Annotated in this window: 125 protein-coding genes, 2 tRNA genes, 3 pseudogenes and 1 other annotated feature (2 of these 131 only partly in view); of the genes and pseudogenes, 11 read left to right on the forward strand and 119 right to left on the reverse strand. The window is 38.7% G+C overall.

Annotated features, from left to right (window positions below):
• The 84 genes and pseudogenes from ACEE75_RS06465 to ACEE75_RS06880 all read right to left on the reverse strand — a co-directional run.
• Window positions 1–1,142: the 5' portion of an SP_1767 family glycosyltransferase gene (locus ACEE75_RS06465; RefSeq protein ID WP_447574609.1), read on the reverse strand. 601 nt of this gene lie to the left of the window's left edge; the window shows 1,142 of its 1,743 coding nt (coding positions 1–1,142); the start codon lies at window positions 1,140–1,142; the stop codon falls past the left edge of the window.
• An 11-nt stretch (window positions 1,143–1,153) separates the two neighbouring features.
• Window positions 1,154–2,146, reverse strand: a complete 993-nt coding sequence (locus ACEE75_RS06470; protein ID WP_447574611.1) for a sugar transferase — start codon at window positions 2,144–2,146, stop codon at window positions 1,154–1,156.
• The gene (locus ACEE75_RS06475) at window positions 2,143–3,027 is read right to left on the reverse strand and encodes a glycosyltransferase family 2 protein (RefSeq protein WP_354368032.1); all 885 of its coding nucleotides are present in this window, start codon (window positions 3,025–3,027) and stop codon (window positions 2,143–2,145) included. Before ACEE75_RS06475 ends, ACEE75_RS06470 begins: the two co-directional genes overlap by 4 nt.
• An 18-nt stretch (window positions 3,028–3,045) precedes the next feature.
• Window positions 3,046–4,005: a polysaccharide pyruvyl transferase family protein gene (locus ACEE75_RS06480; RefSeq protein ID WP_447574613.1), complete on the reverse strand. Its 960-nt coding sequence runs from the start codon at window positions 4,003–4,005 to the stop codon at window positions 3,046–3,048.
• Window positions 4,006–4,152: 147 nt separating this feature from the next.
• Window positions 4,153–5,148 (reverse strand): NAD(P)/FAD-dependent oxidoreductase, encoded by a 996-nt coding sequence (locus ACEE75_RS06485; RefSeq protein WP_447574615.1) that lies wholly within the window; start codon window positions 5,146–5,148, stop codon window positions 4,153–4,155.
• A 96-nt stretch (window positions 5,149–5,244) separates the two neighbouring features.
• On the reverse strand, window positions 5,245–5,961 hold the full coding sequence (gene trmD, locus ACEE75_RS06490) for a tRNA (guanosine(37)-N1)-methyltransferase TrmD (protein WP_447574617.1): 717 nt from the start codon (window positions 5,959–5,961) through the stop codon (window positions 5,245–5,247).
• Window positions 5,948–6,466 carry a ribosome maturation factor RimM gene (gene rimM / locus ACEE75_RS06495; RefSeq protein WP_447574619.1) on the reverse strand — a complete coding sequence of 173 codons (519 nt, stop codon included), beginning with the start codon at window positions 6,464–6,466 and terminating at the stop codon, window positions 5,948–5,950. Before rimM ends, trmD begins: the two co-directional genes overlap by 14 nt.
• A gap of 185 nt (window positions 6,467–6,651) precedes the next feature.
• Window positions 6,652–6,894: a KH domain-containing protein gene (locus ACEE75_RS06500; protein ID WP_427895466.1), complete on the reverse strand. Its 243-nt coding sequence runs from the start codon at window positions 6,892–6,894 to the stop codon at window positions 6,652–6,654.
• Between the two features lie 8 nt (window positions 6,895–6,902).
• Window positions 6,903–7,175 (reverse strand): 30S ribosomal protein S16, encoded by a 273-nt coding sequence (rpsP, locus tag ACEE75_RS06505; protein ID WP_427895464.1) that lies wholly within the window; start codon window positions 7,173–7,175, stop codon window positions 6,903–6,905.
• Between the two features lie 127 nt (window positions 7,176–7,302).
• Window positions 7,303–9,072 (reverse strand): ABC transporter ATP-binding protein, encoded by a 1,770-nt coding sequence (locus tag ACEE75_RS06510; RefSeq protein ID WP_449164761.1) that lies wholly within the window; start codon window positions 9,070–9,072, stop codon window positions 7,303–7,305.
• Window positions 9,073–9,081: 9 nt separating this feature from the next.
• A complete protein-coding gene (locus ACEE75_RS06515) occupies window positions 9,082–10,818 on the reverse strand; it encodes an ABC transporter ATP-binding protein (RefSeq protein ID WP_447574622.1) in 1,737 nt (578 codons plus the stop codon).
• Between the two features lie 57 nt (window positions 10,819–10,875).
• Window positions 10,876–12,744: an ABC-F family ATP-binding cassette domain-containing protein gene (locus ACEE75_RS06520; protein ID WP_447574624.1), complete on the reverse strand. Its 1,869-nt coding sequence runs from the start codon at window positions 12,742–12,744 to the stop codon at window positions 10,876–10,878.
• Window positions 12,737–13,948 (reverse strand): CCA tRNA nucleotidyltransferase, encoded by a 1,212-nt coding sequence (locus ACEE75_RS06525; RefSeq protein ID WP_447574626.1) that lies wholly within the window; start codon window positions 13,946–13,948, stop codon window positions 12,737–12,739. Before ACEE75_RS06525 ends, ACEE75_RS06520 begins: the two co-directional genes overlap by 8 nt.
• Window positions 13,945–14,712, reverse strand: a complete 768-nt coding sequence (dapB, locus tag ACEE75_RS06530) for a 4-hydroxy-tetrahydrodipicolinate reductase (protein ID WP_447574628.1) — start codon at window positions 14,710–14,712, stop codon at window positions 13,945–13,947. Before dapB ends, ACEE75_RS06525 begins: the two co-directional genes overlap by 4 nt.
• A gap of 3 nt (window positions 14,713–14,715) precedes the next feature.
• Entirely contained in the window at window positions 14,716–15,564 is an 849-nt protein-coding gene (locus tag ACEE75_RS06535; protein WP_447574630.1) for a DegV family protein, read from the reverse strand.
• A gap of 2 nt (window positions 15,565–15,566) precedes the next feature.
• On the reverse strand, window positions 15,567–15,941 hold the full coding sequence (locus ACEE75_RS06540; protein ID WP_354368006.1) for a DUF1149 family protein: 375 nt from the start codon (window positions 15,939–15,941) through the stop codon (window positions 15,567–15,569).
• A 61-nt stretch (window positions 15,942–16,002) separates the two neighbouring features.
• Window positions 16,003–16,551 (reverse strand): hypothetical protein, encoded by a 549-nt coding sequence (locus ACEE75_RS06545; RefSeq protein ID WP_447574632.1) that lies wholly within the window; start codon window positions 16,549–16,551, stop codon window positions 16,003–16,005.
• An 87-nt stretch (window positions 16,552–16,638) separates the two neighbouring features.
• Window positions 16,639–17,913, reverse strand: coding sequence for an ABC transporter permease (locus ACEE75_RS06550; protein ID WP_447574633.1), 1,275 nt, complete (start codon window positions 17,911–17,913; stop codon window positions 16,639–16,641).
• On the reverse strand, window positions 17,913–18,617 hold the full coding sequence (locus ACEE75_RS06555; RefSeq protein WP_354368000.1) for an ABC transporter ATP-binding protein: 705 nt from the start codon (window positions 18,615–18,617) through the stop codon (window positions 17,913–17,915). Before ACEE75_RS06555 ends, ACEE75_RS06550 begins: the two co-directional genes overlap by 1 nt.
• An 11-nt stretch (window positions 18,618–18,628) precedes the next feature.
• The gene (locus tag ACEE75_RS06560; RefSeq protein WP_447574635.1) at window positions 18,629–19,810 is read right to left on the reverse strand and encodes an efflux RND transporter periplasmic adaptor subunit; all 1,182 of its coding nucleotides are present in this window, start codon (window positions 19,808–19,810) and stop codon (window positions 18,629–18,631) included.
• A gap of 236 nt (window positions 19,811–20,046) precedes the next feature.
• Entirely contained in the window at window positions 20,047–23,226 is a 3,180-nt protein-coding gene (gene carB / locus ACEE75_RS06565) for a carbamoyl-phosphate synthase large subunit (protein ID WP_447574637.1), read from the reverse strand.
• A 281-nt stretch (window positions 23,227–23,507) separates the two neighbouring features.
• The gene (locus tag ACEE75_RS06570; RefSeq protein WP_354367994.1) at window positions 23,508–24,599 is read right to left on the reverse strand and encodes a carbamoyl phosphate synthase small subunit; all 1,092 of its coding nucleotides are present in this window, start codon (window positions 24,597–24,599) and stop codon (window positions 23,508–23,510) included.
• Between the two features lie 43 nt (window positions 24,600–24,642).
• Window positions 24,643–25,569, reverse strand: coding sequence for an aspartate carbamoyltransferase catalytic subunit (locus tag ACEE75_RS06575; RefSeq protein WP_447574639.1), 927 nt, complete (start codon window positions 25,567–25,569; stop codon window positions 24,643–24,645).
• A gap of 42 nt (window positions 25,570–25,611) precedes the next feature.
• Window positions 25,612–26,133, reverse strand: a complete 522-nt coding sequence (pyrR, locus tag ACEE75_RS06580; RefSeq protein ID WP_447574641.1) for a bifunctional pyr operon transcriptional regulator/uracil phosphoribosyltransferase PyrR — start codon at window positions 26,131–26,133, stop codon at window positions 25,612–25,614.
• Between the two features lie 233 nt (window positions 26,134–26,366).
• Window positions 26,367–27,257 (reverse strand): RluA family pseudouridine synthase, encoded by an 891-nt coding sequence (locus ACEE75_RS06585; protein ID WP_447574667.1) that lies wholly within the window; start codon window positions 27,255–27,257, stop codon window positions 26,367–26,369.
• Entirely contained in the window at window positions 27,241–27,702 is a 462-nt protein-coding gene (lspA, locus tag ACEE75_RS06590) for a signal peptidase II (RefSeq protein WP_447574643.1), read from the reverse strand. The genes ACEE75_RS06585 and lspA overlap by 17 nt, the downstream gene beginning before the upstream one ends.
• Window positions 27,703–27,710: 8 nt before the next feature.
• Window positions 27,711–28,619 carry a LysR family transcriptional regulator gene (locus ACEE75_RS06595; protein WP_447574645.1) on the reverse strand — a complete coding sequence of 303 codons (909 nt, stop codon included), beginning with the start codon at window positions 28,617–28,619 and terminating at the stop codon, window positions 27,711–27,713.
• A 109-nt stretch (window positions 28,620–28,728) separates the two neighbouring features.
• Complete coding sequence (locus tag ACEE75_RS06600; RefSeq protein ID WP_447574647.1) at window positions 28,729–29,649, reverse strand: ABC transporter substrate-binding protein; 921 nt, start codon at window positions 29,647–29,649, stop codon at window positions 28,729–28,731.
• A gap of 210 nt (window positions 29,650–29,859) precedes the next feature.
• Window positions 29,860–30,825, reverse strand: a complete 966-nt coding sequence (locus tag ACEE75_RS06605) for a FecCD family ABC transporter permease (RefSeq protein ID WP_447574649.1) — start codon at window positions 30,823–30,825, stop codon at window positions 29,860–29,862.
• The gene (locus ACEE75_RS06610) at window positions 30,822–31,793 is read right to left on the reverse strand and encodes a FecCD family ABC transporter permease (RefSeq protein ID WP_447574651.1); all 972 of its coding nucleotides are present in this window, start codon (window positions 31,791–31,793) and stop codon (window positions 30,822–30,824) included. The genes ACEE75_RS06605 and ACEE75_RS06610 overlap by 4 nt, the downstream gene beginning before the upstream one ends.
• Window positions 31,780–32,556, reverse strand: coding sequence for an ABC transporter ATP-binding protein (locus tag ACEE75_RS06615; RefSeq protein ID WP_447574653.1), 777 nt, complete (start codon window positions 32,554–32,556; stop codon window positions 31,780–31,782). Before ACEE75_RS06615 ends, ACEE75_RS06610 begins: the two co-directional genes overlap by 14 nt.
• Window positions 32,557–33,036: 480 nt before the next feature.
• Window positions 33,037–34,545 carry a hypothetical protein gene (locus ACEE75_RS06620; protein WP_447574654.1) on the reverse strand — a complete coding sequence of 503 codons (1,509 nt, stop codon included), beginning with the start codon at window positions 34,543–34,545 and terminating at the stop codon, window positions 33,037–33,039.
• A 58-nt stretch (window positions 34,546–34,603) separates the two neighbouring features.
• On the reverse strand, window positions 34,604–35,341 hold the full coding sequence (locus ACEE75_RS06625) for a CHAP domain-containing protein (RefSeq protein ID WP_447574656.1): 738 nt from the start codon (window positions 35,339–35,341) through the stop codon (window positions 34,604–34,606).
• 12 nt (window positions 35,342–35,353) lie between these two features.
• Window positions 35,354–35,578 carry a phage holin gene (locus tag ACEE75_RS06630; protein WP_447574658.1) on the reverse strand — a complete coding sequence of 75 codons (225 nt, stop codon included), beginning with the start codon at window positions 35,576–35,578 and terminating at the stop codon, window positions 35,354–35,356.
• On the reverse strand, window positions 35,571–35,981 hold the full coding sequence (locus ACEE75_RS06635; RefSeq protein ID WP_447574660.1) for a hypothetical protein: 411 nt from the start codon (window positions 35,979–35,981) through the stop codon (window positions 35,571–35,573). The genes ACEE75_RS06630 and ACEE75_RS06635 overlap by 8 nt, the downstream gene beginning before the upstream one ends.
• Before the next feature lie 3 nt (window positions 35,982–35,984).
• Entirely contained in the window at window positions 35,985–36,200 is a 216-nt protein-coding gene (locus ACEE75_RS06640; RefSeq protein WP_447574662.1) for a hypothetical protein, read from the reverse strand.
• Entirely contained in the window at window positions 36,184–36,645 is a 462-nt protein-coding gene (locus tag ACEE75_RS06645) for a DUF1366 domain-containing protein (protein WP_447574663.1), read from the reverse strand. The genes ACEE75_RS06640 and ACEE75_RS06645 overlap by 17 nt, the downstream gene beginning before the upstream one ends.
• Window positions 36,638–36,784: a hypothetical protein gene (locus ACEE75_RS06650; protein ID WP_447574665.1), complete on the reverse strand. Its 147-nt coding sequence runs from the start codon at window positions 36,782–36,784 to the stop codon at window positions 36,638–36,640. The genes ACEE75_RS06645 and ACEE75_RS06650 overlap by 8 nt, the downstream gene beginning before the upstream one ends.
• An 8-nt stretch (window positions 36,785–36,792) precedes the next feature.
• Complete coding sequence (locus ACEE75_RS06655; RefSeq protein WP_449173587.1) at window positions 36,793–43,665, reverse strand: peptidoglycan amidohydrolase family protein; 6,873 nt, start codon at window positions 43,663–43,665, stop codon at window positions 36,793–36,795.
• A complete protein-coding gene (locus tag ACEE75_RS06660) occupies window positions 43,665–45,158 on the reverse strand; it encodes a distal tail protein Dit (RefSeq protein ID WP_449173588.1) in 1,494 nt (497 codons plus the stop codon). The genes ACEE75_RS06655 and ACEE75_RS06660 overlap by 1 nt, the downstream gene beginning before the upstream one ends.
• Window positions 45,155–49,300, reverse strand: coding sequence for a phage tail tape measure protein (locus ACEE75_RS06665; RefSeq protein WP_449173589.1), 4,146 nt, complete (start codon window positions 49,298–49,300; stop codon window positions 45,155–45,157). Before ACEE75_RS06665 ends, ACEE75_RS06660 begins: the two co-directional genes overlap by 4 nt.
• Before the next feature lie 114 nt (window positions 49,301–49,414).
• The gene (locus ACEE75_RS06670) at window positions 49,415–49,657 is read right to left on the reverse strand and encodes a hypothetical protein (protein ID WP_449173590.1); all 243 of its coding nucleotides are present in this window, start codon (window positions 49,655–49,657) and stop codon (window positions 49,415–49,417) included.
• A 319-nt stretch (window positions 49,658–49,976) separates the two neighbouring features.
• A complete protein-coding gene (gpG, locus tag ACEE75_RS06675) occupies window positions 49,977–50,282 on the reverse strand; it encodes a phage tail assembly chaperone G (protein WP_449173591.1) in 306 nt (101 codons plus the stop codon).
• A gap of 45 nt (window positions 50,283–50,327) precedes the next feature.
• On the reverse strand, window positions 50,328–50,909 hold the full coding sequence (locus ACEE75_RS06680) for a major tail protein (RefSeq protein ID WP_447574927.1): 582 nt from the start codon (window positions 50,907–50,909) through the stop codon (window positions 50,328–50,330).
• 15 nt (window positions 50,910–50,924) lie between these two features.
• The gene (locus ACEE75_RS06685; protein WP_447574925.1) at window positions 50,925–51,314 is read right to left on the reverse strand and encodes a hypothetical protein; all 390 of its coding nucleotides are present in this window, start codon (window positions 51,312–51,314) and stop codon (window positions 50,925–50,927) included.
• The gene (locus ACEE75_RS06690) at window positions 51,314–51,727 is read right to left on the reverse strand and encodes a hypothetical protein (protein WP_447574923.1); all 414 of its coding nucleotides are present in this window, start codon (window positions 51,725–51,727) and stop codon (window positions 51,314–51,316) included. The genes ACEE75_RS06685 and ACEE75_RS06690 overlap by 1 nt, the downstream gene beginning before the upstream one ends.
• Window positions 51,720–52,079: a phage head-tail adapter protein gene (locus ACEE75_RS06695; protein WP_447574922.1), complete on the reverse strand. Its 360-nt coding sequence runs from the start codon at window positions 52,077–52,079 to the stop codon at window positions 51,720–51,722. The genes ACEE75_RS06690 and ACEE75_RS06695 overlap by 8 nt, the downstream gene beginning before the upstream one ends.
• Window positions 52,066–52,266: a hypothetical protein gene (locus tag ACEE75_RS06700; RefSeq protein ID WP_447574920.1), complete on the reverse strand. Its 201-nt coding sequence runs from the start codon at window positions 52,264–52,266 to the stop codon at window positions 52,066–52,068. Before ACEE75_RS06700 ends, ACEE75_RS06695 begins: the two co-directional genes overlap by 14 nt.
• The gene (locus ACEE75_RS06705; RefSeq protein ID WP_447574918.1) at window positions 52,235–52,543 is read right to left on the reverse strand and encodes a head-tail connector protein; all 309 of its coding nucleotides are present in this window, start codon (window positions 52,541–52,543) and stop codon (window positions 52,235–52,237) included. The genes ACEE75_RS06700 and ACEE75_RS06705 overlap by 32 nt, the downstream gene beginning before the upstream one ends.
• Before the next feature lie 2 nt (window positions 52,544–52,545).
• Window positions 52,546–53,673, reverse strand: a complete 1,128-nt coding sequence (locus tag ACEE75_RS06710) for a phage major capsid protein (protein WP_447574916.1) — start codon at window positions 53,671–53,673, stop codon at window positions 52,546–52,548.
• 16 nt (window positions 53,674–53,689) lie between these two features.
• Window positions 53,690–54,415, reverse strand: coding sequence for a head maturation protease, ClpP-related (locus ACEE75_RS06715; protein WP_447574914.1), 726 nt, complete (start codon window positions 54,413–54,415; stop codon window positions 53,690–53,692).
• Window positions 54,396–55,529 (reverse strand): phage portal protein, encoded by a 1,134-nt coding sequence (locus ACEE75_RS06720; protein WP_447574912.1) that lies wholly within the window; start codon window positions 55,527–55,529, stop codon window positions 54,396–54,398. The genes ACEE75_RS06715 and ACEE75_RS06720 overlap by 20 nt, the downstream gene beginning before the upstream one ends.
• Window positions 55,530–55,678: 149 nt before the next feature.
• On the reverse strand, window positions 55,679–56,329 hold the full coding sequence (locus ACEE75_RS06725; RefSeq protein WP_447574911.1) for an HIRAN domain-containing protein: 651 nt from the start codon (window positions 56,327–56,329) through the stop codon (window positions 55,679–55,681).
• A 69-nt stretch (window positions 56,330–56,398) separates the two neighbouring features.
• Window positions 56,399–58,045, reverse strand: a complete 1,647-nt coding sequence (locus ACEE75_RS06730; RefSeq protein ID WP_449173592.1) for a terminase TerL endonuclease subunit — start codon at window positions 58,043–58,045, stop codon at window positions 56,399–56,401.
• Window positions 58,038–58,367: a P27 family phage terminase small subunit gene (locus ACEE75_RS06735; protein ID WP_447574907.1), complete on the reverse strand. Its 330-nt coding sequence runs from the start codon at window positions 58,365–58,367 to the stop codon at window positions 58,038–58,040. Before ACEE75_RS06735 ends, ACEE75_RS06730 begins: the two co-directional genes overlap by 8 nt.
• An 87-nt stretch (window positions 58,368–58,454) precedes the next feature.
• Window positions 58,455–58,784 carry an HNH endonuclease gene (locus tag ACEE75_RS06740; protein WP_447574905.1) on the reverse strand — a complete coding sequence of 110 codons (330 nt, stop codon included), beginning with the start codon at window positions 58,782–58,784 and terminating at the stop codon, window positions 58,455–58,457.
• 166 nt (window positions 58,785–58,950) lie between these two features.
• Window positions 58,951–59,493, reverse strand: coding sequence for a site-specific integrase (locus ACEE75_RS06745; protein ID WP_447574903.1), 543 nt, complete (start codon window positions 59,491–59,493; stop codon window positions 58,951–58,953).
• A gap of 80 nt (window positions 59,494–59,573) precedes the next feature.
• A tRNA-OTHER gene (locus ACEE75_RS06750) sits at window positions 59,574–59,683 on the reverse strand.
• A 273-nt stretch (window positions 59,684–59,956) separates the two neighbouring features.
• Window positions 59,957–60,044 (reverse strand) — tRNA-Ser (locus ACEE75_RS06755).
• A gap of 97 nt (window positions 60,045–60,141) precedes the next feature.
• A complete protein-coding gene (locus ACEE75_RS06760) occupies window positions 60,142–60,555 on the reverse strand; it encodes a DUF1492 domain-containing protein (protein WP_447574901.1) in 414 nt (137 codons plus the stop codon).
• A gap of 293 nt (window positions 60,556–60,848) precedes the next feature.
• On the reverse strand, window positions 60,849–61,145 hold the full coding sequence (locus ACEE75_RS06765) for a DUF1372 family protein (RefSeq protein ID WP_449164787.1): 297 nt from the start codon (window positions 61,143–61,145) through the stop codon (window positions 60,849–60,851).
• Between the two features lie 292 nt (window positions 61,146–61,437).
• Window positions 61,438–61,641 carry a hypothetical protein gene (locus ACEE75_RS06770; protein ID WP_449164788.1) on the reverse strand — a complete coding sequence of 68 codons (204 nt, stop codon included), beginning with the start codon at window positions 61,639–61,641 and terminating at the stop codon, window positions 61,438–61,440.
• 131 nt (window positions 61,642–61,772) lie between these two features.
• Complete coding sequence (locus ACEE75_RS06775; protein WP_449164789.1) at window positions 61,773–62,114, reverse strand: hypothetical protein; 342 nt, start codon at window positions 62,112–62,114, stop codon at window positions 61,773–61,775.
• Window positions 62,114–62,629 (reverse strand): DUF1642 domain-containing protein, encoded by a 516-nt coding sequence (locus tag ACEE75_RS06780; protein WP_449164790.1) that lies wholly within the window; start codon window positions 62,627–62,629, stop codon window positions 62,114–62,116. Before ACEE75_RS06780 ends, ACEE75_RS06775 begins: the two co-directional genes overlap by 1 nt.
• Window positions 62,626–63,132, reverse strand: a complete 507-nt coding sequence (locus ACEE75_RS06785) for a hypothetical protein (RefSeq protein ID WP_449173593.1) — start codon at window positions 63,130–63,132, stop codon at window positions 62,626–62,628. Before ACEE75_RS06785 ends, ACEE75_RS06780 begins: the two co-directional genes overlap by 4 nt.
• On the reverse strand, window positions 63,105–63,302 hold the full coding sequence (locus tag ACEE75_RS06790; protein WP_449173594.1) for a hypothetical protein: 198 nt from the start codon (window positions 63,300–63,302) through the stop codon (window positions 63,105–63,107). The genes ACEE75_RS06785 and ACEE75_RS06790 overlap by 28 nt, the downstream gene beginning before the upstream one ends.
• A 429-nt stretch (window positions 63,303–63,731) precedes the next feature.
• A complete protein-coding gene (locus tag ACEE75_RS06795; protein ID WP_449173595.1) occupies window positions 63,732–63,851 on the reverse strand; it encodes a DUF7204 family protein in 120 nt (39 codons plus the stop codon).
• A gap of 4 nt (window positions 63,852–63,855) precedes the next feature.
• The gene (locus tag ACEE75_RS06800; protein WP_449173596.1) at window positions 63,856–64,032 is read right to left on the reverse strand and encodes a hypothetical protein; all 177 of its coding nucleotides are present in this window, start codon (window positions 64,030–64,032) and stop codon (window positions 63,856–63,858) included.
• Entirely contained in the window at window positions 64,025–64,255 is a 231-nt protein-coding gene (locus tag ACEE75_RS06805; RefSeq protein WP_449173597.1) for a DUF3310 domain-containing protein, read from the reverse strand. The genes ACEE75_RS06800 and ACEE75_RS06805 overlap by 8 nt, the downstream gene beginning before the upstream one ends.
• Before the next feature lie 302 nt (window positions 64,256–64,557).
• On the reverse strand, window positions 64,558–65,892 hold the full coding sequence (locus tag ACEE75_RS06810; RefSeq protein WP_449173598.1) for a VapE domain-containing protein: 1,335 nt from the start codon (window positions 65,890–65,892) through the stop codon (window positions 64,558–64,560).
• On the reverse strand, window positions 65,889–66,710 hold the full coding sequence (locus tag ACEE75_RS06815; RefSeq protein WP_449173599.1) for a bifunctional DNA primase/polymerase: 822 nt from the start codon (window positions 66,708–66,710) through the stop codon (window positions 65,889–65,891). The genes ACEE75_RS06810 and ACEE75_RS06815 overlap by 4 nt, the downstream gene beginning before the upstream one ends.
• 19 nt (window positions 66,711–66,729) lie before the next feature.
• A complete protein-coding gene (locus tag ACEE75_RS06820; RefSeq protein ID WP_449173600.1) occupies window positions 66,730–67,263 on the reverse strand; it encodes a hypothetical protein in 534 nt (177 codons plus the stop codon).
• Window positions 67,264–67,281: 18 nt separating this feature from the next.
• The gene (locus ACEE75_RS06825; protein WP_449173601.1) at window positions 67,282–68,043 is read right to left on the reverse strand and encodes an AAA family ATPase; all 762 of its coding nucleotides are present in this window, start codon (window positions 68,041–68,043) and stop codon (window positions 67,282–67,284) included.
• Window positions 68,044–69,236: pseudogene (locus tag ACEE75_RS06830) on the reverse strand (DEAD/DEAH box helicase family protein). It lies immediately after the preceding gene.
• Entirely contained in the window at window positions 69,233–69,793 is a 561-nt protein-coding gene (locus ACEE75_RS06835; protein ID WP_449173602.1) for an NUMOD4 domain-containing protein, read from the reverse strand. The pseudogene ACEE75_RS06830 and the gene ACEE75_RS06835 overlap by 4 nt, the downstream one beginning before the upstream one ends.
• Window positions 69,771–70,241, reverse strand: a complete 471-nt coding sequence (locus ACEE75_RS06840; RefSeq protein WP_449173636.1) for a hypothetical protein — start codon at window positions 70,239–70,241, stop codon at window positions 69,771–69,773. Before ACEE75_RS06840 ends, ACEE75_RS06835 begins: the two co-directional genes overlap by 23 nt.
• Complete coding sequence (locus tag ACEE75_RS06845) at window positions 70,241–70,720, reverse strand: siphovirus Gp157 family protein (RefSeq protein WP_449173603.1); 480 nt, start codon at window positions 70,718–70,720, stop codon at window positions 70,241–70,243. The genes ACEE75_RS06840 and ACEE75_RS06845 overlap by 1 nt, the downstream gene beginning before the upstream one ends.
• Entirely contained in the window at window positions 70,713–71,300 is a 588-nt protein-coding gene (locus ACEE75_RS06850; protein ID WP_449173604.1) for an HNH endonuclease signature motif containing protein, read from the reverse strand. Before ACEE75_RS06850 ends, ACEE75_RS06845 begins: the two co-directional genes overlap by 8 nt.
• Window positions 71,293–71,526: a hypothetical protein gene (locus ACEE75_RS06855; RefSeq protein WP_449173605.1), complete on the reverse strand. Its 234-nt coding sequence runs from the start codon at window positions 71,524–71,526 to the stop codon at window positions 71,293–71,295. The genes ACEE75_RS06850 and ACEE75_RS06855 overlap by 8 nt, the downstream gene beginning before the upstream one ends.
• Window positions 71,526–71,867 (reverse strand): hypothetical protein, encoded by a 342-nt coding sequence (locus ACEE75_RS06860; RefSeq protein WP_013730169.1) that lies wholly within the window; start codon window positions 71,865–71,867, stop codon window positions 71,526–71,528. The genes ACEE75_RS06855 and ACEE75_RS06860 overlap by 1 nt, the downstream gene beginning before the upstream one ends.
• Window positions 71,868–71,871: 4 nt before the next feature.
• Window positions 71,872–72,015: a hypothetical protein gene (locus tag ACEE75_RS06865; protein WP_449173606.1), complete on the reverse strand. Its 144-nt coding sequence runs from the start codon at window positions 72,013–72,015 to the stop codon at window positions 71,872–71,874.
• Window positions 72,015–72,155 (reverse strand): hypothetical protein, encoded by a 141-nt coding sequence (locus ACEE75_RS06870; RefSeq protein WP_449173607.1) that lies wholly within the window; start codon window positions 72,153–72,155, stop codon window positions 72,015–72,017. Before ACEE75_RS06870 ends, ACEE75_RS06865 begins: the two co-directional genes overlap by 1 nt.
• A 15-nt stretch (window positions 72,156–72,170) precedes the next feature.
• The gene (locus ACEE75_RS06875; protein ID WP_449173608.1) at window positions 72,171–72,437 is read right to left on the reverse strand and encodes a helix-turn-helix domain-containing protein; all 267 of its coding nucleotides are present in this window, start codon (window positions 72,435–72,437) and stop codon (window positions 72,171–72,173) included.
• A gap of 73 nt (window positions 72,438–72,510) precedes the next feature.
• The gene (locus ACEE75_RS06880; protein WP_044474199.1) at window positions 72,511–72,702 is read right to left on the reverse strand and encodes a DNA-binding protein; all 192 of its coding nucleotides are present in this window, start codon (window positions 72,700–72,702) and stop codon (window positions 72,511–72,513) included.
• A 1,001-nt stretch (window positions 72,703–73,703) separates the two neighbouring features.
• On the opposite strand from ACEE75_RS06880, the gene ACEE75_RS06885 reads away from it, so the two are divergent.
• The 5 genes from ACEE75_RS06885 (at window position 73,704) to ACEE75_RS06905 (ending at window position 76,901) form a co-directional block, all read left to right on the forward strand.
• Window positions 73,704–74,084: a helix-turn-helix domain-containing protein gene (locus ACEE75_RS06885; protein ID WP_449173637.1), complete on the forward strand. Its 381-nt coding sequence runs from the start codon at window positions 73,704–73,706 to the stop codon at window positions 74,082–74,084.
• A gap of 10 nt (window positions 74,085–74,094) precedes the next feature.
• Complete coding sequence (locus ACEE75_RS06890) at window positions 74,095–74,868, forward strand: ImmA/IrrE family metallo-endopeptidase (protein ID WP_449173609.1); 774 nt, start codon at window positions 74,095–74,097, stop codon at window positions 74,866–74,868.
• Window positions 74,869–75,372, forward strand: coding sequence for a hypothetical protein (locus tag ACEE75_RS06895; RefSeq protein WP_449173610.1), 504 nt, complete (start codon window positions 74,869–74,871; stop codon window positions 75,370–75,372).
• A gap of 5 nt (window positions 75,373–75,377) precedes the next feature.
• Window positions 75,378–75,671 carry a hypothetical protein gene (locus ACEE75_RS06900; RefSeq protein WP_336385362.1) on the forward strand — a complete coding sequence of 98 codons (294 nt, stop codon included), beginning with the start codon at window positions 75,378–75,380 and terminating at the stop codon, window positions 75,669–75,671.
• A 126-nt stretch (window positions 75,672–75,797) separates the two neighbouring features.
• Window positions 75,798–76,901, forward strand: coding sequence for a tyrosine-type recombinase/integrase (locus ACEE75_RS06905; RefSeq protein ID WP_449173638.1), 1,104 nt, complete (start codon window positions 75,798–75,800; stop codon window positions 76,899–76,901).
• Window positions 76,902–76,985: 84 nt separating this feature from the next.
• Here ACEE75_RS06905 and rpmA read toward each other — a convergent pair whose 3' ends face one another.
• From rpmA to cpsA, 18 genes are all read right to left on the reverse strand, one after another.
• On the reverse strand, window positions 76,986–77,279 hold the full coding sequence (rpmA, locus tag ACEE75_RS06910) for a 50S ribosomal protein L27 (RefSeq protein ID WP_354367975.1): 294 nt from the start codon (window positions 77,277–77,279) through the stop codon (window positions 76,986–76,988).
• Window positions 77,280–77,358: 79 nt separating this feature from the next.
• On the reverse strand, window positions 77,359–77,673 hold the full coding sequence (gene rplU / locus ACEE75_RS06915; RefSeq protein ID WP_354367973.1) for a 50S ribosomal protein L21: 315 nt from the start codon (window positions 77,671–77,673) through the stop codon (window positions 77,359–77,361).
• Window positions 77,674–77,711: 38 nt separating this feature from the next.
• Window positions 77,712–77,785 (reverse strand) — a sequence feature (ribosomal protein L21 leader region).
• Between the two features lie 77 nt (window positions 77,786–77,862).
• On the reverse strand, window positions 77,863–78,912 hold the full coding sequence (rfbB, locus tag ACEE75_RS06920) for a dTDP-glucose 4,6-dehydratase (RefSeq protein WP_447574177.1): 1,050 nt from the start codon (window positions 78,910–78,912) through the stop codon (window positions 77,863–77,865).
• Window positions 78,913–79,095: 183 nt separating this feature from the next.
• Entirely contained in the window at window positions 79,096–79,689 is a 594-nt protein-coding gene (locus ACEE75_RS06925; protein WP_447574176.1) for a dTDP-4-dehydrorhamnose 3,5-epimerase family protein, read from the reverse strand.
• On the reverse strand, window positions 79,689–80,558 hold the full coding sequence (gene rfbA / locus ACEE75_RS06930; protein WP_447574175.1) for a glucose-1-phosphate thymidylyltransferase RfbA: 870 nt from the start codon (window positions 80,556–80,558) through the stop codon (window positions 79,689–79,691). Before rfbA ends, ACEE75_RS06925 begins: the two co-directional genes overlap by 1 nt.
• 95 nt (window positions 80,559–80,653) lie before the next feature.
• Window positions 80,654–81,403 carry a DUF4422 domain-containing protein gene (locus tag ACEE75_RS06935; RefSeq protein WP_447574174.1) on the reverse strand — a complete coding sequence of 250 codons (750 nt, stop codon included), beginning with the start codon at window positions 81,401–81,403 and terminating at the stop codon, window positions 80,654–80,656.
• A gap of 9 nt (window positions 81,404–81,412) precedes the next feature.
• Window positions 81,413–82,327: a glycosyltransferase gene (locus tag ACEE75_RS06940; protein WP_447574173.1), complete on the reverse strand. Its 915-nt coding sequence runs from the start codon at window positions 82,325–82,327 to the stop codon at window positions 81,413–81,415.
• Window positions 82,327–83,136, reverse strand: a complete 810-nt coding sequence (locus tag ACEE75_RS06945) for a LicD family protein (protein WP_447574172.1) — start codon at window positions 83,134–83,136, stop codon at window positions 82,327–82,329. Before ACEE75_RS06945 ends, ACEE75_RS06940 begins: the two co-directional genes overlap by 1 nt.
• On the reverse strand, window positions 83,133–84,314 hold the full coding sequence (locus ACEE75_RS06950) for a polysaccharide polymerase (RefSeq protein ID WP_447574171.1): 1,182 nt from the start codon (window positions 84,312–84,314) through the stop codon (window positions 83,133–83,135). The genes ACEE75_RS06945 and ACEE75_RS06950 overlap by 4 nt, the downstream gene beginning before the upstream one ends.
• Window positions 84,315–84,342: 28 nt before the next feature.
• Complete coding sequence (locus ACEE75_RS06955; protein WP_427895715.1) at window positions 84,343–85,176, reverse strand: glycosyltransferase; 834 nt, start codon at window positions 85,174–85,176, stop codon at window positions 84,343–84,345.
• 3 nt (window positions 85,177–85,179) lie between these two features.
• Window positions 85,180–86,355: a beta 1-4 rhamnosyltransferase Cps2T gene (gene cps2T, locus ACEE75_RS06960; protein WP_447574170.1), complete on the reverse strand. Its 1,176-nt coding sequence runs from the start codon at window positions 86,353–86,355 to the stop codon at window positions 85,180–85,182.
• A 7-nt stretch (window positions 86,356–86,362) separates the two neighbouring features.
• On the reverse strand, window positions 86,363–87,472 hold the full coding sequence (gene glf, locus ACEE75_RS06965) for a UDP-galactopyranose mutase (protein WP_447574169.1): 1,110 nt from the start codon (window positions 87,470–87,472) through the stop codon (window positions 86,363–86,365).
• A gap of 9 nt (window positions 87,473–87,481) precedes the next feature.
• On the reverse strand, window positions 87,482–88,897 hold the full coding sequence (locus ACEE75_RS06970; RefSeq protein ID WP_449173611.1) for a flippase: 1,416 nt from the start codon (window positions 88,895–88,897) through the stop codon (window positions 87,482–87,484).
• Between the two features lie 74 nt (window positions 88,898–88,971).
• On the reverse strand, window positions 88,972–90,339 hold the full coding sequence (locus ACEE75_RS06975; RefSeq protein ID WP_447574167.1) for a sugar transferase: 1,368 nt from the start codon (window positions 90,337–90,339) through the stop codon (window positions 88,972–88,974).
• 26 nt (window positions 90,340–90,365) lie between these two features.
• The gene (locus tag ACEE75_RS06980) at window positions 90,366–91,100 is read right to left on the reverse strand and encodes a tyrosine-protein kinase (RefSeq protein WP_447574166.1); all 735 of its coding nucleotides are present in this window, start codon (window positions 91,098–91,100) and stop codon (window positions 90,366–90,368) included.
• Window positions 91,101–91,110: 10 nt separating this feature from the next.
• On the reverse strand, window positions 91,111–91,809 hold the full coding sequence (locus ACEE75_RS06985) for a Wzz/FepE/Etk N-terminal domain-containing protein (RefSeq protein ID WP_447574183.1): 699 nt from the start codon (window positions 91,807–91,809) through the stop codon (window positions 91,111–91,113).
• A 12-nt stretch (window positions 91,810–91,821) separates the two neighbouring features.
• Complete coding sequence (cps4B, locus tag ACEE75_RS06990) at window positions 91,822–92,553, reverse strand: capsular polysaccharide biosynthesis protein Cps4B (protein ID WP_447574165.1); 732 nt, start codon at window positions 92,551–92,553, stop codon at window positions 91,822–91,824.
• Window position 92,554: 1 nt separating this feature from the next.
• Window positions 92,555–94,021, reverse strand: a complete 1,467-nt coding sequence (cpsA, locus tag ACEE75_RS06995) for an LCP family glycopolymer transferase CpsA (protein ID WP_447574164.1) — start codon at window positions 94,019–94,021, stop codon at window positions 92,555–92,557.
• Between the two features lie 417 nt (window positions 94,022–94,438).
• On the opposite strand from cpsA, the gene ACEE75_RS07000 reads away from it, so the two are divergent.
• Window positions 94,439–95,371: a LysR family transcriptional regulator gene (locus tag ACEE75_RS07000; RefSeq protein ID WP_447574163.1), complete on the forward strand. Its 933-nt coding sequence runs from the start codon at window positions 94,439–94,441 to the stop codon at window positions 95,369–95,371.
• 11 nt (window positions 95,372–95,382) lie between these two features.
• Here the strand turns inward: ACEE75_RS07000 and ACEE75_RS07005 are convergent, their stop codons facing one another.
• From ACEE75_RS07005 to rpiA, 6 genes are all read right to left on the reverse strand, one after another.
• Window positions 95,383–96,183 (reverse strand): hypothetical protein, encoded by an 801-nt coding sequence (locus tag ACEE75_RS07005; protein ID WP_447574162.1) that lies wholly within the window; start codon window positions 96,181–96,183, stop codon window positions 95,383–95,385.
• Window positions 96,183–96,893 carry a purine-nucleoside phosphorylase gene (deoD, locus tag ACEE75_RS07010; protein ID WP_447574161.1) on the reverse strand — a complete coding sequence of 237 codons (711 nt, stop codon included), beginning with the start codon at window positions 96,891–96,893 and terminating at the stop codon, window positions 96,183–96,185. Before deoD ends, ACEE75_RS07005 begins: the two co-directional genes overlap by 1 nt.
• Window positions 96,894–97,236: 343 nt before the next feature.
• The gene (locus tag ACEE75_RS07015) at window positions 97,237–98,046 is read right to left on the reverse strand and encodes a purine-nucleoside phosphorylase (protein WP_447574160.1); all 810 of its coding nucleotides are present in this window, start codon (window positions 98,044–98,046) and stop codon (window positions 97,237–97,239) included.
• 18 nt (window positions 98,047–98,064) lie between these two features.
• Window positions 98,065–98,481 carry an arsenate reductase (glutaredoxin) gene (arsC, locus tag ACEE75_RS07020; protein ID WP_447574159.1) on the reverse strand — a complete coding sequence of 139 codons (417 nt, stop codon included), beginning with the start codon at window positions 98,479–98,481 and terminating at the stop codon, window positions 98,065–98,067.
• Window positions 98,482–98,484: 3 nt separating this feature from the next.
• Complete coding sequence (locus tag ACEE75_RS07025) at window positions 98,485–99,696, reverse strand: phosphopentomutase (RefSeq protein WP_447574158.1); 1,212 nt, start codon at window positions 99,694–99,696, stop codon at window positions 98,485–98,487.
• A 15-nt stretch (window positions 99,697–99,711) separates the two neighbouring features.
• On the reverse strand, window positions 99,712–100,383 hold the full coding sequence (rpiA, locus tag ACEE75_RS07030; protein WP_447574157.1) for a ribose-5-phosphate isomerase RpiA: 672 nt from the start codon (window positions 100,381–100,383) through the stop codon (window positions 99,712–99,714).
• A gap of 371 nt (window positions 100,384–100,754) precedes the next feature.
• On the opposite strand from rpiA, the gene ACEE75_RS07035 reads away from it, so the two are divergent.
• The 3 genes and pseudogenes from ACEE75_RS07035 (at window position 100,755) to mnmE (ending at window position 103,198) form a co-directional block, all read left to right on the forward strand.
• Window positions 100,755–100,997 carry a hypothetical protein gene (locus tag ACEE75_RS07035; protein ID WP_447574156.1) on the forward strand — a complete coding sequence of 81 codons (243 nt, stop codon included), beginning with the start codon at window positions 100,755–100,757 and terminating at the stop codon, window positions 100,995–100,997.
• Between the two features lie 577 nt (window positions 100,998–101,574).
• Window positions 101,575–101,766, forward strand: a pseudogene (locus ACEE75_RS07040) (tyrosine-type recombinase/integrase); the annotation flags it as partial.
• A gap of 58 nt (window positions 101,767–101,824) precedes the next feature.
• On the forward strand, window positions 101,825–103,198 hold the full coding sequence (gene mnmE, locus ACEE75_RS07045) for a tRNA uridine-5-carboxymethylaminomethyl(34) synthesis GTPase MnmE (protein WP_447574155.1): 1,374 nt from the start codon (window positions 101,825–101,827) through the stop codon (window positions 103,196–103,198).
• Window positions 103,199–103,223: 25 nt separating this feature from the next.
• Here mnmE and ACEE75_RS07050 read toward each other — a convergent pair whose 3' ends face one another.
• From ACEE75_RS07050 to ACEE75_RS07090, 9 genes and pseudogenes are all read right to left on the reverse strand, one after another.
• Entirely contained in the window at window positions 103,224–103,481 is a 258-nt protein-coding gene (locus ACEE75_RS07050) for a hypothetical protein (RefSeq protein ID WP_447574154.1), read from the reverse strand.
• Entirely contained in the window at window positions 103,474–103,749 is a 276-nt protein-coding gene (locus ACEE75_RS07055) for a DUF6290 family protein (RefSeq protein WP_447574153.1), read from the reverse strand. Before ACEE75_RS07055 ends, ACEE75_RS07050 begins: the two co-directional genes overlap by 8 nt.
• A 110-nt stretch (window positions 103,750–103,859) precedes the next feature.
• Window positions 103,860–105,269: a dipeptidase PepV gene (gene pepV / locus ACEE75_RS07060; protein WP_447574152.1), complete on the reverse strand. Its 1,410-nt coding sequence runs from the start codon at window positions 105,267–105,269 to the stop codon at window positions 103,860–103,862.
• Window positions 105,259–105,687 (reverse strand): ACT domain-containing protein, encoded by a 429-nt coding sequence (locus ACEE75_RS07065; protein WP_447574151.1) that lies wholly within the window; start codon window positions 105,685–105,687, stop codon window positions 105,259–105,261. Before ACEE75_RS07065 ends, pepV begins: the two co-directional genes overlap by 11 nt.
• Window positions 105,687–106,289, reverse strand: a pseudogene (locus tag ACEE75_RS07070) (nitroreductase family protein). The gene ACEE75_RS07065 and the pseudogene ACEE75_RS07070 overlap by 1 nt, the downstream one beginning before the upstream one ends.
• A 58-nt stretch (window positions 106,290–106,347) precedes the next feature.
• A complete protein-coding gene (uvrC, locus tag ACEE75_RS07075; protein WP_447574150.1) occupies window positions 106,348–108,138 on the reverse strand; it encodes an excinuclease ABC subunit UvrC in 1,791 nt (596 codons plus the stop codon).
• Between the two features lie 58 nt (window positions 108,139–108,196).
• Entirely contained in the window at window positions 108,197–109,408 is a 1,212-nt protein-coding gene (locus ACEE75_RS07080) for an Mbeg1-like protein (RefSeq protein ID WP_447574149.1), read from the reverse strand.
• A 10-nt stretch (window positions 109,409–109,418) separates the two neighbouring features.
• Window positions 109,419–109,886: a GNAT family N-acetyltransferase gene (locus ACEE75_RS07085; protein WP_447574148.1), complete on the reverse strand. Its 468-nt coding sequence runs from the start codon at window positions 109,884–109,886 to the stop codon at window positions 109,419–109,421.
• A gap of 53 nt (window positions 109,887–109,939) precedes the next feature.
• Complete coding sequence (locus ACEE75_RS07090) at window positions 109,940–110,242, reverse strand: nucleotide pyrophosphohydrolase (RefSeq protein ID WP_447574147.1); 303 nt, start codon at window positions 110,240–110,242, stop codon at window positions 109,940–109,942.
• Window positions 110,243–110,351: 109 nt separating this feature from the next.
• Here ACEE75_RS07090 and ACEE75_RS07095 point away from each other — a divergent pair, with 109 nt between their 5' ends.
• Both ACEE75_RS07095 and ACEE75_RS07100 read left to right on the forward strand, forming a co-directional pair.
• On the forward strand, window positions 110,352–111,047 hold the full coding sequence (locus tag ACEE75_RS07095; protein WP_447574146.1) for a response regulator transcription factor: 696 nt from the start codon (window positions 110,352–110,354) through the stop codon (window positions 111,045–111,047).
• A complete protein-coding gene (locus tag ACEE75_RS07100) occupies window positions 111,044–112,471 on the forward strand; it encodes a sensor histidine kinase (protein WP_447574145.1) in 1,428 nt (475 codons plus the stop codon). The genes ACEE75_RS07095 and ACEE75_RS07100 overlap by 4 nt, the downstream gene beginning before the upstream one ends.
• Before the next feature lie 121 nt (window positions 112,472–112,592).
• Here the strand turns inward: ACEE75_RS07100 and ACEE75_RS07105 are convergent, their stop codons facing one another.
• The gene (locus ACEE75_RS07105; protein WP_447574144.1) at window positions 112,593–114,914 is read right to left on the reverse strand and encodes a glycoside hydrolase family 68 protein; all 2,322 of its coding nucleotides are present in this window, start codon (window positions 114,912–114,914) and stop codon (window positions 112,593–112,595) included.
• A 69-nt stretch (window positions 114,915–114,983) separates the two neighbouring features.
• Window positions 114,984–115,343: the 3' end of a glycoside hydrolase family 32 protein gene (locus ACEE75_RS07110; RefSeq protein ID WP_447574143.1), read on the reverse strand. The gene runs 1,305 nt beyond the window's last position; 360 of the gene's 1,665 nt are visible here — the last part of the coding sequence; its start codon lies beyond the right edge, outside the window — the gene reads right to left on this strand; its stop codon occupies window positions 114,984–114,986.

A 115,343-nucleotide genomic window follows, 5' to 3' on the forward strand; every position in this document is an offset into this window, starting at 1 on the left:
TCCTCCACAAAATCATCTGAGTCAATAAAAGTTATATAGTTCCCGTTTGCCTTATCAATTCCCAAGTTACGTGCAGCAGAAACACCTTTATTACTTTGATGATAAAGATGAATACGAGAGTCTTTTTCGACATACTCTTGACAAATTGAAACACTTCCGTCAGTTGAGCCATCATTGATCAGTAGCAATTCAAAGTCTGTGTGAGTTTGCTTTAAAATAGAGTCGATGCAACGTTTTAAATAAGGTGCAACATTATATACGGGAACGATTACACTAATTGTTTCTTTGTTTTTATCTAATTTTATCATTTCTACCTTATCCTCATCACCTGACAAAGATACTTTTTCTAAAATTTGTGAAGAGTAACTTGTATCATCATCGAACACAATGTCTTTATCGTAATTAAATTCAGCTGTATGTTTATTGGCTAATTTCACTTTATGAGTCGCCCCCATCTTAAACCACTCATACTCTGAGTCAATATGCCCGATATCAATTGCTTGATACCCTTCTTGAGATAAATCATAAGCAAGAACTTTTGCTGTAGGACCTAACATTAATAGGATTAATTTCCCTTTAGCATGACGTTTTATTGCGTTATAAATTGCAGAACGCTGTTCAAATGCATCTTTTGATGGACAAATAATACGTGAAATTGAGGCTGCATTGTCAAATAAATCATTTCCTACTCCTGAGCGTGAAGTCTCGCCTTCCACAATCAGAATATCTCTACGATCCCATAATTTTTTCAACTTCTGAAAAGAGGACTTCGCCTCTGTTTTATCTTTTAAATCAATATAGGGACGAGAAATAAATGTTGAGCCATACCAGTCTGATTGACAGTATTTATCATAAAATGATGAATATTGATTAAAGTGATGATGCCAGAAAGACTTGGCTGATTGATTGTATCTCTCCAAGCGCTCAAAGACATCTGGTAAACAAACCATTAATTGAGAATTACTAGGAGTTAACAAAATTTGTTTCAAAAATGCTGCTAAAGCAGGATCATATTTCTGATAAGGAATACTTCTCCCCATCATGATATCTACTTCACCATCACCGAAACGAGCAACAGAGGAAAAATGCTCTAAAACAAAATCTAAGCTCTCACTAATCGAAAGAACATGTACCGCCTTCATTACTATCTCCCTTATTCACATAACGCCGAAAAGACCGCATCCGTCAGCAATTTTTTTGTAAAGTATCCTTGCCTAATCAGAGGGTTAAATTTTCTCACTGATGCTACCTTTTCTAAATATTGCACATCTGTCATCTGTTGGATTATTTCTACAACTTCATCTAAACTATCCACTACCCAGCCTAAATTATTATTTTCTATAATTTCCTGATTAGCAATTCCCCTTTGAACAAATACTGGTATCCCTGCAGCAATGAAGCTAGCTAGCTTATATGGGCAATAAAGCTTTTGATAATCTTTATCGTGATCGTCCATCCATACCAAACCAAAGCCACCTTGTGACATATCCATCAGTAATTCTTCATTAAAACGCCAAGGCTCTCTAACAACAGTATCTGGTAATTCAACCTGTTTGGAGGAGTAAAGATGCAAGGGAATAGAATAGTTCCACTTGGTAATAAAGCTAAATCGAACAGGATCTCCTGGGAAATGAATTTTTCTATCAAGTCTAGCTTGCTTCATAGGAACCTGAGTTGGATGGTCCCACATTCCTTGAATAATAGCTTTTTTCACTGTTAAACCATGATCTCGCAAAGTGTCTAACATTTGTTGACTCGGCACAACAATAACATCTGCTTTGTTATAGTAAGAAATAGTCTGATCCATCAAGTAATAATTACCTGCAAACATCAGAGGAACAACATCATGGACAAAAACTACAATTTTAATTTGGTAAGCTCTTAATTTATTCATCACACGTTCATCAAACGCTGTCGTATTCCATGTGGGTGTTTGAAAAATAACAACATCACCATGTCTCAAACCTGCTACAATACCATCTAAACGCTTACTCAATTCATTTTCACTGTCACCATGGAAATTATAAGCATAAATCCCCAACTCCCTATAACCTAAAGTAGATGCAATATCAGTAACAACGTTTTGAGCTAGTTGAGCTGTACTTTGAGGTGATTGCCCATTAATATTTGTAATATAAACTCTCATTTTCTCTTACCATATTTTTCCATCAACTTAATTCTAAATTCTAGATTTTTATAGGAGACAACATCACCATTTCTTAATTTAGAGTCACGATTAATCTGTGATCGCCATTGGTATGCCTGAATTTCTCGAGAAAGATCCAAACCTAAAAGCCCTAGAACTTCCAGACGTTCAGTAACGGGAACAGTAGAAAAAATTGTTGCTTGATCGGCAACTTGAGTCATAGAGCCTGCATTGACACGATAAATCAATGTAGATCGATGCATATAAGCAATCCTATCAGCCATTAAATAGGTTTTCCAAGTTGTACGATCATCCTCACCAAACCCATCAGTTGGATATAAAATATACTCAAATAAAGATTTCTTATACATTTTGCTCCAAGGAACAGTAAAACACAAACTCAAATTATGTGGTGCTCCATATTGATAAGCAAACCACTCTTCTGGCGTATAAACTGCCTCATAATAATCCTCTGGATTAATATGAAGATTGTAACGCCCTTCTGATTCAATGTATTGACTAAAGTTTGAAATAGCAATATCACTATTTGTTCTTGTTAACAAGTCATATAAATCACTGACATGATTAGGATCAATCCAGTCATCAGCATCAAGAAAAACAATATAATCACCACTTGCCACGTCTAAAGAGGTGTTACGAGCTGCACCTAGACCTTCATTTTTATATTTATGAATGACCTTTACACGAGAATCTTCTTGACGTAATTGTTCACAAAGTAAGGCGCTACCATCTGTTGATCCATCGTTAATCAACAAGATCTCCAATTTCTCATATGTCTGCTTAAAAATACTTTCAACACACTGCCTTAAATGTTTTTCTCCATTGTACACCGGCACAATAACACTTACCAAATTACTCATTTTTCTCTCATTTCAATTTTATCTATAAATACCATAATATTGGTGAGCACTCCACAAGCCTGTTACAAACGATTGGATCAATTCTGGATCATTTAAAAACTGCTCTAAGGGGCGTCCATTAAGGTAGCCTGCTCGGCTTTGAAATCCTGTAAATTTCTGACAACGATGCTCTAATTCTGCACGAATCTTTAAATAATCTGTAGGATTTTCCAAAGGATTATTGATATCATAACCTTTAGATAAAAACTCTTCTACTGTCATATGATGTGCTAAGTCTCGAAGCCCTTCAAATCGTCCTGGTTCAAAATTCGGTAATTCTAGATTCAAAACAGGTGTCCCCAAGGCTAAACAAGGTAGAGTGCCATGAAGCCTCGTTGTCACAACAAAGCGTGCGGATTGATACAGATAGAGATAATACTGTGCTATTTTCATGCGTCTCTCAGGTGACATATATCGATGATTTGTATCAGCACTCATACGCAAAACAGGATACTTAGATTCCTTCTCAACTTTATTAAAGACATCATTTGGCAAATCAATTGCCAGAATAAAATCTTGTTTTGGAACATTTTTTTCTGGCTGTAACGTCAGAGTTAAACAACCTGAAAAATAAGACTCTACTCCCAGACTCTCCATATAGCGTTTAGTATCAAAGCTTCTCGCTCCCACAGGTCCATACTTTTTAAAAAAGTTAACATTAGCCTCTGACGAAAAAGCTTCCTTAACCTGATCATCAAAATACATTGACAAAAGTAAGGGATTAACTTGATCAAGCGTCAAGGGAAAATTTTCTGGTCTATGTGAATACCAACCGTTCATAATTAGTTTAATCTCTTCATCAGAATCAAACTGGGCATCATTCGGATAGTCACGATTAATAAAATAATCTACTTGTGGCAAAAATCGTTTAGCTGCTAGTGATTGAATCTCATCGCCAATATTTCCTGTAGAGTAGGTAAACAGTGCATATTTTGTCATTTATCAATTCCCCATTTTTGATATCAATATATCATCTATTTCTATTTATCAGTCTCTTATATATTAAAAAACCTATTATATTATTTTAGTTTAAAAACATTATTTTGTCAAAAATACCAATAAAAAAGGGGGCTCTCCCCTTTTTTATCAATTAATCAACGATGTACTATGAACAACACGATTATCTCGATCAGGATAAATATAATTGATAGCTTGGTTTATCGCGACTGGTGCTTCTCCAAAACCTGTTGCAATCAAATCAACTTTTCCATCATAGGCAGCAGCATCCCCAATTGCATAAACACCTTCTTGACTTGTTTCAAACAATGAGGACACAAAAATGCTACTTCGCTTGCTATCAAGATTCCAATTTTTTAGGTTTTTATTGGAAGTTGAAAATCCAAAACTCACAATAAGAGCATCAAGAGAAAGTTCCACCTGTTCCTCCTCTTTTACCTTTTGAATGACAAGAGACTGTGCCAAGTGGTTATCTCCTTTTAATTCAAGAGGCAGATAAGGTGTGAACACTTGCACATTTGATTGCCCTAGAAGTTCAACACTGTGTTCATGGGCTCGGAAAGCTTCTCGACGGTGGACTAAACTCACTGATTTTGCCAAGCCATCAAGCGCTAAAGCCCAATCAAGTGCAGAATCTCCTCCTCCGCAAATCACAACATCTTTTCCAGCAAACTGATCTAATTGATGAACATTGTAAACAAGGTTAGTGTCAGCATAAATCTCTTCATTTTCCAATCCTAAAGGGCGTGGAGCAAAAGCTCCATTACCACAAGCAATGACGATTGCTTTAGAAAAATGTTGATTCTTGTTGGTTTGGATAGTAAATAGACCATCTACTTTTTCAAAAGTTTTAACTTCTTCTTTTAAACAAATCGTTGTACGATCTTCAAAGCGCTTTAATTGTTTTAGGAGGTTTTCGATGAGCTCAGCACCTGTCACTTCTGGATAGGCTGGAATATCATAGATTTTCTTTTCAGGATATAAAATAGCAGGTTGTCCACCTAGCTCGGATAAGCTTTCAATGATTTTTACGGACATACCACGTAAACCTGCATAAAAAGCTGCAAATAAGCCTACTGGTCCACCACCAATAATTGTAATATCGACAACTTGTTTTTCCGTCATTTATTTTCTCCAAATATTTAACTTTTTTTTCATTATAGTACACGTAAGATTTAACTCAAGATATTTTCTAGGCTTTTAAAAATTGAGCTGATGTCCTTACTCGGCTTTGATCTTTTCGAGCAACACCGCTTCTTCTTCAGTTAGGCTGTAATTTTCTAATAAGTCAGGACGGCGCTGATAAGTTTTTCGTAAACTTTCTTCCAAGCGCCATTTACGAATATTTTCATGGTGACCGCTCATCAGCACATCTGGCACCAGCATACCACGAAAATCATAGGGACGTGTGTACTGAGGATATTCTAAGAGGCCAGATGAAAAGGAATCGTCTTGATGACTTGCTTCTTTTCCAATAACATCTGGAATCAAGCGAACAGTTGCATCTACTATTGTCATCGCAGCTAGTTCACCACCTGTCAGTACAAAATCTCCTAAGGACACTTCATCTGTCACTAAGGTCTTAATGCGCTCATCGTACCCCTCATAGTGTCCACAAATAAAAATTAGCTCGTCTTCTTGTGCTAGCTCCTCTGCAAAGGATTGATCAAAGCGACGCCCTGCAGGATCAAGCAAGATAACACGTGGTTTTTCAGCTCCAATCTTTTCAATTGTATCAAAAATCGGCTGAGCTCTAAGCAACATCCCTTGACCTCCACCATAAGGCTCATCATCCACATGACGAGCTTTTTCCGCATTTTCTCGGAAATTATGGTAGTTAACCTCAAGCAAACCTTTATCTTTCGCTTTTCCAACTATAGAGTGCTCAAGGGGAGCAAACATCTCTGGAAAAAGGGTCAAAATATCAATCTTCATCATCCAAACCCTCTAAAACATCAACGTCAACACGATGATTAGCAATGTCAACATTCAAAATAACTGGAGGAATATAAGGAAGTAATAAATCCCGCTTTCCTTTACGCTTTACCACCCAAACATCATTTGCTCCTGGTTGAAGAATTTCTTTAATTTGACCAATCAGGAGATCATTTTCATAGACATCTAAGCCAATAATTTCATGGTAGTAAAACTCACCATCATCTAAATCTGTCAGATGTTCTTCTGCCACTTTTAAACTAAAACCTTTATATTTTTCAATGTCATTGATATGATTCATATCCTTAAATTTAATAATATCAAAGTTTTTATGTTTACGGTGTTTTGCAATTATGACGACAGAAACAAATTGATCCTTATCATCAAAAAGAGCTAGCTCGCTCCCTTTTTTAAAGCGGTCTTCAGCAAAATCAGTCACACTCAAGACACGCATTTCCCCTTGAAGTCCTTGTGTATTAACAATCTTTCCAACATTAAAATAATTCATCTTCTCTCCACTCTCGGCTACCAAGGCAACCTCTGCCTTTCAATATTTTTCCTTCCCCACCAAGCACTAGCAAATCTCTTTTCTAGGTAATTGGTCAGACAAACTTAGAGTAGCCATTCTTACCCATTCTATCATGATTTCTCTTTTTTCTCAAGATAACAAAAAAGAGCTAGAGTAATGCTACTCTATGCTCCTTCATCAATAACGATTCTTGCTTTTTTACCTTGAGTTGGAACCGAATAGACAATCGATCTTATTGCTGTGATGGTCCGCCCTTTTCTTCCGATAACACGTCCAATATCACTGCTAGCAAGATGAAGATGATACTCTAAAAATTCAGGGGTATCTTCAATTTTTATTGTAAAAGCATCTGGTTGTGAAATCAAGGGCTTCACAATTGCAATAATGAGATTTTCAATCGTATCCATAAGCTAAATTATTTTGAGAATTTTGAATCGTGGAATTTTTTCATAACGCCTTCTTTTGAAAGGATGTTACGAACTGTATCAGATGGTTGTGCACCATCAGCCAACCATGCAAGAACACGGTCTTCTTTAAGTGTTACTTGGTTTTCAGCAACAAGTGGGTTGTAAGTTCCAACTGTTTCGATAAAGCGACCATCACGTGGTGCACGTGAATCTGCTACGTTGATACGGTAGAAAGGTTTTTTCTTAGAACCCATACGAGTTAAACGGATTTTTACTGCCATTTTAAATAATCTCTTTTCTGTTTTATTATTTTTGGTTTCATTGAATAGCACAGCTATCAATTTACCTTTACTATTATAACAGATAATTATAAGCTGTCAAGTTTTTTTCTTGACAGCTTGTATTTTTTTAATCTGACTGGCTAAACTGGCTATAATACAAGTCATGATAAAAACCTTTTGCTGCCAATAAACTCTCGTGATTACCTTGTTCTATAATCTGACCATCTTTTAAGACTAAAATCTTATCAGCTTCTTGAATTGTTGACAAGCGATGAGCAATCACAAAAGAAGTTCGCCCCTGCATCAAGCGCTTCATAGCTTTTTGAATTAATATTTCCAGTCGTGTGTCAACAGATGAAGTCGCCTCGTCCAATATTAAAATAGCTGGATCTGCAAGTAAGGCACGAGCTATGGTTAACAATTGTTTCTGTCCTTGTGAAACATTGCTAGATTCTTGATTCATCTCCATGTTATAGCCACCTGGAAGAGTGCGGATAAAATGATCTACATTTGCCATCTTAGCGGCTTCAACAATTTCTTCATCTGTAGCCTCTAGCCTGCCGAATCTCAAATTTTCTTTAATAGTTCCTTCGTATAGCCAAGCATCCTGCAAAACCATACCAAATTGCTGGCGGTAGCTTTGGCGATTAATGTGGCGAATATCCTGGCCATCAACAGTAATCGCACCACTCGTCACATCATAAAAGCGCATCAAGAGATTAATTAAAGTGGTCTTACCTGCACCAGTGGGACCAACAATTGCAACCATCTCCCCAGGTTTAACTTCTAAATTAAATCCCTGAATCAATGGCTTATCTGCCACATAAGAGAAATCCACCGAATGAAAGGAAACCTGCCCTGTTAAAGGGGAAGTCAACACCATCTCTTTTTCACTCTTTTCATCGATTTCATCCAAAACTGAAAAGATACGCTCTAGTGAGGACTTAGCACTTTGTAGTTGTGGTGCAAGCTGTGTCAATGTCTGTACAGGTTGTGTAATCTGCCAAACATACTGGACAAAAGCCTGCATATTACCAATCGTTAATTTTCCAGCCATAACTTGAAGACCTCCTACAAAGGCAACAACCATATAAGTCACGTCTGATAACCCATGTAATAATGGCATCAACATACTGGACATAAAACTGGCTTTAAAACCGACTTCTTGTAAGTCAGAGGTAATTTTCTGAAACTCTTGACTTGATTGTTCTTCTCGTCCATAGAGTTTGATAATGTTAAAACCTGTTAAATTTTCTTGAACAAAACCATTTAACTGTCCCAAGATATCTGCCTGAGCTTTAAAATAAGGTTGAGATTTCTTCATGATCAACCTTGAACCAAAATATGTCGCTGGCACCATCAAGACAACAATCAAAGCTAATCCAACATTCAGGTAAAAGACCATCACCAATACTAATATCAAGGTCAGTACCGCATTAACAATTTGAAGAAAACTTTGTTGCAAAGCGTTAGATACAGCTTCGACATCACTAGTAAATCGACCTAATAAATCCCCAAATTGATGCTTGTCAAAATAAGAGACTGGAATACGATTAATTTTTCGACTCAAATCTTCTCTTAAGTCCATCACCGCACCTTGCACCCCTTTAGTCATGTAATAGTTAGAGCCATAGGCACCAATTTCATAAAGCAAGGCACGAAAAGCATATAAGGCTAACAAACTGACAATATAAGGGACATTGATTGCTGCACCAGCCACTCCTTTTGCTATAGCTAATAAATTAGATGTTAATTCTGTGATGATTAACCCTAGAACAAAAGGTTCTAAAACATTCATGATACTGCTAAGAATCTTTAAAGAAATAGCCAAATAGATGGAACCTTTATAAGCTGAGAGGTAGGTCCAAACTCTTTTAAACACCTTAGTTTCTTTCATCTTAACCTCCTATTTCCCTGTCAGTTTTTGACGATTCAACTGAGAATCGGCAATTTCTTTATAGATAGGGTTTGTGGCCATCAATTCATCATGAGTCCCACGTCCTACAATCTCACCTTTGTCTAAAACAATAATATGATCGGCATCCATAATCGTTCCAACACGTTGTGCAACGATTAAAACTGTCGCTTCTTTAGTCACTTCCTTCAAACGTTGACGCAAAGTAGCATCAGTTTGATAATCTAAAGCTGAGAACGAATCATCAAAAATATAGATATCTGGTTCTTTCACAAGAGCACGCGCAATAGATAAACGCTGTTTTTGACCGCCAGATAAATTGCTCCCACCTTCTGATAAATGTGTATCAAAACGCTCTTGTTTACTGTCGATAAAATCTTTGGCTTGGGCTACCTCTGCTGCTTTATGAAGATCCTCAAGACTAGCATCATCCTTACCATACTTTAAATTCTCTGCAATCGTCCCTGTAAAAAGAAGAGCCTTTTGAGGAATAAATCCAATCTTCTCACGCAAACTTTTTAAACGATAGTGTCTGACATCTACCCCATCTACTAAAATACGACCCAAGGTGACATCATAAAACCGTGGAATCAAACTCACTAAAGAGGATTTTCCCGATCCTGTTGAACCAATAAAAGCAATTGTCTCGCCTGGCTTGGCCTTAAAGCTAATATTGTGTAAGACTGGGTTTTCTGTCTCACCAGGATAAGCAAAGGTAACATTATCAAACTCTAAATAACCATGCGTCTTTGTTTCGGTTATCCCATCTTCATTTTTAGAAATGGAAATAGGTAAATCCAAGACCTCTTGCAAACGTTGGCTAGATACTTGCATCCTTGGATACATGGTAAACAAATTGGCAAACATCAAAAATGAAAACAAGGCATGAAAACTATATTCAATAAAGGCTACCAAGTCCCCTATTTGCAAACTTCCTTGAGCTAATGGATCTAAAGCAAACCAAACGATAGCTACAATCATAGCAATAATAATCTGAACGAATAAGGGTTCTGTTAATCCCGTCAAAACAAAAAGTTTTTTAGACGTTTCAGAATAGGATTGATTTGCTTGATGAAAACGCCCTTCTTGAAAGTCTTCTCTGGCAAAAGCACGAATGACCCTCAAACCTGTTAAATTTTCACGAACATACTGATTGATTTTATCAAGTGTTTTCTGCTGTTGTTCTGACAAAGGTCTGGTCTTAATGGCCACATAAACTACTGTCAAAACAAGAAAGGGCATCGCAACTGCAACTGTCCAAGCCAAACTTGGACTAGTTAAGAGCGTCATTACGACACTAGAGATCATCATCATCGGGGTAATAATCCCCAATTTCAGTGACTGTTCTGAAAATTGCATCAAGACAAAGGCATCACTTGTTATCCTTGTAACGAGTGATGAGACTCCTATCTTTTCATATTCATGGTGAGAGTAATCTTGCAATGCCTCATAAACATCATTACGAATGTCCCTTACCATATGTGTTGTCAATTTTCCAGCTGCATAGGCCAATAATAGCCTTCCTACAATCCCAATTAAGACCACAAGAAACATCATTTTAGCCCAAAAATACAGAGCTTGCTGATCATTTTGCGTTATCCCTTGATCAATCATTCTCGCCAGGATCGTTGGCAGACCTAGATTAACAACAACAAATAAGAAGGCCGCAAATACATCTAAAATTAGCCATTTAGGATACGGCTTCAAATAATTCCATATTAACTTCATCTCTTCTCCTCCCTAAATTTTTACACAAATAATGGTCTGGAAAGTTTTTCTAGACCATTATTTCTCTAATTCACTCAAATATTCATAGCGTTCATATTTTTCTAACAGCTGTTCATTGTTTTCATCTAATTCACGTTGAAGAACAGCCAATTGACCATAATCACTACTATTGGCTAACATCTCCGCTTCAATTTGTTCAATTCGATCCTCTAAGGCTGTGATGGCATCTTCAATAGTAGCCCATTCTTGTTTTTCTGCATAGGTCATTCGTTTTTTAGACTCTTTGATTTTTTCTGTCTTAGAGCTTTTTTCTTTTTGCATCAGAGTGGATTGACTCTCGATAAAAGCTTTTTCATCAAGGTAATCCGTATAATCTCCAAAAAACTCTCTAACTTGACCACCCTCAAATGCTAAAATCTTATTGGTAACCTTATCCAAAAAATACCGATCGTGACTCACTGTGATCACAGGACCAGAAAAGCTTTGTAAAAAGTTCTCCAAAACAGTCAATGTCGCAATGTCTAAATCATTTGTTGGTTCATCTAATAATAGAACATTGGGTTTTTCAATCAATATTTTCAAGAGGTATAAACGCTTCTTCTCTCCTCCTGATAACTTAGAAATCAAGGTCCCATGAGTTGATCTTGGAAATAAAAATTGTTCTAATAAGTCTGTTACGCTTGTGGAACCTACACTCGTTTTCACTTCATCCGCTATTTCTTGTAGATAAGTGATGACACGTTTATTTTCATCCATATCAATTAGCTGTTGTGAAAAATAACCAATTCGAACAGTCTCACCAATTTCCAATTTACCTGACTGGGGGCTAATCTTTCCTGCAATAAGATTCAATAGCGTTGATTTACCAACACCATTATCACCCACAATACCAATACGGTCCTTATTTTGAATCAGTAAATCAAATCGATTTAATAGCAATCGATCAGAAAAACCAAATGAAACTTGATCAAATTGAATCACTTTTTTACCAATTCGAGTTGTCTCAAAATTGATTTCCATCTCTTGATGAGCGACACTTTGATGAACATCATTTTTTAAATCATGAAAACGATTGATACGTGCCTGTTGTTTAGTAGCTCTAGCCTGTGGTTGCGTTCGCATCCAAGCCAACTCTTGCTTGTAGAGTTGTTTTTTCTTATGAAGATTAGCCGCATCTCGTTCATCTTGCTCAGCTTTTAATCGTACATAATCCTGATAATTTCCTTGATATTCAACCAAATTTGCATTCGCTAATTCAAAAATACGTGTTGCAATATTATCTAAAAAATAGCGATCATGCGTGATAAAAAGTACAGTTTTCTTGCTATTTTTAAGGTATTGACTTAACCAAGCAATCGTATCAATATCTAGATGGTTGGTTGGTTCATCTAAAAGTAATAAATCAGCATCAGCCAAAAGCACTTGAGCTAATTGCACACGGCGACGCAAGCCTCCTGATAAAGCACCAACCTGTAAGCTTAAATCAGAAAGTCCTAACTTAGATAAAACTGTCTTAACTTCACTCTCGATTGACCAAACATCAAGAGCATCCATTTCTGCCATTACTTTTTCTAATCGCACTTGATTGGTTTCAGAATAGGACGCCAAAAGACTTTCATACTCTTTAAGAAGGACCATTTCCTTTAAATCTGATGACAGAACCGTATCTAAAATTGTTTTTTGATCATCAAAGTCAGGTTCTTGCGTTAGATAAGCAATCTTATAATCACTTGGATAAGAAAATGGTGAGCGATCACCATCAAAACCTAAGTGACCTGAAATAACATCTAATAAAGTCGTCTTCCCAGTTCCGTTTACACCAATAATCCCAATCCTATCTAGAGGATGGATAATAAAGGATAAGTCTCGAAAAACAGTCTTATCGCCGACTGACTTGGTCAACCCTTCTACTAAAAAATCAGCCAAAACTCAGCTCCTCTCTCACAAAGGCATCAATTGCCTCCTTGGTATTACATAAATGACCATCCACAATCGCCATTTCAATGCTTTTTAATATTTTTCCCAGCTCTGGACCAGGTTTTAGACCAAAATCTCGCATCAAACTTGCCCCATTAACGACAATTTCATGTTTATCATGAATAGCAAGTTCTTGGTCTAGCTCCTCAATAATCCTGAAATCTACTGATAACCTCGCTCCTTCTCTTAACTTTTCTGCTAGAAGGACTAAATCTTTACCATATCGGTATAAGGTCGCTTTGTCAACTGCTTGATTAAGGCGTTTTTGATAAATCTCTAGAATGGATATAACATTTTTTTGGAAGTCATTCGAGGTTTTCCATTTTTTCAAAAACGATTTTGGATTAGCATGATGACAATAAATCAAAAGTGCAGCCCATGCCTGTTCTGACGAGGTAAATAAAAAGTCTGAAGCTAATGATTTTAACATTTCTGATAAGGCAACATCTTGTTTGGCTAAATCAGGTAAATAATGATAAGCTTTACTAGCTATTAAAGCCTCTACGCCTTTACGCCAATAAGAAGCTCTTAAGAGCTTATCTAATTCTACAAAAGAGCGCTCAACCGAAATTTTTTCTAATAATGGCGCCTGTTGCGTCATGGCATCAAAGGTTGTCTTCTCAATTGAAAAATCTAAGGTTGCCGCAAAGCGAAGTCCTCTCATGATACGAAGAGCATCTTCTCCAAAACGCTCCTCTGCTTTACCAACGGCACGCAAAACCCTATTTTCGAGGTCCTCTAAGCCATTAAACAAATCAATAATTTGACCTGTCTCATCTAGAGCAAAAGCATTGACCGTAAAATCTCGTCGTTTCAAATCTTCTTCAAGTGATCGGACAAAATTGACGGAACTAGGACGCCTAAAATCGACATAAACCTCCTCTGTTCTAAAAGTGGTCACCTCATACTCTGATTGATTCTCAAGAACTAAAACAGTTCCATGTTCAATCCCTATATCAACCGTTCGATGAAAAATAGACTTGGTCTCTTCTGGATAAGAGCTGGTAGCAATATCCACGTCATGAATGGAACGCCCTAATAAAACATCACGAACAGATCCACCAACAAAATAAGCTTCATAACCAGCTGACTTAATTTTTTCTAATACGGGTAAAGCCTTCTGAAATTCAGAAGGCAATTGTTTTAATCTCATAATAAATTTTCCAAACCATAAACAAGCTGATTGCGTTTAACCACTTCCTTGATGGCATGGTTCACACCACCCATGAAAGATACGCGATCATAAGAATCATGGCGCAAAGTTAGCCCTTCGCCTTCTGCACCAAACAAAACTTCTTGATGGGCAACTAGACCAGGCAGGCGAACACTATGAATACGGAAGCCATCAAATTCTGCACCACGCGCACCCTTAAGGAGTTCCTCTTCATCAGCAACACCTTGATGTTTTGAGGCACGAGTTTCTCGAATTAACTCAGCGGTCTTGATGGCAGTACCACTTGGGGCATCCTTTTTCTTATCATGATGTAATTCGATAATTTCCACATCAGGAAAATACTGAGCAGCCTTGGCAGCAAATTGCATCAACAGCACTGCCCCAATCGCAAAGTTAGGTGCAATTAATCCACCTAAAGAAGCTTCTACAGATAAATCCGTCAACTCCTCAATTTGCTCTGGAGTAAAGCCTGTTGTTCCAACAACAGGGGCAAAACCATTCTCTAAAGCAAAACGTGTATTTTCATAGGCTACCTTAGCCATGGTAAAATCAACCCAGACATCTGCTTCTAGACCGATTAAGTCCTCTTTTTTATTAAAAACAGGAACGCCATCAATTTCTTTTTCCGTTGCAAATGGATCTAGTAACCCAGCTAAAGTAAGACTAGCATCTTCACTCACCATTTGATAAGCAGCCTGCCCCATTTTACCCTTAAATCCTGCAATAATTACTCTTATCGTCATATATTAATCCTCAATAATAGGTGAAATTCCAATCGCTACAGCTCCTTCACCCAAGTGCGTAGCAATGACAGCTGAAAACTCTGAGATACTCAAATCTTGATACCCAGCCTCTATTAGTAACTGACTAAATTTATCTGCTTTTTCAGAAGCATTTGAGTGAATCACTGCGACTTCATACTCACCATCAGCGGTAAACTCTTTTAAGATGTCCACCAAGCGTTTAATCGCCTTTTTCTCTGTTCGGACTTTCTCATAAACTTCGATTCGCCCATCATTAAAATACAAAATAGGCTTAATACTCAATAGATTTCCTAAAAGTGCAGCACCATTTGAAAGACGACCACCTTTCACAAGATGATTTAAATCATCTACCATAATAAAGGCTGTTGTCTGATCAATTTGTCGATTCAACTTAGAAACGATTGTCTCAAAATTAAGACCCTCCTGAGCCCAATCAAAAATATTTTTAACCATCAAGCCCAGTGGCACACTCGTGATTTTACTATCTGGAAAGACAATCTCCAAGGGCTTATGCTCCTCTACCAAATATTGAATATTTTGGTAAAAACCAGAAATGCCACTTGATAGGAATAAACCAATCACATGCGTAAAACCTTGATCTAATAGTTGAGTTAATAAAGCATCCAACTCTGCTAGACTAGGTTGACTCGTCTTTGGAAGATCAGAAGATTTAGCCATCTTATCATAGAACTCAATAATCGAAAGATTTTTCCCTTCTACAAAAGACTCTTGGTCAATCGTGATGGGAATATCCAAAATAAAAAGATTCTCTTTTTGCTCAAAACCTTTTGGTAGAGAAATCGATGAATCTGTAATTACAGCTAACTTCATCATTAAAACTCCAAATTGACACCAGGCTGATCAAGAGCAATCTCTGTCACTTCATAACTTAAGCGTTTGAGCATATCTAATAAAGGTTTTGATAAATTCTCAACCTCTTCTTGTGAAAACTCACTTGGCTCATTGACAATACGATTTTTGATGTGAACCATCTGAGAAATCGCACCACTTAAGACATACTGTTCAAAAACAATAATAAATTGTAAGACAGCTACAATAGTAGTTTGATTTTTTTCGGTATTTTTTTCAACCAATTGAAAGGTCACTTCAACATTTGTTTCAGGTTGACCATGTTCTTTTTCCCACTCTAAATTACGGGCATCATAGTGATATTGATTGACAAATTCTTGTTCACGAACTAATTCCATGATCTTCTCCTTAGTTTCATCATTTCTCTAAATTATAGCATAAATCTACCTTATGCGAAAGCTAGAATTTCTTTTGAGGATGCTTAGCAATAATCTCTGGATACCGATTTAGTAAGGCTTCTCCTTCTTTAGACAAATGGCAGCCACGAATAGAAAATTGCCTTGCCAATTCTTCTTCTGTAAATTCCTCAGCCATAGCTTTATCTAAGTCCTCGCGCTTCATTTTTGAAAGCCCCTTAACACCTTTTTCTTTCAAAAGAAGTTTTAATTTCCCTGCAGGTAAGTGCGTTAAGGAGGCTAAAGCAGTATCTTCAACAACCAGACCATCATGAATTAAAAGCTCCAACTCTTTTTGAGCATCAATGCCATAACTGTATTCAAAATATTTTGAAATCACGGTTTCATTCGTATAAGTCCCAAATTGAACACGCCATAAAAGAATTAAATGCCCTGGAAGGTACCCTTCTGAAACACGAATCATATTTCGTTTTGGAACCAACTTACCAGAAGAAATCGCCACCTCTTCAAGAAATTCTGCTATATCACGCTCTGGTGAGATATAGGGAAACTCTGCATGAGATTGATACAACTGTCTTAATTTATTTTCCATAAAGGTCATTGTACCATATTCAAAAGCAATTTAAAAGAAGTTGGACAAACAACAACCTGGTTGCTCACTCCAACTTCTCTCACTACTTTATTCGTATCTCAACGCTTCAATAGGGTTAAGTTTACTAGCTTTATTAGCTGGTAAAATTCCAAATATGACACCTACTACTGCAGAAAAAAGAATACTTCCTACAGCAGAGGTTGCTGTAATAACAGGGGGGCCACCAAAGGTTGCATTGAGAGAATCACCAATCATTGCCACACCTCCATAAGCTAATAATAGGCCAATAAGACCACCTAAGGCAGTCAACACCATAGACTCAATTAAAAATTGTGTCAAAATATTGCCCCTTGTAGCTCCTAAGGCTTTTCTTAGCCCTATTTCACGAGTCCGCTCTGTAACAGATACTAGCATGATATTCATAACGCCTATACCACCAACAAGAAGTGAGATACCACCAATAGCTCCCATAACCAGTTGAATCCCCAAGGTTTGTTGTCCGATATAAGCTAGACCACTACTAATATCATAAACTTGATACTCTCCTTCTTTAACACCAGATAGTTGTGTTAAGCGTCGAGCTGCTGCACTTCCGACTTCTAAGATACGTGAGACCTCTTTAACATGCACAACAACCTCTGAGATCTCAGGCTGATTATATTCAGCTGCCAGTTGCGTATTGGCCATCATAATATTCCCATTAGATTGAGCTGCTAGGAGAGCATTTTGTGCATCTGGATCCTTGTAAACACCGATAACACGATAAGAACTTTCCCCTAGTGTAATCACTTGATTAAGAGCTTGTTGAGCGCTATCAAACAATGTTTTAGCTAATTTCTCATCTAATAAAATCACCCTGGCAAATCGACGATAATCATCATCAGTTAGCTGACGACCAGCAACCATTTGATATTTTTTGACTTTAAAATAGGTATCGTTCACCCCTGTAATTGCAACATTATTAACCTTCTTATTTTCAAAACTAACTTTAGCTGTAGTGCTGTTAGTCACATAATAGTTATCAATGCCATCAATACTTAAAAGTTGTTTAACCCATGATTCTTGGACATCTGGTGCTTTTTTATTAGCTAACTGATCCGTTGCAGCACTATTCATGGCTTGTTCTTGGAGTTCTGCTTGGGTAACGATCCCTTTTCCTCCCTTACTCTTAATCGGAGAATAGTTAATAGAAACATTTTGTTGATCCTTAGTTAACATTTTGGTGAAGGCTTGATTGATCCCACTTCCCAACGCCACAATGATAACAACAGACATAACACCGATAATAATACCTAACATGGTTAAGAATGAGCGCATTTTGTGCGCCATGATGGAACTAATGGCAAATTTCCAATTCTCCATTACTCTACCTCCTTACTAGTGTCAGAGGTAATCAAACCATCTCTAATAACGATCTTACGACTGGCATATTCTGCAATCTCAGGCTCATGCGTTACCATAATAATCGTTTTGCCCTCCCGATGTAACTCTGTTAACAAATCCATAATCTGAGCACCTGTTTTCGTATCTAAGGCACCTGTCGGCTCATCTGCAAGAATAATAGAAGGACTATTAACCAAAGCGCGTGCTATAGCCACCCGTTGCTTTTGTCCACCAGACAGCTCTGATGGGAGATGATGCATTCGCTCTGATAACTCCACTTTTTCCAAATAACTTTCAGATAATTTTTTTCGTTTCGCCGAAGGAACACCAGCATAAATTAAAGGTAACTCTACATTTTGTAGTGCTGTTAATTTTGATAGAAGAAAAAATTGTTGAAAAACAAAACCAATCTCACTGTTTCGCACACGCGATAAATCTTTCTCTGATAAATTTTCAACCTCTACGCCATTTAAAACGTAACTTCCTTCACTTGGACGATCTAAAAGTCCAATAGCATTCATTAGAGTTGATTTTCCTGAGCCAGATGGCCCCATAATAGCTACAAACTCTCCTTCATGTACGGTTAAATCAATACCTTTTAGAACTTGCAACTCTTCATCACCATTCAAGTAAGACTTAATGATACCTTTAAGCTTGATCAATTCTTTTTGTTTTTGATCCATTAGGTTCCTCCTTACTCAGACGATTTCGTATCTTTAGTTTGGATTTTCTGTCCATCTTTAAAAGATTTACTTGGTTTTTCAACAATCCATTGACCTTGGGATAGCCCTCCTGTCACTTCCTGATCTGTGGCATCTGCACTACCAAGAGTAACTTCTGTCTTTGTCACTGTTCCTTTGCTATCATCATAGACCCAAACATAATGTTTATCTTTGTCTGTAACCAGAGCTGATAAAGGAACAATCGGATGATTTGCTGTACTCAAGACCTCAACACTAACCTTAAATCCTTGTTTTAGTTCAGCGGCATCACTTGTAAAATTAACTTTGAAGGGATAACTAGAAGAGCTACTAGATGAATTAGCATCTGTCCCTGGGGCTTCTGGATAGTTGGAAATATAAGAAATTTTTCCAGTCCATTCTTTATCAGGATAAACTTTTGATGTTATCTTAACATCTTGATCAACTTTTAAGTTTGCGAGATTGTACTCTGTCACCTTACCTTCGACTTGTTGTTGTCCTTGACTGACAATATGCACCAACACTTGTCCCGTCGTGCTAGTAGAAGATGGATTTACAGAGGTATTAACTTCAACTACTGTACCAGCTACTTTACTATAGACAACTGTATCATTTAAGGCTGCTTCTGTCTTATTAATCTCATCTTGAGCATTAGCAAGTGAATCGTTCAAATCATTTAATTGACTTTGATAAGAACGCTGTGTCTGTCCGCTAGCATCTGCAACTGTTGTTCCATCTTCTGATAGTGACGTTGCGTCAGATTGAACAACACCATAAGTTTGTAAATCGGATAATTGTCTGCTCACCTTATTGTAGTTGCGGATGGCTTGGTCATAAGCTGCTTGAGCAGCTGTGCTATCGTACTGTACCAAAGCCTGTCCTTCTTCTACTTGATCCCCAACTGCAGGAATAACTGAAACCAAATCACCCTTATTCGTTTCGTAATAGACATACTGCTCTCCGTCAGATTTGACTGTCCCTGTCAACAAGGTACTAGATGCAACAGATCCATTTTTTACTTCACTCACCGTATAAGTTTTAGTTGTGGCTTGACTTGTGTTTTTACTAAAAACACTCATAAAAGCAGCCACAATTATCACTAAAAGAGCCAGTATTCCAAGCAAAATCTTAAATGTTTTGCTTAATTTAAATCCAGACTTTTTCTTTTTACGCATCAATCTTCTCCTTTGTATTGATATTTTAGTACAATGATAACTTTTTTTAGATATTTTGTCAAGATTAGAAAAAATAAACTTTTAACTCTCCTAAGCATTAAAACTATACCATCGTTCTTCTTAACAAGAATATCTCGTTAAGAATAGGATACTCTACTTTTACCTGTTTGAGTCTTACAATATTGTAAGAAAAAGAGCAAGACAACTTTAATTAGAATTGTCTTGCTCTTTTTAATTTAAATTGGATTTGTCGTAAAGCTACGGCTTTCTAAAACTCGAACCATAGCATCTGCTGTGTCAAGAGCTGTAAAGAGAGGAATGCCTGCTTCAATTGCTGAACTACGAATAGTTTGTCCATCTTCATCTGCAGTACGTTTTGTGCCAACCGTGTTGACAATTGCCTGTACCTTTCCTTGACGAACCAGAGCTGGAATATCATTTTCATCATCTTCACCAAGTTTATTGACTAGGATCGCAGAAACACCATTAGCTGTCAAGAATTTCTGAGTTCCTTCAGTCGCATAAATACCATAGCCAATCGATTCAAAACGACGAGCCAGATCCAAAGCTTCTTCTTTGGTATCATCATGGATAGTAAAGACAACGTCTCCAAACTCTGGCAAGTGAAGGTAGCTTGCTTCAAAAGCTTTGTAAAGGGCTTTTTCAAGCGTCTTATCAGATCCCATGACCTCACCGGTTGACTTCATCTCAGGTCCAAGTAGGCTATCTACTTTTGCTAACTTAGTAAATGAGAATACCGGTGCTTTAACATGGACATTGCTAGATTCAGGATAAAGACCATCTTCATAGCCAAGGTCTGCTAAAGTTTGACCTAGGATTAGCTTAGTAGCTACTTGTGCCATCGGAACATCTGTCACTTTAGACAAGAATGGTACGGTACGACTTGCACGTGGATTAACCTCGATAACATACACTTTTTCATCCTTAATGACAAATTGGATATTCATCATACCAATACAATTTAACCCGATAGCCAAACGTTTGGTATAATCTGCAATGGTATCTTGGATTTCTTTAGAAAGCGTTTGTGGTGGATAAACGGCCATCGAGTCACCAGAGTGGACACCAGCGCGCTCGATATGCTCCATAATCCCTGGAATAAGCACATCCTTACCATCAGAAATGGCATCTACTTCGCACTCACGACCCACAATGTAAGAGTCAACCAAGACAGGATGCTCTGGACTAGCCTTAACTGCTGTTCGCATATAAGAGCGTAGATCATTTTCGTTTTCTACAATTTCCATTGCGCGTCCACCCAAAACATAAGATGGGCGAACAAGTACAGGGAAGCCGATTTTACGAGCTGCTTCGACCGCTTCTTCTTCATCAGTTGCTGTTTGACCTGGTGGCTGCGGAATATCTAAATCTTTGAGAGCTTTTTCAAAAAGGTCACGGTCTTCTGCACGGTCAAGATCCGCAACTTGTGTTCCTAAAATCTTAATACCTGCATTCGATAAAGGCTCTGCCAAGTTGATAGCCGTTTGACCTCCAAATTGAACAATAACACCTTTTGGTTGTTCAAGGTCAATGACATTCATGACGTCTTCAAAAGTCAATGGCTCAAAATAAAGTTTATCTGAAACGGAGAAGTCAGTAGAAACTGTCTCTGGGTTTGAGTTCATGATGATGGCTTCATAACCTGCTGCTTGAATAGCCTTCACAGAATGTACGGTAGCGTAGTCAAACTCCACCCCTTGACCGATACGAATCGGACCTGAACCAAGGACCAAAACAGACTCTTTATCAGACTTGATAGACTCATTTTCCCACTCATATGTTGAGTAGAAATAAGGCGTTGAACTTTCAAATTCTGCTGCACAGGTATCCACCATTTTATAGACAGGAACAATCTTATTCTCAATACGAGTCTGACGAACCTCATCTGCTGTTTTATTCCAGAGCTGTGCAATCTTCTTATCTGAGAAGCCGTTGCGTTTCGCTAGTTTGAGGGTAGTTGGATCACCAACATTAGCCTCAAGCTCTTTTTCGATTTCAACAATATGAAGCAACTTGTCTAAGAAGAAGATATCAATCTTAGTCAAATCAGCAATCTCTTCAATGGTAAAACCACGACGAATAGCTTCAGATACATAGAAAAGACGGTCATCTTGCGCTTTAACCATTTTTTCAACCACAACATCGTCACTAGCATTAGCCAGCTCAGGCATTTCGTTATGTGAGACACCGATTTCAAGTGAGCGACAAGCTTTCAGAAGACTTTCTTCAATGTTACGCCCAATAGCCATAACCTCCCCTGTTGCTTTCATCTGTGTTCCTAGACGGCGTTCACCTTTTTCAAACTTATCAAATGGGAAACGAGGAATCTTGGCGACAACATAGTCAAGGGCAGGCTCAAACATGGCATAGGTTGTTCCTGTAACAGGGTTAACCATTTCATCTAAGGTTAAACCAACCGCAATCTTCGCTGCTAATTTAGCAATTGGGTAACCTGTTGCTTTAGATGCTAGAGCAGAAGAACGTGAAACACGAGGGTTAACTTCAATCACATAATACTTGAAGCTATGTGGATCAAGTGCAAGTTGAACATTACATCCCCCTTCAATCTTAAGGGCACGGATGATACTCAAGCTGGCATCACGCAACATTTGGTTTTCAATATCAGAAAGCGTCTGTGTTGGGGCAAATACAATTGAGTCTCCTGTATGAATACCTACAGGGTCAAAGTTTTCCATGTTACATACCACAAGAGCATTGTCTGCGGCATCACGCATCACTTCATATTCTATTTCCTTGAATCCTGCAATAGAACGCTCAATGAGACACTGTGTCACAGGAGATAGTTTAAGACCATTTTTAGCAATCTCGCGAAGCTCTTCTTCATTGGCACACATACCACCACCAGTGCCACCTAGGGTAAAGGCTGGGCGTACAATAACAGGATAGCCAATCGTATTTGCAAAAGCCACCGCTTGCTCAACTGTCTCAACAATCTCAGACTCAGGAATTGGCTGATTGAGGTCTTCCATCAATTGCTTAAATAAGTCACGATCTTCTGCTTGGTCAATAGCAGATAATTTTGTTCCCAAAAGCTCAACACCAAGCTCATCTAGAATACCAGCTTTTGAGAGCTCCATTGCCATGTTAAGACCAGTTTGTCCTCCAAGAGTTGGGAGGAGCGCATCTGGACGCTCCTTACGAAGAATGCGAGTCACAAATTCAATGGTAATCGGCTCAATATAAACCTTATCTGCAATTTCTTTATCCGTCATGATGGTCGCAGGGTTTGAGTTCACCAAGACAACGCTATAACCTTCTTCTTTTAGAGCAAGACAGGCTTGGGTTCCTGCGTAGTCAAATTCAGCAGCTTGTCCGATGATGATTGGACCTGACCCGATCACCATAATTTTTTTAATATCCGTACGTTTTGGCATAATCTATGATACAAAACCCGTTAAGAGAACAAAGCGAAAATAGGAAACGTGGCGCTGATGCTTCAAGCATCTAGGCGACGATTATCTTTTTCGCACAGTCCTTAGGGCGTGTTCGAATTTGAAAACATCAGTTTTCTCGAACCTGTATCTTCTCCTTTCTATTCGTCGCATCTCTGTGCGACATTAAATAAGATGTTTTCGACATCAGTAAATGATAAATTCAAAGTAAGCTCAAATAAGACACTTATCCTACCTTTTACCACTATAACGTTTAAAATGCCTCACTTTTGATTGGCGCGCTCTGCTTGAAAAGCATCAATTAGCTCTAAAAACTCATCAAACAGATAGCTTGCATCGTGTGGACCTGGTGCTGCATCAGGGTGGAATTGTACTGAAAAGGCTGGATAATGTCTATGTCTAACACCCTCTACTGATTTATCATTAATCTCCTCATGGGTGACAATTAAATTCTCTGGGAGGCTCTCACGATCAACTGCATAGCCATGGTTTTGACTGGTAAAATCAACACGTCCTGTTGCAATCTCACGAACCGCATGGTTAAAACCTCTATGACCAAACTTCATCTTATAAGTCTTAGCTCCATTTGCTAGACTAAACAATTGATGCCCCATACAAATCCCAAAAATCGGAATCTTTCCTTGCACTCCGCGTATCATGTCAAGTGCCCCTGGAACATCTTCTGGATTTCCTGGTCCATTTGATAACATGACACCATCTGGGTTGAGGTGAAGAATCTCTTCAGCACTTGTGTCGTATGGTACGACAGTGACGTTACAGTCACGCTTTGAAAATTCCCTTAAAATAGAATGCTTAAGACCAAAGTCAACTAATACAATATTTTTTCCAACTCCTGGTGCAGGATAGGCAGTTTTCGTCGATACTTGTTCAATATTATTACTTGGTAAAACTGTCGCACGGAGCTGATCTTGCAGATGCTCCAAGCTATCTCCATCACTTGCTAGAGTAGCCTTCATCGTCCCGTGCTGACGAATAATTTTAGTCAAGGCACGTGTATCAATCCCTGAGATTCCTGGAATATTTTTAGAAACTAAAAACTCATGCAAACTCATCTGATTACGCCAGTTACTTGATCGGCGTGCACATTCTGCCACTACTACCCCTTTACATGTTGGAGTAATAGACTCATAGTCGTCGCGATTTATCCCATAGTTGCCAACTAGAGGATAAGTGAATGTTAAAATTTGGCCATTGTAGGATTGGTCCGTAATGGACTCTTGATAGCCTGTCATCCCTGTATTAAATACAATTTCTCCAGTAACATCAATATCTGCACCAAAAGCTGTACCTTCAAATACTGTTCCATCTTCTAAAATCAGTAATCTTTTTGCCATTTTTCTACCTTTCTCGTTTGCCCTCACAGGAGCATCTTAACGTCTAAGCTTTCCCATTTAATATTGCTTCAATAATTGCCATTCGGACATAAACACCATTTTGCATTTGAGCAACTATGCGTGACTTAGGTGCTTCCACTAAATCATCATCAATCTCTACATCACGATTAACAGGAGCTGGATGCATCACAATAGCACTATCTTTTAATTTCTGATAACGCTCTTCTGTTAAACCGTAAGTCTTATTATAGCCTTCTTTAGAAAAACTCGTACTACCATCGTGACGCTCATGTTGTACCCGCAATAGCATTAAAACATCTAAATCTTCGATAATATCATCAAGGGCAACGTGTTTTCCATAAACCTCAAATTCCTCAGAATACCATTCACGAGGTCCTGCAAAATAAAGTTCTGCACCTAAACGTTTTAAAATCTGCATATTTGATTTTGCCACGCGCGAATGGGTAATATCACCAGCTATAGTAATTTTCAAATTTTCAAATTGACCAAACTCTTCATAAATAGTCATCAGATCCAAAAGACATTGACTAGGATGTTGACCAGAGCCATCACCACCATTGATAATAGAAGTTTGGATACTACGACTATCAACCAGTTCCTGATAGTAATCCTCATCAGAGTGTCGCACAACGCAAATGTCCACTCCTAATGCACTCATCGTTAAAATAGTGTCATATAGCGTCTCACCTTTATTAACAGAAGAGCTCTTAGCATCAAACTCGATCACATCTAAACCCAGTTTTTTCTCAGCTACTTCAAATGACTTATGGGTCCGTGTCGAACTTTCAAAAAATAAATTTGATGCAAAATATTGTCTATCTAAACGAAAATCTGCTTGATTTCTTTTAAAGTCTGAACCACGTTTGATCAACCCTAAGACTTCTTCATTTGACAATGTTTCCATGGTCACCAAGTGCTTTAGCGAAACTTTACCGTCTGTTACAGCCATCATCGTCTCCCTTTTTAAATGTCTTTTATATGCGGTATCTATCTAGCTTGGATCAACAATAGAGACGGCATCACGACCATCAATTTCAGTCATTTCCACTACAATCTCTTCAACTGCACTTGTTGGGATATTTTTTCCAACATAGTCTGCTCGAATAGGCAATTCACGATGACCACGATCAACCAAAACTGCTAAACTCACACGACCAGGACGTCCAAGACTAACAAGGTTATCGATTGCTGCACGGATAGTGCGCCCAGTATAAAGAACATCATCAACTAAAATCACATCACGACCCGTAATATCCACTGCCATACTGGTTGTGTCTTCTTCAACTTTAACATCATCACGAAATGGTTTGATGTCCAGTTCTCCAATAGGAAGATCAATCCCTTCGATTTGTTTTAATCTCTCCTGAATGCGACGCGCAATAAAGACACCTCTTGTCTTAATCCCTGCTAGGACGAGATTATCTAAGTTTTTATTACGCTCAATAATTTCATAAGTGATTCGTGTAATCGCACGCTTTACGGTGACATCATCAACAACTTCTTTTGTCTTCATGAGAAACAACCTTTCTAATATAGAAAAAAATCTCCTTAAAACAAGGAGATTACACAAAATATGGGTACAGTAAAGCCTGCACTCTTTTTCTTCTGGCTCTCCTTGCCTGCCTCACAGGACAGGTTTAAAGGAATTATTCATTTAACTCATTATACCATAAGTTCTATTTTTTTCAAGCATTAATATTAAAAGCTGGGGAGCTAATCTTTTTGTAAGATGACAGCTATCCATACTTAATGTTTTCTCAAGTCATCTAGTGTCTTTTCAAAAATTTCGGGAACCTCTGCTGAGAAGACCATCTCTTCTTTAGTTGTTGGGTGAGTAAACCCTAATGTTGCTGCATGAAGAAATTGTCCATTACTCTTCAAACTTTTTTTAGGACCATATAAAGGATCTCCTGCCACAGGATGACCAATATAAGCCATGTGAACACGAATCTGGTGCGTGCGACCAGTCTCTAAAGTTAATTCAACCAAGGTATAGTGACCAAATCTCTCTAACACTTTGAAACGCGTCAAGGCATCACGTCCCCCTGCAATAACCGCTTGCTTCTTACGATCCTTGTCTGAGCGTCCAATTGGTGCTTCAATCACACCACGATCATTGGGAAGATTACCGTGAACAATGGCTAGGTACTGACGGAGGGATTTTTTGTCTTTGAGTTCTGCCGCTAACGAACGATGAGCATTATCATTTTTGGCAATCATCAACAAGCCTGAGGTATCCTTATCAATTCTATGAACTATCCCTGGACGTACCACCCCATTGATCGAAGACAAATCTTTGATATGATGCATTAAAGCATTCACTAAAGTTCCTGATGTATGCCCAGCAGAAGGATGAACCACCATCCCTTGAGGCTTATTGACCACTGCGACATCTTGATCTTCGTAGATAATCTCTAAAGGAATATCTTCGGCTAGAATCTCTAAAACTTCCTCTTCTGGTAAGTGATAGGTAATTTCATCGCCTGCCTTAACAGCATACTTGGCTTTGACAACTTTTCCGTTAACTAAAACCTCACCTTTTTTTATCGCATCATTAGCTTGGCTACGTGTTAATTCTGTTAAATCTGCCAAAGCTTTATCTAGACGCACGCCGGCATCTTTAATTATTAATTCCATCATCTTCTCTCCATAATACTAACATCAAAATCGCAACACCTACTGTCAGATAAGAGTCTGCTACATTGAAAATTGCAAAATCAATAAAATCCAAATGGATCATATCAATCACATATCCTAGTCGCAGACGGTCAATAAAGTTGCCCACTCCACCTGAAATGACTAAAGTTAAACCTATCAAAAACCAGATATTACCGTTGATGTTTTTAACAAAATAATAACCTGCGACACTCAAAAAAATCACGGTTACCACTATAAAAAACCAACCTTGATTTTGAAAACTGGAAAAAGCTGCACCGTTATTTTGTAAATAAGTCAAACTCACAATATTTGGCAAAAAGCTTTTGATTTCACCTAACTTGATATTTTCTACAGTTGCCCATTTGCTGATTTGATCTATGGCTACTAATAGTAGGGCTATGATGGGGAAGCTAATTTTTCGCATCTCTCCTCCTATGGCTGATAAGTTTTAAAATAAGTCGTCATGACCTCAACAAAATGATGAGCACAAGTAGATAAAGTTACTCCTCTACGTTTCACATACACCATCTTGTTATCATGGGCACCTTTCAATGGAATCACTTTGATACCATTAACACTCTCACTATCTAAAAAACCTGATCCCGTGGCGTAAGCATCTGTCCGCTCCAAAATACCATTTAAAGTAGCTCTATCTGTTACATTAAAAATTTGAGAACTATCTGTTGTATCAATCAAATTTTCGGAATAATAAAGATAAGCATCCTTTTCTTGTGTAAAACGTACCGTCGGTAAACCCACCAAGTCCTGCATTGTCAACTCTGACTTTTCACACAGCGCATGTGTTTTTTTGAGGTAAATATGAGTTTGAAAAGAAATCAACTCTTCATACTCCAAACCAAGCTTATCCATTTTTTGAATAATCCCTTTGGTATTTTGTTGATTCAGATAGATAATTCCTAATTCACTATAACCTTGGGCTACTTCATCTAAAATCTGAACAGTTGTTGACTCAAAAATACGCATATCCTTGTGTTCAGGAAACTGACGTGAGTACTCGGTCATCAAAGGGGGAAGAAAGTCATAGTGTTGACTAGCAATCGAAAATTGTTTCTGACCATGCTCTTTATGATGAGAATATTGATTTTCAAACATATCAAAGTTTTTGACCAACTCTAATGATTTTTCATAAAAAACCATCCCTTGGCTTGTTAGTACTGCCCCTGTTGTGGTCCGTTTAAAAATATCAAATCCTAGCTCTTTTTCCAAGTCCTTCACAGCTACCGAAAGGCTGGGTTGACTAACAAATAATTTATTGGCCGCTTCTCTAAAGGTGCCGCTATTAGCAATCGCCACGACATAGCGGAGTTGTTGAATATTCATACGACTAACCTTTCACTATAAACTCTTTTTATTATATCAAAATTTTAACATTCTTGATAGTCAGGAAAAGATAAGAAAAACGCCACCTCAAATGGTAGCGTTTCAAACACTAATTCAAATCAAGAATAGCTTGTGTGTATTTTCCCATCAAAGTTTTAGAAGCAATTGGGCCTCCATAGTAATAAACATCTGCATAATCCATTGTTACCACTTGATTGGCTTTTACTGCTTTAAGTGTTTGCCAAATTGGGTTCTCTTGAAGTTTTTCATACTGCGCTTTATCTGCTTCAGCAAAGTCAACAAAAATATAGTCCGCATCAAAATCAGCTAAACTTTCAGCATTGATTTCTTTCCAACCATCACCATCTGACAGTGCTTGCATCCCTTTACTTTGCTTAAATCCAAGACCTCGTGTTAAAGCTTGTCCACCACGTGCCCAGTTATTACCATAAGCATAGATTTTATCCCCACTCAACTCAATCAGTGAAATCGTAGCATCACTTGGAGTAATGTCTGCTTTTTCCAGTTTAGCGATTTGTTTGTCTGCTTCTTGATCAAACTTTTTCAAGAAAGTTTTCTTAGCATCTTGGGCATCATAAACTTTAGCAAAATAGTCCAAAGTTTCATCTAAGCCTTTGATAGAATTGTATTCCACATAAACTGTAGGGGCGATTTTTTCATATTTTGACACTTCATCTTTTTGAATGGTCACAATTAGATCTGGCTTTTGAGCTGCTATTTTCTCTGCATTCATAGGTGCTCCTAGATCTTTTAAGACTTTCTTTTGTGCTTTACTAATATAGGGGTTTCCTGCATCCCATTGACTTGTTCCAACGACATTTTGCCCCAAAGCCAATGCTTCATCAGGATAAGTATCTACTACAATTTTCTCAAGATCATTCGGAATCTTGACTGTACGACCCGCTGAATCTTTAAAGTTATGAGTTTCTGCCGCTTGGGCAGTTGTCGTTGCATTAGCCAAAACTAATAGTGAGGTCAGACCTAATATATATTTTGAAAAACGTTTCATTGTTTTCATCCTTTAACCTTTTATTTTTCACAAATGTGATAGAAAAATTATAGCATATCATCTGATAGAAATATAGGCTTTCTCACATATTGAAATCATTACAAAAAGGAGATCGAACAAAACTTAACTAACCAAAAAACCTCCCCCACTCCAATCAACTACTACACTGGGGTGTACGAATCCTAAAAAGCCATCCTGAACTTTTTGTCCTTAGTTTTTTAAGACTAAATAAATAAAATACGGTGCTCCAATCACACTGGTCACTAAGCCTAGTGGTAAAGTGGTTGGAAAAAGAAGCATTTTGGAAACCACATCACTAATAACCATCAAATAAGAAGCCACTAAAGCTAGCATCACCAACTGCGCTTTGAGACGAAAAGGAACTAGACTTTGTGCTATACGACTTGAAATAATTCCAATAAATCCTAAACTCCCCACACTTGCAACACCTACGCCTGCGAAAATCACTGAAAGAATGACCAATTTTTTGACTTCTCTATCATAGTTTACTCCTAAACTAATTGCCATGTCTTTTCCCATTTCTATTAAACGCAATCGAGATAAAAAACGAGAAAATATCAAGATTAACACTCCTAGCAACAAAAGCAATAAGAGTAAGAGGTCATAAGAGGCATTCCAAACATCCCCTGTTAGAAATGGCACAACTGCCTGAAAATCAAAACTATTTAATAGTAGTTGCAGCAAGGTCATTAGAGCTTGAAAAACAGCTGTAATCGCGACACCTGTCAAGACTAACTTAACTCCAGAAAAGCTTTTTCTCAATGCCAAAAAATAAAGAGAAAGAAATCCTAAACCTGCACCTAAGATTGCCCAAAAAGGATAGGTTAGCGCTTGAGCAAAAGGCACAGCCAACCAAGCACTCAAGACAAAACTCAAAACTAGACCAAAAGCTGCCCCTGCATTGATCCCTAAGATACTAGAGTCCACCATTGGATTCACACTAACTTTTTGCAAGATATAACCTGATAAGGATAAAGCAATCCCACCTATAAGTACAGCCAAAAGGCGTGGAAGTCGAAATTCGATTAAAATTAAGCGATCAAAATCACTTAGCTGGAATAGATTCAATGGGTTGACCCAAACTTCCCCAATGGCTAAATCAAAGCCAATTAAAAATAATAGTGTCACCCCTAAAATAATAAAACGCCTTTTCATCGCCTAATCCCCCTATCTACTTGTCCTACTAAATACAAAAAGAATGGGGCGCCTAAAAGCATGGTTAGTGCACCTACAGGAAGCTCGTAAGGTAAAAATAAGGTCCGTGCTAGTAAATCTGCCAAAGATAAAAAAACACTTGATAACAGGATATTTAGCCATAAGGTCTTCAAAAATGAAGCTCCTGCTAGTCTTCTTGCCATATGAGGCATCATTAACCCTAAAAATCCTAAGACACCTACAATAGAAACCACTACTCCACTTGATAGGGCGATTAAAAGTACCAAAATCCATCTCATCTTGACAACATCTAATCCCAAACTTGTCGCCAATTCTTCCCCAAAAGATAATAATTTAATCTGCCTTGAAAAGAGAAAGCATACTCCTAGTACCACTAAAACACAAAGTCCCAACAGTAAGGTCTTTTCTTTTGAGACTGCTGAAAAAGATCCAACTGTCCACATAAAAAAACGTTGTGAAGAATTACTATAGTAGGCAATTCCACTGGCCAGTCCCGAACAAAACATACCTAAACTCGTCCCTACCAGTAAAATCTTAATGGGTTGAAAAGAAGATCGGAGCGTTAATAGCCAGACTAAACATAAGCTAAAAAATGCCCCTAAAACACCGAAAATCAAACTAGACACTAGACCTGTTCCCAACCCTAAAGCCATTAGAATAGCCAAAAATAAGCTCGCTCCACTTGAAATTCCTAAGGTTGAACTTTCTGCAATAGAATTTTGTGTCATAATCTGCATCAATTGACCCGATATGCCCATCAAAGAAGCTGCAAAGATACTAGCCAAAAATCTCGGCAGACGAATCTCTTGTATAATAGGGTTTGTCCATAGTTCTGATATCAAATAAGTTTTATTGCCAAACTTCATTGACAAGATAAATATTACAGTAAGCGTAAGGAGAGCTATAAAAAATGTTACATAATAATATTTCTGTTTAATAATCAACACCTACAATCATGGGAGTTTGTGAAAAGCTATCTGTCCCAATTGACACCTTAACCTTAAAAGCTGATTCAATCATCTTTTCATCAAATACCTTTTTGGTCATACCTTCTGTTAAAATCTTCCCTTCTTGCATCACGATCAAATGGTCCGAAAAACGAGCCACTTGATTTAATTCATGCAAAACATAAACCACTGTCTTACCATGATTTTCCACTAGATCTTTTAACAAAGACAAGATCTCATATTGATGGACAATATCTAAATAAGTAGTCGGCTCATCAAGTAAAATAATATCTGAGTCTTGTGCCAAAACCAAAGCAATCCAAACTCTTTGCCTCTGTCCTCCCGACAATTGATCCACTGCAACATCTCTTAATTCCCAAACGTTAGTAATGGTCATCACTTCTCGAATCAGTGCATAATCTTCCGAAGAGAGATGTAATTGCGTTAATTTTTGATGAGGAAAGCGCCCCAAACTCACTAGGTCTAAAACGGTCATTCCTTCTGGTGCTCTTGCACTTTGAGGAAGAATCGCCAATCGCTTAGCAACCTCTGTTGTTTGATAACTCTGAATATCTCGACCATCCAAGATAATTTCTCCATGACTTAACGGATGTAAGCGCGCTAAAGCCTTTAACAAAGTTGACTTACCAGAACCATTAGTCCCAATAATAGCTGTTGTTTGACCTATAGGAAGCGACACCGATAAACGATCAATAATACTCTTATTTCCATAAGAAACAGATATCTCTTTTGCTTCTAGCATTTTTAACTCCCTAACTTCATTTTATTGCTATATTATAGCAAAAATCTCAAGTTAATGACCTGTTTCCAACCATTTTAGAATTATTATTATCTGAACATGTCAGTATCCTATCAAACTATAAGGGGGGTCCATACTCACATTTTTTAAAATATGGGTACCAAAACAAAAAAAACAGGCCCTCCGAAATTTCGGAAAGCCTATTGTTAAGCCATTTTTAGACTTATTTAGCGATTGGGTAAACAGATACTTGTTGAATATAATAATCAAAACGTATTCTTCAATACCCTTAAAATCCTTAATAAATCAACATTTTTTATTAAAAATAATACCCCAAAAATGACATAATCATGATTTTTGGGTACCAAAATGGGTACCAAAAAAGCCCCTTGTTTAGGGGGTTTCACTGTATTCTACTGTTTCCTACTGTTTCCTACTGTATTTTGGGCAACACAAAAAGCCCCCAGCAATCGCTGAGGTTTTTTAAATTTCTATTGCACCGAGTGTCACGATATCTTCTTTGGTGAAAACCCCCAACTCATAATAACAACGAATCATAGTGGCTTGCGCTCGCTTAGATGGTCCGCTAGTATCGTTTGGGTTGAATAGAGCATCTTTGAAATCAAATCCGCTAGAATCGTTAATTGGATTAGTAACACTTGCGCCTCCCCAAAAACGTGCTACGCCGTTTAATGAACTGAGAGTAGTCAACGTATTCGACCCCATAGCAAATCGCATAAGCGTGGTAATAACACGATATTCCGAAGCTCTCTCTTGTGTTAATGGTTGAGTCTCAGCATAGATGTATGCTCGCTGATCAACATTTCCTAGCGTTAAGCTAGAACCATTATCGAACCGAAACTGCCATGGGCTGACAGATCTGTCCAGAAACCAACCTGTCGGACCAAAACGTTCTTCATGAGAGGAACTTCCTGATGTTTCCAATTTCTCAACTCGAGCCACTAGTGCGCTGTCGTCGTAATCCCGCTTATTTTCAAGACTAGTCACTCGATTTTGGAGTTGACTATCATCATATATCGGTCTATCTTCCAAGCTATCAATTCGACGTCTTAACTCAGAGTCATCATAGATAGTGTCCTTATCACTTCTCATCTCAAGCGCCGAAAGACGTTGATTAACAATTGAATCATCGTAGACAGTATCTTTGTCTGTCTTAGATTCCAAGGCTGAGAGACGTGATTTTATATCCGCATCGTCATAGACTGTGTCTCTATCCTCTCTTGATTTTAAAGCAGCAATCTCAGTTCTAATAGCCGTATCATCGTAGCTTTGCCCGGTTGGTCTTGATTCCAATTCTGTTAGGCGTTGACGGATAGCAGTATCATCATAGACAGGACGCTCAGAGAGAGCTCTAATCTCATTCCTAAGCTCAGTATCGTCATAAGGTGTAAGTTCTTTAACTTGAACTTTCAAAAGTGTGACAGAGCTAGTTAAGGAAGTTATTTTAAGTCTTAGCTCCCTATCATCATATCCTGTCTCAAGTGTTTCGATGTGATGTTTTAGCGCATCAATCTCAGCTCTTAACTCGCTATCATCATATTTGGGAAGATTGAGTTTGCTGACAAGCTCATCCAGATCAATCTGATTAGCCTGATAATCACTCAAGATTTTGGAAATATATCCTTTGATGTCTAGCAATTCTGCCACATCTTCTGTCATGTAGTCTCCTAGATTCTCGTTGACAGTTAAAATCACCGAATCGGTCGATGGAAAAACATATCCAGCATGTTCAACCTCTACGATATAGTCCCCAACAGGTAGAACTTTAGACAGATTAAATTGAACTAAATTCTCAACCACTTCCGCTTCAAATTCTAACTTCGACTGATTCTCATCGATCAACTGAACGGTAGCTGGTCCATTTAACGCCACACCCTCGTCTGTCTTGAGTTTCAATTTAAAGACCGACGATGTATCCCCTTGCTTAACGATCGAACCCTTAACCCACGTTAATTTCGTTTTGTCAGACATAAATTCTCCTTCTATACTAAAAAAAGAGGTGCCAGGTCAAAACCTAACACCTCTCGTTTTAAGCAAATGACCCAAAATCAGTAATACGACGCCCATTTTCAGATTGACCAACCGCCACATATCGACGATTACCAGAAGCGCCGAGATAAGTAATCCAGATATAACCATCCTTATCACACCAACCATCATAATTGATGGTCATCTCTGGTGTATAGACTGCCACGATCTCACCATCAAGACCTGCCTTAGCACGAACATTTAAAGCAGACACTTTGACAGTAAAGGTCCCAGTCTCTTCATGGATAGTCCCATCACCAGTTGGAGTTGGCGCTGTATAAGTTACTTGCTCTTGAGTTGGGAAGTAAAACCAGCCTACCACACCGCTAAAGTCTCGTGTATTGTAGCGAGCGGGACCGCCGACATAGAGACTATCTGCATTGCCATCAATATTCTGCTCGATGGTCTGCATAGTATAGCCATCACTATCCTCAATGACTAATCCAGTATGCCCATAAGGGTGTCCGTAGAGATAGACAGTGTCCATAACGAATACTGCTCCCTTTCTAGGAATGACCGACATATCACCTTCGACATTATAGACCACTTGCCAACCTAGCGATGCTGCACTATTTAATAGATCAATTGCATTGCCCCAAAGCGCTTGACCAAAGAACTGCCCAGCGATTCCATTGGGGAGGTCAACGCATTGTGTCCCATACACACCATCTTGGTCCCAACCAAGACCAGCATTTGCCAAATTCTTAGCAAACAAAATAATATCATCTAAAATTGCCATTTCATTTTCCTCCTACTGTAGTTTTTCGTAATTCAAAGCACGTTCGCTATCTGACAAACCTTTAGTGGTGGGGTCGTTAATGATGCCCAACAAAGTCAAAATAGACAGAATCGTGTTAACGATGGCAGAAATATTTTCAGGTAGTTTTAGCCCCAATTGTTGAGCCAAAAGGAATAAAAGACTAAACAGTCCCGCCCAAAACCATCTTTGTTTGTAGCGAAGTTTCATATTAATCATGAAGTACTCCCTCCTTAATTTCCACGGATAAAAATTTCTCATACAAAGCCTTGATAGTGCCATTGCCTCCCAAACGTCGATAAGACTCATACATCTTAGTGATCTCATCAAACTCTTCTTGATTAGTCCATTCGCGTTGAATAGCTCTGATCAGAGCCTTCTGAAGATACCAACGCTGTGTCTGTCTCAAGCCTTGAATGACGTTATCCAAAGTTGTAGAGTTAGTTTCAACCGTGGATTTAACTGAGCTGAGATTGCTAGCTATCGCATCAACTTTGGCAAAGCGTTCATCCTCTTTAGCACGTCCAGCTTTGATGTCTTTGTAAATTTGCCACAAAAAGCCACCGAGGGCGACTAAGCCCCCGATGATTGCAGCTATATCAATCTGTAGATTACCAAACATAGGCTAATTTTGTTGGTTTGTCAAAACTTCTGCCACAACCTCGCGCAGATTAAATAGAGCTGGAACGTCCTCCAACGTGTACTCTTCTGACAGCACTAACGCTACCCATGCTTTAACGACTGATGATTGTTTTGTAAATTTAAATTTAGTTGCCATTTTAATTTTTCCTTTCTTTAATAACGCTGTTCCAATGATAGCTGAGCTAATTAAGTTCTTCATTTTCTACCACCTCTTCTTCTGTGGGAGCTTCGAACACATTCATGATAATCTCTGTTAATTCTTTAACGGTGGCGTTGATCTGTGTTTCTAAAGTATCAAAGCGAGCGTTTCGTTCTTGTTCCGCTTCATCTAGACGTGTGCTGAGTTCATTGAGATTGGCTTTAGCATCTTCCGTGAATTTCTTAGCCTCTTTGACAGCCACATCTAGCTCATCAATCTTCTGAACGGATTCTGCCATAGCGCGTTCAGCGAACTCGGACTTAAAGAAGCCATCAAGTGCTAATTTGATAAGCGTGGCATCTCCTTCTTGTCGATGATCACCAATGACTTTTTCTGAGAAATTAGCATAGCTCCCGCCATCTGTAGCGAGTTGAATGAGAGTGTGTGTCACCTTTCCATCATCCGAACGGATAGGGAATTTATCAATTACTTTCCAATTACGCATCAGTTTCCTCCTCTTTATTTGGCGCAGTTGCCTCATCAAGCTGAGCCTGTAATTCCTCAACTTGAGCTTGTAAAATCGCTTTATCAAGCGATAATTGCGCGATTTGAAGCGCTAATTTTGATTGAATGCTTTCGTTCATGATTTCTCCTATTTTATTTTATTTGAGATATTGATAGCGCCGTTATACATTGCTTTAAGTGTTGCATCCGAGAAACCTCCGTTTTTATAATGATTAAATAAATTCAAAATTTCTTTAATGATCGCTCTCAGCCACACACCATCAGTTGAACTATTTGATATCTTTATATCTCCTACGTACAATTGAGATTTCCTATAATCTATGCCGTAGGGGGCGATAATGACATTGCCTGTAGATGTTGAACTAGGGGGATAAGTACGTATTTCCCATCCAGAAGGGGATAATCCTGTATCTTCATCTTGTTCATAACTGTGTGTTAAACGGATGATATCTCCAACGACCGTAACTTTATCGGAGTTGTCACTATCATTACCTTGAACTCCTTTTATCGTATCGACAATGATTCCGTTGAAGCCGCCTTGACTCCATTTATTAACTAAATCATCCTTACGGCGTTCTGCGCCTAGAATAACTTTACTATTGATATACTCCCTACCACCGATATTGATTGGGGTATTTTTGAACAACATCCCTTGTGTAGAGGCATTAACTTGCTTTCTAAAAACGCCCGTGTCATTAGAGTTGAAGTTTAAGTTTCCGCTATTTAAATTAAAGTCGGTAACATTATTAGTTGCCCTCAAGATCCCACTGGTGACCCTGTCAGCTGACAGGTCTATCGATTGAACCGATGTTGAAAAGAGAGTTTTAGTCACTAAACGACCAAGCAAGGCATCATTAGCTACCAACTTGTCAAAGAAGGCGTTGTCAGCTTTCAAATGACTAGCTGTTACCGCTTCAGATGCTATGATAAATGCCGTAACAGACCCTGCTTCAAAATTAGCCGTCTTGAGCTTATCTACCATAGCAGACTTGATGACCGCATTGTCTATCAGAGTGCTACCAGTAATATGAGTTAATCGCCCATCAATGCGGTTAGTACCGTCTGCCAACAGGTTAATTTGGTTTAATACCTGACCGTTGCTAGTCAGGTTTTTAATTGAGTAAGACCCAGCCAGCTGACTAACCTGTGTTTGAGTCGCTGTCAAATCATTTTTAGTAGCGCTGTTACTCTCAAGGTTTCCAACTCTTGAAACGATACCGTTGGCTGTCTGCACTGCTTGACTGATAGCGTTACCTTGGTCTGAAATCGTCCGAGTATGGCTATCTACCGTGTCCTTGACTTCGTTGTATTTCGCTTCCGTCACCAAATCATCAAAACAAGCTTCCCACTTTCTCGCCACTGTTCCTTCAACAAGCATGATCTCGCCAAAAAACATTACAGCCGTTTGACCATCACTTGACCCATTATTATCAAATCGGATATAGCCATTATCGTTTTCACCCGAGTTAAAAGTAACAGTTACATACTCAGCTTTTGAATTTGAAAAGCGGCGATCTTTGATTGGTTGAGATATCGAAGAGAACCCGTCTGTCTCACTTGATTTACGTCCCAAGAAATACACATCTGAGTTACGGACGTTGCTTGAAGAGAACGCATAAAATGATAGCGTGTAGTCTGTGTTTCGTTTTACCTCGAAGCGATTGGTTGATGCCGTTATTTCTGCACTCCCAGTTGTTTGCAACAAAAACAACTTTCTTTGCCCGTTGTAGTAAAAACCATGTTGCGACACGATCATCTGTCCAGACCAATACTGAGTATTAGTTGGGTATCCACCGTTTCTGATAAGGTTCCCTCCGCTGAAATCAGTTGGAATTAGTGCCCTAGTCTCGCTAATTGTCCGACTAAAACTATCTGCTGTCTCTCTCACTTTGTTCTCAAGTGCAGCCGTAGTTGCGTAAGGCTGGAGTGCGGCGCTAGTAATATAACCACGTCCTGTAATATTGCTATCAACATCAGACTTAGTCTGATAACCTTTTGAGTTAATGGCTGATTCGACTTGAGTACTTGTTAAACGTTGCTCTATCAAGCCTGCTTGCGTTCGGATAGTCGTTTCTGCACTATTCAAACGACCTGTCAGATTATTAACATCCGTCTTTGAAGCCTTAGTCTCGATCGCCTGATTAGTAACTTGCAATTCTGCTCTGGTCGTTGAAATTTGATTGGCATTACTGTTAGCCTTGGTCAAAGCGTTGTCAGCAGTTGATTTCACATTATCAACATAGGTTTTCTCAGCTTTAAGAGCAATAGCAGACTGATTTTGCGTAATCGCTGTTCCTTGACTATCGACTGTCCGTTTTAGATTGTCAAAAGTCGTTTGAGATACCTTGCTAGATACATCATTGACCAGTTGCCTAATACTCGTTTCAGCAGTAGTCACTTTTCCTTGGGTCTCTGTTAACCTCATTGACAATTGTTCTTGACCTTCTGCTGTCTGATTGATTATCGTCCTAACGGAGCTGATATCATTCACTAGATCTTCCGTAGCCGGTGTCCACAATTCAATCAACTCAGATAGATAAAGAGTCATTTGCTCGATTTTGACATTTGTTGCAAGCGGGAAAGTATTATTAAATCGAATAAATATATTGTCTGTAAAATACGTTTCTGATGCACTGCTTAAGTCAAACAGCAAGTCAAAATGTTGCTTCCTTGTCGTATTCCCTTTGAACGTAATTCCTCCAGGATGATACCATGGACTAGATGAAAAATGAACATTTGTTGAAATATCTCTAGGCAATGCAGGATTGAAAGTAACATCAAAGCTTACTCTAACCATGTTACGTTCAAACCGTCTTGAATTTTTCCAAAAATCCTCAACAATAAAAAATCGTACATCTTGAGTAGCGACAGAAGTAACTGCATAATCACATAATTTAGAGTTCTTTATATAGTTGCGACTTCCTGCGTGTTGTGGTATCTTCGCCACCGTCTCACTAATCTCAGTTGTTATCCGATTCCCAAGCTGAGTAATAGAACTCTCATTGCTATTCAACCGTTGCTTAGCTTGGTCAAAATCGCTCGTTTTGACACGCTGTGAAATCTGGTCAGCTTGAACTTGCAAACTAGACTCTGCAGTGCTAACACGATTTTTCAGCTCATCCAGAGAATTTTGGTTAGCTAATAGCTTGATAGATTCCTTGGTTTTGGTCAATTCTGTCGAGACATCGTTGACCTGCCCGCTCAGCAAACCTTTGGCCGTCTCAACCAGCCTTTTAGCTTCATCTATTGCCTGATTCTTAGCCGTATTCAATTTGGTCTCTGTTGCCTGTCTTTCGACTGTGTTAAGCCTAACTGCTTCAGCGATAGCTTCAGACTTAGCTTGGTTAGCTCTAGCCATTGCACTCGCAGCATCTGTTTTAGCCTGCTCTCCAATTCGTTTAGCTTCATCTGCTAAGGATTGGTTTACTCCAGCTTTATCAAATAATTTCGCAATTTCATTAGCTTGAGCTTGAACACTCTCGTTGAATTTAGCATCAGCATCGTCAAACTTATCATTAATCTCTTGATTAAGCGCATCTGCATAAGCTTTAGCAGATTCTTTAGCTCCCTCAATTCCAGAATTAATGGAGGCAACACTCTCTTCAAACTTCTTATCAAAAGCTTGATTCATCTTCTCAACCGCTTGGTCGATTTCAGGGTTGCGAATTTCAGTGATGACAGGAGATGTTTTGATGACTTTACCGTTCGTTAAAACAGTTTCAGTGTAGCTGATCTGATAAGGTTTCTCTTTAGTCACTAGCTGGGGTGTTTCTGACCACTCCCCTTCCTCAGACGTGTCTCCATCTTTGTTAGTTCGGGTATAGGTTTTAATGGATTCAACGCCAGCGCCATCAACCACATTGGTTAAGGTGTAGTCCTCAGAAGCTACTAACTCGTTGTCCACATAAGCTTCAACCGTCAAGATGAGCGTCTCATTGATGTCAGATGCTTTAATTACGAACTCAGGCTCAACACTTAGAAGCTTCTCGCCATCTTTAAAATGGAAAGTGGCATCAACTTCTTTATTGCCTTTAAACAGGCTAGCACCGATAGTTGTTTCACCTTCGCCATTCTTAAAGACCAATCCCTTGTCTGCTACCAAACGAATTTGATAAGGTTTTGAAGCCTCTACCATCAGATTCATTTGAGCTAGGAGGTCTTTAGAGACCTGACTTTCAAAAGCTTTAAAGTTAGAAAAGACCGTTTTGTTTGAACTTGGATTGGTAAAGCTAATGTGCTGTTCAATGACCCGTGCTTCAAGGATAAGAGCAGGTTGGTACCCATTGTCTTGAATTTTGATCGTATCACCAATCTCAAGATCAACGTATCCTGAAACTTCATAGGTTATTTCAGGATAGCAGTTCTTTTTCAGCTCTCTCAAAGCTGTTGAAATCAGCACATCTTCTGAGTCGCTTTCAACCTTCATATCCTTGCGAATCCAGTTATCATCTCTTTCGTCGCCTGTTAATACAGACGGATAGAGTTCTCGAGATAAGGGAGCGTATAGACAGCCATTTCGAAGATAGAACTCAACCTCTCCTTTGGCGTTCTTCCATTCTTGGTAACGCTTAGAATCGATGGTAAAGGTCTGAGTCTCTGTTGTGGTTTGTGTTTCGGTCGATTCAGCTTTCGGCTGACTTTGAGGGGCTTGTGTTTGCACTTTCACCCCTTCAACTGTCTTACCAGCCTTTAGTTCTGGTGGGTAGACAATGGTTTGAGCTGAACCAAGATAGGCCTGAGCGTTGTAAGTTCGCTCAATAACATATTGCATGCCAGCAAAGTTTTGTTCGTAGACTGTCACGTTGCCACCCGAAACGCTCTTGATGATAACGGTATGCCCATAAGGTCCTGTCATCAAGAAGTTACTGCTGAAGTTGGACTTATTATTTAAAATAGCTCCAGCTTTCAGATCACCGACACTTCTAGGAGTAATGACGGACCAGCCGAACTGAGCCCAATTGTAATCCGTACCGATTTGAGATGCAGCCATCCCACCACCGACAAGACCACGTAGGCTATCCACACCGCCACCAAGACCAGCACCACCCAATATTTTGGAATAGTAAGCAACCAATCCATAACACTGACCGTTTCCGACGCGTTGACCCATCAGAGCCTTGATTTTAGACAAGGCTTCTGCTGTCTTCTCAGCCTTATTAGTTACTGTGGTAGTTGTTCCGCCACCAGTATTGGGAGCCGTGGTGGTCGTGATAGCATTTTTTAAACGGTAAACATAGGTATAGACGTTTCTTCCTGATACATAGGCGGCATAGTTGTTAACAGTAATCCCGTTCCCGCCGTAATTACAATGAATGATGTCGGTATCGTTCATCATAACCATGGTATGCCCTCCAGCTCCAGCAGAGTACCCACGTTTTCCCCAAATAATCACATCCCCTTGTTGAAGTTTGGTGGATTTATTTTCAGCTACTAGCTCAAATCCGTTTTTTAACAAAGGGTCATGCATGCTTTCTGTCGAGAATGGCCACCCTGTGTAATCAGTAAAACCAGCCTCTTTCATAGCATAGTAAACAGCACTTGAACAATCATATGAGCTAGGTCCAGTACGTGCATTCATGCTGTAGGTCACTTTCCCTTTTCGAGCTGAAAACCAATTGATCATCGCTTGAAGTTTAGGGTTGAGAGTTTTAGTGACCGTTCCAGTCGATTGATTAGGGATTTTAGGGTTAATCCAGTCATCGTCTAACCGATTAAGGATGTTATTGTTGTTCCTGTTAATCCCATCTCGAATACTACGCATTGATGATACGTAATGCGCATAGCCGACAGCAGCGTAATCATAGAGAGCTCCACCAACTCTAAAGAGCCCTTTGGTGTAGTCCTCGATATTTTTCTTCCCAGCAACCCCATACATTGAGCTAGTGCCCTGTTTTTGCTTCCCTAAAAGATAAGTGTAGTCTTTCAGGTAATCATCGACAGAGCTAAAGTGCATGTACGTGCCACCTTCATTGGCTGGACGTGCTGAACCTGTCGTTACTACGACGCCTGATGGACGCGTCTGCGCTCCACCCGTTAGACCGCCCCAGTTGTTATCAATCCGTCCAACATTTGAGTTCCCCCAGAAACTCTCTAAATAGAGCTGAGTGATTACGCCAGATGGTAAGAGGTTCATCTCAAAGCAGAGGTTCATGATAGTTTTAACACGGCTCGCTGCTAACGTATTGCCACCATATTTGATATCCCCACCAGTATATGTTGATGGAACAGCTTTAGTGGTTGAGCTGGTAGCTGGATTAGAGACTGTTACCGTCTTAGTGACTTGTCTTTGACCGCTAGGCATCACCATGTTGTAAATATTGGTCTTGTCAACCTTACGTGTGATCCCTTTGATATTCCGGCCATATTCTAGTAAAACATCTCCTCGACGTTTACCGACACCTTGGTTGTTATCATCATGCTGTTTGAAGATATTAATCTTAAACTCTTTCAAGGAGCTGTCTGAATTGAGGAAAGTCTTAAATTCAATCTCAGCTTCAAAGTTTGTCGCAATCGACAACAGGCGTTTAAGAAGAGTGTCTTCACCAGTCCACTCTAATGTCTTCTGCTGTTTTGCTACTTCGTTAACTCCGACAGTTAACGCCCCATTTCTACGAATTCCAAATTCATCCATATACTCGATGAAGGTCATCGCTTTGCTAGCTTTGTAAGCTGGCGCATACTCGTTTAGAAGCTCTAAGTTGAGATTCTCACACTGGCACGAAATAGTCTTCTCTGTCTCTTCAATACTCATGATATTGAAGAGGAAATCCTCCCCCTTATACCTAAACGAAACGAATGAACGTTCGGTTAAGGTGGTGTAGGCTCGTTCAAGGACTGTATCAGAGTTAACCATCTTCTTAAAGACGGTGAAGCTAAAGGTGGAAGATCCACTAGGGAGGTCTCGCTCAAAACTATCGTTAAAGAAGTTCAACGTTCCTTGTTTGCTATTATCAATGTAAGCCACCTTGCGTAGCTTGGAATCATGAATTGTTAAAAGCATTAAATCCACCTTTCTTCGAAATTAAAATTAACTGTTGGGGGCTGTGCCCATTCTGAATAGTAAACCTCGACCTCTGACTGCCCAGGGGGGATAGTGATGAATTGTGATCCATGTACTAATTCGTTCATCTTAGGGAGGTTATTAATTAGAATGCGATTCTCTTCATTGTTCAGCTGGATAATAGAGCCTGCTTGGTAGCGGTTTGGGATATCATCCCACCCCTGAACCTTATCCTTTCGATAAAGAAACTCATCCAAGTACATGTGTGTTACCATTGGAAGATTGAAATATCCTCCAAATGTGACCGTAACGTAGCCTGATTTCCGTCCCTTCAAACTAGGAACGGTAAAGCGCGGATATGCTCCCCACCAATAGACTTGAACGACATCATCAATTCGTTTGATATCCGTCCAACCACGTGTTGAGTTAAAGGGGTTATCAGCATCTTTATGAGTCCCTTTAAAGGTCCATTTTTTCAATACGGAGTACCCACCGCCTCCATCATCCACGACGAAGTTATATTCACATTCGAGACCAGCCTTCCGTTTGAAAGTCTCCACACCGTACATGAAACGTCTATCTGTGTCTAATACAGACACTTTCATGAAACCAAACTGGTTAGCTGAGCCGAGCCAAAAGATCTGTCTCCACCAAAGATAGTCGTTCAGTGATCCCCAATCGCCATTGCTATCATTAGGAATACGCCATGTTGCTGAGGCAACACCATGGCTACCAGCTGTCACTGTACCTCTATCAGCTAATCTGAGATGTGAACGCCCCCAGAGCTCATCCCAACCAAACGTCCCTGTTTGATTCTCTGTAGCTGGATCATTCGTAATCCCCTGATTGATGACCGCGCTTGAAAACCCAGCCTTTAGCTTGGTCTTTCTGAAATCAAGCAAAGGTTCAGACTGTTCGACGACCTTTCCATCAAGCTCTAATCGATTTCCGACTTCTTGAACGCCAGTTTGATTCACTAATCCTACCCAACCATTCTCTGAATTGTTTTGAATAGTAATAATAGGCAGTGCATCCACGTTTCCATTGTTTTGAAGGGTGAAGACTAACTTCTTCCCATCATCTCGATAATCAATCACACGCTTATATGCTCGACTGTGAGCCACGCCGTCAGGGACCAGGAAGGTGATTGTTCCTTGAGAACGATAATTGCTCACCTCCTGCATCCTAATTTCTCCTGTCGGTAAAGCTAAATAGTACTTATCACTTTCATCGGAGAAAATTAACTGTTTGGGTTCAGATATGTGAAAGATTCCAGCTAAGAAGTGTTTCAATTGATTTCGGTGTTTGGTGTAGATGCTAAAATCAATCTCTATCATCTTTTGAGCAATCGAGCTTTCTTGAACCAAAACACCAATTAAAGGAGAACTATCAAGAACATAATCACGACTATTACCAATGTCTCTTCGTACATCATGAATTTCAATGTGCTCAGAGAGATCGATGCCGTTAAACATTGCAGTTACGATACTCAAATCAATTCTCCTCTCATTCGTTTAGTTCTCCTCTTGTTTGCTTCCTGGTACTTATCAATCATGGTGCCGACACGCTCCATGTCGAGATAAACACCAGTCTCTCCTCTTTCAATTTGATGGCGATTGTTAGTTAGGGCGTCTAAGATTTGACGTAAAATGAAAACCACATCACTATTATCATTATTGATGACGGTACGATTCTCAACACGCTGTTGGATCTTATCCATACTTTGGAAGATAGCAGCATCAGCTGGAATCCCCACACCGTCAGCATATCTCGGAACACCACGCATTCGCATCAAATCCCTAGTCTTTCTAGCTGGCAGTACCTTAGAACCTCGTGGTAGTGGAAGAAGAACATCTCTTCCCTCTGGGATAAAGCTCTCCCCTGTTGGTAGAGTAACAAGCTCTTTATACAATGGCCCTTTTTGGTCATTGACAACAGCTAGACCTCCCTCGTGGAAATTGGTACCTTTTTCAAGACCAACTTTTTTAGCCAGAATTGAAATCCACTTAACAGATGGTATCTGCGCTAATGAATTAAGGACATCACCAACTGTGCTACCAACATTGTTTCGAGCGTTAATATCTGCTGGTCTGTTTTGTTTGACGTTGTTAATAGTGGTTGACGCAGCACTTGCTTGACTTTGTGTTTTGTTAGCTGCGTTAATAGCAGCTGGATGGTTTTGTTTTACGTTATTAATGGTAAACATGGCACTTGCTGATGCCCAACTCGTGTTATCGACAGCATTGATAGGAGAAGCTGTAGTCTGTTTGACGCTATCAATATTTGACTGAGCGCTTGCCTTACCAGAGCCAGTATTATCTGATGCACTAATAGAGACATCTTTAGCCCAAGGCAATCCATTTAATTCACGATTTGCTGATGCGACACCTGGTGTGGTGACATCGTTTGCTAAAATATCTACTTCTTTACCTTGTAAGGTATCAATTGCTGCCTGAGCAATATGAGCGTTTGGACTAGCCAAATCTTTAGCTAGTAACTCTTTTGCTTGAGGACTGAGTGCATTCCAGTTTTCTAAAGTCGTTTTAGCGATATCAGCCTTACTTGTGAAATCTGAATTATTAGCTAACAACTCCTTCATCTCAGGAGATAGCCCATTCCATGTGTCAAGTTGAGTCTTACTCTCTAGGATTGCCTGCAGGCCAGCTTGCCCATTAACAACTAACTTTTTCTCCTCTGGAGTCATCGAGTTCCAACGACCACTCTCTACCAAGGCATTGCCAATCTCCATCCGAGCGTTTGAGGTCACATTAGCTTCTTTCATCATGAACATCAGATTATTCCACCCTTGCTCAGACTCAGCCGATTTCATAACCTCTTCAATAGCATTGGATTTAACTTCTGCTTTTTTCTCATCGTAGGTTAGAGAGTTCCATAGGGTATTGGCTTGCTGTTGCTCAGCTGTCATATCCTTAGTGGACTGCGCTAATAAATGGTTATTATCGACGCCTTTTTTGACAGCGCTATCAACCTTATTCGCCAATTCTTCATAATCTAGCCCCATCTTCTCAAGAGCAGTCTTGGTTTTCCGAGCTACGTCTTCAGCATTTTCACCTTGTTTTTCACCCAAAGCGCGCTGTGCTTCAATGAACTTCTGTCCGAGAGTATCCATAGTGGTATTATGCTCTAATTCCAGTTGTTCTTTTTTTTGATTGTATTCAGCTTTAGTAAGAGCACCTTCTTCCCAGAGTTGCTTCAACTCAGCTTGCTGTTGCTTGTAGGTCTCTTGCTCAGCCTTCATTGCAGCCTTTAGACCATCGCTTGTTTTCTTGATCTGAGTTTCATTCAGATTAACCATCTCATCACTAAAAGCTTGACGAACAGCTTTTTCCTGTGAATTAGATAGATCCAGTAAATCAAGCTTGGTGTTGATTAGCTCACGCATGTTGTTTTCTACAATGCCTTTCTCAGCACTCGTCAACTGACTCACATCGCCATTATGTTTTTCATAAATTGCTGAGATTTGATTAGTCATCGTTTGAGCGTTATCAACCATCCGTTGATTGTGATCTTTAGCGCGTTGCACTTGCTCATCACTCAAACCCCACTTCTTAGCCATTTCCTCGATTCGCTGATTACTCGCTTGTGCTCCTTGTTGGATCTCCTGAAACAGACTAGATAAAGAGGATTTTAACTTGTCAACATTAACCGTCCCTTCACCACCTAAAATGCCAAGAGCCGTTTTAGTTTCATCAACCTTACCCTTAAAGATTTCAAGAGATTGTTTCGTTTCACCAGCAAGAATTGTCCCCCACTCTTGCGCCTTACGTTTAGCCTCATCTTTCTTATTATTCAAGTAAATGAGACGACCTGCTAAAGCTAAACTACCAGCAATAACAGCTCCAATTGGATTCCCAAGAAAACTTAAAGCAGTACCGAAGGCACTTGTAGAGCTCCCAGCACCTGCCATAGCAGTACCTGTAGTAGTTGCAGAAGTCGCCACAGAGGATAAGGTACTAGTCACTGCTTTTCTCGCCAAAACCTCGCTCATTTTGGTGGACAAAAAGCCAAAAGCACTCGAAACATTGCCAATAGCTGACACAGCATTACCAGCAAAGTTCAATAGCGGATAGGAAACTGCAAGACCACCAGCAATAGCCATCCAGAATTTTTGAGTCGTCTCATCAGCTTCCGCAAATTTCTCCACCCATTCCGTCACTTTTTCAATAATTGGAGTCAAAACTGGCAACAATTTCTCCCCAATTGTAATCTGCAGTACTTCCAAAGAAGAGCGAAAACGTTCAACTGCTGACTTCCCAGAACCCGACATTTTCTTGTAAAGCTCATCCGTATAGCCAGCTGCTCCCTTGGTTGCATCTGTCAGCTTGTTCAACTCATCCGCACCAGCACTCACTAAAGCATTAATACCTGACTGCGCTTCAACACCAAAAGCTTGGGCAATGATAGCCGCCTTCTGAGCATCTGTCATCCCTTCCGTATTCTTACGGATGCGGTCGATTACATCAGGAAGCTTAATCGCACCACTACGGAATTCCTCCGCAGAAAAGCCGAGTTGCTCGAAAGCAGCCGCATTTTCTTTGGACGGATCGAGCAGCTTAGATAAAGCCCCACGAAGAGCTGTTCCAGCCTTTTGACCATCGATACCAGCATTTGACAAGATCCCGATAGCAGCTGCAGTTTCCTCAAGACTCATACCAACAGAGTTTGCAACAGGTCCGACATACTCCATGGCTAGCCCCATATCAGAAAAGCCTGCCTTCGTCTTATTAGCGACAAAGGACAGGCTGTCAGTTACCCGATTGGTATTTTTAAGCATTTGATTAGTATCACTAGTAATCAAGCCAAATTGGCTGAGGATAGATGTTGTTGCCCCCATGACCGTTCCAAACTCTTCACCAGTTGCCTTACTTGCTGTCAAAATCGCAGGCATGGCACCAATGGTCTGGTTAGCATCGAAACCAGCCTTGATAACCTCCTGCATCCCAAGGTTAATATCAGAGGTGGAAATGCCAAATTGCTTAGCCCATTTCTTAGAATTATCCCCAAGTAGAGCAGTTGTTTTGTCTAGCGTCTTACTATCCGTTATGGTGTCACTGAGCAAAGCCTTGACCGTCTGCATTTCGCCACCAAAATCAAGAGCTTTCTTAGTTGCTAGCATAAAACCAGTAGATAAGGCAGTAGAGACAGGCATCATAGCATTCCCCATATTTGTCAATACAGATCCGACATTTTTAGCTCCTTCCCCAAAATTAGTCAAGGAAGTCCCCAATTTTCCCCACATAGAGTTTTGGGCATGAACCTTTACCAAGGCGGTTTCTACTCTACCAAGTTCCGCTCTCAATTGCTCTAGTTTAGCATTCTCACGCTCAATTTCTATAGCCGCACTTTCCCATTTCTTAGACCCAACATCGAGAGTGGCAAAATTCTTTTTCAATCGTGACAATACATCACCTTGTTTATCTAGCGCCTGTGTCAACGTTTTCTGCTTAGCGCCCAACAAAGTCATCGTGTTGCCACTACTTTTCATTGCAGCATCCAAAGCTCTCGCCTCAGCTTTGAAATAATTGACAGCTTTCTTACTGGCGTTCATGTTACTTGCAAACTTTGAACTATCAAGCTCAAGCTCTACCCGCATAGCACCTAAAGGTGTGGACATTTTATCTCCTTTCTAAATTTTAAGTACAAAAAAACACCTAAATCTAGGTGTTAAAATAATCAAAAACGATGAGATAACTTGTAGCTACTTCTGATGCTTAGGTTCACCAGTACATCACAACTTATCTCGATACATTACAGTAACAGTCGCAAGCAAGCATCCTAGCATCATATACCAGAACAAAGGTTGAAAAATTGCAGGAATAACAAGAATGATTAAGAGCATTTGAGAAACAAACGTTATATCTACAGACATCCAATACATTAAAAGTGCAAAATAAGGAATCCAAAGCAAGCATAATATCATAAAAATAACAAAATGACGTTGTTGTCTTTTTAACTCTTTTTCTAGGTTCATAATCACTCACCTCTCTACCCTCATTATACTCTTTTCACCTACGAAATCAAGTAAAATCAGGTGCTGAGAGGGGAATTCTGAGCGCATTTCGACCTCATTTGTGACCTATCTATCACCAACTATTGCGAGATTGTCCCTACAAACTCACCAATAGACATCACCTTCTCCTCTGTCGGCTCAGTCATATCATTATCTGCTTGCAAGATAGCCATCAAATGCTCATAGTCTGTATCCATCACATCTCGTATGCTCATTCCGTAGTCAGACCTGACCACACTTTTCAGAAAAGAATCAAACCGTCTCAAACTGTCATTGGCGCTTAGTCTTTCTCCTTTGGGTCACCTTCACCACCAATCAACTTAACAAAGACTTTACCGATGATATCATTCAGCTCAGCCATTTCCAGACCGCTATACATAGCATCAACTGTTAGACCTTCGAAAAGACTAGCGATAAAACTCAATTGTTCATCCAATTTAATAGCCTCAGGAAGTGCCAACTCCTTATCCTCATGACGTGCCGACATTTCCAGATATTCACGATACTTAGACACAGGCAGATAGCTGTTTTCATAAGCAACCTTTTGTCCATTTTCATTGCGAACCTTAATTTCAAGAATAGACATTTCTTTCTCCTTAAACATAAAAAAGAGACGGTAATCCGTCTCAAATTATCCAGCCGATACCATCTTCAATAACTGCTTCAATTTAGTTACTTCTGATTCTTCTTTTCCAACATAGTAACCCAGATACTGATCTTGCGCATCTCCTGAATCACCTGGCAGTGCTGTATAGGTCAATTTATCGCTACCAAGTTCTTCTTGCTTATCTTTGAGTGTTTCAGTCCCTAACTCTTCCTTGGAGAAATTTCCACGGAAAAAAGCAAAATAACTAGGTGTACCATCAGGCTCTTCTGATTCCAACAAGATAGAGCAATAAGGAGCTTCTGTATCTGCACCGATAAAGCCAAGATTGCCTGACTTCTTATATCCTAGCAATTTTTCAAGGATAGACATTCGCATGTCCAGCAGTTCAAAATCTGCCTCAACATCCCCTACACCTTTGCGTGATACATGATAGGCAATGTTTGAACCATAAGTTTTCACCACATCTGCTGAAAGCCCCTTGATATCTACTTTCTGGGTCGCCCCTTTATCTTGTTTCCCTTCAAAGGTAAACAAGTTTGTTCCTTCTACTGGATTTTTATTATCCAAGATACGAACCGTCATTGATTTAAAACCAACTAATACCATGTATATTCTCCATTTCTAATAATCACTATAGAGGGCACTTCTCCCTCTGTAGGTCCGAACATCGACATAACGACCGATGTCTGCAATATAATCTTCCAGATTACTGATGGCATCGGTAACTTGATAAAACCGCTTGCCTTCAAAAATCTCTTCCACAATCCTCTGCAACTTCTTGCATTCCAAGCGTTTTCCACTCTCTACATTGACCTGTATCAAGTAACGTTTGGCAAGACTAGTATTAGAGCCCATTGCTGATTGGATAGGGGAAGTGACAGGCTTCAGGACAATACTGGATTCCCTATCGCCTAATCCCTCAGGACGTTCAAAAGACTTGATAGAGATACCTGCCAACCGTTCGTCAGCCACCAGCAACTCATACAAGTCTAGCAACATATCCCTTTCCATTACAAATCACCTCCAAAACCATCTTGAAGATGTGCTTTTATCTTCTCAGGGTAGGTAGATTCTAGCCCTTCAGAAAAACGCCGAATAACACCAAACCCACGAGGGTTTGGATTGTGGGCATAGCCCAACTCATTCAAATGCACTAACTGCCAACGAGCAGGGTCCCCTTTACCAAAGCCCAGCTTCACTTGAGCAACACCAGAAGCCCGACTAACACCAGAAACAGCGATAGCTTCAACTGTCGCACCAGTATCACGGTAGCTTGAAATCACCTCCTTGAAATCAGGTTCAATTTCCTTAGCTACCTCACGCAGAGCCTTGTTGCTCACACGACGCACCTTAGCTTCGCCAAGCTTTTCTTCCATCTTGGCAAGAACTTCCTCAACTCCTACTAAGTTTGCACCACTAGCCATGAATACCACCTCCAAGCACGATAGTCAAAAATAGGCGCTCATCAAACCGTGGGCGAATATCCAAAATCTCCCACTTCTGACCAGCGTACCGATGGTCAAGAATTTCAACAAAGTGCCGATTATCAGGTACATAAGCCGTCAAAGGGTCACGAATGGTCAGCGTCAAACTAGCCTTTACTCCCTTACTCTTTGAAATCTCCAAATCCTTCATACTAGGATTGTAAACCTCAGCAAAAGTAGAAAAGACCTTTTTAAAAGCCATATCTCGACCATCTAAACCGTCATCAACAGTAGCTGAAAAAAAGACCACAGGAGTCCTCAAATCGCCGTTAGAAGTCTCATGCTTGGTCATCTTCTTCTACCGATTTCTTCTTGCGACCCGGCTTTTTAACTGGCTCATCTTCTACAACTTCTAAAAAGTTAGGTAACTTTTCATTAATTTCATTAAAACGCTCTTCAGTCACTTCAAAGATGTCTCCCTCAAAGCGGATAATATCTTCCTTCAAATCATGAAAGACCTTCTTCGTCACTACTTTCATCATCAAATCCTTTCAACGTATGTACAAATGCAAAACGATTCAATTCCTCAGCAAAAGCTGACTCAAAAAGCTCCAGCTTGTCATTATAGACATAACGTGACCTTTCTAAAATCAACTCCTGCCCAGAATCAATCGTATCAACTGCTAAACCAAAACGCTCAGAAAGAGCGGCCTGCGAACTAGCCAAAATCCGTTCTAGATTATCATCCTCCATATCATGGAAAATTCGCATCCGCTCCTTGAACGCCGTCAACAATTCATAGCTGACCCCAACCATTGCTAAGCACCAGGAATAGCATCAGGTACTTGCAAGGTCCACACAGCCGCAGCCTTTTCATCACGAGCCTTACCGTAAGCAAACTGCTTGGCAGTGTAAAGGTTAGCATCCTCAAGACCAAAGGTTTCAGTGTACTTATTGATTTCAAGGCCACCAGCCACAAAAGCATCATAACGACCTTTGACAAATGTTGTGACCTTGCCTTTGGTTTGGTAGATAGACTCCACGACAATCAAATTATAGGGCATTGCAGTCACATAGAAACCTTGAGCATTAAGAGAAGTATATTGCTTCTTCACATCCCAAGCATCTGCAGGGTTGACCACCATAACCACATTTCCTTCAACTGCCACAGGTTCACCGTTCTCTTTAGTAGAGTGGTGTTTGTAAACGGTCGTCAATTCCTTCACGACCGTTTTAGAGTCAGCAAATGTCAAAATAGTCGATTGAGCAGCCTTCTCAGGGTAAGTTGTACCTTTAGGAGAAGATGTACCTGTCAATTTACGACTCAAACCAATCGGCTTATCAGCTCCATCGCCGTTCAAAAATGCTTCTTCAAGCGCAACCGCAAATGCCTCTTGGATTTGCAAGTTAACAAAGGTCATCAACCAAGAAGGAGAAAATTTCTCCGTATCTTTTGGAAGCACGACAAATGCCGTCAATTTATTCTGGATAGCCTTGTCATCTTGGAAGCTTTGCTCAAGTTGACCTTTGATTTCGCCGTTGATTTTACCCCAAACAGCTTTCCCAGCATTTTCAGAAGTATAAAACTTCAAACGAATCCCTGCGTTGCGCAATCCGATATGCTCGAGAAGTGGGTGTTTCTTTACCAAATCCTCGAAAATACGGTCAACCGTTTCTTCAGGGAAATGCTCATCGATACCTTCAGGGGCACTCTTCTTAACTTCGTTAAAGAAAGCACGCTCACGAGCCGTCATTCCTGCTTCAGCAGGAGTAGTTGCGATAGCTGCTTCCACCTCGTTACGTGCCACTTTTTTGCTTTCCGCAAACATAGCTTCCAACATATCATTGTACAACTGATTTTGTACATCTTTCTCAGCACCAGATGCAACCGCATCTACAAAAGTCTTACGAGCTGATTCAAATTCTTGTGATAACTTCATCGTCATTTAATATTCTCCTTACTTAAAAACAAAAAGCCCCAAATCCTTTTGGAACCTCCTTCACTTCTTCAATAACTTCTTTTTCAGTGGTATTTTCCATTTTGGAAACAACCGCCTCGGCTAACTTATCATAGTCAATCTCCTGTTTCTGATGGACTATCTCAGCAATCCGAGACACTACACGACTAGGCACCATATTTTCCAAACTCGCCACTAACTGAGGGGCAGTAGTGTCTTCAAACATGACCTTATCTGCAAAACCATGTTCCACAGCTTGCTGGGCAGTAAACCATGTCTCCTTGGCCATTAAGTCCAGCAGTTCAGACGTCTCCATCCCAGTCTTGGCCACATAGCTGTTAGCGATGGATTGATTAAACCCTTCTAGTACTCCTGCTTCATGCAACATATGTCTATGGTCACCCGCAACTACTGTTGATACATTGTGGATCATGATTTGAGCCGTTGGACTGATTTCAACCACATCACCTGCCATAGCGATAACAGAAGCAGCACTAGCAGCAATCCCAACCACCTTGACTGTCACTTGACCGGCATAATCACGCAACTTGGTATAGATTTCACTACCAGCATAGACATCACCCCCACCAGAGTTAATAATCACCTCAATTGGTTCACTAGTCTCAGGCAAGACGATATCCTTTGGAGCAGTCGCAGGCATATCAAACCAATCATAAAACCAACGGTCACCATCTGACACAATCGGTCCATTAATGTGAATCCTCTTCACTCTCTTCTCCTTTCTCATCTCTTCCAGCTACCTCATAGTTCTTGGTACGGATGATAATATCCCCACCCTCAACAGGCGCAAAACCAAGCTCATGACGAACCTCATTGACCTTAAAGGCACCGCTGGACGTAATCTTATCAATACTAGACGACAAGTCTAGAATATCACGGTCAACCACCTTGGCAATACCAAGCCTCACACCAGCCTGATAATCAGACGGTTCAATCAAGGCAGCCGTCAACTCATCTTTGACCTTCTTCACCAAAGGTTTCAAACAATCAATTGCAAAGGATTTTCGAGCCTCCTCAATACCAGCCACCTCACCATGTAAGACCACGGCAGGAATACCGATTAAGTCCGCCACCTCATCCTCAAATTGAGCTTTCAACTTCTTCAAGTCATCGATAGACGTATTGGTCACACCGACCTTGTTTGTCAGTTCAGCATACTCTAACTGATTGATCATAGGCACAATCGCAACAGAACGATTACTAAAAACTTGGAATAACTTCTCGCTATAAGACTTCATCAAGTCTAAATTTTCCTTGGAGAGCTGACTAGCCCCCTTGATGTTCAACGTTCCACGGATTTGATTATTCCGAGCAATCGTTTCAACCAAACGGTCGTAGAGCTTCTGATAGTCTTCAAACAATCGACTCAAATATGCATCTAGATGCCGATTATTGTATTGGAGAAAGATAACCTCGCTCCTGCCAAACGTCCGCTTAAATTGATAATCCTTAACCACCACAGACTCAAAACTATCCTCATACAGAGCATACTCCCTACGAACATAAGAATCAGCCATCAACAACTGGTCATCATCCGACAGGACAATCAACACCTCGTTATGCACCAGCAGACGATAGAGCACTTTCTGCCAAAACTGCGACGCACTATCGTCCATATTCGGACGCACATTGAGCAGATACTCCCACGGACTAGCAAAGACCTCACCATTCTTCACAAAAGAAAACTCAGCCTTAGAGAAAATCCGAGCCACAAACTCCGCCGACTTATCAATCGCCAAAGTCTTCAAGTAAGCCTTATTGAAATCCTCCAGCAAGACCGAAAAATCCTCCAAATCAACCGTTGGACTCTTATTCCGACTCATAAAAAAATCAAGTAACCCCAATCACATCACCTCTTTCTTATTTCAGCAACAAAAAAGCACCCGATTTCTCGAATGCCCAATATTTGATACTACCATTCTATCACATCAAAAATGCCAAATACGACATTTTACGACAAGATATTCTCACGCTACGATTGATTCTTCTTACTCATTTTTTTGACCTTTATTTCAAGTTTACAAGTAAGTGCCTTCTCACCATTCTGCACTCGAGTATATTCCCATGATAGACTCTTGTGCTTCCCTCCAGAAAAAGTAGCGAGACAATCAACAGAAAATGACTCATTGTTGACATATTTTTGCAACTGTTTCGCATAACCCTTACTAACATATCCGATAAAGATACCTTCAACGACAACTTTCAGGGCATTCTCATCATAGGGATTATCAGGCTCAGGAACAAGTTGAACATTTGAAGTCGAAACAGGCTCAAATTCATAGATGCGACCGTAATCAAATATCTCACGCTCATCTTTCAAGTAAGCCCGTATTTCTTTACTATCCATTCCCATAAAAGAAAGATTGTCACCTTGTAACAATGAGAATACCTCTCCGACTCCGTCACGGAAATACATTCCCTTGACTTTAGTCACACGGTGCCAGACAAATTCTTTTTCAGCATGTTTCTCTTCAGTTTCTAGATTTTCTTTCTGTAAATTTTCGCCTAAAACACTATCGCCAGTTGCAGAATTCTCCGCTGAGTGAGTATCACGCCTAGAATTTAAGTTAACTCCAACAAAAAAAATAGTCATACAAAGTGCTACAAATAATAAAAACCACATACCAAATACTCCTCAAAGTTTCGACTATAACAGTATTATAGCAATATTCTGAGGTTTTTAATAGTCCTTTTAAAAATCCCAATCACGGACCATCTCAAGGAAATCCAAAGCTGTCCCCTCTTCGATACGTTCACGCTTATAAAGTGCAGCCAACAAAGCGTGGAAACCGTCCGTCTTTCTGCGGACTGGCTCCTTCTTATCGTAGCGAACATTCCCAGACTTATCCTTACGAACAAAGGTATTATCCGTGTACCAGAGCATCATATTGTCCTGACCAAACACAAACCGCTCATTTTCGAAGTTATCCTCGATGATAGGCGACATCTTGGCTTGAATGGCCCCAGGATTGCGCAGGAACTCGAACTCAAAACCTGCCTCTTCCAGCAGCAGTTTCAAATAGTCCATCTTATGACTATCAGCACAGACCACTTCAATCTGATAGCCCTCATTACGCCACTCGACAAGCTTATTTACAATCAAGCTAGCAGAAATGCTAGGCTCATCCACAATAGTCACCAATCCCATTTTCTCCCAGTCATCCAGCGGAGCCTTGATATTAAACTTCCTGATAATCTCACGACGAGCAAAAGAATGTTGCTTCCACACATACTCATCCCCAATCTTGAAAAGCAAGCCAACAGAGGCAAAGTCACGAATACCCGCAAAGTCAAAACCAGCCACACAAGACCGACCTGCCAAACTATCCGTTGGCTCTCGCAAAGTCGCCAGTAGTTTCTCACGGCTGGTCACATCCTTTTCCAAATCCATCTCAGGAAAGTTCATATGCTTGTTCATAAAATTCTTTCGTGAGCTCGGATTTTCAGCTAAATCATAATAATCATTGACCCGCTTATTAAACAAACGAGTAGCTCGACGATTCATCGGCTTAGAAAAGACAGGGTTAGCTTTCTCCCACTTCTCAAAATCATCAACCTCTTCTGCCTGATCCAACTTACAGATAAAAGGGAAGATCCGTTCTTGACTCTCCCCTTTTAAAAATGCCACGCACTTAGCAAAGAGCTTGTCATAATAACCATCACGAACAAAGCCATTGGTAGAAATGAAAAACTCCCGAGGAAAATCCACCTTCCCAAGACCACCAGAGAATACATTGACAATAGCCTCGTCCACCATCTCATGAATTTCATCATAGATAACAGCACCTTCACGACCACCGTCCTTAGTTTTAGCATTCGACGTTGCAAATTTAAACGTACTCTTTGTCTTCTTATCAACTATTTTTGCCTTTCCGTTCGCAAAAAACTTCTGCATAATCGGCTTCTCATCAATCTTGTAATGCGCTTCAAGGAAACTACGCTGTGCCTGCTCCTCTGAATTGGCAACAATTGTCACATCATACAGAGGTACACCATGTAAAGTACTAATCAAAAAATTGGCTAGAGTTGTAATAAAACCATTCTTACCACCACCACGGCCCATAGTCACAAAGAACTTCTCAAAAACCAAGTCACCGCTATCCTTGAAAAAACAAAAGACAAACGGTGCTAAGAACTTCTCCCACTCATCGAGAGGGAAGTAGAACTTTTCCGAAAAAGTCACATAGGCATCAATCAGCTTGTCATCAAAATAAATATCATCCCTAATCAGCAAGTCGGTTTTCAGATAATTATAAAGCAGCTTTCGCTCATCGTTGAATAAAATCTCCCCACGTTCATACCGACCAAGATAATCATCGATAAATTTATGACTAACCATCTAATAACCCATCACTTCCCGAATCTTTGATCTGGGAACTATCTACGTAAAAACTAAATGATTTTTCAATAGCTAATAATTGCGCAGAGATTTTAAGTTGAGCTCCCACAGCAGGATTCTCCTTAAAAAAGGTCTGTGAGGCATTTCTTGTTTCAACGATGAGTCCCTCAGTGTCGATGGATTTTTGAAGCTCGTAATACTTTCTAGTCAGATTGATGTACCGAGATACTTTTTCAAGCTCGACTGCATCTTTCTTTTTGGGACTAAATTGGGCTACTTTAGAAAGTAGCTGTTTTTCTAATTCTTTGATAGTTTTTTCCATTTTACCCCCCCTCTACTACTTTTTTTGTTATTTTTCTTGCGAGTCACCCCTGCCCACCGGTATCCATTTTCATTTTTTTAAGCGATTTTATTTGACGGGGGGTGTACCGAACCACTCATCTTCTCTGAAGGTTTTCTCTTTCTTTGGTTTGTGTTTTTTAAATTCAAATCGTTCGTGCCGCTGATTGTGATGGTATTTACATAATGTTCTTAGGTTATTGATATCTAATGCCAGCTCAGGATGGTATTTCAATTCCATAATATGATCCACTTCCAAATCATTGGTAGTCACTTTTCCTTCCTCAGCACACCACAGACATTCATAGTGATCACGCTCCAACACTTCAAGCCTTAGTCTCTTCCATGCTGTTGAATGATAGAATACTCTTCTGCTCTCTCTTGTAGATGTATCAATCATTAGTTAATTCTTTCTATTCAAACTGCAATGTTTTCTTTTTTAATACCTTTACCACTTAGACATATCTTATATTCTGTCCAACTGTTTAACATGTCGTAATCCCTTGTTATAAACGTATTTATGAATAGTTGCAATTTCCAGTTTCCTATCTCGTAAATAAAGCTAACTAAAGATTAAACTTACTCGCTCGCTTATCTAAGTGGTCTTGATATACACCAATATACCTCAGAGTTATTTTAGGCGAAGAGTGGTTAAGGATTGTCATTAAATCAGCTACATCTCCGAATTGTTTATAATAATGATAGCCGTAAGTCTTTCTCATACTGTGAGTTCCGATATGTTCTAACCCACACTCACTAGCGGCTACTTTCAATATCCAGTCAGCTGTTCGGCGGTCTATTGGTTTGTTGTTTCCTTGCCTACTGAGAAATAGATAATCGTCTGGATCCATAAACCTTGTGTACTCTCTGACTTCTTTCTTGAGTTTCTTAGGCATTTTAAAACGTCTGTGTTTCCCTGTCTTTTTCTCGCGAATAACAACGTACCAGCCAGCAACATCTTTGGCTCTAAGTTTAAGCAAGTCACTAATCCTAAGACCTGTATTAATCCCGAATAAGAAGAGGATGTAGTTTCGCTCACTCCATTCCCTCAAGTATCGTTTCATTCGTTCGATATCTTCTTTATCTCTAATAGGTTCAACGAACTCCACTCCCATTACCTCCAATCCAAAATAAAAAGCCACACTATTGTGTGACTAAATCTCCAACTTGAACTACCAATTCAAATGAACGACAAGGGATGGATTCGAACCATCATCTCTGAGTTATCAGCCCAGCCTTCTGCACATGCGCTTCTTTTTGATACGTCTACCAACTGCCCCCGCTTTGAACTACCTTGTCAAACTATTCTAATTCAAACGCTGAGATTACACGTTTAATCAGCTATCTTTTGCAACCTTATGATTTAGTTGCTTATCCACTGAAATTCCTTTCAGTAATAGCCATGCACGGTTAGTTAGACCAACCACTCCTTACATCACAAATTACTAAGCTGTTTTTCAATTAACGAAAACCCCGCTAAAGGTCTAAGCTGCTTTACTCTTCAACTTCACTCTCATCCTTGCGAGATTTGAGCGGGTAGCCTAGCTACCGATTATCTAGGCTAAGCCCTAAAGGAGAGTATGGGATTCGAACCCATGCGCCGAATCTTCGACCTAGCAAGTTAGCAACCTGCCCTCTTCAGCCTCTTGAGTAACTCTCCATAACAGGCAAGGTTTAATACCTTACCCTTAATTTTCGATAATACTATAATACACTATCCCTAAGTGCCTTTTCGTGTTAATTAGTACCTTTTCGTGTTAATCAGTGTTAATTAGTACCTCGAATTCTTTTAAGGCGTCCCTTCTTAATTTAAAATATCTATTCCGTCCGATTTTTAAACGATCCCTAATTGTCCATTCATCAAAGTGATTAATGTAAATCATCCTTAGTAAGATACGGTGTTCGTGGTTGGGAAGTTGATTGATCAGCAAAGATATTTCTGTTTTGCGTTCAGTCGCACGACGACTTTCAGTTGCCAACTCTTTATCCAAATCCATAATTTCAGAGTAGGTATCGTCAACTTGTTTCTTTATACCACCGCTAGTTTTCATATCGCTCATCTTAGGGCTTGAGAGCAAAGAAGACTTTAATTGCGCACGCTCTTCTGCCAAACTCTCGATATATGGTAGTAGTGTTCTTAGTTCATCTAAAACATCTTCCGCTCTTCTCATTTTTTCTCCTTTATGTTATAATAGATACGGAATACGAACATAAGGGAGCGGAGACGCTCTTTTTTTGTGTGCTTTTTATTAAGATCAAAAATTTAACGCCTTCCTGAGCGGTCGCCACCAATCTCACGGCGCAGGAGCCTGTTATCCTTTCGTTAGTGGGTGCGTCTTCCACTTTATTTTTTTATAATTAGTCTGGCCAGACTAGACCTAACAGACGAATCGAACGTCTGCGCGGACCTTCTTAGGTGAATAAAAATTTTAAAACAGCAATTGTAATTTTGAGAACAGCCATCTCATCCCCCTCTCCCTTTCAAATACTCAGGCATCTCATCACCAACCTTAACATCCTCATACTGCTCTTTTGTCACCAAGAAATTTCCGTAACCACTAATAGTCAAGGTGTACCGTCCGTCATGCTCTGATTTGGACGTCACCACACCAGTACCGACAGCACCACCGCTATCGACTTGATAGACAATCTCGATCGGTCGTGCTTCTAATTTCTTGACCTTTAGCGCTAATATCAGAGATACAAGAGACAGGGAAAGGATAGTCAGATATAGCACTGTCTCATAGTAGCGTGTCTTCATAATTCACCTTCTCTTCTCTCTTCCTGCACCTCATACACTCCAAACAGATGACGTCTCCTTTTTCATCGCGATATGGCTTAAACTCGTGACGATGGAAACCAAACAGTGTTTTAATTGCTCGATGCATTCTTTACCTCCTCGAAAACATTATTAAAATCTTTTTCGGTCATTGACCATGTATGCAAATTCTCTAGATTGTCGTACACGATCAGATCCTCATTCGTATAAACCAGCATTGCCTTAGCGACAACTTTAACGTGGTTGTCGTTTCTATCTTTGTAAATTCTCCCAATCATAAATCCTCCAACGCTACCCATCTAAATTGCGGGTATTTTTTAGCTTCTTCTTGGGTGCATTTGTAGGCTAAATCCAGTATTATTTTTGAGTCACTTGAAGGTTTAATCATAAAACCTAATTCTGACAAGTAAACAAAATGATACACAGCAAACCTCGGCTCTGGCACATCGACCAGTAGCACACCTAGTTTTTTAGTCATTGTTTGCCTCCTATTTTTCGAAAAACATACATATCATGGCGATGATAAGTATCCAAACTATGGTTAAAATCGCTATTAACGCAGATATGAAGATATTTAAATAAAAAGTCTAATATCGGCCAATCCATCACTCAACCTCCTTTGCTCAACCTCTCGATTTCTCTCTGCGTTTGGTCTTGTTCCTGATTCAAACATCTAAGTGTCTGCTCTTTCTTCGCTTGAATGATTAGAGGTAATTTATTAAGCTCATCAACCTCTTCTAGTAGCCGTTCTGACCTTCTTTTAACTCTATCAAAATTATCACTCCAATCATATTCATCCCAACCGAATATCCGTCTCATCTCATTTTTATATTCTCGTTGCTGACTATCGAGATTTTTAATAGCTATAGCATAAACTAAGATGAGGGCTATATTTAGCACGACACTTATAATTCCTAAAATGACGATTCCATACATTAAATAATTCTCCATCACTCCACCTCTTTCGCAAACCCAGCATCCCACGCCCACTCAAAATCCTGTTTAATTTCGGATTCGGTGAGCCATAAATCTTTATTGTTGCGAGGGTTTACACTACGCTTAAATAAAACCACTTTTCCTGTAGAGGAGTCCTTTTTGAGAAAGTAATCATAAACATCTCTGCTGTTAGGGTTAGGTATTTCAACAAAGTACAGTACTTCCTTCTCAATCTCATAACCGTACACCCAAGCTAGGGCGAATGTTTCTTGGTTGTATTCTAGCCATTCAGCAGAATCGCTATATCCAAAGCAGTGATCCATTGCATGAAATAGCCCATACCCTTCTGTATTTTTGCAATATTCGATTTTATCAGCGATATGCTTCGGCACCACAACCTTCTGCGGTTCGTGGATTTGGGAGATGATACTCTTCACTTTCTCGAATACCACAACATCTTCTGCTCTGTCAAAATCTGACGTTCTCATAACATTCCACTCTAATTGCTCAATCGCTTCCTGTTTATTCATCTGTTTCCTCCAAATAACGCTCTCATGTCATTCCTCCAAACATGCGACCCATCGCATTTTACATAGTCAATACCGTAATGGTATAGATACCAATCAACAGCACTGATTGAGATTCCGAGCGTTTTAGAAATCTCACGTCTTGTCAGACCATCACTTGCTAATTTTATAACATCTTTCAAGCGAGGTTTTGAATGATAGCGTACCGCACCGATTTCAAAACGTTTATTCTTAACGGCGCTAACCGTCCTACCCAACATATCAGCTTGTTCTTGTGTCGTTAACGTATTGTATGTATTTTTGATAAATTCAATCTCTTTATCCGACCAACCTCTAATGTGCTTCTTGGTAATACCTGCTTTATCCTTGCGGTAGTAATAAGCACGCCTAGAGATACCGAGATAAGCTATCACATCTTTTATCCTGCTGTCCTCTGGATACTGGTATAGATGACGCATATACTCAAGCTCATCTTCTTTTATTCGGTTACCACCGATAAGAAACACCCTCTTTCCTGTGTGGCGTACAAATAAGCTACACCATTCTTCCTGTTAACGTAATACCGCATCTGCCCATCCTTGGACTCATACACATCCTGCACCTCTCCAAGATGGATATTTGGTTTGGTATTGATTTTGTGACAAGTTGTAATGATATCATTTACTGTTAGTTCCATGTTTCCTCCAATCTTCTTGTCATAACTCAGGCTATCTAGCCCCTTGAGACCCGCCCTGAAGGGTTTCCTTCAGGGCGGTTATGCTTTCCGCCTATTTCTCCTTGCTATTTGTGAGAAGATATAGTAGAATTAAGACTAGTATGATGTCTTCCATAAGACCACCTCCTTTCGCTTAGCGATACACCACGCTTGCGTGGTAAGCTAAAAAGCGAAAGAGTGGTCGTTGGAAGTGGTCACCAAACTAGGTGGCGGAAAGCGTAAGAATTTTCACTTACGCTTTTTTTGTGTTCTCAGGCGGATGCGCGTGAATGATTTACTCCTCTTTCTCGATTACTTCCTCATTTCAATCATATTAGCCCTGTCCAGCAATTCCTGCAACAGCAAGGTACACAACAATAACGCTTGCTAAGAGTTTTATAAGCTCTTTCACTAAACTTCCTCCATCCTAACGCTATACAACCGCTGACCTCGATACCTCTCTTCTAATGCACCTTTACATTTCAAAGCATCAGCTTCATTTTCGAAGTAATGCGTTTCATCTACCACCATGTGGTCAAATATCACACTCACTGTCCAAGTCTTGTACCACTTCCTCCTTCACTACGTATCCTAGTAATAGGGCTGCATTTAGCAGGTTTTGATCATTTGTCAATTCCTGTATTTCGGGATCAAGAATTGATTTCCTCATGATTTCAACAAAATCAGCTTGTTTTCTAGTTAGTTCAACCATTATTTTTCTCCAAAGTTTCAATCAACCAGTCAAGATTTTGACGAGCCTTCTTCAGATCTTCCAATCCATTCTTACCATGCCAACGTAACATATACTTGATGGCATTCCCCCAGTAGAAACCTTCTTCTTGCTCCGGGCAGGCTGCAAAATTTTTGATGACATCGATTGCTTCAAGTCCGAACCGGCCTTGGTAATGCGACGGCTTTTTGACTGGATCTGCCATATTTTACCTCCAAAAAATGAAATGCAACCGTGCAACCGATAAAATCCGAAAAAAAGAAAAAATTTTTCAAAATCCCTATTTTATAGGCTTTTTTCTTTATTTATATATATTTTTTTATTTTTTTATAATATATCGGTTGATAGGTTGCATTATATATAAATAATAAGTATAAACTCAATAATACCAAGGGTTTAAGGGTGCAACCGAAGTCTAAATTTATCGGTTGCACTTCGGTTGGATGCAACCGAACTTTTTAAAAATGTCAACCGATGTCAACCGATAAAAAGTCAAATGCAACCGAACTATTTTTCTGTTATTCGCTTAAATCCTTTAGTATTTTTTCCGCCAATTCTATATTGACCTTTCTCCCAATCAGGATGATCATCCATGACCATGTTAATCTTAGTTGATAATTTCCTGTCATTCGAATTTCGCATAAAAAGGTTATACATCATTTCCCTTGTTGATACTTTTGATAACCTACTTTCGCCAGGTTCAAACTCAGGACTATTATCAAAATACCGCATCGTGTACTGATGTTGTTTCTGGATAGGCCATTTTTCCCAATTACTAGGAACCGGCATGTCCAGATATTCCAAGACCTGCAATTCAACCTCATCACGATACATGAATTTTTCACGGTAGATATTCAATTCATCTTCCGTTTCCTCATCAAACATCAAATCAACACCAGCTTTGAAAACCGTCACAGCTTCACCCCAAATCTGTTCAATCGTTTGAGGTTCAATTGTCATCGGATGTTTCCGTTGTTTAGCAGCATCAGCAAGTACAGGCAGGAAACGACGTTCACCAGTCTTGTCCTTGAGATATTCCTTCTGGTTGGTTGTTCGTGCCAAAATAAAGTTCTTGGCAAATTCCTCCGTCTTGCTCATATAAGGCTTCCGATAACGTAGGCTGGTCTTTGAGATGAAGGCCTTGGTTTCTGCAAAGCTCATCCGATTACTTGCTACCATCTCATCATCATTGACAATGAGTGATTTCAACATGATGTCATAGTTGTCCTTATTGGCAAAGTCTGTCACGGCATCCGTGTACCATGGACCACCCAACTTTTGAAGTAGGGATGTTTTCCCAACACCTTGACCACCGACCAGGTCCAGGACGTAGTCAAATTTCACATAGGGATCATAGACCTTGGCAACCGCCCCAACTAACCACATTTGAGCTATCTTTGAAATCAATGGATTGTCATCAGCACCAAGATAGACTTGAAGCATGCGAGCAATCCGCTTCTTACCGTCCCAATTTGACGCTGCCTTTTCCATATAATCCAAGACTGGATTGTATGACCTCTCAGACATGAAAGTTTCGAAACCAGCTTTGAATGCCTTATCTGAGTACACAATTCCAAGGACATTCTCAAAGTAAACCGTCACAACGCTGTTGAAGTTTGCTGGAAGTTCACCCTGCTTGAAAGTTGTCCGTCCAATCTTCACATCTTGTGTGAACTCATATTCCTGTGAAAAATCATTCCGTCTAAGAAATTGCCCTAGCTGGTCATCTGCCTTGAAAGACAAGAGCACATTGACCGGACTAGATGACTTGATAGCACCGTTGCCTGTTAGAATAAATTTTGGCTGACTATCAATACTTACTACATTACCAATAGCGCTCACCTCCTGTCTTTCTTAATCATACTTTCAACTGTTCTAGTTACTTCTCTATCCGATAAAGGACTGGCACTGTTTGTGTTTGCTATCCTAGCTAATTGCAAGACAATGTCATCATCAACAGCCCGAAAGAGCAATCCACCAACAAAACTGGCCAACTTGTCATTTCGTCCACCCTCATCACCAAACCCCAGGGCAATGGTCTCAAATAGATCTGTTGTAATGGTTTTATCACGACTAGCCGACCTTCTGGCAAAATCTCTTAATCCATCAGTACCATCATACCTGTAGCCGTGAGTATCTCCATACTGCTTCTTGATAGCTTGGATAAGTTCCTTGGAAGGGGTGACCATTGTACCGCCTTCCTTGGACTTGTCCAAATCCCATTCATACTGCCCTTTTTCTGTTGCAGATGGGGCGACCAAGACATAATTATTTTCATGAGCCTTGATATCCACACCAGGCAAAAAACCAATCATCTGTGAGATAGGGCAATCATCACGTTTGAAATAGAAAAGATGCTTGCCGCCACTCGCCGTTTTAGCTTGCAGCGTTGGTTCAATCAAGCCCAGATGTTTCCACTTCTTCAATGACTCAAATCCGTTGGATTTACCATGCTTGTCAATATCAATCACAAAGAAGTTCGTGGTACGAAAAGCAATGTTGGCATTTGGGTAGCCGTCCCAAAATGTTTCAATTTCTTCGGCCGTCATCGCTGGCTTATCCGCAAATTCGATAAGAGGTCTTTTCTTATGTGGATGAATCGGTATGACTGCAAAACCAAGCTTTTGATACTGTAAAGCATATTCTTTCATTGACGGCATAAGTAACCTCCATTAGAAATTAGAACGGCAAATCATCATCATCAATTTCTAGTGGCTCGCTTGTTTTTGCCCCTGGATAGACTTCTAAGTCATAATTGTAGCCAATGGATTTGTCACGTTTGGTGTATTCGCCGATAACTAAGATAAACTTAGTCCCAACTGCTTTACGTTTCAGAGCTTCTTCCATGGTTTTGTTGTCATCAAGATCTGAACCGACCATTTTGTCATCAGCCAATTCCAAAGCCTTATGGAAGAATTTAACAGTGGTTTCAACCATGCTTGTCAGGTCCATGGTCTTACCATTCTTGACCCATTCAGTCAAAGTACCCATTCCGACATACTGTGTCCGACCATTGAATGGACTTTCTGGATCACGAACTTCAAAAGCATAGTTGATAGACTCCCAGCCACTATCAGCAACACGAGCTTCAACTCCTGATAATACCACTGGATATTCACCACCCGGCAAATGCTGGTTGCCGCTGTTGACTTTGTCTTCTCGTGGGTTGTATCCGTTCGCTTTCAACTGTTTTGCAATATCTAATAGACTCATGTATGTTCTCCTTTATTTTTAAAAAATATCTTCTTCAGCAGCTGTTTCCTGTTTTTTCTCTGCTGGTTTAGTTTTGGTTGGTTTGCTAGTCATAACGACAGCACCGTCAATGGTTTGTAAAATCTTCAAAATTGCCTTGTCGTCAATCTGATCAGATTTGTAAGTCTTCCGTTTTCGAACCACTTCCCGGTTGTAGTTGTTACCAAGTTTTTCAGTCCGAATCATCAAGTCTGAGTTACCATTGATAAGATTGACATATTTTTCTTTCAAACTAGGGACTTTTTCTATCACTTTCCCTTTTTCATCATAGATACTTACTTCACGACTGATATAGATAACATTGACAGGTAATGACTTAAGATCTATGACCAATTCTGTTAGTGCTTGATTAAAATAATCACTAGCCTTTCCGTAAGGTACTTCAGAAAGCGCCTTAACTCCGAAATGCCCACATACTGCAATCTTGATCATGTCAATCACATCATCAATCACATCAACTACTACAGTTTCATATGTGTGTTTCTGCGTTTGCAAAGCCAATAAGATTTCGCTCAACTGCTCAATCACTGACTTGGTAATGCGTCCTGACTGGTCTTTCTCATTGACCAACTGGATCGCTGGTACATTATTGGCGCTTGCGTTTCCGTCCGTGTTTAAGATAATTGGATTTGGAAACTCATTAGCCAAGTAGGACTTCCCACTCATGGTTGCACCGTAGAAAAAGAAATTCCGTGGTGTGTCCACAGGGACCTGTGGTTTGTTTGCTGGTAGTTTAAACATCTACTTCTCCTTGTAATAAAATTCAATCACATTCACATCATGCTGTTGACGACTTCCTGTTATCCGCCAGAGCAATTGGCGGTAGTCATCATACTCACCAGAAGACTCATCTACTGGATCCAGCACAACGATAGTTTGGTATTTGTGTTGCAGGCCGTCCACGCCAACTCCAAGGACTTGACTGGTAGCAACTACAATCTGCTTATCAAGTCCCTCTTTGACATCCCCTGTCCAAATACCAAGGTCAGGGTGTCGCTCATGAATGACATTGACAATCTGCTTTGACTTGCTGACAATTAGCATGTCATGTGGTGCCCTCTCTATCAAACCATCTAGCTTGAGCATGAGCGGTGTGTCTGCATTGACTGGTTTTAGCTTTGGAAAATCAACAGCTACACCCGTTTGATTCAAATACTGTTCAAAGGTCTTGCGACCAAATGACTGCTTGGCCATTGCCGTGTCGCCTTCGACTGTGACCAGGTTCAGCCGTCTAAACTCTGCTAACAGTTCAGGGTTGCCAGCCTCAACTGTTACTGGATAAAACTTGGTTTCAAAACCGTTGTTTTCTGTTGCGTTCTCAATTTCTTCAATCTCTTCCCAGCGGAAAAAGTTTGGTAAGTTATTGACATAGGTATCATAGTCTAAAAAGTCCTGCCATTTTTCTTTTGAATAAGCATACGCATCATAGACCATTTTTCCGTGGACCTTCTGCCAATCAAATTTGTTATTCGGCTTAGCCTGGCCAAAGATGACTCTTTCGAGCGGATAGAAATTCAGTCCTCTCTTTCTGACTGGAGTTGCAGAAAGCCCAATTGTATAAGACCGCTTGATTTTGGCATAGGCAGTGACATTCTTGTCCGATGACATATTCTGCCATTCGTCAATGATCAGAACGTCACAATGCAGCTTCCCTTTTTTGACCAGGTCCTGCAACTTCCTATCTGTGATAACCTTGAAAGCCATCTCCCTATCATAACCACCACGAGAGATTGTCTCCATCCAACCGTCCAAGATAGACAAGCGGTTATTGACAATGACAACAACCTTTGCTTGTTTGTGTTTGCAAATTTCAAGGGCACAGATTGTTTTTCCGCGACCTAACCTCCCAGAGCTTCAAGAAAAATACCATTTGTTAATCTTGAAGATCTGGAAACTGCCTCCTTTTGCCATTTTCTTAATACAATTTTTGTCAAGTTTTATACCTCCATCTAAATCCACCCGCTAATATTCTGTTAGCGTGGTGAAGGCAACTCTTGATATTAGCTGCATGAACTCCAGTTGCTGAACTAGCATCCTGAATGTTATCAAAAATGGCAAGCTCATTCCCTGACTTATCAAGTTGCACGACTGCTTTACTCAAAGTTATTGAAACCCTTTGATTGCGACTGCCATGATTATTATTTTCTTGGTAAGTAGCCCATTCAAGATTGGCAACATGATTATCATTTCTAATTTCGTTGATATGGTTTATTGTTGGTTTGTTATCAGGGTTTGGGATGAACGCTTCTGCTACAAGTCTGTGGACTTTATATTTTTTCACCTTTCCAGACTTACTAAGAGAAACAACCTGATAACCGTGATTATCATTCCATGGGGTTATTATTTTTGATTTTAATTTTCTGACACCACTTCCCAAGCCGTGATTGACTAGTCTTTCACAACTTCTGACATTGCCAAAATTTGATATTTCATAGTAACCTTCATAACCGACAATAGGTTTCCATTTTTTATGCGTGATTCCTATGCTCACTCACCACCTTCCCAATATCCTTAACAACTTCTTCAATATCATTGCGCATAGCCCAGAATAGACCCAGCCTTGCAGCTGCTCTGATGTCCTGGTGATGTGATTTCTGGAACTTCCAAAGGTTGAGCACTTTCAACAAATCATCCGGAATGTCCGACTTATACCCTGCATTCCGCTGGAGCACTGCATCCGGATAGCAAAGCTGGATATAGGCAATCGTTTCAAGAACTGAATTATCTTTTGACTTGTCATTGTCCCTAGCTTCAAACTGTTCAATGACAACTGTGTCAATTTCTAGGTTATTCCCAACTTTATGAAACCAATCAGCAAAACCTTTCATCCCATAGGACACCACCCAACTATCAACCAGCCTTGCATTATCCAGCAAGACAATCCCAGTTGTCGAGGTCTTGATTTTATTAGATGACGGATCAATGGCTAGTATCTTCATCATCTAATCCTCAAACTTCTACTTTCTTGCATCACTGCACCCTTGACCTTCTTACCAGCTTTCAGTAACTCTTTGATAGCTGTCTTGTCTGGTTTCAATGTTTGAATAAAATATTTCTTAGGCAGCAGATCTTCATCTACAACCACAGATGGTTGATTGTTGGCCAAGCTCACGGTAAATAGCAAAGTCTTGACTTTTTCATGTCCAGTGATTTCAAATGCACCTTGCAACCCTGTTTTGAGTCGTGTGATGTCATTATCAATTGATTTGTAACGAGCAGTCAGACGGTCAATTTCTTCTTTGAGCTGTTTCTTCTCAGCTTCTTTGTTCTTGATGACCTTGACAGTGTTTTCAACCTTTTCTTCAAACTGTTCCGTCCAGTCAATAGATTCAAGCGTATCCAGCTTGGTTTCTTCATCAATACCTTCCATTTCTGCAATCTGCTTAAAGATTCCAGTTAGTTCATAAATACTAGCCATTTCTTTTTACCTCAATAATTTTATTTTTTAGTTTCGTATAACCAATACCAACTTTTGTTAAGTCTGCATCGGACGCGAATAAACCATCTTGGTTCATCCTAACTATTTCGTTCTTAGATAAACAAGCAAGATTTGAAATATCCCAATTGGTCTTGTCGCCATTCAAAAACACAACTGCATGACCGCTTGGAATAGGTCCGTAGTATTCTTCCCAAACTTTACGATGCATTCGTTTCCAAATATTCGGTTCAGCAATTTTTTTCTTCGGATATCCATCTGTGGTATATCGAATCGTTCCAACCGGCACCCAATTTGGAGGCTTGTTGCCTTTTTGAAATTGACCGCTGTTTGTTGGTATATTAGGATACTTCTTCCCCTTGTTATGCGGAATCTGTCCTTTCTCAAAATGACCTGTCAACCCACTCTTCAGTCCATGATTTCTTCTGTAGTTTTTGATCTGATTGGCATTTAAACAGACCCCGAACTGATCATTCATTACCTTAGCAACTTCCTTGGCACTTCTTCCTTTTTGAACTCGTACAAAATATTCATGTTGCTCATCGGTTAACAATCTAGCCATTCAGCAACTCCAAATTCACACTTTGACGACCGTTGTATTCAGCAGCTGTTTTTTGAGCATCAAGTATCAAACGGCCGTTATCAATAATCTTTCCAGCAACCGTGGTCAATGCTTTCGAATGTTCAATTTCTTGGTCTAAATCTTCACCTTTTAAATCTTCATCTCCCAAACGCTCCAATGCCATGAAAAGATGATCATTCAAATCTGACAACTTATTTCTAGTCATTATTCCGTTACCTCTTTCATTAGTTTATTAGCTTCTTTGATAAGCAATCGCATGGTATTGTTATCTGTTTCTTTTTCTGCTGCTCTTGTCAGCATATCGACCCACTCCCTCCTGGTGTCATTCTTCCAGTTGATTAGGTCTGCTAATGCTTCATTCTTGATGTAGTGCATCGAGTAGTCCAATGACTTATCTTCCAAGCGGACACACCGTCCAGCCTTGATGTCTTTAGACACGTTTGCCCGTACATTACTATTTGATGTTTTGAGTGCTTCAGCCACTTCATCATAGCTAGCAGCTGGATGTTGTTTATAATATTCCCTAATGCGTTCCGCTTGCGTCATCTTCTTACCTCACCATCCCACTATTTCTCATCACAACTACCACAGAATCAACAATCGTTCTCAAAAACCGATTTTCTGTCTGTAAGTCGTTTACTCTATTCCGAAGTTGAATATATTCTTCAACACTAATTTCAACTGTTTCTTTCATCAGGCTACTCCTGTTCTAATTTTGATATTGAGCAACAAGCCTTTTAGGTTCCGCTTTTCTTGGTCAGATAGTGCCAGACTATCAATGTGGTTGTTGATGTCATTGAATGACTTCTGCAATTTTTTCTTTTTGTTAAACATCTAAATATTCCTTTCTTAGACAACTAGATGACTTTCTATGTATTCATCTAGTTCCGATTTTTTTATCCGTTTGGTACCATCAATCTGATATAGATTGAGTCCTTCTCTTAGCCACTTCCGAATGGTATTATCGCTCACGCAAGCATGGTGGGCCGCTTTACTTATAGATAGCCAACCTCTACCATCAGATTCGCGTTCCAGGAACTCGGTAAAGGATTCTTTGAACTGATCCTTGACCACCATCCTAATTCCTGATTCAAATTCTTCACTTAGGATGTTCATACTTACCTCCATCTTGTGATATAATGTAGTTAGTATTTTTTGTTAAGGGGCTGACGCTGTCAGTTCCTTTTCTTTATTCAATTCCATAATCTTCAATGACCTGAAGAATGAAACTATTTGCTCTCGGACCTTTTGTTGTCCCATTTAGAATATTAGTCACTTCTTGTCGTTTGTAGCCATAGGCTACTGCCAAAGTAACTTTTTTAATGCCCTTTTCCTTAAGAAAAGAAACAACTTTTTCACGGCCATTAGCAATATCAGGCATAAATGCTCCTCCTTCTTCTAAAATCTGTAAATAAAAAAACGCTCCTATCAAACTGATAGAAACGTGGTATAATATTAAATGGCACTAACGATACCGCCTTAGAAAGGAAGGTAGCGGATATGTGTAAATTACTCGAAATAGCACTTGTCGCAGCTGTTGAATGGCTGGTACATCGTTGGTTAGACGATTACTTCGATGAGTAGCTCACACGGTTAGTGTCTCTAACCCAGAAAAAAGCCCCTAGGTTGCTGGAACAACTTAGGGGCTTTCTGTTTGGCACGATTGTGCAAACTACTCGATTCCCCTAAATTATACGATAAGTTTTCTCAAAAGTCAAAAGATAGTATCAGTTCTTTTTGCAATAAGCTTCAATACATCTATAACTTCATAAAAAAGTATCATAACCACGTTTCTATTCAGTTGTCAAAGAACTACCTTTTGAACTGAATAGCAATATGATATAATTAGGGTCGGCACTCCTATACCGCCAGGGAAGGAGGTGAATGCCAATGTGTGACTTCCTACTCACCAATCTTGGTCGGTATCATTCTCATTGCCATTGAAAAATGGCTAGATAAAGATGATAAGTAGTGCTTTGTTAGCAGAGCTAACAAAAAACCCCCAGTACGGCAATACTGGGGGTTTTTAGTGTTGCTACGATGAATACCGCAGTGCAACTTCCTACTTCCCCTTAATATTACCATATCGCTATTCAGTTGTCAAAGAACTTGTAAACAAGAAACAACTAAATTTTTAAACTTTTCTTTATAAAATACTTGACAGTTTTTAAAGAACTTTGTAGAATTAAAGCATAACAAAGAACACTAACAAGACATTAAATCCCGTTCGCCAAAACAAGATTAACATTTGTTTGCTTAGTTGTTTTTTTAGTTGTAACTTATTTACAAAAACTATTTTACAGAACTCTTTAAAATCTGTCAAGGATTTTTACAAAGTTTTTTAAAATATTTTTTGTCATGCCTAGAAAGGTTGATAAAACAATGTTTCCAACGTTTGAACTCGTTAAAGAACTCTGTAAAAAGCAAGGGATTTCTTTAAATACTTTGGAAGAAAGAATCGGATTTTCCAGAAATTCTCTATATTCTTGGAAAAACAGTTCTCCAAAACCTGAAAAACTGAAGGTAGTGGCTGACTATTTCAATGTTAGTACAGATTACTTGTTAGGCAGAACAAATAATCCAAACATTGCTCAAGAAGGTCAAGCTCCTGCCATAAATCCGCTGGAAGAACAAGCACTAGTTATGTTCCGAAAAGAAACAAGTGGGATGTCTGAAGCAGATGTAATCAAATTTACTACTGCACTAAAAGGGCTTATGAATACAGCTAGAGCATTGATTGAAGATGATTCAAATTGGGAGTAGGTGATGTCTATTGAAACAAAGATTAACACGTCAAGAATTTCTCAAATACAAAGAAACAGCCTACCAAATTCTAAATAAGGCTGCCAGATATTTTGAAAAACCTTTGGCTGATCTAACTCATACAAATATCATTTCCTACTTTGAAGAAAACTATCCAATCATCTTCAATTTTTATGATTTTGATGAGTTCGGTGCCCAATATCCAGAATTACCGCCAGCAATTCCAACAAACAAAGAAATCAGATACAAGAATTTGGTCAAAAACCAGATTTTCTCATATCAGGAACGCTATCTATGCGATAATTGTGCAGGAATGACTTACCCCGATATAGAAAGAAATCGCTTCGTTGTTTCAATCAGTCAAAGAAAGGCTACTAAGGGCAGAATTATCTTTACTATCCTTCATGAACTTAGTCATATCTTTTGTCATTTAGAACAAAGACAGAGTGACAGTATTTATCTTTCTCTAGCCACGGACAAAATGGTTGGAAATTACCCTCCGGAGTTACTAGCTTTGGAGCAGGAAGCTGACACAGTGGCATCCATACTCTACTTATCAGATGAACGACTAAGTAAGGCTTTTCAAAGTAAGATGACTTTCTTAGATTTGCAAAAAGAAACAGACATCAGCAATCCAGCTCTACATAATCGACTGATGGATTTCTTGACACACACTGTCGGATACAGTCAAAGTTATTCACTTAAATTTGTCCTGGACTATCGCAAAGGTGGCCAACAGATTTTTCAAGCTCCTAAGTTGGGGTTGTATTTGAAGGGGGAATAAATGGGAATTTTTGATTTTTTGAAACCTAAAACCGTTCCTAAAAAAACAGAGATAAAATCTTTGGCAAATAAAGAACAACCTGACAATCCAAACAAATACGGAGATCCTAATTATAAGATTGACCTCAATGAGAGGTTAAAACGGTATCGACGTGAATCAAAAAAACAAATTGATGCTGGAATTGAACCTGAACCAATCGAGCAAATTATAGGGTTTGTTCACCAACACAATGCAATTGTTGATTATAAGAACAAAGACTTTGAAGCTGCAAAGGCTGGCCTTCAGGAAGCAATGGAAAAATATTATTTCTACACTCCAGGAGGAGTTGATTATTTAGCTAAAATTTATCGAAAAGAAAAAGATTATAAATCAGAAATCAAGTTGATTGAAATAGGACTTGCTTACTTTGATGAACGTCCTGAAATAAACTGGAGCACTTCAAAAATTGAAAGTCTTCAAAAACGTTTGGTAAAAGCAAAAGAATTGGATAATAAGAAAGGATAAAGATCATGGGACTATTTGGTGGTAAAAAAGAAAAAGAACCTAAAAAATCACGAGCTGAAATCTATTTGGAGGAACGTGGCGTTACAAATCTTTCTGAAGAAAGTTTTGGACAAGTTGAAAAAGTCATCAATGACCTGGCTGGGAATGGTTTGGCAAAAGCTGGTTTAGCCTTGAGCTTTGCTAAAGTGGAGGAACAAGCCAAAGTCAGTTACTTGTCAGCCTTAGTTGAACAAAACTGGATTTTGATTAGCCAGAATCAGCAGATTATTGATGAGTTGAAAAAACTTAACGAAAAATAAAAAAAAGTCCTACACTCGCCTTCGCCAAAATTTGAGTGTAGAACTTAGCTAGTATAGTCTAGAAAACCACCATTTCCGGAGGCCTCTTTACTATACCCATTTTAACAGAAAATGAGGTAAATGACAATGATTGGTCAATATAAAAAAGGTGATTCTACTGCTTATTATTTCAAAGCTTACCATGGTTTAGATCCATTGACTGGGAAAAAGATTATTACCAAACGGCGAGGATTCAAAACCGAACGTGAAGCAAGGCTTGCTGAAGCAAAATGCCTGACCGAATATGAAAAGAAGACCTTCCGTTCCAGGAACGTCACTACCACTTTTCGACAAGTCTATGAAGTTTGGAAGGAACATTACAAGAACACTGTCAAAGAGTCCACATTTGTCAGTCAGATAGACAAAGCAGATAGGCTCATCCTTCCTATTTTTGGAGATAAAGCCGTTAATAAGATTACTCTCACAATGTGTCAATCTCAGGTCAATAAATGGGCTGATGAATACAAACGATTTTCCGGAATCATCAGCATAGCAAACCAAATCTTTGATTATGCTATCTCAATGGAGCTAATCGAAAGCAATCCAATGAGAAAAACACTAAAACCAAAACGGCAAAAAAAGGATAAGGATGAACTGGAGCAATTTTACAATAAAGATGAACTAAGAGAGTTCTTTTCGATTGTAGAAAAGATGGAAGACCCAGAGATGTTGACATTCTTTCGCCTGCTAGCCTTTACTGGAATGAGAAAAAACGAAGTTGGTGGATTAAGTTGGTCTGATATAGACTTAAAGGCTGCACAATTAAAAGTCAATAAAACGCTTGCTAAGGGCGAAAACAACAAAACGATATTCCAGACCCCAAAGACAAAAAAGAGTGCCAGAACAATCTCTCTGGATCCTCAAACAGTAAAAATTCTAAAAGAGTGGAAAAAATGCAGCACAAAGGGACTGCTTTTCAAAAATGAGGACGGCAATCCAAAAAGTATTGTCCACGTTAATAACATGCTTAACCGTGTCTGGAGAAAACACCCAGATTTCAAAAGGATCACTCCTCATGGTTTCCGACATACCCACTGCTCCCTACTCTTTGAAGCCGGTGCTACCATCAAAGAAGTCCAGGAAAGATTGGGACATGAGAACATCCAAACCACCATGGACATCTATGCCCATGTCACTCAAAAAGCAAAGAATGAAGTTGCTGATAAGTTCGCTTCCTACATTGGATTTTAAAATATGGGTACCAAAATGGGTACCAAAACAAAAAAACAGGCCTTCCGAAATCTCGGAAAGCCTATTGTTAAGCCGTTTTCAGACTTATTTTGCGATTGGATAAACAGATACTTGTTTTTTATCGCGTCCTTTACGTTCGAAACGAACAACACCTTCAACTTTAGCAAAAAGTGTATCATCTCCACCACGACCAACGTTTACACCTGGATAGATGTGTGTTCCACGTTGACGGTAAAGGATTGATCCACCTGTTACAGTTTGACCATCAGCAGCTTTAGCACCAAGGCGTTTAGCTTGTGAATCACGTCCGTTTGATGTTGAACCTCCACCTTTTTTGTGGGCCATAAGTTGCAAGTTAGCAAGATTCATTTTTAACATAATCTCAATTTCCTCTCGTAGTTAATTTGGTGTGATAAGTAAACTTATCTAACTGAAATACTGAGTATTCCACGTGTTATTAAGCGTTGATCGCTTTAATAACAACTTTTGTATAAGGTTGACGGTGACCTTGTTTACGGTGGCTACCTTTTTTAGGTTTGTATTTGTAAGTTACAACTTTCTTTTGTTTTCCTTGTTTTTCAACAGTTCCAACAACAGTAGCGCCTTCAACAAGTGGTGTACCTACAACTGTTTTTTCACCACCAACAAGAACAACTTGATCAAAAGTTACTTCTGCTCCTGCTTCAACATCAAGTTTTTCAACGTAGATAACTTGATCTACTTCAACTTTAACTTGTTTACCGCCAGTTTTAATGATTGCGTATGTGCTCATTATGCACCTCCTATAAAAATATAAATAATCGAGATAAATCTCGTGTGAAGACTCGCCTAAAATCGTGAGATTGCTCTACTTAGTGACGATTGTCGTGCGGTTGCACAGGGTGTGCATATAGTCAACATTATTATACTATCATACTTTATATCCTATGGCAAGAAAAAAGACAGAAAATCTGCCTTTTTCTTATTTGTTTAGTACTTCTTGTGTTTTAGCGTAGTTGGCTTCAACAGCTTCTTTTTCAGCTTTCCACCAATCTTGGTTATCAGTGTACCACTGGATAGTTTCTTCCAAACCTTGAGAGAAGTCTGTGAATTGTGGCGTCCAGCCTAGCTCATCACGGAGTTTACTTGCGTCAATAGCATAACGCAAATCGTGTCCTGCACGGTCAGTCACGTGGTCGTAGGCATCTTTTGGTTGACCCATTTTTTCAAGGATCAATTCAAGCACTTCTTTGTTATTCTTCTCACCGTCAGCACCGATGAGGTAAGTTTCACCCATACGGCCTTTTGTCAAGATTGCCCAAACACCAGTCGAGTGGTCATTAGTGTGAATCCAGTCACGGACGTTTTTACCTTCACCGTAAAGTTTTGGTTTGATACCTGCCAAGATGTTGGTAATTTGGCGTGGGATAAATTTCTCAATGTGTTGGTATGGACCATAGTTGTTTGAACAGTTTGAAATGGTTGCTTTAACACCAAATGAACGCACCCATGCTTTTACGATCAAGTCTGAAGCAGCCTTGGTTGATGAGTATGGTGATGATGGGTTGTAGTTGGTTTCCGCAGTAAATTTCTCACCTGGACCGTCACCATGACCTGGCAAATCTTCACGCAAAGGAAGGTCACCGTACACTTCGTCAGTTGATACATGGTGGAAACGGATGTCGTATTTACGAGCCGCTTCAAGAAGAGTGTAAGTACCGATGAAGTTGGTATGGATGAATGGACTTGGGTCGTTGAGAGAGTTGTCGTTGTGGCTTTCTGCCGCATAGTGAACAATGGCATCTGCCTTAGCAGCCAATTTGTCAACCAATTCAGCATCTGCAATGTCGCCAACAACCAGCTCCACACGATCGCCAAGGATAGCTTCGATGTTGGCCTTGTTTCCTGCATATGTGAGTTTATCCAAGACAGTTACATGAACATCTGGGTGGTTGTTATAAACGTAGTGTACGAAGTTTGAACCGATGAAACCAGCGCCACCAGTTACGATAATGTTTTTAAATTGAGACATTTTTTTCTCCAAAAAATTTTTTCTTTTTTTTTTGATAGTTTCCTTAGGTAGTGAGGACTAGCATCTTTCATTTATGAGTCTATAGATTCCCTAACTCCTCAGCTAAACTCAGGAGCTTATCCCGACGGCGATAACACATGGATTAGCTAGCTCAGTAAGCATCTTTTAAAAAGGAATTATAGATTACAAGTCTTCTTTTTTCAAGGGTTTCACATCTTTTAAAAGCGGATGGTTTTTATCTGCTTCTGAAACTTCTGCTTCTGCTAAGTTTTCCCATTTGATGTCAAGGCTAGGGTCTGCGTAGTTCACAAAAGCATACTTAGGCTTGAGTTCTAAAGCCCAGTAATCATTAACGAGATAACTATAAGCTACCTTATCAGATAAAACCTGGAAGCCATTTGCCACACCACGTGGTACAAAGATCCCTTTTGACGCATCGATAATGGCTTGGTAGGTATTTCCAAAAGTATCACCTTCACGAAGATCAACCCAAGTTCCAAGGACTTTTCCTTCGTCAGCTACTGAGATGTACTTGTCCCACGGCTCTGCATGAAGTCCACGAAGAACATTTTTGCGAGAGAAGGAAACATTATTTTGTAGTTTCCCTTCTGCAAAAAAGCTCTCTGGGAAACCAAGCGGTAACATTTTTTCCTTTTGGAAGTTTTCTTTAAACCACCCACGGTTATCACCATGGACTGGAATATCGAACTCCAACATCCCTGGAATAGCTTCTACTGGACGTGCGGCTAGTGTTTTACCAAAAAAGTTCTCTGTCATTAGGCTTCTCCAATCAAACGGAGCAAATATTGTCCGTATTCATTTTTCTTAAGCGGTTGTGCTAGCTCAAGCACCTGTTCTTTTGTGATGTAACCCATGCGGTAGGCGATTTCTTCAAGGTTAGCCACTTGAACATTTTGCAAGCGTTGAACCGTTTCGATATACTGAGCCGCCTCCAAAAGACTTTCATGAGTACCTGTATCCAACCAAGCAAAACCTCTCCCCATAAGCTCAACAGATAAATCACCACGGTCTAGATAAGCTTTGTTGACATCTGTGATTTCAAGCTCTCCACGAGGAGAAGGTTTGATATTTTTAGCAATCTCTACAACATCATTATCATAGAAGTAAAGCCCTGTAACCGCATAATTTGAACGAGGGTGTTCAGGCTTTTCTTCAATAGAGATCGCATTCATCTCCTCATCAAACTCGACCACACCAAAGCGTTCTGGGTCTTTTACTTGATAACCAAAGACTGTGGCACCAGCTTCCTTAGTTGCTGCACGTTGCAACATGTTAGATAAACCTGCCCCATGATAGATGTTATCTCCTAAAATAAGCGCCACACTATCATCTCCGATAAAGTCCTCACCAATGATAAAAGCTTGCGCTAGTCCATCTGGACTCGGTTGCTCTGCGTATGAAAGCGAGATTCCAAACTCCGAACCATCGCCCAAAAGATCTTTAAAACGTGGTAGGTCTGTTGGCGTTGAAATAATTAAAATCTCCTTAATACCCGCTAACATCAAAGTTGAGAGTGGGTAATAGATCATGGGTTTGTCATAAACTGGCATCAACTGCTTAGAAGCAGCACGCGTCAAAGGATACAAACGTGTCCCTGAACCACCAGCAAGAATAATACCTTTCATAGTATTCCTACCTTTCACATAATTAGTCACTAAATATTTTATCATATTTTCAATTAAATGTCAGTCTCAAACACTGTATTTATAGCTATTCACCGTTATTTCGTTAAGCCTAATTTTCTTTTAACACGATCAATAAAATGATCCTCAGTGAAATAGATTGGATACTCTTTTACTTTTAATGCTTGATGTTTTATCCAGACATTTAATAATCTTTCCGCAACAAAGCCAACCATACGCTTATTATAATTATCGTATTTACTGTAATCAATGGTTTTGTCTAATTTGAATAATATATCAAATAACCAGTCACAGTAAGCGTCGTAAACTTCTTTTTTCATAATGGACATGTTGCAGATATATCCTTTGTCTTGGTCTTCGAACCACTCGAAATCTTTTAAATATTCCGGATAGTCTTCCGATATGATTTGGCGACAATTCTCCCAAACCTCCGCATCGTGAATTTTGTTGAAATATTCACCTGCCTTATGTCCTAAAAATTCGTTAATACCGGTTAGAGAAACAATAACATCATATTTTGTCAAATCATTTCTAATATCTATTTCTGACAAAATTCCAGATTTTCTAAAAATATAGCGATTTTTTGTAAAATATCGTCTGTAATGAGAAATTCCTACTATATCCTCGGAAGAGTGTTTCCATATCCAGTACATTCCAGTTAACTCACAAAAACTTGAATTTTTATCTGATATATTATCTTCAAAAGAGTTGTCTTTCAAGTCATATTCTTCTACGATATTCTTATTTGCTCCTACTACCAGAGGAACATAAATGGAATCCGAAGTAACAGATTCGAAAGGTTTATGCGTCATAATATAGTTTTTCATCTTTTTTTCCTATTTGTTTCTTAAAATTATATTGCTTGTTAGGTCTGGCTGTTGACCATCTTCTTCTAGAAGTTCCAAATATCTTTCCAGAGAGTCACAAATCGCATTATTCATAAAACGTACTTTTTTTAGCTCATTTTGAAGTGTTTTTCTTGTAGAAATGCTATGATGATGTAAAACTTTGATTTTTGGTGAGTAAATCACCTTTAAGCCTAGTTGCTCACATTGGTAAGCTAAAATCTCGGTTTCAAAGTACATATAAGTTTTATCGTAAAATGCTACATCTCTCTTTGCAATAAACTTCTCAGACACAATCAAAAATGATCCGTGGATGATTGGGTTGGTATAAGACTTGTTGACATCAATGGAAGAGAATCTCTCTCTTCTTTTATGTACTAGAAATTTTAAGAAATTCCATCTCTTCAACTGTGCACGTAATGGTACGATATATTTGCTATCGCGTTTCTTCTTGTAATTTTCGTACTCTCTTTCAACCTCATCTTTCGAATACAGTGTCAAACGTTTAGGGCTTTGATAACGCTTCTCATTTGTAGAGTAAATTTGAGGTCCAAGAACAGCGAAATCCTCCTCTTCATAGATTTTCTCTACTAGCTCTATAAAATCTGGCTGGGGAAGTTCAATATCATTATTAGCGATAGCGATAAACTTAGGATTAAAATGTTCCTTGGCATATTGATAGCCTCGATTATTTCCTTTGGCAAACCCCTCATTTTTATGATTTAAAAGAACGGTAACATTAGGGACTGTGTCATATAAATCAAGTAGCGCTTTACCCGAACCGTTTGGTGAAGCGTTATCAACGATTATAATCTCCTTATCCCCTTTGACATGATTTTGAATATTTTCAACAAATGCAGTTGTTTCTTCTAAGCTAATATAATGTAATATGACAAAGCAAAACATCAATCTACTTCCTTAATATGCTTCTTAAATTCGATATCCTTTTTCTTTGGGATAGTTGTCAGGTAATCATCGCCGTACAATTTTTTCAAATAAATATCATATTCCTCAGGGACTAGAAACTCTCCATCCTCAAAAGGTACCTTTGTCCCATCGCCCCATATTTCTCTCGGAAAAATTTCCTTACTATACAATGAACCTGTAATTGTTCCGATAAATTTACTTGTTCCTACATCGTTTCTACTATAAACATTATCAAGTAATTGATAAATATCATTTGAACTATATAATTTTTGAAGTTGTAGTAAACTCAATAATTTTAAAAATACCTGGCGATACCATTTGTGCCCGGTCATATTCGCCGTTGCAAGACTACCCAGAATTCTTAGGCAATAAATCTTTAAATAGTATATCCCTCTCCCAATTTTCGTTGATGGAGCACCGTCTAAGGGAAGAATATCTAAAACGGCTACTCCAATGTGGTTATTAGACGGTAAATTAAGTTCCTCTTGATACTCTTTCTTTAGATAAACTCTTGGAAAATAGCATCTGGCATCACTATGGGAATGATATGAAATAATCTCGAATTGACTTGAAAAGGATTCCTTTAGTGAAAGTTGAATCAGACGATTGAAATCATCTCTAGGAATAGCAATATCCACATCATCATCCCAAGGAACAAAACCCTTATATTTGATAGCTCCCATAACACTACCTCCACGTAAATAAAAGGTAATATTATGTTTGCTACAAAACTCATTTAGCTGTGATAAAGCTTTAAATTCTAGATTTTGAATATCTTTTATGTTCAAAATAGTTTCCTCCTAGATAAAATTTCATCTACTCCGCTACTATGGCTTCTACTTTTATCATATAAGGAAGTCCCTAGTAAAACATAGAAAAAAATATTGTAAGCTGGACTAATAATAAACGCTTCGAATGTACAATTGATAGCGATAAATACAACAATGGTGAATAGTAAATAATTTTTTGAGGTATGAAGAGCAAAGGACTTCATTGTTAGATATAAAACAATCATAGCCACAAAGACAACTCCATACATAAACATCAATTTTAGATAAGAACTATCAACATAGTTATATTCGATTGATGTCGCATCTGTATTTCCTCCAAAACCGACAAATCTTACAGTTGGATCTCCAAATAACTTTATATCATATGTCTCAAAAGCTAGTTTTCCTAAGTAAAGACGATTACTAAAAAGAGTATTTAATTGACGATACCATTCAATACCATTATCAAATGTTTCTGATACAGAATAAATAAAAGTTGCCGCAATGGGATAAAGAAGTGATAAAAATTTTGTCGGTTTAAATTCAGGCTTGAAGTAATACCATAGAAAGATTAAATCTATTGTCAAAATAGACATTGCATTTAAGCGGGCATTACAAAAAATAACAATAAAAGCTGATAAAACAAAACCAAATATGGTTCTTATCCATATATGCTTCTGTCTGTAAAGATAGCTAGCAGCTGTATAAAGATAGAAGCAATGTGAAGCAAAGTCTGTTGGATAAACACTTCCAAATGAAATTCTTCGAACCTGCTCAACTCCCCTATATTGAATAAACACTAAGTTTGGGATGACTCCTAACAACGATAGGACAAATGTCAATCCAACTACGGAACCTACAGATATTATATAGATTTTTAATATCCTCTCTATATCAGCCCCATACAAACCAATGAATAGTAGAATATAAACAAATAAGTAGGGATGTTTTATTTTTGCTAATAATATTAAGCCTACACCCAAGAAAGCAATCATGAAAAACAGATCGATAAGATTATACTTTTTAATGAATAAAAATCTCATCAACAATAACAATGCTGCAATCAAATTTATTAAATAAAATTTCTCGGGAAGGATACCTGATAACATTGTTGTGTTAATAGTCTCTGTTATCAAAATAATAGACAGACCAAAAATAAGTAAAATATCACTAGGTATAATTTTGTAAGTTTTCATTAGTTATCTCTTAAAATTAAATCAATCCTTATTTATTACCAATGCTAAATTTTATCATCCATGTTAAGATTGACCAATCTTTATACTTCAAAGACTGCTCCACTCCCCAGGCAAAAATCTTGACATAAGCCAATTTAGATTTAATAAATCCTTGTTTTCGACAATATTTAATAAAATCGGGAATCAATAACTCATAGCGCCTTTTTACAGCAGCTACTGAAGACATATGATTCTTCAATGAAAAATTATGATTGATAATAACAGGTAATTTATAAAAAGTTTTATTTCTTAAACGCTGGCTTCTACAAAAATCATGGTCAATCTGATCTAAAAAGAGATTTTCATCGTATCTGTAGTCTTTAAACACTTCTAATTTAATGGCAGTACAACTGTTAATACAATTAAATTTATCATTTCTAACAGGATCATCCGCATTTTTTAATTGTTTATACATAAGGTAGCCTGCTTCATTAGGTGAATAAAAATTCCCGTTTTGCGCCTGAATAACTGGAGCATAGATGTCAGCTCCATTAGATAGAGAAGCTTCCAAAGTATCAAAGTACTCTTGGGTAACGTGGCTATCATCATCAAACCAAATTAAAACGCCATCACGGTCAGACAAAAAATCTAATACTTTATTATAGGCTTTTGATAGACCGATATTCTTTCCTTCTGTAATATATGTCCAACCACGCTCCTCAGAAACAGTTTGATTGTGTTTTGTAAATGATGGTTGATCACTATTGTCAAAAATAACGATAGAGATATCATGACCTGATATACCTACCAAATTGTGACAAGTCTCTGCCTCGTCGACTCGAGAGTTGTAGGTTACAACAACTGCATAATATTTTGTTGCCATTATTTAAATTCCTTTATAAAAAACTTTTTCATATTCGTTTACAATATATTCCCAAGAAAATTTATCCAAAATTCTTTTCTGAGCAATCTCTGATAGTTGAGCAATTTGACTTTGATCATACATTTCTACTTGATTGATGATATCTGATAAGTCATCTTTTGACCAATAAACTGCCCCATCTAGTCCAACTTCTTTATTAAAACCAACATCAAGAAGAAGGTTCAACTTAGTCGATGACAAAGCCTCTAGTAGCGAAGGATTCGTTCCTCCCACTTCATGTCCGTGAATATAGGCAAAAGCATTCTCACGGATGTACTTCAAAAGCTCTTGATCATATACTGTTCCCACAAATTTGATTCTACTATCCTGATCAAATCCCGTATTTTGTTTCAGTTGGTGATAAAATTTATTTTCCTCAACATTGGTAATCAGAATAAAGTCCTTTTTAGAATCAGATTTCATAAACTCTCGAATCATTGACTCATAGTTATTCTCTGGAACAAATCGACCTACAACGAGATAGTACTCATTTTCTTTAATCTGCTTCATATTAAACCATGATCTTACCTTCTCATCATCCTCGGTCAATTGTGATGAAGTTGTATCAGTTCCATAAGCAATATAAGTTGTTTTAGGATCGTATTGCTTATAATCTTGTTTAATATAAGTTTCGATGTTTTTGCTATCACAAATTAATAGATCAGCATGTTTTACCATCAATTGCTCAGAATACTTCCAATATTTTCTGACTGGCAAACTCCACTTAGCACGAAGCCATTCATGTCCATCTGGATTTACGTAAAGCAATCCATTTATACGTTTAATCCTTTTCTTAATGTGCCCAATAAACGGACCAATGCGACAAGCCAACACATAAAAAATTGGATTTTGATCATTGTTTTTCTCTGCCAAGTCAATTGCTCGATTTAAAGCTAAAATATCATAATAGATCGCCCGAGCAGGACCGATTTTGGGAACAGAGATGTTAAAGCAAGTTGCGCCATTGTACTCAAAAATCTCCTCACTTATACCTGATTTTTCAGAGTTCTCTTCCATACATGCAACATAGTATTTAATATCCGTATTGACTTGATTCTCTGTTAATTTTTCTACAAAAGTTTCAAATCCACCATACTTGGCAGGAATTCCTTTTGAACCGATAATATATACTGATTTCATACCTTTTTTATTTCACTTCTTTTCTTACACATTGCAATGCAGCTGCAATGACTTGGTGCATATCATAATAACGATAGTGTCCCAAACGACCACCAAAGATAACATTTTCTTGTTTTTCAGCCAACTCTTTATAGGCTTTATAGAGATGGTTGTTGCGATCATTGTTAACAGGATAATAAGGCTCATCACCTTTTTGCCATGTCTGTGAATGCTCTTTGGTAATAATTGTTTTAGGTTGTGTCCCAAACTCGAAATGCTTATGCTCGATAATGCGAGTATATGGTGTTTCACTGTCTGTATAGTTGACAACAGCGTTACCTTGATAATTTTCCATATCAAGCGTCTCTGTTTCAAAACGAAGACTACGGTACTCCAACTCTCCAAGCTCATAGTCAAAGAACTCATCAATCATACCCGTAAAGACAATTTTAGGATAATCTGCAAGGTACTGCTCTTTATCGGCGAAAAAGTCTATACCTGTCTCGACATCAATATTGTCGTGGCTAAGCATTTTTTCAACGATTTGAGTATATCCTCCAATTGGAATTCCTTGGTAAGTATCGTTGAAATAGTTGTTATCATAGGTCAGACGAACTGGCAAACGTCGGATGATGAAGGCTGGAAGCTCTGTACAAGGTTTTTCCCATTGTTTTTCAGTGTAGGATTTGATTAACTTCTCATAGATATCTGTTCCAACAAGTGAAATAGCTTGCTCTTCTAAGTTTTCAGGTGTTTTTCCACCTAGGACTGCGCGTTGTTCTTCAATTTTAGCTTGTGCTTCTGCCGGTGTCACCACACCCCAAAGTTTATTAAAAGTATTCATGTTGAAAGGTAAGTTATAAATCTCACCCTTATAGTTAGCAATAGGCGTATTAGTATAACGGTTGAACTCTGCAAACTGGTTAACATAATCCCAAATCTCTTTATCAGAGGTATGGAAAATATGTGCCCCATACTCATGAACTTGTATTCCCTCTACTTCTTTCGTGTAGATATTTCCTGCAATGTGATCTCGTTTTTCAATCACTTTTACTTTTTTTCCTTTTAAAGCTGCCTCGTGAGCAAAAACCGCACCAAACAAGCCACTACCAACAACTAAATAATCATATTTTGACATGATTTACTCCTATTTTTTGATTTTATGAATAAACGACTGAGAAATTTCTATAACGAAAGTTTCTTTCAACAATAACAACATCACGCCATAAGTCCCAAAGAAAACCATTGCTGTTATCACAAGTTGGAAAAAAACTACTACTGACACAACATTTTTTAAGAAAATGGTCAAAACAGTAGCCAAAACTAAACTGATAAGCAATTTATTAAACTGAACTTTTTTGATGATGGGTAACATAAATTCTTTTATAAAGATAAACTGAACTAATGCTACTGAAAATTCTGCAACAGAGCCTGAAATTGCCGCACCCCTAGCACCTAAGCTTGGAATCAAAAAGATATTCAAACCTATATCAACCAGAGCCCCTACAATCGTTGAATAGACAACTAATTTTTCACGATTCGTCGGAACTAAAATTTGAATGCCCATTAAATTAGATAAACCAATGAAAAGAACCGTTGGCATGATAAACTGCATAGGTTGAGCTGCTGGTAAAAAGTCTTTACCAGATAAGAATAAAATCGACTCTTGACTCACTAAAATAAAATAAACTACTAAAGGTAGAGAGATTAAAAGCACAAAACTTAGTGCCTTTTGTGTCAGACGCTCAAACTCATCAGTATTTCCCTGCTCATGATGATAGGACAAGCGTGGGAGTAAGACGGCTCCTAGTGATGTCACTACACTGACCAAAATCTGTTTAATCTTAACAGCCGCAGAATAATATCCCACAGCTTCATCCCCCTTTACAAAACCAAGCATGGTGGTATCCACATTTAGATAAATAGTAGAAGACACGGTTAATAGAAAGAAGGTTAAAGACGGTCTAATATGCTGCTTAATGTCTAGCTTTTCAGTTACCTTGTCTGGAAACATCGTCCGTAGATGAATAAAATTTAAGAAATTAGATCCTACTGCAGCAACAACTGTAATTGCCCCATAAATGACATAATCATCACTTGAACGAACAAAAAGAAACATCAAAATGACAGATATTATCTTGAAGATAATCGATCGGATAGTAATATAGGAGTACTTTTCTAGACCTTTATAAAGCCAATCCACTCCTAAGACATTAAAAATCAGTGTAGAAGATAAAATCAAATAAAGCTCTTTTTCCACATAGAGTTTATCAATAGATAAAACCGTCACAAAAAGGGCTAACAATGCAATAGACATCACAATCGCATTAAAAACCATGATTTCCTTAACTGTTTTATGTAGAATCCTTTCATCATCACGGACCTTTGCTGTTGCTCGTATTCCGTAGGTTGGAATCCCCATCATTCCCACCATTGAAAAATATGTAATGATGGATGTTGCAAATGTCACCGCTCCGACTCCACTGGCTTGGAGTACTCTAGAAACATAAGGGAAGGTGATAAGAGGAAATACAAAATTTGAAATCGTTAAAATAAAATTCATGATGAAGTTTATTTTAACTGAGTTATTTTTTTTCATAGAAACACCAATATGCGATAAAGGAAGTAAACAGGGGACTATTTACTTCCTTCACGCCTTAATACAACCTCTACTGTTTTAAATAAAATTTTGATATCTAGCCAAATTGACCAATTTTTTATATAGGTTAAATCTAGTTTAACGACATCTTCAAAGTCTGTAATGTTGCTACGACCAGAAGTTTGCCACATCCCCGTAATTCCAGGCTTTGCCGCTAATCGTTTGAAATGATGCAACTCATACTTCTGATATTCTTCAAGTGTTGGAGGTCTTGTCCCGACAAGTGACATATCCCCCTTTAAGACATTTAAAAATTGAGGGAGCTCATCTAAAGACCAGTCTCGAATTTTTTGTCCGAAAGGAAAGATACGCGGATCGTGGTCCATTTTAAACATTAAGTCTGTCGTCAAATCATTCTGCGCCATTAACTCTTTTTTGCGCTCCTCAGCATCTAGATACATACTTCTAAACTTATATAGTGTAAAAATCTTTCCATTTTTCCCAACACGCTTTTGTTTAAAAATCAAAGGACCTTTTGACTGTTTTTGAACAATTGGATAGATAATCAGAGCCACTATTCCTGTCAAAATCAAGCCTATAAGAGCTCCCACAATATCAATGATGCGTTTCAAGAAGACTGAACGATAATGAGTATTGTTTAATGCACTTGTAACAAATGTGGTATTCTCCAATTGTTGAACAAAGATACTTGACAAGTTATCTTCAGATAAACTCAAGGATACCGGAATCCCCATAGCGTTAAAAAAATGTTGTTCTTCAATAAACTCTTGCCTAGCATCACTATCAATAAAGACCTCTTGAATCTCATTGTGTTGTAACAAATGTTGAACCTCTTCAAAATTACGTAAAATTGGCTCTTTGACAACATTACTGACATGTTGGCTGAGATAAGCTACCACTTCGTAATGATTTTTTTCCAGTAATTTTAACATCTGAAAATCAGTGGTAAAATTAGTTACAAAAAGAATTTTCTTTTTCTTAGTTGTTAAATTATCTGAAGCTTTTCTCGATAGGTATCTAAGAGAAAAAATCAAAACAAATTGAATTACAAACTGAATCAAGAGATAAGATAAACTAAGTTGTGTCACATAAGTCTTTCCGATATACTGACTCAAAAATATAATGACAATAAAAACTGTACTCAATTTTATAGAAAAAGTTAGTGTATAAATCAACTCTTGCTTCAAGCGTCGTCTATGCGCTAAAGAATAATCATTAGATAAGATGGTAAATGTAAGAGTCAATATTAATTGTAGAAGTAAAAATTTCCAGCTATTAAAAAATCCATAAGAAAATCTAAGAGATAAAAGGTAGAATGAAATGGCAACTGCTAAGCTATCAGCTAGTAAATAGAAAATTTTTCTTAGCGATGATTCCGTGTACATATGGAGGTCCCTTCTACTTTATCATTTTACTTTTTCTTATTTCTGCGATTTTTTGTTTTCGACTCTTTGACAGTTTTCCCGTATTGTCCATACTCTCCATACTGCCCATAAGCACCGTAACTATCCAAAGTATTATCAACTTTATTTAAAATAACTCCAAGAAACTGGGCATGTGACTGTTCCATCTGTTCTTTTGCTTTTTGAACAAAACGACGTTTAACGCCATTTGCTTCTGTCACAATAATAGAAGCATCGCAACGCTGAGCGATAATAGCTGAGTCAATTACCAATCCAATCGGAGGAGAATCAACAATCACATAATCATAAAGTTGCTTAGTCGTTGACATCAAGGCATCAAAGTTTGCATTTTGCAGTAAACTAGTAGGATTTGGTGGAACATGTCCTGATGGAATCACATAGAGATCCTCAACGTTTGTATCACAAATAGCCTCAGACAGCTCACAATTTCCTGATAAAAAGGCCGTCAAGCCTTGAATGCGAGTAGTCGGCTTAAATGTTCCTGAAATCACTGAATTACGCACATCGGCATCAATCAGCAAGGTACGATAGCCGGCGCGAGCAAAAGAAATCGCTAGGTTAGCAGCTGTAGTTGACTTACCTTCCCCAGGCTGTACAGATGTTAAAACAATCGTTTTTAATCCAGATCCGCTAAATTGGATATTGGTACGAATCGAGTTAAAATACTCTTCTACTTTCTTAGCTAATAAAGCCTTATTTCTAACTAATTCTAACTGTGGCATCTATCTTCTCCTATTTCAACTTATCTGTATTGGGTACCATACCAATAAGAGGCATTCCTAGTATTTCCTCGATATCCTCTGGACGTTTAATACGATCATCAAGGATTTCTCTAACAAGAACTGTTGCAACAGCAATAAAGCCTCCAATTAGAAATCCTAGCGCAACATTTCTCTTAATATTAGGTGATGATGGCTCAGTAGGTGCCTCTGCTGGATCAACTTCCTCAACATTATCAACCTTTGTAACGGACTTAATTTTTTCTGATGCTATTACCCTGATTGCGTTGGCAATACGAGCTGCTTCCTTAGGATCTTCATCTGATACACTAATTGATATGATTCGAGTATTCGTAGGAATTTCTACAGTTAATTTTGATAATAACTCATCTGCTGTAATCGACAACCCTTCTTCTTCAATGACTTGTTGGCGAACATCTTTCGAAGAAATAATCTCTTTGTAATCCTTAACAAGATAGTCACCTGCTTGTAAATCTTGAGCTGTTAAGGCATTCTCAGCTGCTGCTTTTTGATTACCAACATAAAAACTTGTCGTAGAAGTATAAGTTGGTTTAATCAAAAACAATGAAATCAACAAAGCAATAGTTGCAAAAAATACTGCCACTAAGGTAATTAAGAATTTTTTCGACCATAACTTTTTAAGCAATAACAATACATCAATTTCCATACTTGGATTTTGTTCCTTCATAATATCTCCTATAATTTATATAAATTTATCTTCTAATAACAGTTGAGGGTTCTCTTTAAATAACTCTTCTGCCTTATCTTGTCCATATTCAGAAGCAATTGTATCAAAAGCCGTTTTCATGTAGGGAGGACGTTGATCAAGATTATGCATATCACTCGCAACACAATGAACTAAATCATTTTCTAGAAAGTATCGTGCTCGCTTTTTAAATTCTCTATGTTTGTCTCCCATTAACTTTGGTTTTAAAACATGATTGCTATTAATCTGCGTGTAGCATCCTCTACTGATCAATTCTAAAACACGATCTTTATTAAACTCCAGTGCATCATATCGCTCGATGTGAGCGATAACTGGAGTCAATCCTAAAAGCAAGATATTATTAATGGCTTCTTGCATCTCGCGCCAAGGTGTTCCTTTACTAAACTCCAATAAAATATATCGCGTATAATTTAATCTTGGAACTTGTTTTTTCTCAAGCTTACTAGGCAGCTCCTTAGTATAGTATAACTCACCACCAAAGCCTAAGATTAAATCTGGAAATTTCTTACTCGCTTCCTCTCTAACTGTTGCAAAATTAGCTTTAATAGTTTCCTCTGGTGTTTCAAACATCCCTTTACGACGATGCGACGTCGCGATAATGACTCTAACACCTTGGGCATAAGCCTCACCTATCAGAGCAAGGCTTTCCTCTAAGTTTTTAGGACCATCATCAACTCCGAATATAATATGAGAGTGGATATCAATCATTTTAATTTCCTTCCATTGTAGATTGGATTTTAGCTTTCATCTGCTCTAAGCTAGCATCATCAACTTTCATCATATAAAGACTGGCACCTGGCATAGCATACGAAGTCAACTCTCCTGTACTTCCTGTTCCCTCTAGAGCTTGAGATTCAACGGTATAAGAGCCACCTGAATCAAGCTGTGCATTTGCCAAAGTCATCATGGTATCAACCGGCATATTTGTTTGGATAGAATCTGATAGACCTTCAATGATGGCATTGTAGTTTGTAATAGATTTAACAGATGCTAGTTTATTAATTAAAGCAGCAATTACTTTTTCTTGGTTTTTTCCGCGATCATGATCCCCATTTGTAAGAGAATAACGCTCCCGTACAAAACCTAGAGCTTTATCTGAGTCTAGATGAACCTGACCAACTGGGAAATGATAATTACCATGCAAACTTGTAAACTCTTGATTATTGGTCACATCTACACCACCGACTAAATCAATTAGCTTTAAGAAACTTGTGAAATTCAAACGGGCATAGTAATTAATATCAATACCATACAGATTTTCTAAGGTATGGATGGAGGCATCAACACCGTAGATACCAGCGTGAGTCAATTTATCATACTGATCATTTCCGCCATCAGCAATCTTAACATATGAATCACGCGGTGTTGTGGTCAACAAAACTTTCTTTGTCTTGGGGTTAACCGTCATAATGATATTAACATCAGAACGAGAGACAGATGATATTGATCCAAATGTATCAATCCCTGAAATATAAACATTAAATACGTCTGTTGAAGAGGTTGCTTCCTTCGCAGCAGAAACTTCTTTTTCAACCTTATAAGTATAGATCGTATGGAGTTTATCAGCATAATCTGGATAGGTCAACTCCAAAAGATTAGCATAAGCACTGTTTAGTACCATGGCTTTACTTGGATCTGTCAAAAGATTTTCATAGGCTTTTTGATAGGATTCTACTTTTTCTACAGACAGTGTCTTAGCTTCATTTGTCTCAACATCTTGAATAAGAGCATCAATATTGGCTTGGTCATTATCTGTCGGTGCTAAGACTGATGTAATACCTTCCACACTATTGATCGTACTATCTTTAGGAACAACGATGGTCATCTCATACTCTGACACAGATGCCGTTTGATTCATCTTATCCAAAGTATCAACTGTACTTTTAGATACATACAAAGCCACGCTTGAGATAATTAGTGAAATCAGTAATAAAAGTAAGGTGAAAACTTTAGCTTTCTTGGTTAGCACTAGAACCAAAGCAAGAATAAATATTCCTGCAAGAACACTTGCAATAATGATATTCAAACTTGATACATCTAAGATATTATAAGTAAACATCATTACGACCGTAATCGTCGCCACTATAGCATAAAGTAATAATAAACCGAGATTAAGAATCCCTAGATTGTTACTGTTACTTTTCTTTTTACGGCTCCGTCTCGACTGGTTAGACATGCTATTTCTCCTAAACATCAAAAATTTCAATCATCTTATTATACCTAAATTATACTCTAATAGCAAGGTCGGTATCACTAACTAACACGCCATACGCATGACGAAAATGCATGTAACTATTTTTCTAGTTACACGCATTTTTTCAAAAATATTTTCATAATATTGATATAATTGCTTTGATTTATCCTCTTTTTAAGCGACATTATCACAAAATTTCACGATAAAAAGATAACTTTTTATAAAAACATGTTATCCAAAAACAAAATTTTCTTCATGCGTTTGTCGTGACTGACTAAGCACAGTGATTCTTTTTTAACTAATTTCATTATTTTTAGGTTAAATCGTTGAAAAAAGCTCTCTTTTTCTACTCCTTTTAATTTTATTTCCAGAAAGGATGATTTATGCTAAAATAGTTCTATGCGAATTCAACAATTACACTATGTCATCAAAATCGTCGAAACTGGGAGCATGAATGAAGCTTCCAAACAACTTTTTATTACACAACCCAGTCTGTCCAACGCCGTACGTGATTTGGAACGCGAGATGGGGATTGAAATTTTCATCCGAAATCCAAAAGGAATTACCCTCACCAAAGACGGCGTAGAATTTTTGTCCTACGCGCGTCAAGTCGTTGAACAAACTGCACTTCTCGAAGAACGTTATAAGTCGAAATCTTCAAACCGTGAGTTATTCAGTGTCTCTGCTCAACACTATGCTTTTGTCGTCAATGCTTTTGTATCACTTCTAAAAGGAGCTGATATGAGCCGTTATGAGCTTTTTTTACGTGAAACAAGGACCTATGAAATTATTGAGGATGTTAAAAATTTCCGCTCTGAAATTGGTGTCCTTTTCCTAAATAGTTATAATCGAGATGTCTTAACCAAGATGTTTGATGATAACCGTTTGACCTATACTTCACTCTTTAAAGCCCATCCTCATATTTTTGTAAGTAAAAGCAACCCCTTAGCAAGTAAAAGCAAGGTTACTCTGGCTGATTTAGAAGATTTCCCTTATCTAAGCTATGATCAAGGAATCCACAATTCATTTTATTATTCAGAGGAAATTCTTTCGCAAATTCCTCACAAAAAATCAATTGTCGTCAGTGATCGTGCCACATTATTCAATCTTCTCATTGGTTTAGATGGTTATACGATTGCCACTGGTATCTTAAATAGTAATCTAAACGGTGATAATATTGTTTCAATTCCATTGGAAGTGGATGATGAAATAGACATCGTCTATTTAAAACATGAAAAAGCTAATCTTTCTAAAATGGGAGAAAAATTTATCGATTACTTACTAGAAGAAGTAAAATTTAATCAAATTGATGGCGAAAACACAAAGGACTGAGAGCTAACTTCTCAGTCCTTTGTGTTTTTTAAGCTTTCTTTTAATAAAGGGGTAATGACCTCTTGATTAGCTTTATCAAAGTAATACGGCCGACTACTATAGTTGACACCTATTTCTTTGACAAGAAAAATCATCAAATCTAAAAAAACCTGAGAGGAAAATCCTGTACTAGACGCTAAAATCTCTTCATCAAAAGGTTTTATTAGATGGGCTAATGGATTTCTTATTGATTTTTCAAAATGCCTTAACTTTCTAACCGACGTGATGACTTCCTTTGGGTAGTCCATACACTCAATCAAACTTAAAAGACTAGATGAGTTTACCAAAGGTTGATGTTTATTTTGCTTATAAAAAGCTTTGAGATAGGCATTATCGCTCTTTTCAATCCTATCCAATCGCCACTTATCGTAGCTGGTGTCTTTGGAATTGTGGATATACTCCTCTAAGTTAGGGAGTTTTTTTGTGATTAAAGCCAAATAAATCCGATAGATCAACGGACTTGAAGCACGGCAAAAGTCAATTAAATCCCCTACACGAACTTTCGCTTCTAAATCAAGTAAATAATTTGCCAAGCGTTCTTTTTCAAGTTCCTTGTTCTGACTCAGCGTAAATCGATAGCGTGCAAAAAACTTTCTTGCTTGGTCCTCTTCAAACACTAAATCCAGCTTCAATTCTCTACGCTCTGAAAGCAATTGAAGAATGAAAGATAAGTCTGCTGGAGCATCTTTTATGAGTTTTACAGTATCAAGGGCTTGCTTGTAATAATAATTTTTAGCAAAGCTATCAATTTGTTCATAAAGTAAATGTGACATTAGTCTGTAATGAGTGTTTCTAGTCCAACTTTCATCATATCTGTGAAAGTATTTTGGCGCTCTTCTGCTGTCGTATCTTCTTCAGGATTAACAAGACTATCTGAAATCGTCATCATCGCAAGAGCCTGTACGCCATGCTGAGCTGCCATATAGTAAAGCGCTGCTGCTTCCATCTCAACAGCCTTGACCCCAAGCTCACCTAACTTGAGGTTGCGCTCAAACATGTTAGAGTAGAAAACATCTGAAGACAGAACACTTCCAACGTGTGTTGTTACACCCATGTTTTCAGCGATATGATAGGCCTTATCTAGTAAGCTAAAATCAGCTATTTGCGGGAAATCATACTCTGGAAAGTCATTTCGAATAATGTTTGAGTTTGTCGCTGCTGCTTGAGCTAATACCAGTTCACGAACGTGAATGTCTTTATTAAGAGATCCCGCTGTTCCGACACGAATTAATGTTTTAACACCATAATCAACAATCAGCTCACGCGCATAGATTGAGATAGAAGGCATCCCCATTCCAGTTCCCATAACAGATACACGGTGACCTTTATAGGTACCCGTATAACCTAGCATACCACGGACATTGTTAAAACAAACAGCATCCTCTAGGAAATTTTCAGCAATAAATTTTGCACGCAGCGGATCTCCTGGAAGAAGAATTTTATCTGCAATTTCGCCTTGTTTGGCTTCAATATGGATTGACATAATATTTAAGATACAAAGGGTATAAAAAGGATGGCTACAAGGGTGGGAAAATCTAAAACTCTATCCCCCTCCTCTGTGTACAAATCCTTATTCCATGCTCAACATCGTGATACACGGTACCCTATCCTTTCGTTTTAATTTGTAGAATTTAGAAAGAACCTCTAACAGTTACTTATCTTTTTATTTTTCTCTTTCTCTAAGAGATATGGCCCAAACAGTGATGAGCCAATTCCTAGAAAAATAATTCCTCAAGTTTTTTTCTGAGGTAAGCAAATAAACGATTCCTGTAAGGTAGTTTAAAATAGCTGCTACCAAAAAGAAAACTTTGGTGCTAATAGTCATCTTACAATTCTGCTAAAATAGCCTTGACCAAACCTTTGAAGTTTTCTTTGATTTGCTCTGTTACTTCTACCACTTCCTCATGGTTAAGTTCTGATTGGAAGCCAGCTGCAAAGTTTGTAATGGCTGAGATTCCCAAGACTTTCATGCCTGAGTGAGCTGCTACGATAACTTCTGGTACAGTTGACATCCCAACAGCATCAGCTCCTAAAGTCTTAAAGGCACGAATTTCTGCAGGTGTTTCATAGGTTGGACCGGTTACACCGATATAAACCCCTTCTTCCAGTTTGATACCAAGTTTTGTAGCGACATCATGAGCTTTTTGACGGTACTCTTTGGTATAAGCATTAGACATATCTGGGAAACGTGGCCCAAACTCTTCTAAGTTTTCACCAATTAATGGGTTTTGACCGGTCATGTTGATGTGGTCTGTAATCGCCATAAGGGTACCTGGTCCATAGCCAATACCACCCGCAGCATTGGTTACAAGTACACCTTCACAGCCAAGAGCTTTCATGACACGAACTGGGAAGGTCACAACTTCCAAAGGATTTCCTTCATAAAAATGGAAACGTCCTTGAAGTGCCAAAACTTTGCGACCAGCTAAATCACCGTAAACCAATTTTCCAGCGTGTCCAACAACTGTTGATTTTCCCCAGTTAGGAATATCTGAATAGTCGATGACAATCGCATTTTCGACTTCTTCTGCCAACTCTCCTAAGCCTGATCCCAAAATCAAGCCAAATTCAGGTGCTAAGACTCCTTTTTCTTCTAAAAAAGATTTTGTTTCATAAATTTTTTCCATTAAAGACATAACTTTCTCCGTTTTACATTATTTCTTTATTTGTGCCGAAATGATTTCGCCATCCTCTTTTACAAAAGGACTTGTCAAGGGGACAGGTAAGATTTCTAAAACCTTCTCCGAAGGACGACAAAGTCTGGTGCCTTTTGAGGTAATCACAATAGGTCTGTTAATCAGGATAGGTTCTCTCAACATAGCTGATAAGATCTCATCATCACTTACCCCTTCTCTATCTAATCCTAATTCAAGATAGGGAGGAACATTAGTCCTCAAAAGATCTCTAACAGAAAGATGCATATCTGCTATCAATCTCTGTAACTCCTTTTTTGTCGGAGGTGTTTCAAGATATAAAATCACCTCAGGCTCTAAGCCAACGTATTTAAGTAGGGCTAAGGTATTTCGTGATGTGCCACATGCTGGATTGTGATAAATCGTAACTTTTTCCATGACTTATACCAATTGTTCCAAGAAACTCTCACCAATCATAGCCTTATCTACTCCAAAGTTTTCTGCAATGGTGGCTGAAATATCAGAGAAATGCCCAACAGGTAAAACACCACTACCTTTGAAAGACTTGCTATAAGCTAGAAGTGGGACATATTCACGTGTATGGTCTGTTCCTGCATAGGTTGGATCATTTCCGTGATCTGCTGTAATCAAAAGTAGATCGTCTTCTTTTAGATTTGCTAGAATTTCTGGTAAACGGGCATCAAATTCCTCTAAGCAATCACGATAACCTTCTGTATTACGACGATGTCCATAAACAGCATCAAAATCTACCAAGTTTGTGAAAGAAAACCCTTTATCAAATGTTGGTAATTTTAAAGTTTCCAATAAAACATCTACACCATGAGCATTTGATTTGGTATGCCCCATATCATTGGTAATACCAGATCCGTTAAAAATATCGCTAATTTTTCCAACAGAATAAGTAGGAATACCTGCGTCAGCTAGTTTATTTAAAACAGTATCTTGGAATGGTGAAACTGCATAATCATGACGGTTAGCTGTTCGTGTGAAGTTCCCTGGTTCACCCACATAAGGACGGGCAATAATACGTCCAAGAAGCGCTGGACGCTCTAGCGTGATTGAGCGTGCGTATTCACAAATACGATAAAGTTCATCAAGAGGGATAATATCTTCATGTGCTGCAATTTGGAGAACAGGATCAGCTGAGGTATAAACAATCAACTCTCCAGTCTCCATTTGACGAGACCCAAAGTCATCAATAACGGCTGTACCAGAGTAAGGTTTATTGGCTTCACGAATGATTTTACGACCAGAGAACTCTTCAATCTTGGTTAAGATTTCTTCAGGGAAACCATCCCAAAAAGTATCAAATGGCTCAGTAATATTAAGCCCCATAATCTCCCAATGTCCTGTCATGGTATCTTTTCCAAGTGAGACTTCTTCTAGTTTGGTCGCATAACCTGTTGGAGCCTTCTCTTTTGGAACTGTCGCAAGAGCAGTATCACGAGGGATATTTCCAAGACCGATTTTAGCCATATTTGGAACAGTTAGTCCTGCTGTTTCAGAAATGTGCCCCAAGGTATCTGACGTTGTATCAGGTACACCTGCATTAAAAAATTGATCTGAATCTGGTGCTGCGCCGATACCTACTGAATCTAAAACAACAAGATGAATACGATTAAATTTTGACATAACCTCTCCTTTTCCTTACGCCTCTAAAACGGTCACACCATTTTTACCAGCGACTACAACTTTTTTTACCATTTGATTAAATAATCCATGCTCAACTACTCCGACCATTTGCTTGAGTTCATTTCCTAGAGCAATAGGATCTTCAATACGACCAAGGTCTAAATCAATAATATAATTTTTCATATCTGTGACAAAACGTTGCCCATCTTTTTCACGAAAGGCAGGTTTGTAACCCTTTTCTTCAAAGATTTTAAAGACTTGCATGGCACCATATTGAACGACTTCAACAGGGAGTTTAAAAGCACCTAAAGTATCTACTAGCTTAGACTCATCTACCACCCAAATATAATCCTTACTCGGTGTCGCTACAACTTTTTCCATCAAAAGTGCTCCACCGCCACCTTTGATGCCATTAAAGGATGGATCTACCTCATCTGCACCATCGACGGTTAAATCAACATCATCAACATCATCGATATCTTTGAGTGGAATACCTAGTTCTTGAGCTTGCTTTGAAGTGACACTTGAGGTTGTGACTCCAATAATATTAAGACCTTCTTCTTTCACAAGTCTTCCGACCTCTTCAACAAAATAAGAGGTTGTGGAACCTGTTCCCAACCCTAGAATCATATTGTCTTTAACAAACTCTGCTGCTTTTAGAGCGGCTTGTTTTTTTAACGCTTCCATCATTGTCTCCTTAGACCATTTAATACCTTTATTATACCACGAATACTCTTATTTTTGATAGTGGAAATCTAAGCTTTTTCTCGCTTAACCTAACAAGGCATTTGCTGAAAGTTCTATAATGAAGTTAGATTCTTATCTAAAAGAAAAATATTTAAAAAATCTTTGATAATATCAAGAAATAGGATTACAATGGAAAGATATAGTTCCTGGCGAGTATTAATAAAACGTTGTCCTACACGGGCACGGAGCCTGTTCTTTTGAATAGGCTCTCTTTGTTCTATAGAAAAACAAAAAAATCCCCACACTCTCTGCCGGCAAGCTTGAGTGTAGGTAATTTCGTATAAGAAACAGCCATTAAATGGGCAGTTTTCTTGTACCCATTTTATCAAAATAGAAAAGGAAAATCAAAGCCAGGGGTTAGTACTAAGTCCGAAGTTGTGCGAGTGGCATCACAAGTTGAAATTGAATTATCCAATGGCATTATCGAATATAAGAATATCACATTAGCTGAATATTTTGAGAAACGGTATAAGATACATCGTGCGTCGCCTATGACACCAGGTACTTTGAAGCATTATGAAACAGCTACTGCTGCCATCGTTAAATATTTTTAAGAGAGCAAATTGATTGACATCACTCCGTCAAAATATAAAGCAATTTTGAATGATATGGGAAAGTAGTATTAAAAATCTACATTACGGATTATCCACGCAAAAATATATCTTATGCAAAGTATGCCGTTGTCGACAGAATCATTAAGATTAACTTTACTTAGTTATCCAAAGTAACATCTGAGATTGACCCGCACTCTATCGAAAAGAAGTTTTTGAGCCAAACCAAGTATTTGGACCTTATCCGATACACAAAAGGATATCCATACGAACATGCAATTGCAAATCTATTTGCTATCAGTGACAGGTATGCATGTCGGTGAATCAATGGGCTTGACATAGGCTGACATAGACTTTGAAAGCTGACCATTATCCATAAACAAGATTTGGGATATATACAATCAAGATAGACTCACTCTCCCCCCCAAAAAAAAAAGCAACAGTCAGTTAGGACAGTTCCTTTAGATAATGGTACAATAGAACTGCTGCAAGATTATAAAGCCCATCATTGGAAAGAAAATGATTTTAACCGACTCTTTTCAGAGAATACTCATGCCTACTTAATAGGCGATTAAAATCACTCATCGGTCGTTCTGTCCATATCCACTCATTAAGACATACATCCGTTAGTTACCTCCTAATCAATGGTATCGAGGTCCTAATCATATCAAAACTAATCGGACATAAAGACCCAACTATTACACTCAATACCTATTCGCACCTATTGAAAAAAGAGGTCGCTTATTTCGACAAAATCAAAATGCTTTTTTGAAAAATTTGGAGCGAGTTTGGGGCGAAACCTTGTAAATACACTATATAAAAGGACTAAAATGATTACAAAAGAATTTGATACTATCGCTGCTATTGCAACACCTCTTGGGGAAGGGGCTATTGGGATGATTCGGCTATCTGGCTCAGATGCCTTTAGTATTGCTAATGCCATTTTTAAAGGGAAAAATCTAGAGAAGGTCGCAAGCCATACACTAAATTATGGTCATATAATAGATCCCAAAAACCAGAAAATTTTAGATGAGGTCATGCTGGGGGTGATGAAAGCTCCTAAGACCTTCACACGAGAAGATGTGATTGAAATCAATACACATGGAGGGATAGCGGTTACAAATGAGATCCTCCAATTAGTCATCCGAGAAGGAGCTAGGCTAGCAGAACCTGGTGAGTTTACTAAACGCGCTTTTTTAAATGGTCGTGTCGATCTCACCCAAGCTGAAGCCATTATGGACTTGATTCGTGCAAAAACAGATAAAGCCATGTCTGTTGCTGTCAAGCAATTAGATGGTTCATTATCAGAACTCATCAATAATACCCGTCAGGAAATCTTAAATACCTTGGCTCAAGTAGAGGTTAATATTGATTACCCAGAGTATGATGATGTTGAAGAGATGACTACTGCTTTGATGAGAGAAAAAACACAAGAATTTGAGGCACTTTTAACACGATTGCTAAAAACTGCCAAACGTGGAAAAATTTTACGCGAAGGACTATCTACCGCTATTATTGGACGCCCAAATGTCGGAAAATCAAGCCTTCTAAATAATCTCTTGAGAGAAGACAAGGCTATTGTGACAGACATCGAAGGAACAACGCGCGATGTCATTGAAGAATATGTGAATATCAATGGAGTGCCACTAAAACTGATTGATACTGCTGGTATCAGGGAAACAGATGATATCGTCGAACAAATAGGGGTAGAACGATCTAGAAAAGCTCTCGAGGAAGCTGATCTGGTACTTCTAGTACTCAATGCCTCAGAAAAGCTAACTCCCCAGGACAGAGAGTTGATTAAGATCAGCCAAAATACCAACAGAATCATTCTCCTTAATAAAACCGATCTACCAGAGCAAATTGAGAGCCAAGAATTACCAAATGATGTTATTCGCATCTCTGTTTTAACCAATCAAAATATTGATCAAATTGAAGAGCGGATTAAGCAACTTTTCTTTGAAAATGCTGAGATTGTAGAACAAGATGCCACCTATCTTTCTAATACACGTCATATCAGTTTAATCGAACAAGCTGTAGAAAGCTTACAGGCTGTTAATCAAGGACTCGAGATGGGGATGCCAGTTGATCTACTTCAGGTTGACCTCACTCGAACATGGCAAATACTAGGGGAAATCACAGGGGATGCCGCACCTGATGAACTTATTACCCAGCTATTTAGCCAATTCTGTTTAGGAAAATAGCCCCTATCAAAAAAACATTCCAACGTCACACGATGTTGGAATGTTTTTGTATGATATCTAAAATAACTAATCTATCCGACTGCCACTCTGCTAAAATCATTGACCCTGAAAAATCAAAATAACAAAACTCGTACAGGCTTCCCTCTACACGCTTCCCCATCAACTTGGGATTAGGGTGACTTCCAAGTTGTTCTTCTAGCCAAAACAATAAATCTTCTTGACAGTCTGTTGGCAAAGAATGGTATGATTTATAAGAACGATAGGAAAACATGACCTTACACATCTCTTTTCTCCTTCAACAAATATGACAAGGAAAATAACACAGGAGCTTGATCATGAGCTTTTTTTGCCTTCAAACTCTTATAAAGGGCTAACTCATTTTCTGCTTGTTCCATGATGACTTGCTTGGCAAATTGAGCTAATGTCATCTGATTTAAAGTCGCTAATTCTTGTAATAAGGCTTTTTCATCATGGGTTAGAGTGATGGACACAAAACCTTTTTCCTCTCTCGATTGTTCATAGCCTTCAATTTTTTTACGAATACTCAGCATCCTAATCTCCTTTCATCCTATCTATTCGAAAAAAGTAAGGAAAAGTTGAGTAATCGTTTCAAATTTTTGATTTTTCTATCTAGAACAAGATTAATTTTGAAGAGATTACCTTATTTAATCAATTCGTAAATAGCTTCTGCATAAATTGCAGCAGAGCGGAAAATATTGTCTAATGGCATGTATTCATTAGCTTGGTGCATGGTATTTTCATCTCCTGGGAACATGGCACCAAAGGCAACCCCACGCTCTAAAAGACGCCCAAAAGTACCGCCACCAATAATCTGTTCATATCCTTTAAGACCTGTTTGTTTTTCATAAACAGATAAGAGTGTTTTCACCAACTCGTCATCCATAGAGGTATAGTGTGGCGTATGCTCGTGCTCAGACCAACTGACCTTCGTGATACCTTCTAACTTCTCAAGACCTGCTTTGATGGTCACCTTATCTATACCTTTAGGATAGCGGAAATTCAGTGCAATGGTATTATCTTGACTAGTTTCATCAAAGCTAAAGATACCAGCATTCATACTGAGTGCTCCCATACGCTCATCAGTGTAGGCGACACCAAGTTTCTCTCCTGAAAAATCCTGATGTAAAACAGTCGCCGCAATGTCAATAAAGGCCTTAGCACTTCCTTCAAACGCATAAGGTGACAAGAATGTCGCTAAATAAGTTGCCCCGTTGATGCCCTCTTCTGGTGTTGAACCGTGTGCAGATTTTCCAATAATGGTCACAATCACCTTTTGTCCTGAGCTTTCTACTGTACCAGAAACTTCTGGATGTTCCGCTATGAATGTTTCTAAATCTGCAGACAAGGTGGCTGAATCAATCTGACCTGATAGCTCTGCTCTTGCTGATTCTGGTACCATGTTTTCACGTAAGCCACCTGTAAAACGATGCAGGGTAACTGCTCCGCTATTTTCTCCAGAAAAATGAAGGTATTCCGTAATATTTCCTTTTTCACCATTGATAATTGGAAATTCTGCATCTGGGGAGAAGCCAAAGTCAGGATCTTTAAGGCCATTGTGGGCAAAGTAATAATCCATATCTGCCCAACCTGACTCTTCATCAGTCCCTACGATAAAACGAACTTTTTTAGAGACTGGCAGACCAAGTTCTTTGATAATCTTTAATCCATAGTAACAAGCCATTGTCGGCCCTTTATCATCGCTTGAGCCACGTGCATAAAGTCTGCCATCCTTGATGACGGGTTGATAAGGATCTGTCTCCCAGCCTGAACCTGCTGGCACAACATCTAAGTGGGCAAAGATTCCAAGAACTTCATCTCCTTCACCAAACTCAAAATCTCCAGCATAATTGTCAATATTACGCGTCTGATAACCATCACGCTCTGCCATCGCTAAAAAATGCTCCAAGGCACGAACAGGTCCTGGACCAAAGGGATGCTTGGCATCCGCTTGACTATCATCACGCTCAGAGTTAATTTCCAAAAGGCTAATCAAGTCAGCTATCAAATCATCTTTACGTTTTTCTACTTCTGCTTTAAAATCAATTGTCATTTTTCTCTAAACTCTCTTTCTGTGCTCTTTCTTGTAATCCTTTTAATGTTCTCATCGCCAAGTCCGCTTTATCATATGGCACTAAGATATGATCATGGTAATTTCCAGCTATCACATTGCAGCTCAAGCCAACTTCTCCTAATGCGCTTGCAAAAGCGGCTGTTAAACCGACTGCAGCTAAATCAGAGTGAACATTTAGCGTAATCCAAGCTGATCTAAACTGAGCCTCTAAGCCATAGGTGTGTGCAATTTTTTCCGTGACAAGAACTGACAAACCTTCCTCTTCTTTAATACTTGCCTCAATCAAGTCAAAAGGAAGTTGTGACGAAGCAGTCAAGGTCGCAAACACAAAGACCTCTTCTTTTAAAACAGGCTCCATGCTCGCCAAAAGCTGATTTAAATCTTTGATGGCTGCCATTACCTTACCTCCATAATGTCATCTACAGGTAAACGATAGGTTGGCTCAGCCTTTTCATCACTATACCCCACTGTCACTAAGACTTCTGGTCGAAAACGATGGTCAATCTCTAACACTTCATTGACTTTTGTCTTATCAAAGCCAAGAAAAATATTTGAAGCCAAACCTTGATCGGTCAGCGCTAAAACCAAATTCATCGTCACCAAACCAATATTTAAAGCTAGATAGTCGCTAGTGACTTGCGGGCTAAACTGCTGAAACATAGTGGGGTAGGCTTGCATATAGCGACTCAAGGCATCATCAGATAAAATTTTAACCCCATTTCGAGCAATTTTACGTGATCATTTTGGAAGATCTGTGTCGCTAAAAATAGCAATAACATATTGTGCTTCCTGAGCTTGATCTTTATTGCCACCATACATCACTTCTGCTAGTTGCTGTTTTCTCTCTTTTACAACTACAAACTTCCATGGTTGAATATTATGAGCAGAGGGGGCTAACGTAGCGATTTCAATCGCTGTACGAACATCCTTAATATCAACCACTTGATCTGTAAAATGTTTTATGGCATGACGTTTTTTATTGAGTTCTAAAAATTTCATGATGAAACCTCTCTAATTCTATCAGATGGATCTATTCTACCATTTTTTGAAAGAGTTTTCAGTCATTAGACTGATTTTCTTCTTGCAATTTCTCCAATACAGCCTGGGCCACAACCTTGGGAATCCCTACGGTTATAATGTCCTCTAGACTAGCTTCTTGGATTGCTTTTAAGCTTTTAAAATGCTTCAGTAAATTTTGTTTACGCTTAGGACCAAGTCCTGCAATACCATCCAACTTAGATGAAAAGGAATTTTTACTCCGCAATTGACGATGGAAGGTAATAGCAAAACGGTGTACCTCATCTTGAATCCGATGCAAAAGGAAGAACTCTTGAGAATTACGAGGCAAATCAATGGCCTCTAAAGGTTCTCCAAATAACAATTCATGCGTTTGGTGCTTATCATTTTTTTGAAGACCTGCAATTGGAATATCTAAGCCTAGCTCCTCTTGAATGACTGATTTTGCAATATTGACCTGACCTTGACCGCCATCAATAATAATCAGATCTGGCGGAATTAACCCATCGCGTATGACACGGCTATAGCGCCGTCTGATCACTTCACGCATGGAGGCGTAGTCATCAGGTCCCACAACTGTTTTAATTTTATATTTACGATAGTCTTTCTTGCTAGGTTTACCATCAATAAAGACTACCATAGCTGATACAGGACTGGTCCCCATAATATTTGAATTGTCAAAAGCTTCAATACGAACAGGAGTTGGAATATTTAGTAATTCCCCTAGATTTTCAACAGCCCCTTTTGTTTTTTCTAAGTCTTTCTCTAAAAGATCAAACTTCTGTTGTAGACTAACACGCGCATTTTTAGTGGCTAAATTCACTAATTGCTTTTTTTCCCCTTTTTGAGGTTTAATAACCTTGGTATCAACCAAGGCTTTCACTAATACCTCATCAATATCTTGAGGAATAAACACTTCTTTTGGCATTAAGTGCTTGCTATCACGATAAAATTGCCCAAGATAAGTTAAAAAATCTTCTTCAGGATCATTATAATAGGGAAAAAGGTTAACATCTCGTTGAATCAACTTCCCTTGCCTGACAAAAAAGACTTGCACACACATCCAACCTTTATCAACAGCATAACCAAAGATATCTCGATCCATCAAATCATGTGCCATCACCCTTTGCTTAGTACGCAAGGTCTGAATGGCCTTGAGTAAATCACGGTATTCTGCTGCCTTTTCAAATTCCATGCTAGTCGCAAAAGTCTTCATCCGCTCTTGCATATGGGCAATTAACTTGTCATCTTTCCCACTCAGAAATTGCTTAACATCCTCCGTTAGCCCCTCAAAATAGCCTGGTGGATTCTGGCAGACTGTGTGGGCGTTACACTGTCCGATATGATAATAAAAACAAACCTTTGAAGGAGGATTAGTGCATTTTTTAAAAGGAAAGAGGCGGTCTAGGAGCCTTTTAATTTCATTAGCTGCTCCAACATCTGGGTACGGTCCAAAATAATGACCCCCATCCTTTTTGATGGTACGCGTAATCAACAAACGAGGGTAGGTTTCGTTTGTAATTTTAATAAAGGGATAGGATTTATCATCTTTTAACTTGATATTATATTTAGGCATATTTTCCTGAATTAAGTTAATTTCAAGTAAGAGAGCCTCAATATTTGACTCGGTGACAATAAACTCAAAATCCACAATTTCAGATACTAACATCTCTGTCTTGGTATCATGACTGCCTCTAAAATACGAACGAACACGATTTCTTAAGTTTTTGGCCTTACCAACATAGATAATGGTGCCGTTTTTATCCTTATGGAGATAACATCCTGGATTATTGGGTAATAATTCTAGTTTATGTTTAATCAAATCATTCATATGTTTATTATATCAGAGATAAGAAAAGAGAGTAAAAAGAAAATTCTCTCCAGAAGCATTAGGAATCTGATTTCTTTTCACTCTCAGACTGACTTTCATCGACATCTTTTTCCTGTCTTAACAAAGGAAATCGGGGAAAAGTAATAGGCAAGTTAAAAACTGGTCGATCTTGCCTTATTTTTTCTTGCCACTCCCTAGCATACAAGGTTAACAAGAGGTTAGCTGACCTCACTAAAACCTCTCGGCGTTTCGGGTCTAGATTACTATTTGCTGACAATAACTTAGAAAATGTTGTTCGTCCATCTTGTAAAAAGTCATTTAAGCTATCTACCCCAGCATCCAAGAAGAAATCAAATACCGTATCCACCAATAACTTCAATTCTTGGCGAGTAAGGGTCTGATTCCACTCTTTAAAAATCTTCTCACAAATCAAACTCATCTCTGTTGCTTGTTCTGCTGTCTGAAAGACATCTCCTTCAATCTCCCATGTTTCAACAGCATGTTGTGAGATCCCTCTTGCTTGGCTCTCGATGATTTTACATTCAACATCAGACTCCATCAAAATTCCCACTAAAGATTCTTTAGGACGAAGAGCAATAATCTTAGAACGAATAGCTTTATAGGATGGGCTGCTTAGCACCTCCTTATGAAGTCCTGGAGCATCTAACATATAAATTAAGCTAATTTTATCCTGTAAATCGTGTGAAATACTGGCTCCCGCATAAACGGCTAAGTTTCCACCTTTTGAATGGCCTGAAAGAATCACCCTACCTGACAATGAAGGTAAAACCATTTGCAAGTAGGCTTTTGCTGAACGTTGAGCTGGAATTTCTCTCATATACGTCATCTGAAAGTCTTCTTTCCAACCAATAATCGAGTCATCCGTCCCACGATAAACAATTTGCTGATGATGGATTTCTGGAAGAGAAAACACCATCGCTGCAAACTGCTTTTCATATTCATGGCTGATGTCATTTGTATAATGTGAAAGGCTTAAAGTTATAAAACGTTTTGTCTGACACACCTCAAGCAAAAGCTCCAATCTAGCCTTGGTTGCCAAAAAATCTGGAACAATCGCCTCAATCTTCTGACGATGCTCTTGATAGATTTGACTGAGGATAATCGGTTGACTAAAATCCAAATCTAAACCATCTCCTTGCTCAAAGGGAAGATAGCCCAACTCATTAATAATAGCAATATCCACCTCTGTCAAGGGTAATTCATCAAATGTTTTTGTACCATTCTCTTTTAGGTAATTAATATAATTCACATTTTAGCTCCTAATCTAAAATTTGCTCCATAACCGTCATCTGAGGAATTAAACCAAGACGTTCGTAAAAACGTAAAGCTCCTTGATTGGCATTCCAAACGTCTAAAGTAACATTATAACACCCAATTTCTCTCGCATAAGCTAAGGCATATTGATAGAGCTTCTCCCCGATTTTTTGACCTCGAGCAGTTTCATCCACACACAGATCGTCAATGAATAGGGTCTTAACAGACTCTTTTGCAAGTCCTCCATGCTCTTGAATAATGGTAAAAAGGTGCCCTAAAACACGATTTTCTTCATCTACAAATACAAAAACAGGTTTTTGATCATCCTCTAAAAGCTCTTCTAACTCCTGTCGGCTGAACTTACTCCCCTCTGGTTTAAATAAATCTGGGCGAGCAAGATGGTGAACATAAAGAACCTGTCCTAATAAATTTTCAAGTGCAGAAATATCCTCACAGCTAGCACGTTTAATCATTCTATAAAACCTCCAAAATATTTTTTCTATTATATCTTTTTTTAAAACTCCCATCAAGATTGTTTTTCTTGTTCTGGTAGAGGGTATTTGATGGCATTTTTGACTAATTTTTCTCGAATGATGGTTTCAATATCTAACCCCAACTTCTCTGTCAGCAAGAAAGTATAGATAAGGACATCAGCAATTTCTTCTTTGACGTTGACTTCATCTGCCAAATCTTCTCCCCATTGGTAGTTTTCTAATAATTCCGATGCTTCAATCACAATAGAACTCGCCAAATTACGTGGCCTATGTGCCTCCCCCCAGCCTCTTGCATCACGAAAAGACAAAATTTCCTCAATAATTTCCTTGGTCATCATTTTACTCCTTGTTTTTCTTCCTATTATACTACAAGAAGAATCCTTTGACTTGACAAAGATAATCATTTAGCATTTAATGGAATAAATCAATAAAAAGCGAGAACTTATGAACCAATTAATTTATGTTGCAGATGATGAAAAAAATATTCGCCAGCTCATCGAAAATTTCTTATTAGATGCAGGTTTTAGAGTATTGAGTTTTGAAACTGGGGACGCTTTATTACAACGTTTTAATCAAGAACCAGCTGATCTTGTCATATCCGACGTCATGATGCCTAGGATTGACGGCTTTAGTCTAGTAGCTCAACTCCGCAAACAATCCGATATCCCTATCATCCTTCTAACAGCTAGAGATAGCGATGCTGATTACATGACAGGTTTTACTATGGGAGCAGATGATTACTTTACCAAACCATTTTCTCCTGTTGCACTAACCTTAAAAGTAAAAGCTACCTTAAACCGACTTGAAAAAACACCTCCCCTATCACAACAAGAAATAAGTCTTGGGGACTTACATCTTTCTCTTGATCAGAGAACTGCCTTTTATAATCAGCAAGAACTCCACTTAACCAACACTGAATTTCAACTGTTGCAGTTTTTAATGGAGAATGCCGAAAAAGCTCTATCCCGAGAAGAGTTATTAGAAAAGGTATGGGGATACGATAGCGATGTCGAAACACGCGTCACTGATGACACCATCAAACGATTACGAAAAAAACTAAGGGCAGTTGATAGTCATGTTTTTATTGAAACCGTTTGGGGATTTGGTTTTAAACTGATTGAAAAAAAGGAGACAAAATGAAAAAATTTTTCAATCCTAGACTTAAAACCAGTTTATTTCTCATCCCATTAACGAGCTTGGTCCTTGCTTTTATTCTAATCTTCTTGGTCTTCAACCTTACTATCCGCCAATACATTGAGACCAGTACAGCTTCGGCAATTTCTCAACAATTTGATACGTTAGATCAACTTTATCAAAGTACAGGTACAAGCCAGCAACTAGATACCTCCAATCAAAATCAAGCCATCTTTTCAACCCAATACCTGATCACAACTGATGATTTTGAAGAAGAGTATTCCTCAATATCGTCGAATGATAGTAAGCAAAAAAAAGTTTCTAAACAGCTCTTAAAATTTCTCTCTAACGAAGAAGATGATATCGAGCATCAACTAGAAGCTGAGAAGGGAATTATTGTGACGATAGATGGGAGTAGTTACTATCTTAAAGCTAAAGAATATTGGGGGGCTATTTCAGACTACTATGTCACTGACTCAAAAGATGATGATGATGGCGATGATGCTAGTCATCTTGCATTAGTTTATACCAATATTACACCCATCCAAGATTTTCTAAACTTAATCAATAACCTGTTACTTGGACTAATGGTGCTAACCGGTGGATTAGCCTTTGTATTGATTTTTTTGACCGCCAAAAAAATTGATACTGCCTTTCAAACTCTGAGGGACTTCATCTTAAAAGTTGGACGTCGTGAAAAAACAGATAACATATCAAAACTAGCTTATCAAGAATTTAATCAAGTAGCAGATACCGTTCAAGAAATGTCCAACATGATTGAACAAAGTCAAGCTAGCCAGCGCTATTTTTTCCAAAATTCCTCACATGAGCTTAGAACTCCACTTATGTCTATTCAAGGATATGCCGAAGCTATCAAAGAAGGCATCGAGACTAATCCTAAAGAATCTGCTCAAATTATCCTAGATGAGAGTCAGCGAATGACAAAATTGGTGGATGACATCTTACTTTTATCAAAATTAGAAGGTAACCAAAGTCAACTTCATATTGAGGAAATCAATACCAAAGAACTCATTTTGGATTGTTCTTGGCGTTTAAAAAGTTTAGCTGAAGAACGGTCATTAAACTTTGTTCATAAGTTGGAAGATTATCTTTTCATTCAAGGAGATGAAGAAAAATTAGAACGTGCCATCACCAATATCTTATCTAATGCTATCCGATACGCACGGTCAACTATCACTATTTGTAGTCTTGAAATCGATGATTGTTTTCAAATTATCATCAAAAATGATGGCCCGAAAATTCCAGAAAAGGGTCTAGAACACATATTTGATAGATTTTATAAAGGACAAGATGGTCAGCACGGCATTGGACTAGCTATCACTAAAGAAATCATATCAATTCATGGCGGTGACATTACAGTCTCATCTACATCAGAGCAAACTGTCTTTACCTTGATACTCCCTAAATAACAAAAACTCCATTAGCTAATATGCTAGTGGAGGCTTTTTAGTCACCAAGAAAAATAGAAAAAGATTTAGCTGACTTAAGCCAAATCTTTTTCTAACTTTTTAAGTTTTATTATTCCTAAAATTAGTGTTTTTTACGGTAAGTTGACACACCAAAAGCACCAACGATAGACATCATCACTAAACCTAACGCTTGAAGTGGGTTAGTTGCTTCACCTGTATTTGGTAAAACTGATGCTGATTGCGTACGAGTTGCACGTGGTGGGAAACCATCGTTATGACCTAATCCTTTAGGACTAGATGGTTGAGATGGTACGCTAGGTGTCACTGGTTGTTCTGGAGTAACAGGCTGCTCTGGTGTTACTGGTTGTTCTGGGGTAACAGGTTGCTCAGGTGTTGTTGGGTAGTAAGGTGTGTGTGGTTTTAGTCCGTAACCACCGATACCACTCCAATCAATGTAGCCATCATTTTCACCTGGTAAATAAGATGTCTCAAATGTTCCTACAGTATTTTGTGTTTCACTTGATTCATCCCAGATCCAGTCACCTTGTTCTGTCATCTTAGCTAGAACACGTGTTGTATTATCAGGAAGAATTTGAATTAAGAAACTTGGTGCCCAAGTTGAGTTGTTTCCTTTACCTGCAACTTCATTACGGTTTGTCATGTAGGCAGTAACTAGCAACGTATCTGATGACCCTTCTACTGGCACAGCATAATAAGAATAAGTTGCTGTGCGCCAGTCAGCTGGTACTGAAGCTGTCAAAACAATACCAGAATTGTTAAGTGGTGTATAACCTGAAGTTAGTGAATCTGAAACATAACCCAGCATCACAACGTTATCACCAACAACTGAGTTAGCAAGATTCCAAGCAATGTTGTTGCTTCCGTGGTTTAATCTTGAAGCTGCAAATAAATAATATTTGTCTCCTAGCTTCACAACATTTGGACGTTCAATTTCATCACTAACCATTGGTGAGCTAACAAGTGGAGTATAATATTCTTGAATGGTTGGATTTTTTTCAGTTCCTGATAACTTCAAAATACCAATTGCTGCATTAGAAAACTTCGCACGTTCGTACATATCAGAATCTTCTAAAATAGTAAACAGACTCTTAACGTTATAAGCTGCATCTCCACCATAGTTAGCCCAATTATAAATTTGGTCCTCACCCTGATAATTTTGAGTTCCTGTACTTGCTTCAAAAATAAGGTAACGGTTTCCGTCCTCATCTTCAATCACATGTGGATCACGCATGGCGATGTTATCTGCACCAGTGAATGTCTCGCGCCATTGCTTGTAACTTTGATAATAGTAACCATCTCCACCTTCTGGAGTCAATACGGTATCATTTTCAACTGAAACCAAATAAACATCCGTATCATCGTATGATAGATTCAATGTAGCCGTTGCAAGTTGCTGATTGTTACTATTATTATCACTTGTGTCAACATGTGTGTAGTAAAGTTGGATACTTCCATCACTATTTACCACAGCTGAACCTGACCATTGTTGAATTAATGCAGTAGAGTTGTAGCCAAAAATAGCCCCTGCATTTTTCCAGTTATCAAAGTTATTATCTCCATATTTATTATAAAGAAGATAAAGGTGATTATCATTTGTATTTGGAATCCCCATCATGGCTACAACAAGTTGGTAGCCATTCCAATTGACCACTTCACCTGTTTTAATATCTTGAACTGGCCAAGAATCCCAAACATCTAAGTCAGCAACTTCACCTGTTTGAGCATCTTTGGTTGTCGCTGCTGCCATATTTTTAATAGCCGCAGCATTAAAGTAAGGGATTGCATAACGTTCGTCTTGCGCAATTAGAGTATTAGCGATATCTTCAAATTGCTTGTACGTCATCTGAGAACCTGTTTCCGCTGTCAGATTACGTTTAATTTTATTCAAAGCAACTTTTTGAGCATCTGTTAGTGTATTTAAATCCAAACCTGCTTCTTTTGCAATGGCATAAGCTTCATCTGTTAAGCCGTATGATGCCGCTACTGACTCTGAAGTTGTAGCAGTTGTTGAGCTTACTTCGCTTGTTGCTGTTGTTGAAGTTGCCGATTCACTAGTAGCTGTTTCTGATGTCGCTGCAGTGCTTGTTGTTACTGCTGTTTCACTAGCGGTACTTGTTGCTTCACTAACAGCACTGGCTACTTCGCTAGTAGCTGCTTCTGATGTCGCTGTTGTTGAAGTTACTGATTCTGTAACAGCTGTCGTTCCTGCTTCAGAAGTAGCCGCCTCTGAAACTGTTGTTGAGCTAGTATCAGTGGTAGTTGATTCTGTTGTGGTTGCATCTGTGGTAGCCGTTGTAGCTGGAGCCGTTGATTCTACTGTATCAGCAGCTGCTGCTGTTGCCGTTCCCGCTACAAATAAACTTGCAGCTGCCGCACTGACAACAATCCAGTTTTTCTTTGACTTACGCATTTTTTTACGCATATTCATCTCCAATACTTTCTTAAAAATTTTTCTAATTTCTATTATATATATATATATATTTGTCAAGTATTAGTTTAACACCAATAATGACAGTATAAGACTCTCATTTGTCGTATAAAGTTTGACATCTTGATGATTTTGATTAGAAAAACGTGATAAAGTATAGGACTGACCATCTGGAAAGAAAAATTCTACAACGCGATCATCTGTAAAGATATCTACTTTAAAGGTCTTCCACTGAGCTTTATCAAATGATACTTGATAACCCTCTCCATCACCTAAAAGACCATCATAATAATAGCTCGACGACACTTGTCCTTCTAAGCCATTATCCAACTCACCAGCTCGTGTACTAACTTGTAGGATTTCTTGGTCCATATCGATCTGCATCCTCATATAATCTCCTCCTTGCCAAATATCAAGATAAAC

The sequence above is a fragment of the Streptococcus sp. 11273D007BT genome (assembly GCF_053547195.1).

Bases quoted from the DNA above. Each gene is read 5' to 3' on its own strand.
- ACEE75_RS06470 (WP_447574611.1), bottom strand. From the start codon at position 2,146: ATGAGAGTTTATATTACAAATATTAATGGGCAATCACCTCAAAGTACA.
- ACEE75_RS06475 (WP_354368032.1), bottom strand. From the start codon at position 3,027: ATGAGTAATTTGGTAAGTGTTATTGTGCCGGTGTACAATGGAGAAAAA.
- ACEE75_RS06480 (WP_447574613.1), bottom strand. From the start codon at position 4,005: ATGACAAAATATGCACTGTTTACCTACTCTACAGGAAATATTGGCGAT.
- ACEE75_RS06485 (WP_447574615.1), bottom strand. From the start codon at position 5,148: ATGACGGAAAAACAAGTTGTCGATATTACAATTATTGGTGGTGGACCA.
- trmD (WP_447574617.1), bottom strand. From the start codon at position 5,961: ATGATGAAGATTGATATTTTGACCCTTTTTCCAGAGATGTTTGCTCCC.
- rimM (WP_447574619.1), bottom strand. From the start codon at position 6,466: ATGAATTATTTTAATGTTGGAAAGATTGTTAATACACAAGGACTTCAA.
- ACEE75_RS06500 (WP_427895466.1), bottom strand. From the start codon at position 6,894: ATGGATACGATTGAAAATCTCATTATTGCAATTGTGAAGCCCTTGATT.
- rpsP (WP_427895464.1), bottom strand. From the start codon at position 7,175: ATGGCAGTAAAAATCCGTTTAACTCGTATGGGTTCTAAGAAAAAACCT.
- ACEE75_RS06510 (WP_449164761.1), bottom strand. From the start codon at position 9,072: ATGAAAGAAACTAAGGTGTTTAAAAGAGTTTGGACCTACCTCTCAGCT.
- ACEE75_RS06515 (WP_447574622.1), bottom strand. From the start codon at position 10,818: ATGAAGTTAATATGGAATTATTTGAAGCCGTATCCTAAATGGCTAATT.
- ACEE75_RS06525 (WP_447574626.1), bottom strand. From the start codon at position 13,948: ATGAGATTAAAACAATTGCCTTCTGAATTTCAGAAGGCTTTACCCGTA.
- dapB (WP_447574628.1), bottom strand. From the start codon at position 14,712: ATGACGATAAGAGTAATTATTGCAGGATTTAAGGGTAAAATGGGGCAG.
- ACEE75_RS06535 (WP_447574630.1), bottom strand. From the start codon at position 15,564: ATGAAGTTAGCTGTAATTACAGATTCATCGATTTCTCTACCAAAAGGT.
- ACEE75_RS06540 (WP_354368006.1), bottom strand. From the start codon at position 15,941: ATGGAATTAGTTCGTGAACAAGAATTTGTCAATCAATATCACTATGAT.
- ACEE75_RS06545 (WP_447574632.1), bottom strand. From the start codon at position 16,551: ATGGAAAATAAATTAAGACAGTTGTATCAATCTCATGCAGAGTTTCCC.
- ACEE75_RS06550 (WP_447574633.1), bottom strand. From the start codon at position 17,913: ATGGAGAATTGGAAATTTGCCATTAGTTCCATCATGGCGCACAAAATG.
- ACEE75_RS06555 (WP_354368000.1), bottom strand. From the start codon at position 18,617: ATGGATCAAAAACAAAAAGAATTGATCAAGCTTAAAGGTATCATTAAG.
- ACEE75_RS06560 (WP_447574635.1), bottom strand. From the start codon at position 19,810: ATGCGTAAAAAGAAAAAGTCTGGATTTAAATTAAGCAAAACATTTAAG.
- carB (WP_447574637.1), bottom strand. From the start codon at position 23,226: ATGCCAAAACGTACGGATATTAAAAAAATTATGGTGATCGGGTCAGGT.
- ACEE75_RS06570 (WP_354367994.1), bottom strand. From the start codon at position 24,599: ATGGCAAAAAGATTACTGATTTTAGAAGATGGAACAGTATTTGAAGGT.
- ACEE75_RS06575 (WP_447574639.1), bottom strand. From the start codon at position 25,569: ATGGCTGTAACAGACGGTAAAGTTTCGCTAAAGCACTTGGTGACCATG.
- pyrR (WP_447574641.1), bottom strand. From the start codon at position 26,133: ATGAAGACAAAAGAAGTTGTTGATGATGTCACCGTAAAGCGTGCGATT.
- ACEE75_RS06585 (WP_447574667.1), bottom strand. From the start codon at position 27,257: ATGGAATTAATAATTAAAGATGCCGGCGTGCGTCTAGATAAAGCTTTG.
- lspA (WP_447574643.1), bottom strand. From the start codon at position 27,702: ATGCGAAAAATTAGCTTCCCCATCATAGCCCTACTATTAGTAGCCATA.
- ACEE75_RS06595 (WP_447574645.1), bottom strand. From the start codon at position 28,619: ATGAATATTCAACAACTCCGCTATGTCGTGGCGATTGCTAATAGCGGC.
- ACEE75_RS06600 (WP_447574647.1), bottom strand. From the start codon at position 29,649: ATGAAACGTTTTTCAAAATATATATTAGGTCTGACCTCACTATTAGTT.
- ACEE75_RS06605 (WP_447574649.1), bottom strand. From the start codon at position 30,825: ATGAAAAGGCGTTTTATTATTTTAGGGGTGACACTATTATTTTTAATT.
- ACEE75_RS06615 (WP_447574653.1), bottom strand. From the start codon at position 32,556: ATGCTAGAAGCAAAAGAGATATCTGTTTCTTATGGAAATAAGAGTATT.
- ACEE75_RS06620 (WP_447574654.1), bottom strand. From the start codon at position 34,545: ATGTCTGACAAAACGAAATTAACGTGGGTTAAGGGTTCGATCGTTAAG.
- ACEE75_RS06625 (WP_447574656.1), bottom strand. From the start codon at position 35,341: ATGGCAATTTTAGATGATATTATTTTGTTTGCTAAGAATTTGGCAAAT.
- ACEE75_RS06630 (WP_447574658.1), bottom strand. From the start codon at position 35,578: ATGATTAATATGAAACTTCGCTACAAACAAAGATGGTTTTGGGCGGGA.
- ACEE75_RS06635 (WP_447574660.1), bottom strand. From the start codon at position 35,981: ATGTTTGGTAATCTACAGATTGATATAGCTGCAATCATCGGGGGCTTA.
- ACEE75_RS06640 (WP_447574662.1), bottom strand. From the start codon at position 36,200: ATGAAGAACTTAATTAGCTCAGCTATCATTGGAACAGCGTTATTAAAG.
- ACEE75_RS06645 (WP_447574663.1), bottom strand. From the start codon at position 36,645: ATGCGTAATTGGAAAGTAATTGATAAATTCCCTATCCGTTCGGATGAT.
- ACEE75_RS06650 (WP_447574665.1), bottom strand. From the start codon at position 36,784: ATGAACGAAAGCATTCAATCAAAATTAGCGCTTCAAATCGCGCAATTA.
- ACEE75_RS06655 (WP_449173587.1), bottom strand. From the start codon at position 43,665: ATGCTTTTAACAATTCATGATTCCAAGCTACGCAAGGTGGCTTACATT.
- ACEE75_RS06665 (WP_449173589.1), bottom strand. From the start codon at position 49,300: ATGTCCACACCTTTAGGTGCTATGCGGGTAGAGCTTGAGCTTGATAGT.
- ACEE75_RS06670 (WP_449173590.1), bottom strand. From the start codon at position 49,657: ATGAACCTAGAAAAAGAGTTAAAAAGACAACAACGTCATTTTGTTATT.
- gpG (WP_449173591.1), bottom strand. From the start codon at position 50,282: ATGTCTATTCTTGAAATTAAGGTTCGCAATGAAAATGGACAAAAGGTT.
- ACEE75_RS06680 (WP_447574927.1), bottom strand. From the start codon at position 50,909: ATGGTATTAGTTGGTTTTAAATCAATGACGGTTCGTATCTTGGATAAT.
- ACEE75_RS06685 (WP_447574925.1), bottom strand. From the start codon at position 51,314: ATGGAAAGGGATATGTTGCTAGACTTGTATGAGTTGCTGGTGGCTGAC.
- ACEE75_RS06690 (WP_447574923.1), bottom strand. From the start codon at position 51,727: ATGGCTAGTGGTGCAAACTTAGTAGGAGTTGAGGAAGTTCTTGCCAAG.
- ACEE75_RS06695 (WP_447574922.1), bottom strand. From the start codon at position 52,079: ATGACCAAGCATGAGACTTCTAACGGCGATTTGAGGACTCCTGTGGTC.
- ACEE75_RS06700 (WP_447574920.1), bottom strand. From the start codon at position 52,266: ATGAAAGTAGTGACGAAGAAGGTCTTTCATGATTTGAAGGAAGATATT.
- ACEE75_RS06705 (WP_447574918.1), bottom strand. From the start codon at position 52,543: ATGGTTGGGGTCAGCTATGAATTGTTGACGGCGTTCAAGGAGCGGATG.
- ACEE75_RS06710 (WP_447574916.1), bottom strand. From the start codon at position 53,673: ATGACGATGAAGTTATCACAAGAATTTGAATCAGCTCGTAAGACTTTT.
- ACEE75_RS06720 (WP_447574912.1), bottom strand. From the start codon at position 55,529: ATGAGTCGGAATAAGAGTCCAACGGTTGATTTGGAGGATTTTTCGGTC.
- ACEE75_RS06725 (WP_447574911.1), bottom strand. From the start codon at position 56,329: ATGTGGTTTTTATTATTTGTAGCACTTTGTATGACTATTTTTTTTGTT.
- ACEE75_RS06730 (WP_449173592.1), bottom strand. From the start codon at position 58,045: ATGGTTAGTCATAAATTTATCGATGATTATCTTGGTCGGTATGAACGT.
- ACEE75_RS06735 (WP_447574907.1), bottom strand. From the start codon at position 58,367: ATGGAAAAAACTATCAAAGAATTAGAAAAACAGCTACTTTCTAAAGTA.
- ACEE75_RS06740 (WP_447574905.1), bottom strand. From the start codon at position 58,784: ATGATTGATACATCTACAAGAGAGAGCAGAAGAGTATTCTATCATTCA.
- ACEE75_RS06760 (WP_447574901.1), bottom strand. From the start codon at position 60,555: ATGAGAAGAGCGGAAGATGTTTTAGATGAACTAAGAACACTACTACCA.
- ACEE75_RS06765 (WP_449164787.1), bottom strand. From the start codon at position 61,145: ATGAAGACACGCTACTATGAGACAGTGCTATATCTGACTATCCTTTCC.
- ACEE75_RS06770 (WP_449164788.1), bottom strand. From the start codon at position 61,641: ATGACTAAAAAACTAGGTGTGCTACTGGTCGATGTGCCAGAGCCGAGG.
- ACEE75_RS06775 (WP_449164789.1), bottom strand. From the start codon at position 62,114: ATGGAGAATTATTTAATGTATGGAATCGTCATTTTAGGAATTATAAGT.
- ACEE75_RS06780 (WP_449164790.1), bottom strand. From the start codon at position 62,629: ATGAATAAACAGGAAGCGATTGAGCAATTAGAGTGGAATGTTATGAGA.
- ACEE75_RS06790 (WP_449173594.1), bottom strand. From the start codon at position 63,302: ATGGAACTAACAGTAAATGATATCATTACAACTTGTCACAAAATCAAT.
- ACEE75_RS06795 (WP_449173595.1), bottom strand. From the start codon at position 63,851: ATGGTGGTAGATGAAACGCATTACTTCGAAAATGAAGCTGATGCTTTG.
- ACEE75_RS06800 (WP_449173596.1), bottom strand. From the start codon at position 64,032: ATGGTTGAACTAACTAGAAAACAAGCTGATTTTGTTGAAATCATGAGG.
- ACEE75_RS06805 (WP_449173597.1), bottom strand. From the start codon at position 64,255: ATGGCAGATCCAGTCAAAAAGCCGTCGCATTACCAAGGCCGGTTCGGA.
- ACEE75_RS06815 (WP_449173599.1), bottom strand. From the start codon at position 66,710: ATGCCGTCAATGAAAGAATATGCTTTACAGTATCAAAAGCTTGGTTTT.
- ACEE75_RS06820 (WP_449173600.1), bottom strand. From the start codon at position 67,263: ATGAGTCTATTAGATATTGCAAAACAGTTGAAAGCGAACGGATACAAC.
- ACEE75_RS06825 (WP_449173601.1), bottom strand. From the start codon at position 68,043: ATGTTTAAACTACCAGCAAACAAACCACAGGTCCCTGTGGACACACCA.
- ACEE75_RS06840 (WP_449173636.1), bottom strand. From the start codon at position 70,241: ATGAAGATACTAGCCATTGATCCGTCATCTAATAAAATCAAGACCTCG.
- ACEE75_RS06845 (WP_449173603.1), bottom strand. From the start codon at position 70,720: ATGGCTAGTATTTATGAACTAACTGGAATCTTTAAGCAGATTGCAGAA.
- ACEE75_RS06850 (WP_449173604.1), bottom strand. From the start codon at position 71,300: ATGGCTAGATTGTTAACCGATGAGCAACATGAATATTTTGTACGAGTT.
- ACEE75_RS06855 (WP_449173605.1), bottom strand. From the start codon at position 71,526: ATGACTAGAAATAAGTTGTCAGATTTGAATGATCATCTTTTCATGGCA.
- ACEE75_RS06860 (WP_013730169.1), bottom strand. From the start codon at position 71,867: ATGACGCAAGCGGAACGCATTAGGGAATATTATAAACAACATCCAGCT.
- ACEE75_RS06865 (WP_449173606.1), bottom strand. From the start codon at position 72,015: ATGAAAGAAACAGTTGAAATTAGTGTTGAAGAATATATTCAACTTCGG.
- ACEE75_RS06870 (WP_449173607.1), bottom strand. From the start codon at position 72,155: ATGTTTAACAAAAAGAAAAAATTGCAGAAGTCATTCAATGACATCAAC.
- ACEE75_RS06875 (WP_449173608.1), bottom strand. From the start codon at position 72,437: ATGAACATCCTAAGTGAAGAATTTGAATCAGGAATTAGGATGGTGGTC.
- ACEE75_RS06880 (WP_044474199.1), bottom strand. From the start codon at position 72,702: ATGCCTGATATTGCTAATGGCCGTGAAAAAGTTGTTTCTTTTCTTAAG.
- ACEE75_RS06885 (WP_449173637.1), top strand. From the start codon at position 73,704: ATGTTTCCAACGTTTGAACTCGTTAAAGAACTCTGTAAAAAGCAAGGG.
- ACEE75_RS06895 (WP_449173610.1), top strand. From the start codon at position 74,869: ATGGGAATTTTTGATTTTTTGAAACCTAAAACCGTTCCTAAAAAAACA.
- ACEE75_RS06900 (WP_336385362.1), top strand. From the start codon at position 75,378: ATGGGACTATTTGGTGGTAAAAAAGAAAAAGAACCTAAAAAATCACGA.
- ACEE75_RS06905 (WP_449173638.1), top strand. From the start codon at position 75,798: ATGATTGGTCAATATAAAAAAGGTGATTCTACTGCTTATTATTTCAAA.
- rpmA (WP_354367975.1), bottom strand. From the start codon at position 77,279: ATGTTAAAAATGAATCTTGCTAACTTGCAACTTATGGCCCACAAAAAA.
- rplU (WP_354367973.1), bottom strand. From the start codon at position 77,673: ATGAGCACATACGCAATCATTAAAACTGGCGGTAAACAAGTTAAAGTT.
- rfbB (WP_447574177.1), bottom strand. From the start codon at position 78,912: ATGTCTCAATTTAAAAACATTATCGTAACTGGTGGCGCTGGTTTCATC.
- ACEE75_RS06925 (WP_447574176.1), bottom strand. From the start codon at position 79,689: ATGACAGAGAACTTTTTTGGTAAAACACTAGCCGCACGTCCAGTAGAA.
- rfbA (WP_447574175.1), bottom strand. From the start codon at position 80,558: ATGAAAGGTATTATTCTTGCTGGTGGTTCAGGGACACGTTTGTATCCT.
- ACEE75_RS06935 (WP_447574174.1), bottom strand. From the start codon at position 81,403: ATGAAAAACTATATTATGACGCATAAACCTTTCGAATCTGTTACTTCG.
- ACEE75_RS06940 (WP_447574173.1), bottom strand. From the start codon at position 82,327: ATGTTTTGCTTTGTCATATTACATTATATTAGCTTAGAAGAAACAACT.
- ACEE75_RS06950 (WP_447574171.1), bottom strand. From the start codon at position 84,314: ATGAAAACTTACAAAATTATACCTAGTGATATTTTACTTATTTTTGGT.
- ACEE75_RS06955 (WP_427895715.1), bottom strand. From the start codon at position 85,176: ATGGCAACAAAATATTATGCAGTTGTTGTAACCTACAACTCTCGAGTC.
- cps2T (WP_447574170.1), bottom strand. From the start codon at position 86,355: ATGAAATCAGTATATATTATCGGTTCAAAAGGAATTCCTGCCAAGTAT.
- glf (WP_447574169.1), bottom strand. From the start codon at position 87,472: ATGTCAAAATATGATTATTTAGTTGTTGGTAGTGGCTTGTTTGGTGCG.
- ACEE75_RS06970 (WP_449173611.1), bottom strand. From the start codon at position 88,897: ATGAATTTTATTTTAACGATTTCAAATTTTGTATTTCCTCTTATCACC.
- ACEE75_RS06975 (WP_447574167.1), bottom strand. From the start codon at position 90,339: ATGTACACGGAATCATCGCTAAGAAAAATTTTCTATTTACTAGCTGAT.
- ACEE75_RS06980 (WP_447574166.1), bottom strand. From the start codon at position 91,100: ATGCCACAGTTAGAATTAGTTAGAAATAAGGCTTTATTAGCTAAGAAA.
- cps4B (WP_447574165.1), bottom strand. From the start codon at position 92,553: ATGATTGATATCCACTCTCATATTATATTCGGAGTTGATGATGGTCCT.
- cpsA (WP_447574164.1), bottom strand. From the start codon at position 94,021: ATGTCTAACCAGTCGAGACGGAGCCGTAAAAAGAAAAGTAACAGTAAC.
- ACEE75_RS07000 (WP_447574163.1), top strand. From the start codon at position 94,439: ATGCGAATTCAACAATTACACTATGTCATCAAAATCGTCGAAACTGGG.
- ACEE75_RS07005 (WP_447574162.1), bottom strand. From the start codon at position 96,183: ATGTCACATTTACTTTATGAACAAATTGATAGCTTTGCTAAAAATTAT.
- deoD (WP_447574161.1), bottom strand. From the start codon at position 96,893: ATGTCAATCCATATTGAAGCCAAACAAGGCGAAATTGCAGATAAAATT.
- ACEE75_RS07015 (WP_447574160.1), bottom strand. From the start codon at position 98,046: ATGTCTTTAATGGAAAAAATTTATGAAACAAAATCTTTTTTAGAAGAA.
- arsC (WP_447574159.1), bottom strand. From the start codon at position 98,481: ATGGAAAAAGTTACGATTTATCACAATCCAGCATGTGGCACATCACGA.
- ACEE75_RS07025 (WP_447574158.1), bottom strand. From the start codon at position 99,696: ATGTCAAAATTTAATCGTATTCATCTTGTTGTTTTAGATTCAGTAGGT.
- rpiA (WP_447574157.1), bottom strand. From the start codon at position 100,383: ATGGAAGCGTTAAAAAAACAAGCCGCTCTAAAAGCAGCAGAGTTTGTT.
- mnmE (WP_447574155.1), top strand. From the start codon at position 101,825: ATGATTACAAAAGAATTTGATACTATCGCTGCTATTGCAACACCTCTT.
- ACEE75_RS07050 (WP_447574154.1), bottom strand. From the start codon at position 103,481: ATGTGTAAGGTCATGTTTTCCTATCGTTCTTATAAATCATACCATTCT.
- ACEE75_RS07055 (WP_447574153.1), bottom strand. From the start codon at position 103,749: ATGCTGAGTATTCGTAAAAAAATTGAAGGCTATGAACAATCGAGAGAG.
- pepV (WP_447574152.1), bottom strand. From the start codon at position 105,269: ATGACAATTGATTTTAAAGCAGAAGTAGAAAAACGTAAAGATGATTTG.
- ACEE75_RS07065 (WP_447574151.1), bottom strand. From the start codon at position 105,687: ATGGCAGCCATCAAAGATTTAAATCAGCTTTTGGCGAGCATGGAGCCT.
- uvrC (WP_447574150.1), bottom strand. From the start codon at position 108,138: ATGAATGATTTGATTAAACATAAACTAGAATTATTACCCAATAATCCA.
- ACEE75_RS07085 (WP_447574148.1), bottom strand. From the start codon at position 109,886: ATGATTAAACGTGCTAGCTGTGAGGATATTTCTGCACTTGAAAATTTA.
- ACEE75_RS07090 (WP_447574147.1), bottom strand. From the start codon at position 110,242: ATGACCAAGGAAATTATTGAGGAAATTTTGTCTTTTCGTGATGCAAGA.
- ACEE75_RS07095 (WP_447574146.1), top strand. From the start codon at position 110,352: ATGAACCAATTAATTTATGTTGCAGATGATGAAAAAAATATTCGCCAG.
- ACEE75_RS07100 (WP_447574145.1), top strand. From the start codon at position 111,044: ATGAAAAAATTTTTCAATCCTAGACTTAAAACCAGTTTATTTCTCATC.
- ACEE75_RS07105 (WP_447574144.1), bottom strand. From the start codon at position 114,914: ATGCGTAAAAAAATGCGTAAGTCAAAGAAAAACTGGATTGTTGTCAGT.